The sequence below is a fragment of the Lysinibacillus sp. ZYM-1 genome, from assembly GCF_001308875.1.
In the GTDB taxonomy this organism is placed as follows: Bacteria; Bacillota; Bacilli; order Bacillales_A; family Planococcaceae; genus Lysinibacillus.
Map to the genome: position 1 here is coordinate 1 of NZ_KQ465110.1, position 115,343 is coordinate 115,343.

Consider the following 115,343-nt stretch of genomic DNA (forward strand, 5'->3'; position numbering starts at 1 on the left):
CAGCGTTCGTCCTGAGCCAGGATCAAACTCTCCATAAAAGAAATTTGATTAGCTCAAATTGTTTTGCTGGCATCAATTTTGATGTCCAAAATTTTGTTTTGTTCACTAGCAAGGCTAGCTACTAAAAACTATATTGATTACGTTTTGCTTGTTCAGTTTTCAAGGTTCATGTTTTTTATTTCACTGTCACCTCTTGGCGACTTATACATAATAACATCGATTATTCATGAAAGTCAACACTAAATCATAAGTTTTTTTAAAGAGACTCATTTTTTATTTAAAATCTTAGAAACGAGGTTGTTATTATGATCCGCAAAACGTTGATTTCACTGCTGTTAATCGGAACACTCTTTGTTTTTCTAAAGCCTATAAATTCTACGATGATTTCTGTATTTAATATTGCTAATGCACCAGTTGTAGTTACGAAAGGACATTACGGCACATCTCTTATTGTTGAGATTTCATTCTCTGATGAGTCTCTAATGGATTGGCTTAAAACGGTGAAAGAACCTTACCCGCTTCTTCTTTTAGATACGGATTGGATTAAGCGTTCACCAGAACATATAAAAATCATTCAAGAACGAAGATTGCCTACAGGACTACTTGGCCCAGAAGACTCCATAGAAAAACCTGTTAACATTGATCTTGTACAAAAGGATATTGATATCTATGAAAAATATTTGAAAGAAAAGCCACTTTGGTTTGCTACTCGGAATCACCAGTATTCACAAGACTTACAAAAATCTTTGTTTCAACAGCAAATGAATATGCTATCTCCTTCCCTTATTTGGCAGGGTGAGAAATCGCCTAAACTTCAAAAGGGCGACTTTGTTTTTACTCCATTACGCCAGGATAGTTCATTTACTTTTAAAGAACTTAATGCTTTGATACAGCAGAATAAGTTTATGTCAATTGAAGAGAATATATTTGGCTATAAAGTGCAAACTAAAAAATCACCATAAAAAAATTGCCTTCATAGAGGCAATTTTTTTTAAGCATTTTTTGCTTGTTCACGGCGTGCTTGGCGGCGTGCTTCTAATTTTTGACGGTCTTCATCAGATTTCGCATTATACTTCGGCAATACTAATAATTGATATGCATTAACCGCCAATAACGGGAATAATAACAAAGCGACATATTCATTAATATTTTCATCACGGCCCATTAACGCAATTGTCCATTCCAATGTTGTAATGACAATCATAAAGAACAATGCAGAAATGAATACATGTTTCTTCCCTGTTAACTTCACTTTTTGAACAGCCGTGGCAATTGCTCCAAAGATGAGGACAATTAATAATCCAACATAGAACAACCAGCTTTGTCCATCCTTTATACCAGGTACAAAGCGGAAGAAAATAATATCAAAAATAGTAATTACAATTAATAAAAGCTGTACCCAATTCCACAATGTAAGTGTTCTAAAGATATTTACACCTACTTGATGGAGTGTTAAATAGGCGAAAAAGCCAGCCTGAGCAATAACACTCATTGTAAATCCTAAAAAGACCATCCATAAAAGTCCAGCGAAAAATTCACCCCAATGACCATTTGCTATGTATGGTTGGAAGAAATCCCAGCGAATAAATAAACTAAAAACTCCGTTGACTACACCACCAACGAGCATTGCAAAGAAGAAAAACTTTGCCCAATTTCGTATCGTCACAACTAAAAGTCCCCCAATTTCTCAATATATCTGTCCTTATTTTATCAATGCATTGTTAAAAAAGCTATTTCTCATCTTAACCAATACATAAAGTCATCAGAAATGTGAACAATAATTGAAAGAGTCTATCTATAGAAAGGACTGATTGTCGATGCGAAAATTTACCTTATTACTGATTCTAATGCTTTTTCTTTCTGCCTGTTCACAAGATAAAACCTCTACTATGTCCTATGATGAAATAAAAAAAATCATGATCGACTCTTTGCAAACAGAGGATGGTAAAAAGGCGTTACGACAGCTTTTAGAAGAGCCTAGTTTCCGTGAGCTGTTGATCTTAGAGCATGATGAAGTGAAAAAAGCTACTGAGGAAACATTACTTTCCAAAGAAGCAGAAGACTTTTGGAAGAAAACCTTTGAAGATCCAAAGTTTAAGGAAACTGTTGCAAAAAGCATGCAAAAACAGCAACAGGATATTATGAAGGACTTAATAAAAGATCCAACATTCCAAAAGGATATGGAAGCCTTTTTTGGACAGCCTGATATGCAGAAGCAGTTAGAGACTATCCTTAAATCGTCTAATATGCGAAAGCAGATGGAGGAAGTAGTAAAGGAAACAATCGAGAGCCCTCTAATGCAATCAAAATGGCAGGAACTTATTAAAAAGAGTGGCGAAACAAGTTCATCTGGAAGTGGCGATAAGAAAGAAGCAAGTGGCGAAAGTGGTAGCGGAACGGATAAGGAGAAAAAAGGCACTGAATAACCATGGCATTAATAAAAACGGATTTCCTCCAAATTGGTGGAAATCCGTTTTTCATTAGTTATTTAATTTTTGAATGATTTTTGTTGCGATATCTAAATATATTTGTCCTGTTGTATGTTTTTCGGCATATACAGACGGTGCAAAATCCTCATCAGTCCAATCTGGTTGCCCAAGAGGAATTTGTCCAAGTAGCTCCGTACGTAGCTCTTCTGTTAGTTTAGGACCTCCACCTTGCCCAAAGACAAACTCTTTTTCACCTGATTTAGATTCAAACCAAGCCATGTTTTCGATTACACCTATAATTTCATGGTCGGTTTGTAGAGCCATGGCACCTGCACGAGCTGCAACAAATGCTGCTGTCGGGTGCGGTGTAGTGACAACTATTTCCTTTGATGATGGTAGCATTTGATGAATATCTAACGCCACATCACCTGTGCCAGGTGGTAAATCTAATAGTAGGTAGTCAAGCTCGCCCCACTCCACATCACGGAAGAATTGATCTAATACTTTACCTAACATCGGGCCACGCCATACGATAGGCGCATTGTTTTCCACAAAGAAGCCCATTGAAATCACTTTTACACCAAAACGGTCTACTGGGAAAATGCGATTGTCCACTACTTTAGGCATATCCGTTACACCCATCATATCAGGCACACTAAATCCATAAATATCTGCATCGATTAAGCCTACTTTTTTTCCTAAACGGGCTAAGGCAACTGCTAAGTTAACAGAAACTGTAGATTTACCTACTCCACCTTTACCGGAAGCAATTGAAATAACTTGAACTGTGCTAAGTGGTGATAATATATCTTGTGCTTCTGATTCTGTTGCTGTACCACGGAAGCTTTGAAGTTTTTCTGCTGATAGCTCTTCAAAGCGAATACCAACTGTGCTAGCACCCGCTTCTTTTAACATCTCAACAATCTTCATTTGTAGTTGTAATTGTTCAGGTGTATTCAATTTAGCAATCGCAATTTTTACACTGACATGATTTTTTTCTTCTTTTATTGCTACGTTTGTAATACCATCTGTTTCTGCAAGCGATTTATGTAAAAATGGATCTTGTAGTTGTCCTAGTATTTCTCGTACTTGTTGTTCAGTAATCACGACGAACACTCCCCTTATATTGTCTCAATGTTAGTATATCATAATGATTTAATTTACGTTGTGATGTTGCTCTATTCAACTTTAGCTAATAGGTACTCTTCTATACCTTCAACAATAGCATCTGCCATTTTTTCTTGGTAGTTCTTATCTATTAATAACGCACGTTCTTCATCATTACTTATAAATCCAGTCTCTACTAATGCCGCAGGGACTTCTGCTTTTTTCAACAAATAAATTTGCTTAATAGACAATGCTTCTCGGTCTGTATTTTTTAAATTAGTACGAATGGCTTCTTGAATACTTTTTGCAAGTATCTCTCCATCAGCATGTCCTTCCTTATGATAAAACACCTGTGCGCCACGCCATTTTGTTTCCGGTATAGCATTTGCATGAATGGTAATAAACACATCAGGTTTTTCTTTCTCTATAATATCCTTTCTTAAAAAGATATCTTGTTTTTTGCGCTCTCTTAACGTTCCATACTTTTCTGATGGCGCGTGCTCATCAATAACATCCCCATTTTTTGTTCTCGTCATAATGACTGTTGCGCCTTTTTTCTTTAATTTCTTCTCCACATGCTGAGAAATTGCAAGTGTAATATCCTTTTCAATGACTTCGCCCTTTGAAGCTCCTCCATCCTCACCACCATGCCCTGCATCAATGACAATTTTTATGCCACCAAGTGGGTCTGGTAAAAAGAAGTTACGGTCCGAAGCATTTGTTTCATATGCCACGACCACTATACTCATAAGCATAATTACTCCTAGTGCCAGCCAGCGCTTCACCCATATCCACCACCCTTTTAAATTAGTGTACGAAGTTAGTGGATAAACTATGCCAGAAAGAAAAAAAAACTCTCAAGTATTAAACTTGAGAGTTTTTAATTTCTTCTATATTAAGGGAGGAAGAACAATTTTATTGAAGTGTGAATGCTGGTTTAAATTCACCTTTGTATGGTTCATGCTCAACAAACACAGTTATCTCATTTCCATCTTTATCTTTACCAGTTCGTTTATACGTAAACTTCTTATCATTAATTTCAGTAATTTCAAGAGCCACACCATATTTATTATTACCAATTGAAACGTGCGCTCGGATTTTATTGTCATGAATTACATCAAAGTAGCCATAATCTCCACGACTTTCACCTGTTTCAGGGTTAAAGAATTCATATTTATTTGTGTCTGCATCATATTTTGCTATACTAATGAAATTTGAATTAAACTCTGTTACATCATTATCGTTTTCATCTAAAACAACTGTGCCATGCCATAATGTATCTGCTAAAATTTTATCCCCATCTACATCTGTTACAATATCACCTGTAGTCGTATTTAGAGTTTTATCTGGATCTGTAAATGTAAGTTCTTGTTCTTGATAAGGGATATGCTCCACAAACACTTCTACATCGTTACCAGCAGCATCTTTCCCCATTCGTTTATAAGTGAAGATATCTTTGTTTAGTTCAGTGATTTCCACTAAGGCTTGATAGTTCTTGGACTCAGAAATTAAAATTCTTTGTTTCCCATCATTTGTGATAAAGAATGTTCCTTTATCGTCACGACTTTTACCTGTAGCAGCGTCAAAGAATTCATAATGACCTGTCTTAGCATCATATTTAGCCAAGCCAATAAAGTTAGAGTTTTCCTTTGTTAAATCGTTGTTATCTTTATCATATACTTTTGTACCCTGCCAGTTTGTACCACTAAGAATATTAACCATTTCTTGACCTTTTGTTAGTTGCTCCTGTGCTTGGTCTTTCGCTGTATTTTCTGTAGCAGCGCTTTCTGTTTTTACTTCCTCACTATTTGTAACGTTGCCTTTCGCAGGCTCCTTATCTTGACATGCTGCAAGTAGTGCCATTGCTGCAACAGATACAATCAATAATTTTTTCATATCTACTTACCTCCATTTTTTGCTTTATATTTTTCAGTTACGCCAAACCCAGCTCTTGAAGGGCTCGTTGTAGCTTTCAAAATCTATATTAAATTGAATTGTTAAACTCCCTCTAAATAATTTCTTAAAAAAGCATAAACTTATCCGAAAATATTTTTAATAATTATAAATCTGTGCAGAAATAACAATTATTATGCCAAAAAGTCTATTTAAAATTTTATAAAAATACTAAAAGGCGCGTTCTACTATATGAAAAAGCTTAGTTAAGCATATTTTTTTAATATTATTCGTGCAAGATCCTACATGTTACCATATTTTTATAACACGGAAAAAGAAGGTGGAAGAAATGAACGATCCATTGATTACTGCCGCAGCGAATGGAGAAACTGATAAAGTGCTAACACTTCTTCAAGATGGCATCAATATCAATGCCACCGATCAATTTGGCAGAACAGCTGTATTAGCGGCAACTTATAATAATCAGGTGGAGACAGTAAAGGCACTTATACAGCATGGGGCAGACATAAATATTCGAGATAATAACCTAGAAAATGTGCTCCTCCATGCAGGGGCATCTGGCTATCTAGAAATAGTGAAGCTAGCCATCGCAGCTGGTGCTGATACGAAATTGACAAACCGCTTTGGAGGAGTTGCAATTATCCCTGCATCAGAACGTGGCTATGTAGAAGTAGTTCGCGAACTTCTTAATCATTCAGATATTAATGTCAATCACATTAATAATTTGCATTGGACAGCTTTAATAGAAGCAATAATTTTAGGTAATGGCGATGAGAAACACCAAGAAATTGTTCAACTATTAGTGGATTATGGGGCTAATTTGAATATTGCTGACAGAGATGGCGTCACGCCCTTACAGCATGCAAAAAAATTAAGTTTTCATAAAATAGAGCTGATATTAAACGAGGCAGCGTCCGAAAGCTCTAGCAATCGTTAAGAAGGAGGGTTTTGATGATCCAACAAACAGACTTAAAGCATTTAGAAAGATGTATTGAGCTTGCCAAAAATGCGTTGAATGCTGGTGATGAGCCCTTTGGTTCAATACTTGTAGCTGCTAACGGTAAGGTCCTAGCAGAAGATCAAAATCATGTGTCTGGTGGTGACCATACACAGCATCCAGAATTTGCATTAGCACGCTGGGCAGCTGAAAATAGGACTGCTGAGGAGAGAAGTACTGCAACCGTTTATACTACTGGCGAACATTGCCCTATGTGTGCAGCAGCCCATGGTTGGGTTGGCTTAGGAAGAATCGTTTATGCTAGCTCATCCAAACAACTAGCACAATGGTTAAAAGATATGGGCGTCACTTCTACTTCACGCGTTCGTAATTTATCCATTCAAGAAGTTATAAAAGATACACCTGTTGAAGGTCCTGTTCCTGAACTAGCTGAACAGGTACATCTGCTTCATCGCCAATTTCATCGAAAATAGTGTCAAGCAATCTTTGGGCCACCTCCAAAGATTGCTTTTTATATTGGTTACTGAATTCATACAAAAAGACCCTTTCCACAAAAGTAGAAAGAGTCTTTGATAGAAAATGTTGAAATTAACGTTTTGAGAACTGAGGTGCACGACGAGCGCCGCGTAGACCTGGTTTTTTACGTTCTTTCATGCGTGAATCACGAGTAAGTAATCCAGCTGATTTTAATGCAGCACGGAAATCTGGGTCTACTTGAAGTAGAGCACGAGCGATACCGTGACGAACAGCACCAGCTTGACCAGTGTATCCACCACCGTTAACGTTTACGTGGATATCATAGCTTCCTGTAGTTTCAGTAGCTACTAATGGTTGTTTAATTACTTCGCGTAATGCAGCGAATGGTACGTATTCTTCGATTTCACGTTTATTGATAACAATTTTACCTGTACCTGGTACTAAACGTACGCGAGCTACAGAGCTTTTACGGCGACCAGTGCCGATGTATTGAACTTGTGCCAAAGTAATATCCTCCTCTTAATTTATATTATCCGCGAAGCTCGTATGCTTCTGGTTTTTGTGCAGCATGTGGATGCTCTGTTCCAGTATAAACATTAAGTTTAGTGAACATTTTGCGACCTAAAGAGTTTTTAGGAAGCATTCCTTTAACTGCTAATTCAATCATTCTTGTTGGGTACTTATCTAACATTTCACCAGCAGTACGAGTTTTTAAACCACCCGCAAATTGAGTATGGTGACGGTAAAGTTTACCCTCTAATTTGTTACCAGTTAAATGGATTTTGTCAGCGTTGATGATGATTACGTGATCACCTGTGTCAACGTTTGGTGTGAATGTTGGTTTATGTTTACCACGTAAGATTGCAGCTACTTCAGAAGCTAAACGTCCAAGAGTTTGGCCTTCTGCATCAACTACTAACCATTTACGGTCTACTTCGTGACCTTTAGCCATGAATGTTGTACGCATGTATATATCCTCCTAATCGATTCGATTACCGTTATTTTTCATTAGACTACACTATAAGTTTCGGGGCTTATTTGTGGTGGTAATGAAAATACCATCTGTTATCATATAATGAATGACTTTTAAAGTCAAGTAATTTCATTAAACACCTGGTGAAGTTGTTTCGAAGTATAAAGTGACACTAATAGAACACTTTTTCTAAGTATAAACCTTGTGGTGGCGCGGTTTTCCCAGCCTTATCCCGATCTTCTGAAGCGACAACAAGTGCTACATTTTCAATCGTCCGTCGATCTATACCAACTTCCCAAAGTGTACCTGCAATAATTCGCACCATATTATACAAAAAGCCTGTGCCTTCAATTACCATATGGAGCTCTTCCCCATGCCATTCAAATTGCAGAGAAGTTACTGTTCGTACTTTATCCTTCACACTTGTATTTGCTGCACAAAAGCAAGAAAAGTCATGTGTCCCAACGATAGCCTGGGCAGCCTTCTGCATGGCATTCACATCAGGTTTAACCCCATTTGTCTCAACTGTAAAATGTCTGCGAAATGGATTTTGGACAGGCTCACAAGACCAAATATAGCGGTATCGCTTCCCAGTTACACTAAAACGGGCATGAAAGTCATGTGCCACTTCATCTACAGACAATACGCGAATATCTCTGGGAAGCTGCACATTCAAAGCTTTGAGATACTTATCAACAGGGATAGCTAGTGGTGTATCAAAATGCAAGGTTTGTCCTGTTGCATGAACCCTAGCATCTGTACGCCCACTTGCGGTTACCTTTACCTTTTCCTCTTTATGCATAATGGCTAATACACGTTCAAGCTCTGCCTGCACGGTGCGTTCCCCAGGCTGTATTTGATAGCCTGAGAAATGCGTGCCGTCATAGCTAATAATTACTTTTAATCGTCGCATAAAGCTTACTCCTTTAACTTCTATAGAAGAATAGCAATACACCTATTGCTACTAATAGTACAAGCGCAAATGTATCACCCAGATCCCATTTTAGCCTGCGGTACCTAGTACGTCCTTCACCACCTCGATAGCCTCTTACTTCCATCGCTGTGGCTAAATCCTCGGCCCGTTTAAATGCGCTCACAAAAAGAGGTACTAGCAATGGCACTACGGCTTTTATACGATCTTTTATCGGTCCTGAAGATAAATCAGACCCTCGTGCCATTTGTGCTTTCATAATCTTATCTGTTTCATCCATTAAGGTAGGAATAAAGCGCAAAGAAATAGACATCATTAAAGCTAATTCATGTACAGGTACTTTTAATGCCTTAAGGGGATTCAAAAGTACCTCAATACCGTCTGTAATGGAAATTGGTGATGTTGTTAAAGTTAAAATGGATGTTATAAATACTAATACTAGAAAACGTATAGAAATATAAACCCCACGTCTAATTCCTTCATCGTATATTGTTATATACTTCGAGTCAAAAATGGGAACGCCTTCCTTCGTCATGAAAATATGAAGCAGGAAGGTAAAGGCCATCAAAAAGAGAACAGGTTTGAGGCCATTTATCAAAAAATACAAGCGAATTCGTGATATTAATATAACGAGTAGTGTGAATGCCAAAAGCATGGCATACGTCACTGTATTATTGGCCAAAAATACAATAATAATAAAGGCAAATACAAAGATTAACTTAGAGCGTGGATCCAGTTTATGGACAGGAGAATTACCTGGTAAGAAGCGTCCAAAAATCATTTTTTCCATCATGATTCTGCACGCCCCTCTCTTAGCACTCGAGCCATTTCAGCTGCAAGCTCTTCTTCAGTTAAGCAAACCTTCGATAAGGATTGCCCTATCATTTGCTCAACCTTTTGTTGAAAGCGGACAATGCGTGGCGGTTCTAAGCGAAAGCTCTTTAATGTATCAACATCTTTAAATATATCTCTCGGTGTCCCACTTAAGACATTTTTACCTTCATGCATAATCACAATAGTATCTGCGTATCGAGCAGCATCTTCCATACTATGCGTCACTAGAATCGTTGTGAGGTGACGTTCCTGATGGAGCTGATAAAACATATCCATAATTTCCTTTTGTCCTCGTGGATCCAAACCAGCCGTAGGTTCATCCAGCACAATCACTTCAGGGTCCATCGCTAAAACACCTGCTATCGCTACTCGACGCATTTGACCACCCGATAAATCAAACGGAGACTTTTCTAATACGTCCTCTGGTAGTCCCACTAAGCTAACAAGCTCTCTTGCACGATCTTCGGCTTCCTTTTCCGAAACACCAAAATTCATAGGACCAAACATAATATCCTTTAACACCGTTTCTTCAAATAACTGATGCTCAGGGAATTGAAAGACGATACCAACCTTTTGTCGAACCGCTTTTAAATTCTTTGCTTTTTTTCTGGCTACTACCACACGTTCTCCGATATGTACTTCTCCTGAGGTAGGTTTTAGAAGCGCATTAAAGTGCTGAAGAATTGTTGATTTACCAGAACCAGTATGACCAATGATCGCTTGATACGTATGTGATGGGATGTCAAAATCTACATCGAATAATGCTCGTTTTTCAAAAGGAGTCCCCTGTGCATAGGCATAGCTTACTTGTTGAAGTTTGATGTCCATAGATCATTCACCAACTCTTCTTCTGTCATATGTTGTCCCATTAATGGAACACCTTCCTTTTGCAATAACTTTGATAACTTAAGAGCAAATGGTAAGTCTAGCCCAAATTCAACCAGCTTGTCCCCCAGGGCAAAAATTTCAGCAGGTGTACCTTCTGCAAACTTCTTACCATCATTCATAAAAAGAACACGATCTGCTAGCATAGCCTCTTCTAAATCATGTGTTATTGATAATACAGTAAGTCCTGTTTCAGCACGTAACGTTTGAACAGTTTGTAATACTTCTGCACGCCCCTGAGGATCTAGCATAGAAGTAGCCTCATCTAATATAAGCAGTTTTGGCTTTAACGCAAGTGCTCCTGCAATAGCAACACGCTGCTTCTGTCCTCCGGATAAATGATGTGGCTCATGGTCTAAAAAGTGGCTCATTTTTACTTGTTCCAGTGCCGCATGTACACGTTGCACCATTTCTTCAAAAGGCACACCGTTGTTTTCCAAGGCAAATGCAACATCATCCTGAACAGTTGCACCTACGAATTGATTGTCAGGGTTTTGAAAAACCATTCCCATGAGCGAACGAGATTCCCAAAGGTTTTTCTCACTTAATGGCTCGCGTAGTATACGTACATCCCCCTTTTGAGGAAATAGCAAACCATTCATCAACTTTGCAATGGTCGACTTACCAGAACCGTTATGTCCTACTACGGCTATCCATTCGCCTTCTTCGACGGCAAAGCTGACATTTTCGACAGCATTACGACTATCTTGTTCTTCTGGTGTATATGAAAAAGTCACATTATTTAAAGATAAAATTTCAGGCATTTCTAGAACTCCTCTCTCTATGCTCAGCTCTACTAACTAACTTACACTTTTTTATGTATGAATTCTACTACAATCCTTATGTCGATAAAAGTAAAATACTAAAATAATTAAACGATCTTATTTTGCTATTCACGGTCATGATGTGATGGTCTGATTCCATAAAACAATAAACCCATATATTAAAAAAAGCACCACAAATTGGCGCCATCCTAAATAATAAAAAAGCGCGCACCTCATTCAATAGAAATGCGCTTGTCGTTACATTTACAAGAAATAAGGGTGCTCAAGCCCTTATCCCTCCTGAATGAGGTGCGGAGAGCTAAACGAGACGCCACACCTAAGTGTCCGCTCATCATAACGCTCAGCTTAATTATTTGTCGTATAAATCATTTATAAAGAAAGAGGGTGGTGATTCCCACCCTCTTCACCACAAGTCTTCTCTTATTGATTAAACTAGTTCAATCACAACTACAGGTGCACCGTCACCACGACGAGGACCTACTTTAAGAATACGAGTGTAACCACCTTGACGTTCTGCATAACGTGGTGCAACATCATCAAATAACTTTTGAAGTGCAAATGATGTTGTTTCGTTACCTTCTGCATCAGTCGTTGTTACTAGTTCACGACGGATGAATGCAGCAGCTTGACGGCGTGCGTGTAAATCTCCGCGCTTACCTAAAGTAATCATTTTTTCAACAGCTTTACGTACTTCTTTAGCGCGAGCCTCAGTAGTTTCGATACGCTCGTTGATGATTAAATCAGTAGCTAAGTCACGTAACATCGCTTTACGTTGAGAACTTGTACGACCAAGTTTTCTGTAACCCATGGATGTTTCCCTCCTTTATAGAAAAAATCTGACCTTGTTAGTTTTGTTTAAATCGCTTAGTCTTCTTTGCGTAATCCTAAACCAAGCTCTTCTAACTTCGCTTTTACTTCTTCTAGTGACTTACGTCCAAGGTTACGAACTTTCATCATGTCGTCTTCTGATTTATTCGCAAGTTCTAGTACTGTATTAATACCAGCGCGTTTTAAACAGTTATAAGAACGAACAGAAAGATCAAGTTCTTCGATAGTCATCTCTAAAACCTTTTCTTTTTGATCTTCTTCTTTTTCGACCATGATTTCAGCCGTTTGTGCCTCGTCTGTCATGCCAACGAAGATGTTAAGATGCTCGGTTAAAATTTTTGCTCCGAGCGAAATCGCCTCTTTCGGACCGATGCTGCCATCTGTCCACACATCAAGAGAAAGTTTATCGTAGTCAGAAGACTGACCTACACGAGTATTTTCCACTTGGAAATTGACGCGTGATACTGGAGTGTAAATAGAGTCGATCGGGATCACGCCGATAGGAAGATCCTCACGTTTGTTTTGATCAGCAGGAGTGTAACCACGGCCGCGTTGTGCATACATACGCATACGTAAATGACCGTTTTTAGCGATTGTTGCAATATATAGATCAGGGTTTAAAATTTCTACATCACTGTCATGTGTAATGTCAGCAGCCGTAACTGTACCATCGCCTTTTACATCAATCTCAATAACTTTTTCTTCGTCAGAGTAGATTTTAAGAGCTAGTTTTTTCACGTTCAAAATGATTGAAGCTACATCTTCTACTACGCCTTCTACAGTTGAGAATTCGTGAAGAACACCATCAATTTGAATTGAAGTGACAGCAGCTCCTGGTAATGAAGACAGAAGGATACGACGTAAAGAATTACCCAAAGTGTTTCCATATCCGCGTTCAAGCGGTTCTACAACAAACTTTCCATACTTGGAATCTTCGCTGATCTCCACCGTTTCAATCTTTGGTTTTTCAATTTCGATCATTTTATTTACCCTCCTTCAAAACATCGAATGTATAGGTTCTTTCCATCATAGATTCGATCGTCAATGACGTATCGTTTATTATCTGCACAAGACAGTCTGTACAAAAAATGATGTTCTCATACAATATGAGACGCACCCATTACACGCGACGACGTTTTGGCGGACGGCAACCATTATGAGGAACTGGAGTAACGTCTTTAATAGCAGTTACTTCTAAACCAGCAGCTTGAAGTGCACGGATTGCAGCTTCACGACCAGCACCAGGACCTTTAACAGTTACTTCCAACGTTTTCAGACCATGTTCAAGGGATGTTTTAGCAGCAGTTTCTGCAGCCATTTGAGCAGCGAATGGTGTAGATTTACGTGAACCACGGAAACCAAGAGCACCAGCACTTGACCAAGATACAGCATTACCTTGCATATCTGTAATCGTTACAATTGTATTGTTAAATGTAGAACGAATGTGTGCAATACCAGATTCGATATTCTTTTTCACACGACGTTTACGAGTTTGTTGTTTACGAGCCATGTTAAGAAGGAACCTCCTTTACCAATTATTTTTTCTTGTTCGCTACAGTTTTACGAGGACCTTTACGCGTACGCGCATTGTTCTTCGTATTTTGGCCACGAACAGGTAAGCCACGACGGTGACGGATACCACGGAATGAACCGATTTCCATCAGACGTTTAATATTTAATGAAGTTTCGCGACGTAAGTCACCTTCAAGTTTGTAAGAATCTAATTGTTCACGGATTTTGTTTAACTCATCTTCAGTTAAGTCGCGTACGCGTGTATCTTCTGAAATACCTGCATCAGCTAGTACTTTCTGAGCTGTAGTTTTACCAATACCGAAAATGTACGTTAATGAAATTACCACGCGTTTGTCGCGAGGAATATCAACACCAGCAATACGTGCCATGTACGTTGTGCACCTCCTTTAGAATTAACCTTGTTTTTGTTTATGTTTAGGATTTTCACAGATTACCATTACTTTACCGCGTCGGCGAATTACTTTACATTTTTCGCAGATCGGTTTCACAGATGGTCTCACTTTCATCTAACCTAACCTCCTTAGTAGTCCGGAGCGCAAAAGATTATTTAAAACGGTATGTGATACGACCGCGAGTTAAATCATAAGGAGATAACTCAATAGTAACCTTATCTCCAGGTAGAATACGGATAAAGTGCATACGAATCTTACCAGATACGTGCGCTAGAATCACATGTCCATTTTCTAATTCTACCTTAAACATCGCGTTTGGCAAAGTCTCAACAACTGTCCCTTCGACTTCAATTACATCATCTTTCGCCATCTACTCTGTCTCTCCTCTCTATATGCAAATTAAAGTTCTCATCGTTACATCAAACGGATATCTGCTGCAACTATAGAAGCAACCTCGTTTCAACATATGTTTGGATTGTATGAGAGATGTTTGAAAGACGCTCGTCTGGTTTCGCTTCACACAATCCACGGAATATCCAGAACCAATAAGGGGACTGAAACTCCCATGTTTACACGAATACCGGAATGTCTTGGATGAGATATTCATACCCGTTACACAGATGCTTCCACGAAACCCATTATACTCCTCCAAAAAGTATGTTGCACTTTTTTGAAGAAATATATACCGGGCACAATATGCTTTTGCAACTCTCAAAAAAATTATGTTTCGTTGTTGCTCCCGCATGCCTCCCGCGGAAGCAGTACTCTGCGCCCGGAGCCGGGTATCAGCTGCGGTTGCTCTGTAATAGAGCATCAAGATCAGCAAACACTTTGTTAATATCTTGCTGTCCATCTATATTAGTTAACACACCTTTAGCTTCATAAAAATCAAGCAAAGGTTGTGCTTGTTTCATATTAACTTCCAGACGGTTTGCAACCGTTTCAGGATTATCATCGGCACGTGTGTAAAGCTCGCCACCATCTTTATCACACTTTCCTTCCTCAGCTGGAGGATTGAAAATTAAATGATAGGATGCACCACAAGTTTTACAAATGCGTCGACCCGACAGACGAGCAATTAACTCATCTTTTTCAACTTGAATGTTTAGAGTATGCTCGATCGCTTTGCCAAGATCAGCAAGAATGCTATCTAAAGCTTCAGCTTGAGGAACAGTACGTGGGAAACCATCTAATAGGAAGCCCTTTTCACAATCAGATTTAGCCAGTCGCTCACGAACAATACCAATCGTTACTTCATCCGGTACAAGAGCACCTTGATCCATAAACGATTTAGCTTGTAAGCCTAGTTCAGTACCTTCTTTAATAGCAGCACGGAACATATCGCCTGTAGAAATATGAGGTATCGCGTACTTCTCAACAATTTTATCTGCCTGAGTACCTTTACCAGCACCTGGCAGACCCATTAAAACGATATTCATTAGGAAATATTCCTCCCACAAAAGGTTTGCTGATTTAAGGAAACGATAGAACGTTCCCTAAAAACCAACATTACTTCATAAAGCCTTTGTAGTGACGTTTAACAAGTTGAGATTCTAGCTGTTTCATCGTTTCGAGCGCTACGCCGACTACGATAATAATACTAGTACCACCGATCTGCACTGAGGCAGGAAGATTCATAAAGTTTATGAATATAACCGGCATTACAGAAATAACAGTTAAGAAAATCGCACCGACAAATGTCAGACGATATAACACGCTTGTTAAATACGTTTGCGTACTTTCTCCAGGACGAATACCTGGAATATAAGCACCTTGCTTTTTCAAGTTATCTGCCACATTTTCTGGATTCACTTGTACGAATGCATAGAAATATGTGAATGCGATGATTAATGCTACGTAAATAATCATCCCAACAGGTTTTGTATGATCAAATGTGTTATTAATGAATGTAGTAACACCATTTTCACCGAAGAACGGAACTAGCGTACGAGGTGTCATCAGAAACGCTGAAGCAAAGATTACCGGAATAACCCCTGCAGCATTTACTTTTAAAGGTAAATGCGTTTGTTGACCACCTGTTTGCTGATTACGTCCAGTAACTCGTTTTGCATATTGAATTGGAATTTTACGAAGTGCTTGTTGCACATATATAACTCCAACTACAACTGCGAGTAAAACCAATACAAGCAATGCAAGGATTATGATATTGATAAATAATTTATCACCAGCACCCTCGATTTGCTGTGCAAAGATTTGGTTAATTCCTGTAGGCAATGCTGCGACGATACCTGCGAAGATTACAACAGAGATACCATTACCAACACCATGTGCAGTAATTTGCTCTGCAAGCCATACAAGGAAAGCTGTACCTGCTGTCAATACAATGGAGATTATAACATAAGTTAGAACCCCTTCTTCTTTAATCAAAGATCCGCCATACATTCTATTAAAACCAAATGACATTGCGAATGATTGAATAAAAGCAAGAATAATAGTAAAGTAGCGAGTGAATTGTGCAAGTTTACGTCTTCCGACTTCACCTTGCTTTGCCCATTCAGCAAATTTCGGTACTACGTCCATTTGCAATAACTGAACAATGATTGAGGCTGTGATGTAAGGCATAATCCCCATCGCGAAGATAGAGAAGTTCTTTAAAGCACCACCGCCAAAAGTATTCAGGAAACCAACGAGGTTAAACTCATCAGTTGCCTTTAATACATTTGCGTCAACGTTTGGTACTGGAATGAATGTTCCAATACGGAAAACGACTAACATTAAAAGAGTGAAAATGATTTTATTTCTTATATCTCGAACACGCATAAAGTTAGAGATTGTCTGAAACATTAAATCACCTCAGTAGTTCCGCCGGCATTCTCGATTGCTTCTTTAGCTGAAGCTGAGAATTTATGAGCTTTAACAGTAAGCTTTTTATTAAGAGTTCCATGACCTAGAACTTTAATTCCAGCTTTTTCGTTGCTCACTAGACCAGTTTCAAGTAATAATGCAGCTGTTACCTCTGCACCGTCTTCGAAACGGTTTAAAGCATCAAGGTTAACGATCGCATATTCTTTACGGTTGATGTTCGTAAAGCCACGTTTTGGTAAACGACGGAATAATGGGTTTTGACCGCCCTCGAAGCCTGGGCGTACACCGCCACCAGAACGAGCGTTTTGACCTTTATGACCTTTACCTGCTGTTTTACCGTTACCAGAACCGATACCACGACCAACGCGGTTGCGTTGTTTACGAGAACCTTCTGCTGGTTTTAACTCATGCAGTTTCATAGTGGGTGGCACCTCCTTGTTCATTAATTAGAAATTAAATTTCTTTTACAGTAACTAAGTGAGCTACTTTATCAAGCATACCGCGAGTAGCTGCATTATCAGCTTTCTCTACAGTTTGGTGTAATTTACGTAAACCTAAAGCTTCAACTGTTTTGCGTTGTGCAGGTTTAGTACCAATCACAGATTTAGTAAGGGTGATTTCTAATTTGTTAGCCATATTATCTTTCCCCCCTTATCCTAATATTTCTTCCACTGATTTACCACGTAATTTTGCTACGTCCTCTACGCGTTTTAATTCAGTTAAACCTTGAACAGTTGCACGCACCATATTGATTGGTGTGTTAGATCCAAGAGATTTTGAAAGAATATCAGTAATACCAGCAAGTTCTAGTACTGCACGTACTGGACCACCAGCGATAACTCCTGTACCAGGAGCAGCAGGTTTAATTAGGATTTCTCCTGCACCGAAGCGACCAAGCACTAAGTGTGGAGTTGTTCCACCAACACGTGGCACTTCTACTAAGTTTTTCTTCGCATCTTCAACAGCTTTACGGATAGCATCTGGAACCTCTTGAGCTTTACCAGTACCGAAACCTACATGACCGTTTCTATCGCCAACAACAACTAGTGCTGTGAAGCGGAAGCGACGTCCACCTTTAACAACTTTCGCAACACGGTTAATAGTAACTACGCGTTCTTCAAGTTCTCCAAGTTTGTTTGCGTCAATTCGACTCATGAAATGTGTCCCTCCTTCTTATTAAAATTCTAAACCATTCTCACGTGCAGCTTCAGCTAAAGCTTTCACACGTCCATGATATAAGTAACCACCGCGGTCAAAAACTACAGCAGTAACATTTTTTTCCGCAGCGCGTTTCGCGATTGTTTCACCGATTTTTGATGCAGCTTCAACATTGCTACCAGCACCTTCAAAACCATTTTCTTGAGAAGATGCGCTAACAATTGTTACGCCTGCTACGTCATCGATAAGTTGAGCGTAGATGTTCTTGTTAGAACGGAATACGTTTAAGCGTGGACGCTCAGCAGTACCCGAAATTTTAGAACGAACTCGCGCATGACGTTTTTTACGAACTTGATTTTTATCCTGTTTCGTAATCACAAGGGTCACTCCTTTCTAATGCTTAGGCAGCATTATTTACCTGTTTTACCTTCTTTACGACGAACGTATTCGCCTTCGTAACGGATACCTTTGCCTTTATATGGCTCTGGTGGACGAACGTCACGGATGTTAGATGCTAGAGCACCAACGCGCTCTTTGCTGATACCTTTAACGATGATTTTAGTGTTTGAAGGAACTTCAATTTCAAGACCATCTTCAGGTGTGAACTCTACTGGATGAGAGTAACCTACGTTAAGTACAAGTTTTTTGCCTTGTAATTGCGCACGGTAACCAACACCGATAAGTTCTAAAGCTTTTTCGAAACCTGCAGAAACACCAGTAATCATGTTCGCTAGAAGCGCACGAGTAGTACCATGGTTTGTGCGGTGTTCTTTTGAATCAGAAGGACGTGATACAGAGATTACGTTGCCTTCTTGCTCAATTTTCATATCTTGGTGGAAAGAACGAACAAGTTCGCCTTTAGGACCTTTAACAGTAACAGTGTTTTCAGCTGCAACAGTAACAGTTACGTTAGCTGGTACCTCGATAATTTTTTTACCTACACGAGACATTTAGTTGCACCTCCATTCATTTATTGCTAATTACCAAACGTATGCTAGAACTTCGCCGCCAACTTGTTTAGCGCGAGCTTCTTTATCTGTTAATAAACCTTGTGAAGTTGACACTAAAGCGATACCAAGACCGTTCAGTACTTTAGGAACTTCATTTGTTTTTGCGTATACACGTAGACCAGGTTTAGAAATACGTTTTAAGCCAGTGATAACACGCTCGTTATCTTTACCGTATTTTAAGAAGATACGGATAATTCCTTGCTTGTTGTCTTCCACGTATTCTACGTCACGTACGAAACCTTCACGCTTTAAAATTTCAGCGATTTCTTTTTTCACGTTGGAAGCCGGTACTTCTAACTTCTCGTGACGAACCATGTTCGCATTACGAATGCGAGTAAGCATATCTGCAATCGGATCAGTCATTGTCATTACATTTACCTCCTTCCCAAATTAGGGGATTACCAGCTGGCTTTTTTCACGCCAGGAATTTGTCCCTTATATGCAAGTTCTCGGAAACAAATACGGCAAAGTTTGAATTTGCGATATACAGAGTGTGGACGGCCACAGCGTTCACAACGTGTATATTCTTGCACTTTAAACTTTTGCTTACGTTGTTGTTTAACGATCATAGATTTTTTAGCCACGTTTTCGCCCTCCTTGTTTGACTACTTTTGGAACGGCATACCGAACTGTGTCAATAACTCGCGAGCTTCTTCGTCAGAGTTCGCTGTCGTTACGATCACGATGTCCATACCGCGTACTTTTGAAACTTTATCGTAATCAATTTCTGGGAAAATTAATTGCTCTTTAACACCTAGAGTGTAGTTACCGCGACCATCGAATGCTTTTTTAGAAACACCACGGAAGTCACGTACACGAGGAAGTGAAATTGAGATTAATTTGTCCAAGAATTCATACATACGCTCACCGCGTAATGTAACTTTAGCACCGATAGGCATACCTTCACGTAGACGGAAACCTGCGATCGATTTCTTCGCTTTAGTTACAACTGGTTTTTGACCAGTGATAATTGTTAATTCTTCTACAGCTGCATCTAATGCTTTTGAGTTTTGAACAGCATCACCAACACCCATGTTGATAACGATTTTGTCAACTTTCGGCAATTGCATAACTGATTTATATCCAAATTTGCTCATAAGAGCAGGAGAAACTTCGTTTAAATATTTTTCTTTTAGGCGGCTCATGTGTGTACCTCCCTTCTTTTATTTACTAATTAGTCGATTACTGTACCTGATTTTTTTGCAACACGAACTTTTTTACCGTTTTCGATTTTATAACCTACACGAGTCGGCTCGCCAGATTTAGGATCGATTAGCATTACGTTCGAAACGTGAATTGCAGCCTCTTGGCTTACAATCCCACCTTGTGGATTCAATTGGTTAGGTTTAACGTGTTTTTTCACGATATTTACACCTTCAACAAGAACGCGATCTTGTTTAGGGAAAGCAGCTAGGATTACTCCTTCTTTGCCTTTGTCCTTACCAGTGATAACCTTAACCTTGTCACCTTTTTTTACATGCATGCTGTCGCACCTCCTTGATTGGCACTATCATGAAATTAAAGAACTTCTGGAGCTAGAGAAACGATTTTCATGAAGTTGCTGTCACGTAATTCACGTGCAACAGGTCCGAAAATACGAGTTCCGCGTGGTGATTTATCATCACGAATAATTACACAAGCATTTTCATCAAATTTGATGTACGTGCCGTCTTTACGACGTACGCCTGATTTAGTACGAACGATAACAGCTTTAACAACGTCACCCTTCTTGACAACGCCACCTGGTGTTGCTTTCTTAACTGTACAAACAACGATATCACCGATGTTAGCAGTTTTACGGCCAGAGCCACCAAGCACTTTAATTGTAAGAACTTCACGTGCACCTGAGTTGTCAGCAACTTTCATACGACTTTCTTGTTGGATCACTTAGGTTACCTCCCTTCGGAAATGGTTGTTCCGAAATAGTTATTAAATAATAACCGCTTTTTCTACAACTTCAACTAGACGGAAACGTTTAGTAGCTGATAGCGGGCGAGTCTCCATGATACGTACGATATCACCGATTTTCGCTTGGTTTTGCTCATCATGAGTTTTAAACTTTTTAGAGTATTTTACACGTTTACCGTAAAGCTTGTGCTTTTTGTGAGTTTCAACTAAAACAGTAACAGTTTTGTCCATTTTATCTGAAACAACGCGGCCCGTGTAAACTTTGCGTTGGTTACGCTCAGTCATACTTGAAAACCTCCTTTATCAGTTATTTGCACTGATTTCTCTTTCACGAATAACAGTTTTCATACGCGCGATTGCTTTACGCACTTCACGAATACGAGCTGTGTTTTCTAATTGACCAGTCGCCAATTGGAAGCGAAGGTTGAAAAGCTCTTCTTTCAGTGATTTCACTTTTAATTCAATTTCAGAAGTGGCAAGGTCACGGATTTCATTAGCTTTCATTAGATTCACCACCAGTTTCTTGACGTTTTACGATCTTACATTTAACAGGAAGCTTATGTGATGCTAAACGAAGTGCTTCACGTGCAACCTCTTCAGATACACCAGCAATTTCGAACATAATTTTTCCTGGTTTTACTACTGCTACCCAACCTTCAGGAGAACCTTTACCAGAACCCATGCGGACTTCTAGAGGTTTTTTAGTGTAAGGTTTGTGTGGGAAGATTTTAATCCAAACTTTACCGCCACGTTTCATGTAACGAGTCATCGCGATACGTGCAGATTCGATTTGACGGTTAGTAATCCAGCTAGCTGTTTGAGCTTGTAAGCCCCACTCGCCGAATGATACTTCTTTACCGCCTTTCGCTTCGCCACGCATGTTTCCGCGATGTTCACGACGGTATTTTACGCGTTTAGGCAATAACATATTATTTGCCTCCTTCCACAGATTTCTTCGTAGGAAGAACTTCACCACGGTAGATCCATACTTTAACGCCTAATTTACCGTAAGTAGTGTCAGCTTCTGCGTGTGCATAATCAATGTCAGCACGTAGAGTATGAAGTGGAACAGTTCCTTCACTATAGTGTTCAGCACGCGCGATATCAGCGCCACCTAAACGACCAGATACTTGTGTTTTAATTCCTTTTGCACCAGCACGGATTGTGCGTTGGATCGCTTGCTTTTGCGCACGACGGAATGATACACGGTTTTCTAATTGACGAGCAATATTTTCAGCCACTAGACGAGCGTCAAGATCTGCACGTTTAATTTCGATGATGTTGATGTGTACACGTTTACCAGTTAACTCGCTAAGGTATTTACGAAGGTTTTCAACTTCAGTACCACCTTTACCGATTACCATACCTGGTTTCGCAGTGTGAATTGTAATGTTTACACGGTTTGCAGCACGTTCGATTTCTACTTTAGAAACTGAAGCGTCTTTAAGAGCCGTTTCAATATATTTACGCACTTTGATGTCTTCGTGAAGTAGAGTTGCATAGTCTTTTTCAGCGTACCATTTTGACTCCCAGTCACGAATAATACCAACGCGTAGTCCTATTGGATGTACTTTTTGACCCACGGATTAACCCTCCTTCTTCTCAGATACCACAAGAGTGATGTGGCTTGTGCGTTTGTTAATTGCGCTTGCACGTCCTTGCGCACGTGGACGGAAACGTTTTAAAGTTGGACCTTCATCAACGAACACTTCAGAAACTACTAAAGAGTTGATGTCAAGATCGTAGTTGTGCTCAGCGTTAGCAACTGCAGATTTTAATACTTTCTCAACGACTGGAGACGCCGCTTTTGGAGTATGACGTAAAATTGCAACTGCTTCACCAACTTGCTTACCTCGGATTAAGTCTACAACTAGACGTACTTTGCGAGGAGCAATGCGTACTGTACGAGCGATAGCTTTAGCTTGTGTCATTAGGATTTACCTCCTCTCAAAATTAGCGTCTTGTTTTCTTGTCGTCTGCACCGTGACCTTTATAAGTACGTGTCGGAGCGAACTCACCAAGTTTATGGCCTACCATATCTTCTGTTACGTATACAGGAACATGTTTACGTCCATCATATACAGCAATCGTTAAACCGATAAAGTTCGGGAAGATTGTAGAACGGCGTGACCAAGTTTTGATAACTTGTTTTTTCTCAGAAGCCTCTTGTACTTCCACTTTTTTCATTAAGTGATCATCGACAAAAGGTCCTTTTTTTAAGCTGCGGCCCATGTAGGAACCTCCCTCCGTGATTCCACCACGGCTCTCACATAGAACCGTAGTTTAACCACTTTATTTTTTACGACCACGGATGATAAATTTATCCGATTTGTTTTTCTTGTTACGAGTTTTGTAACCAAGAGCTGGTTTACCCCAAGGAGTCATCGGTGATTTACGTCCGATTGGAGAACGTCCTTCACCACCACCGTGTGGGTGATCGTTAGGGTTCATTACAGAACCACGTACAGTTGGACGTTTACCTAACCAACGGCTACGACCTGCTTTACCGATGTGTACAAGTTCATGTTGTTCGTTACCAACTTGACCGATTGTAGCGCGGCAAGTAGCTAATACTAAACGTACTTCACCAGATTGAAGACGTACGATTACGTATTTTCCTTCACGGCCAAGTACTTGAGCAGAAGTACCAGCAGAACGTACTAACTGTCCACCTTTACCAGGTTTTAACTCGATGTTATGGATAGTAGTACCCATTGGAATGTTTGCTAATGGTAATGCGTTACCTACTTTAATATCTGCATCTGGACCAGAAACGATTGTTTGACCAACCTCTAGACCTTTTGGTGCTAAGATGTAAGCTTTTGCTCCATCAGCGTAATTGATTAATGCGATATTCGCAGAACGGTTTGGATCATATTCAATAGTAGCAACTTTTGCCGGAATGCTATCTTTAACACGTTTGAAATCGATAACACGGTATTGCTTCTTATGACCACCACCATGATGACGAACAGTGATTTTACCTTGGTTGTTACGACCAGCTTTGCGTTTAGTTGGTTCAAGCAATGATTTCTCAGGCTTGTTAGTTGTAATTTCCGCAAAGTCTAATGACGTCATGTTACGACGACCATTAGAGGTAGGTTTATACTTTTTAATCGCCATTGTGTTTTCCCTCCTTCTTGAGTGTTCAAATCATAAATCCGCTAGGGATTACATTTCGAATAATTCAATTTCTTTGCTATCAGCAGTTAATTTAACAATCGCTTTACGACGTTTGTTAGTATAACCACCGTAACGGCCAACACGCTTGAATTTACCTTTGTAGTTAAGAACGTTTACTTTCTCAACATTTACGCCAAAGATTTCTTCTACAGCGTCTTTTACTTGAGTTTTATTAGCGCGAGTGTCTACTTCGAAAGTATACTTTTTCTCTGCCATAAGTTCTGAAGAACGCTCAGTAATGACCGGACGTTTTAAAATATCACGTGCTTCCATTATCCAAGCACCTCCTCAACTTTTTCTACTGCAGATTTAGTGAATACAACTTTTTCGTGACCTAATAGATCAAGAACATTGATTCCATTTGCAGTTAAAACTGTTACACCAGGGATGTTACGTGCAGATAATGCTACGTTTTCATCTAGGTCTGCAGTTACGAATAAAGATTTTTTCTCTAAAGAAAGATCTTTAAGGATTTTTGTAAATTCTTTTGTTTTTGGTGCTGCTAGAGTTAGAGCATCAAGAACTAAGAAATTTTGTTCTACAACTTTAGCTGATAAAGCAGATTTAAGAGCTAAACGGCGAACTTTTTTAGGTAATTTATAAGAATAGCTACGTGGAGTAGGACCGAATACGATACCACCGCCGCGCCATTGTGGAGAACGGATAGAACCTTGACGAGCACGACCAGTTCCTTTTTGACGCCATGGTTTACGACCACCACCAGCAACTTCAGAACGGTTTTTAACCTTGTGATTACCTTGACGAAGAGAAGCGCGTTGAGCTACTACTGCGTCGAATAATACTGCTTCATTTGGCTCGATTCCGAAGATCGCATCGTTTAATTCGATTTCACCAACTGAAGCACCTGTTTGACTAAGTACAGATACTTTTGTCATTCCTGTTTCCTCCTTTCCTTAAGTGATTACTTAGCTTTAATTGCAGTTTTTACTGTAACTAGAGCTTTTTTAGAACCAGGAACATTACCTTTAACAAGTAGTAAGTTACGTTCAGCATCAACTTTAACAACTTCTAAGTTTTGGATTGTAACTACAGTGCCACCCATTTGACCAGGTAATTTCTTTTGTTTGAATACGCGGTTCGGAGCAACTGGACCCATTGAACCAGGACGACGGTGGTAACGAGAACCGTGGGCCATTGGACCACGAGATTGTCCGTGGCGTTTAATTACACCTTGGAAACCTTTACCTTTAGTAACACCTGTTACATCAATTACATCGCCTTCTGCGAAAATTTCTACTTTGACTTCTTGACCAACTTCGTATTCTTCAACGTTCACGTTGCGGAATTCACGAATGAAGCGCTTAGGAGCAGTGTTCGCTTTTGCCACGTGACCTTGTTCTGGTTTGTTAGAAAGCTTAACGCGCTTGTCTTCGAAACCAACTTGAACTGCTTCGTAGCCATCTGTTTCAACAGTTTTCTTTTGAAGTACTACGTTTGGAGTAGCTTCAATAACTGTTACCGGGATTAAATCGCCGTTTTCAGCGAAAACTTGTGTCATACCAATTTTTCTACCTAAGATTCCTTTAGCCATTTGTCACACCTCCTGTAAGTTTTAAAAGTTATATTGTTTTTACCATTAAAGTTTGATTTCGATATCAACGCCAGATGGTAAATCAAGTTTCATTAACGCATCAACAGTTTGTGGTGTTGGGTTAACGATATCGATCAGACGTTTATGCGTACGCATTTCGAATTGTTCACGAGAATCTTTATACTTGTGAACAGCACGAAGAATTGTGTACACAGACTTCTCAGTTGGAAGTGGAATCGGACCTGATACACTTGCACCTGAACGTTTTGCAGTTTCCACAATTTTCTCAGCAGATTGATCTAAAATACGGTGATCATACGCTTTTAAACGAATACGAATCTTTTGTTTTGCCATTATTTTCCCTCCTTCTCGCCTATTTTCTAGACATTCTCCACGAAAATTTTCCCACACACCGCCATGGCAAAGCGGCCGGGTGTGTCGGCAACCTCTCGCTTCATCGCAGTCAAAGACCAACATTCAACATTATATACAATAAAAAAAGAATAAGCAAGTCTTTTCGCTAAATTCTTTTAAATGTTGTAGATATTCTTAGTACTACTATTTGTTCGCTTTATTAAGCCGTTTATTAGTATATAAAATTTCAATACATATTGCAACACCTAAGGTTGTCACACCAACATTTTCGAACATTTCAAATAACTTTTATAAAAGGTAGTCTTTTTAGAATGAGAGACTATTTCATCTTTTATAGAAAGAACACACACGCAATCCAACCAAATAGGATCAATGGGATGTTAATGAAAATAAATGTCGGAACACAGGTATCCCAAATATGATGATGTTGTCCATCTACATTTAATCCTGCAGTTGGACCTAGTGTAGAATCTGAAGCTGGAGAACCTGCATCACCTAAAGCACCTGCTGTACCTATTAAACAAAGAATCGCTAAAGGGCTCATGCCTAACCCTTGAGCAAGAGGGACAAATAGCGTTGCAATAATAGGCACCGTTGCAAAGGAAGAACCAATCCCCATTGTCACAACTAACCCTATGACTAACATGATGAATACAGCTAGACTTCTATTTCCTTTTAGAATGGTTATAGCGCTTGTAATTAAGCTATCAACATGACCTGTAGCATTAATAACCGCTGCAAAACCATTTGCTGCAATCATGACAAAGCCAATAAAGGCCATCATCTTCATCCCTTCAGAAAGAATATCATCAGCCTCTTTCCATTTAAGTGCACCTGTAAAATACATGATCATGATACCTGCAAACGAACCTACAATCATCGAATCTGTTAATACTTGGGCACATAATGATACAACTAACGCAAGAGCTGTGGAAAACATCACATATTTGCTGACGTTAACATTTAAAGCTTCAGTCTCTATATCATTACGCTTATAATACCTTGGCTTACGATAAACAACAAAGGCGATAATCAATCCTATGAGCATACCTAACAAAGGTATTGCCATTGCTACAGGTACATCACGTGAAGATACTTCCATCCCTGCCTCTGTTACTTGTGTAGCAACGATATCTTGAAAAATTGCTCCAAAACCAGCAGGTACAAAGCTATAAGTACCAATCAAGCCCACGGCAATTAAGGTTGCCACTAAACGTCGATCGACCTCCAACATATTTAAAATTTTTAAAATTGGAGGAATTAATAGTGGAATGAAGGCAATATGAATGGGTATGAGATTTTGAGATAATATAGACATCATGAAAATAAGGAAAAAAATTAAAACCTTCACTAACCCTTTTCGATTACTTTCACCATTTAAAATGTTTAACATTCCGGTAATCATTAATTCAGGTATTCCTGTTTTGGCAATGGCGATGGCAAAGCCACCAAGTAGACCATAACTTAACGCTATGGTTGCGCCTGCCCCTAGCCCTTCTGTAAATGATTCAACTGTTGCCTCAATGCTCATTCCACTTGTAAGGCCACCTACAAAGGCTCCCACCACTAAGGAAAGAACAACATTGATGCGAAGCAAACTTAATATTAACATCACGGCTATCGCCACAATTACTGCATTCATTCTTACACTCACTTTCGTACACTAAATTACTAACATGTTAAACTTTATTGTTCTGATAATTGAAAGTCAAGGATTTTCACAATTCAAATCAACAAAAAACAGTATGATATACAATTAATCACACTGCTTTTGAGTTTTTACCTATTAACTTGTTACAATGATGCTCGAATAACTTTTTTATAATACCCTACCGAAAGAATGGCAAAGATCGTATACAACGCTATATAACAGCACATCGCGATCCACAAGGGTGCCGTTAACTCTGTACCAAATAAAAACCATCCTGATTTAACAGCAAAATAGCTATGCAATAATCCAATAACTAAAGGAACACCGAAATTAAAGGCTTGCTTCATATAAATGCCCCTCATGATATCTCTTTCTGCAAAACCAATCTTTCTGAGGATTGTATAGGAACCACGTTCTTCTTCTGCCTCAGACATTTGCTTAAAGTACAAAATGCTACCAGTAGTCATTAAGAATGCTAATCCCAAAAATGCTGTTGTAAAGATCGTAAGGCCTAATGATTCAATATTGTCTTTACGTTTCCCTTCATAAGAAGATTGAGTATATTGCTGTGTTGTACCCTCATTATCTTTAGCTGTAATAACCCCAGCATTTGTCTGTAAGTATAACTTCTCTGCCACCCCTAAGTCTTCTTTTGATTTTATTGTAATCGACGTTTGTTGATGCCAAGGATAATGCTCTGATTGCGTAGTTAGACTTTTAAACATGTCATCAGTCACAACAAAGATAGGTCCGCCACCCCCAGCTGTTATAACACCACTTATAATACTATTATCGTGAACATCTACAACATGAAAAGTTTCTTCAAGCTCTCCTGCAGATACCACTACATCACGATCTTTTTCTAATGGAAACATCTCTGCCATATACCCACCATAGTTTGTTAATATAACATCATTGCCTGATAACGAGGCTTCAGGAACAGCCTGCTGGTAATCGGAAAGTGGAATGGTATAGATTGTTCCTTCCATATCATATAAAGGATTATCCTGCTGTTTTTTAGACATTAATTGACCTACAGAGGCTGTTACTCCTTGCAAACGATAATCTACCTTATCATACGCAATGTTATTTTTCTCTAACTCCTTTAAGAATGTCATTCCCTGCTCTTCTAGCAATATGAAATCACCAGGTACTTGGCTATATGCGGATGCCTCTGAAGAATAGTAGGCGATATAGGATAATGTCGTCACACCTAGAGATATACCTGTTAATACAGTTATAAGTGTTAATGACTTTGCGTTGCTCTTCATGCGATGCATAATGGGTGTTAACGCTAATACATCCTTGATAGATAGATGCCCTTTTTTCTTTAAGCGAATAGTATTCATAATAAATGCTACAGAGAAACGAAAGACAAGGAATGTTCCACCTATTGTAGTAGCCAAAATGATAATCATATTGATAAATAAGTTACCAGCCGATTCAATATCAAACAGTTTTGTTGAAGCATAATAGCCATAAACAATTAGAACTAGCCCCATAAAGCCAGTCACCATTTGTAATGCACTAAAACGTCTCACACGCTCGTCTGCTTGTTTAGCTGCGCTAAATAATGATAACAATGATACGTGATGGATCATCCAAGCCATTTGTACAAGCACTATGATCAAAAGAATGGCAAATACAATCATAGACTGCTGTAATGCCTGCATACTAAATGTCATAGTTACAAGAGCTTCTTTTTCAAGTACACGTAATAAGATCATTGCAAACACACGTGAACTAAAGAAACCAGTGAGCATCCCTACAATAACAGCTCCAACAAATAATAGAATGTTTTCAATGGCTAATAACCGCACAATCAGCCCCTTAGTCATACCAATCAATTGGTACAAACCAATTTCCTTACTACGACGCTTCATAAATAAGTGATTGGCATACAGGACGAAGAACAAAACGATAAAATATAGAATATACGTTGCTGCTTTAAATCCGGCAGTAGCCGTTCCACTCATTTGAACAGCATCCCATACCTCAGAATTATTTTGTAATGTTACAAAGGAAAAATATAAAGTAACACTAAAAATAAGTGCAAAGAAATATAAATAGTAGTGCTTCATATTTTTCTTCATACTTCTTAACACTAACTTACTAAGACTCATAACCATCACCGCCTAGCACACTTTGCGTATGCATGATTTCATGGAAAAATGCCTGTCTTGTCTTATCGCCCTTATAAAGCTCACTATAAATAAGGCCGTCCTTTAAAAATAGAACACGTGTACAGAAACTTGCAGCTACTGCATCATGTGTAACCATCATTATTGTAGCTTCTTTTGTTTCATTGATGTTTTGGAGATTTTGGAGCAAAGCAGTGGCTGATTTAGAGTCTAATGCGCCAGTTGGCTCATCTGCAAATACCAATGAAGGATTCGTAATAAGCGCACGTGCTGCAGATGTACGTTGTTTTTGCCCACCGGATATTTCATTGGGATATTTATTTAAAATTTCTGTTATACCCAGTAAGGATGTTAATTCCTTTACACGACTTTCGGCAACTGCTTTAGGCAGCTTACTGATAGCTAACGGAAGAAGAATATTTTCCTTTACGGTTAATGTATCTAATAAATTATAATCTTGAAATATGAAGCCTAACTGCTCTCGACGAAAATTTGCCAAAGCCTTTTCCTTCATTCCACGTAAATTATGACCGTTTATTTCAATAACACCTTCTGTTGCAAAGTCGATTGAGCATAAGACATTTAAAAGTGTTGTTTTACCCGAGCCAGAAGGTCCCATAATACCTACAAATTCACCTTTAACCACTTCTAAATCAATGCCCTTTAAAACTTCTTGAGCTGTTGACTTCTTTCCATAGACTTTTTTTATTTTACGACCAATTAACACTGTCACTTATAAACGCCCCTTTCTATAAACCAAGTGTACTCTGTCGTATCTATTAATTCGCGCGTTTTACATGACAATATAAAAAGGTAGGTGACAATTTCGTCATCTACCTGTTAGTTTGACATATTCATTTTGTAAGGGGAAACGTAGCGTAAATAATGAGCCCTCTCCAACATTCGATTGAACATAAATACGAATACCCATTTTTTGCGCCACATTATAAGCTAGATAAAGACCCATACCTGTAGATTGCATGGATTCTCTCCCTGCATTACCTGTATATGTTTTTTGAAAAATCCTCGGTAAATCCTCAGAGGGTATACCAATACCTACATCTTTTATATGTAATAGTGTCGCTCCTGTTGGATCCAGTTCAGTAAAAATTGTTACCTCAGAATTTGTTGGACTATACTTTATGGCATTCGAGAGAATTTGTCGGATAATAAAGGCCAGCCACTTACCATCTGTTATAACCTTGTCTGTGAAACCCTCCACTTCAAAACCAATACCTTTTTCTATACACCAGGCTTGCATAGCTCTAATCTCTTTATAAACAATTGGTTTCAGCTCAATCTCACTTAAATAATTGTCCTTTTCAATAGAAGTAAATCTCGTTCGATGCAGCTGTTGATCAACCAAAAGATGTAGTCTCAGCCATTCATTCTCTAATTTTCGTCGTGTTGATAAATCCTCAACATGTTCTAACATTAAATTAATGGTCGTTAAAGGTCCTTTTACTTCATGAACCCATGCTAGCAACTCATCTGAATACTCTTGTAGCTGCACTTTTACTTGATTTAATTCCAGGTTCTTTTCATAAAAGACATCTTCAATTTTTCGAAAGCACACTTCTTGAAAAGGTGATAAGGATAAACTACTTTTATGAGCATCATCAAGATGGCTATCCATATTTCCCAGGAAATCATTTAATTTCCCAACTTCAAGAAAAAAACGCCAGAAGAAAAAGAGCGTAAAACTAACAAGTAAGCTAACATTTACATACCAAATTGAAATACCATTTAAACCAAAATCTAAAGAAAATAGCACGTTTAGCAGGACCATAATAAATACAAAAAACCCTATCCATGAAAACCGTTCTCTTATAAATAGTAATAACAATTTCATTCACGTCCCTTGAGTTACTGCCATATATCCAAGTCCCTTTTTTGTTTGTATCACTTCATGTAGGCCAATATCCTCTAACTTTGCACGTAAACGGTTGACATTCACTGACAATGTATTATCGTTTACAAAACGTTCGTCATCCCACAGTTTTCTCATTAATTCATCCCTTGAAACAATATGATTAGCCTGTTCCACTAAAATTCGTAATATGAAGAGCTCATTTTTAGTTAAGGACGCAATCGCTCCATCATACATAATCTCACTTCTTGCATAATCTATAACAGCATTGTTAAAACGTGTAACATCCATTTTGGCTTCAACATAGTCATATGTTCTTCGTAAAATAGCCTGTGCTTTAGCTAGTAACACTTCCATATGAAAGGGCTTTTGTATAAAATCATCTGCCCCCATTTGCATTGCCATTACCATATCCATTGGATGATCTCGGGAGGATAGAAAAAGGATTGGTACTTTGGATAGATGACGAATTTCTCGACACCAATGAAAGCCATCGTAGGCAGGCAACTGAATATCGATTAGTACAAGGTGTGGCTTCTCTTCTATAAAATCATCCATCACCTTTTGAAAATTTTTAGGCCCAACAACAAGTAATGACCACTGTGCAAAACGTTCTTGAATCATACTAAAAATTGATGGATCATCTTCAATCAGTAAAATTTTCATCTCCATATTCAAATTCCTTTCTTTTTAAATATTTACCCTAGATGACATGCAAATTATTATGTATTCATACACTAAATAAAACCTTACAACTTCTTTATTTTAACATAAAAAACCAATCTGTAAGCGTCCCTACAGATTGGTTTGAAAATTAGCAAAAGCTAAAATTATTTTTGGATAGAAGCAACTACGCCAGCGCCTACAGTACGGCCACCCTCACGGATAGAGAATTTAGTACCTTCTTCAAGAGCGATTGGAGCGATAAGTTCAACTGTCATTTCGATGTTATCACCAGGCATTACCATTTCAACGCCTTCTGGTAAGTTACAGATACCTGTTACGTCAGTTGTACGGAAGTAGAACTGAGGACGGTAGTTAGAGAAGAATGGAGTATGACGGCCACCCTCTTCTTTTGATAAAACATAAACTTCAGCTTTGAAGTTAGTGTGTGGAGTAATAGAACCTGGTTTAGCTAATACTTGACCACGTTGGATTTCTTCACGAGCTACACCACGAAGTAAAGCACCGATGTTGTCACCAGCTTCAGCATAGTCTAATAATTTACGGAACATTTCTACACCAGTTACAGTAGTAGATTTAGCTTCTTCAGCGATACCGATGATTTCAATTACGTCACCAACTTTAACTTGACCACGTTCAACACGGCCAGTTGCAACTGTACCACGACCAGTAATAGAGAATACGTCCTCTACTGGCATCATGAATGGTTTGTCAGTTTGACGTTCTGGAGTTGGGATGTAAGAATCTACAGCGTCCATTAATTCAACGATTTTTTCTTCCCATTCTGGTTCACCTTCAAGAGCTTTAAGAGCAGAACCTTTGATTACAGGAATATCGTCACCTGGGAAGTCATATTCAGATAGTAGATCACGGATTTCCATTTCTACTAATTCTAATAATTCTTCGTCATCAACCATATCACATTTGTTCATGAATACTACTAAGTATGGAACACCTACTTGACGAGATAAAAGGATGTGTTCACGAGTTTGTGGCATTGGGCCATCAGCAGCAGATACTACTAAGATACCGCCGTCCATTTGTGCAGCACCAGTGATCATGTTTTTAACATAGTCAGCGTGTCCTGGGCAGTCAACGTGTGCATAGTGACGAGTTTCTGTTTCATATTCTACGTGAGATGTATTGATTGTGATACCACGCTCTTTTTCTTCAGGAGCGTTATCGATGTCAGCGTATGATTTAGCTGTACCACCCATTTTTTTAGAAAGAACTGTAGCGATTGCAGCAGTTAAAGTAGTTTTACCATGGTCAACGTGTCCGATTGTACCAATGTTAGCATGCGTTTTAGAACGGTCAAATTTTTCTTTAGCCATTAGAGATTGCCTCCTCAAAATTATATGTTTTATTTTTTGAAATTTATAGAATGAATGCTGATAGAGAACGGGCCCATCCCCTATCCTGCAATCATAGCTTACAAATTAGTTATACTTTATGCAAGATGAAAATTCAATTATTCACCTTTATTTTTTTTGATGATTTCAGCAGCAATTGATTTTGGTACTTCTTCATAATGATCGAATGTCATTGAGAATACACCACGACCTTGCGTTGCAGAACGAAGAGTCGTTGCATAACCAAACATTTCTGCTAAAGGAACCATAGAACGAACAACTTGTGAGTTACCGCGAGCATCCATACCCTCAACGCGTCCACGACGAGAAGTAATGTTACCCATGATATCACCAAGGTATTCTTCTGGAATTACAACTTCTACTTTCATCATTGGTTCTAAGATAACAGCGTCACATTGTTTCGAAGCTTCTTTAAGAGCCATAGATGCAGCAATTTTGAACGCCATCTCATTCGAGTCAACGTCATGGTAAGAACCGAATACTAATTTCGCTTTAATGTCGATTAGAGGGTAACCAGCTACTACACCGCGGTCAAGAGAGTCACGAAGACCTGCTTCAACTGCAGGGATGTATTCACGAGGTATTACACCACCAACGATAGCGTTTTCGAATTCAAAGCCTTTACCTTCTTCATTTGGAGAGAATTCAATCGTTACGTCTCCGTATTGTCCACGACCACCAGATTGGCGAGTGAATTTACCTTGAACTTTTGCAGAGCCACGGAATGTTTCACGGTAAGATACCATTGGAGCACCTACGTTAGCTTCTACTTTAAATTCACGGCGCATACGGTCAACTAAGATATCAAGGTGAAGTTCACCCATACCTGAGATGATTGTTTGACCAGTTTCTGTGTCAGTATGTGCACGGAAAGTTGGATCCTCTTCTTGAAGTTTTTGTAAAGCTTGACCCATTTTATCTTGGTCAGCTTTAGATTTTGGTTCTACAGAAAGAGAAATTACTGGCTCAGGGAACTCCATTGATTCAAGAATAACTAGGTTTTTCTCGTCACAAAGAGTATCACCAGTAGTAGTATCTTTAAGACCTACTGCTGCTGCGATGTCCCCAGCAAATACTTTAGAAATCTCTTCACGAGAGTTAGCGTGCATTTGTAGGATACGACCTACACGCTCACGTTTACCTTTAGAAGAGTTTTGTACGTATGAACCTGAATCTAATGTTCCAGAGTACACACGGAAGAAAGTTAATTTACCTACGAATGGGTCAGTCATAACTTTGAATGCAAGAGCTGAGAATGGCTCCTCATCAGAAGAATGACGTTCTAACTCTTCGTCACCATCAACAGAAGTACCTTTGATTGCTGGTACATCAACTGGAGATGGTAAGTAATCGATAACGGCATTTAACATTGGACGTACGCCTTTGTGTTTGAATGCTGTACCACAGATTACTGGGTAGAATTCTACTGCGATCGTAGCACGACGGATTGCCGCTTTAAGTTCTGCAACAGAAATTTCTTCGCCTTCTAAATATTTTTCCATGATTTCTTCATCAACACTTGCAACAGCATCGATTAATTTTTCACGGTATTCTTCAGCTTGTGCACGGTGTTCTTCAGGGATTTCTCCTTCAGTTACTGCCGTACCTTTTTCGTCGCCATAGAAAGTAGCTTTCATTTCAACTAAGTCGATGATAGCAGAGAACTCATCTTCAGCTCCGATAGGTAATTGGACAGGGTGAGCGTTTGCTTGTAAACGATCGTGTAGTGTTCCTACAGAATATAAGAAGTCTGCTCCTGTTTTATCCATTTTATTAATGAATACAATACGTGGAACACCATAAGTTGTAGCTTGACGCCATACAGTTTCAGTTTGAGGCTCAACACCAGATTGAGCATCTAGTACTGTAACAGCACCGTCAAGTACGCGTAATGAACGTTCTACTTCTACAGTGAAGTCTACGTGTCCAGGCGTATCGATGATGTTTACACGATGGCCTGCCCATTGGGCTGTTGTTGCTGCAGAAGTGATTGTAATACCACGTTCTTGCTCTTGCTCCATCCAGTCCATTTGAGAAGCGCCTTCATGAGTTTCACCGATTTTGTGAATCTTACCAGTGTAATAAAGGATACGCTCAGTTGTTGTTGTTTTACCAGCATCAATGTGAGCCATGATCCCAATATTACGAGTATTCTCAAGTGAGAATTCGCGTTTCATAGGAAATTTCTCCTTCCATATTGGGGTAAAGACTGTATAAGAGACCTTGTGCTAGCCAATTAGCTAACACATAGGTTAAATTACCAGCGGTAGTGAGCGAATGCTTTGTTCGCTTCTGCCATTTTGTGCATATCTTCACGTTTCTTAACTGATGCACCAGTGTTGTTAGAAGCATCAAGAATTTCGTTAGCTAAACGTTCTTCCATAGTTTTTTCACCACGAAGACGAGAATAGTTAACTAGGTAACGAAGACCTAAAGTTGTACGACGTTCTGGACGTACTTCAACCGGTACTTGGTAGTTAGAACCACCAACACGGCGAGCGCGCACTTCAAGAACTGGCATTACGTTATTTAGGGCAGATTCGAATACTTCAATTGGATTTTCACCAGAACGTTCTTTAACAATTTCGAACGCACCGTATAAAATCTTTTGAGAAGTACCTCTTTTACCATCAACCATCATTTTATTGATTAAACGAGTTACTAGTTTTGAACTATAAATTGGATCTGGTAACACGTCACGTTTGGAAACAGGACCTTTACGAGGCATGTGTTTTCCTCCTTTCGAATAATTATCGATTTTTTTATATGTTGGCCTTATCTTATTTGTCAATCAAATATCAAATCTGCTAGCAAGATTCGATATTTGCGACAATTAGTATGAGGCATATTAAATAACGAGATTTAACGTTAAATTATTTTTTTTCTTTAGGGCGTTTTGTTCCGTATTTAGAACGTGATTGTAAACGACCGTTTACACCAGCTGTATCAAGAGCTCCACGTACGATATGGTAACGAACACCCGCTAAGTCTTTTACGCGTCCGCCACGGATAAGAACAACACTGTGCTCTTGTAAGTTGTGGCCTTCACCTGGGATATAAGCTGTAACCTCAATTTGGTTAGTTAAACGTACACGAGCGTATTTACGTAACGCTGAGTTTGGTTTACGAGGTGTCATTGTACCAACACGAGTACAAACACCGCGTTTTTGTGGAGATTTAACATCAGTTAAAGATTTTTTAAATGAGTTATATCCTTTGTTTAACGCTGGTGATTTTGATTTCGTGATTTTAGATTGACGAGGCTTACGTACTAATTGGTTAATTGTAGGCATCGGTATTTCCTCCCTTCATTTATTCCTTGTTAATACCACACATCCAGGTGGTTCATTTTTTGGGTAAAAACAAAGTCTTTGTGTTTAATACACAAAAACTACTCTCCAGTAATCGCAACTACCGCAGCTCCAACGTGGATTCCACAGGCCTTGCCCAGTTCCTTTTTGGACTCAACAAGAATAACTGGTATACCGATTTCTCTCGCGAAAGATATGGCCAAATCGGTTACCCAATCGTCTGCATCAAGTGCCACAAGGAGTTCTTTCACTGAACCGGCTCGCATTGCTTTTACTGCTTGCTTTGTACCTATGATTGTTTGACTAGCCCTTACTTTATCATAAGACATTTTCATATCCTCCGAAGTACAGACAGTTAACTATCAACCTTCAATATATTATCATTACCATTTTATACTGTCAACTAATATCTTTAAAAAGTCCGAAGAGATGGTGAAATTCCATCTCTTCGGCCCCATTTTTTCTATTCAGCAGAAACGATTTCTGAGTCAAGCTCATCTTTTTCGATGCGGATTTGACGGTAACGTTGCATACCAGTACCTGCAGGAACAAGTTTACCGATAATTACGTTCTCTTTTAATCCAAGAAGCTCGTCACGTTTACCCTTAATTGCTGCATCTGTTAACACACGAGTTGTTTCTTGGAATGATGCTGCAGATAAGAATGATTCTGTTTCAAGAGAAGCTTTTGTAATACCCAGGATAACAGGTCGACAAGTTGCAGGATTTTTGCCATTCATAACAGCATCTGCATTCGCCTCTGCAAATTGGTGGATATCTAGTAATGAACCTGGTAATAAATCTGTATCTCCAGCTTCGATTACACGGACTTTACGAAGCATTTGGCGAACCATTACCTCGATATGTTTATCTCCAATTTCTACCCCTTGCATACGGTATACTTTTTGAACTTCTTTTAATAAATATTCTTGAACAGTTGAAACGTCTTTGACTTTTAACAATTGTTTTGGATCGATAGAACCCTCTGTTAACACTTGACCACGCTCTACATTATCACCTTCGATAACTTTTAGACGTGCATTATAAGGTGCTTGATATTTACGAGTTTCTACGTCACCTTGAATAGTAATTTCTTTTAAGCCTTCACGGATTTCAGTAATATCTGAAACAGTACCTGCGATTTCTGAAATAACAGATTGACCTTTTGGATTACGTGCTTCAAAGATTTCTTGGATACGTGGAAGACCTTGTGTAATATCATCTCCGGCAACCCCACCTGTATGGAATGTACGCATTGTTAATTGTGTACCTGGTTCACCGATTGATTGAGCTGCAATAATACCAACTGCCTCTCCTACCTCAACCTCTTCACCTGTTGCTAAGTTCATGCCGTAACATTTTTTACATACGCCATGTTTTGTATTACATGTAAATGCTGAACGGATTGTCACTTCATCGATACCAGCTTCTATAATTGCACGAGCTACATCTTGGTCGATTAAACCATCTTTGTTTAGAATCACTTCACCAGTTTCAGGGTGTACGATTGTTTTCTTCGTATGACGACCAACAATACGCTCATCTAGAGCCTCGATTAGTTCAGTGCCTTCCATTAATGCACCAATTGTTAAACCACGGTCAGTACCACAGTCATCTTCACGCACAATAACATCCTGTGCAACGTCAACAAGACGACGTGTTAAGTAACCTGAATCGGCAGTTTTTAGAGCTGTATCGGCAAGACCTTTACGAGCACCGTGAGTTGAGATGAAGTACTCTAATACTGTTAAACCTTCACGGAATGAAGATTTAATTGGTAGTTCGATAATACGACCAGCCGGGTTGGCCATCAGACCACGCATACCAGCTAACTGTGTAAAGTTAGATGCGTTACCACGGGCACCTGAATCAGACATCATGAAGATTGGGTTTGTTTTCTCAAGTGACTTCATCAGTTTAGATTGAATTTCATCTTTCGCAGCACTCCAGCTAGAGATAACACGATCGTAACGCTCTTCCTCTGTAATGAAACCACGACGGAATTGCGCTTGAACTTTATCTACTTTTTCTTGAGCAACTGCTAAAATTTCACCTTTGTCAGGTAAGACCACGATGTCAGATACACCTACAGTAATACCAGCACGTGTTGAATATTTGAACCCTAGGTTTTTCATGCGGTCAAGCATTTTAGATGTTTCAGTAATGTGGAAACGTTTAAATACTTCAGCAATGATATTTCCTAAGAATTTTTTACGGAATGGATTTACAACTGGTGCAGATTCAAAATGTTTGTGCAATACAGCCGTACGTTGTGCATCAATTTTCCCTTTTTCATCAAGGTTGTTATAAGCACTATCTGACTCAAGCACTTTCAGCGTTTCTTCATCAATTGTTAAATTCACAAAGTATTTTTCTGGTGTTACTTGCTCTAAGTTAAAATCAGTCGGCTCATTGATGTAAGGGAATGATTCTGGCAAGATTTCGTTAAAGATTACTTTACCAACAGTCGTTAATAGGAACATGTTATTTTGTTCCTCTGTGAATGTTGGGTTATTTAACGAACCAGCTTTAATAGCAATACGTGTATGCAAATGTACGTTACCTGTATCATATGCGATTAAAACCTCGTTTGGCCCGTAGAAAATTGTGCCTTCTCCACGTGCATCTTCACGTTCAAGTGTTAAGTAATAGTTTCCTAATACCATATCTTGAGAAGGTGTCACAACTGGTTTACCATCTTTTGGATTCAGGATGTTTTGTGCAGCAAGCATTAGAAGACGAGCTTCTGCTTGAGCTTCTGCTGATAATGGTACGTGAACCGCCATTTGGTCACCATCGAAGTCAGCGTTATATGCTGTACATACTAATGGGTGGAGGCGAATAGCACGACCTTCAACTAGTGTTGGCTCAAACGCTTGAATACCAAGGCGGTGAAGCGTTGGTGCACGATTTAGTAATACTGGATGCTCACGAATAACATCTTCTAAAACGTCCCATACGTCGTTGTTTAAACGTTCGATTTTACGCTTAGCAGATTTAATGTTATGAGCAAGGCCACGTTCTACTAATTCTTTCATGACGAATGGCTTGAATAGCTCAATAGCCATTTCTTTTGGTAAACCACATTGGTACATTTTTAAGTTTGGACCTACTACGATAACGGAACGGCCAGAATAGTCAACACGTTTACCAAGTAGATTTTGACGGAAACGACCTTGTTTACCTTTCAACATATGTGAAAGTGATTTTAGTGGACGGTTACCAGGACCTGTTACAGGACGTCCGCGACGACCATTATCAATTAATGCGTCAACAGCTTCTTGTAACATACGTTTTTCATTTTGTACGATGATGCTTGGAGCACCTAAATCTAATAAACGTTTTAAACGGTTATTACGGTTAATTACACGACGGTATAAATCGTTTAAATCTGAAGTTGCAAAACGACCACCATCTAATTGCACCATTGGACGAAGTTCTGGCGGAATAACAGGTAGTACATCCAGAATCATCCATTCAGGTGAGTTACCTGAATTACGGAAAGATTCAACAACTTCTAGACGTTTGATAGCACGCGTACGTCTTTGACCTTGTGCAGATTTTAACTCTTCTTTTAAAGAATATGTTTCATCTTCTAGGTCAATTTTGCCTAATAATTTTTTGATTGCTTCTGCACCCATTGCAGCTTCGAATGTATTTCCGAACTTTTCACGGTACGCACGGTACTCTTTTTCAGAAAGTAATTGTTTACTTTCTAAATTCGTAGCTCCAGCATCAATCACAACGTATGAAGCGAAATAAATAACTTCTTCAAGTGCACGAGGTGACATATCTAAAATTAGACCCATACGGCTAGGAATACCTTTGAAGTACCAGATATGAGAAACTGGTGCAGCTAATTCGATATGACCCATACGTTCACGACGAACTTTAGCACGCGTTACTTCAACGCCACAGCGGTCACAAACTACGCCTTTATAACGCACACGTTTATATTTACCACAATGACATTCCCAATCCTTAGTTGGACCAAAAATACGCTCACAGAATAAACCATCTTTTTCTGGTTTTAAAGTACGGTAGTTAATTGTTTCAGGTTTTTTAACCTCACCATATGACCAAGAGCGAATCTTGTCAGGGGATGCTAAACCAATTTTCATATATTCAAATTCATTAACGTCTATCAAGGAGCCTACCTCCCTCTAGTATAGGTCTTTATAAAGACTCTTTACGCAGCTCGATAATCGTTTGCAAAGAATTGCCTCTTTGGCAAAGGATTAGAAATAGAATGATTTATTAAAAGAAAAAGCCAGGCAGGGCGTTAAATCCTGCCCGGCTAATTTGAAAAATAAGTTTGACCTTATTCACCATTGTAAATTTGGGTTTCCATTATTCCAAAGACTCTACTGGCTCTTCTTTTGTATCTGGCTGTGGCGCGATGTTAAGTGCATCAGCTGGTTGAAGATCTTCTTCTTCGTCCAAATCACGAAGCTCTACTTCTTCATCATTAATTGTTAACATCTTAACGTCCATACCAAGAGATTGAAGTTCTTTAATCAATACTTTGAATGACTCAGGAACGCCTGGCTCCGGTACACTTTCACCCTTAACGATGGCTTCATATGTTTTCACACGACCAACAACGTCATCGGATTTAACTGTTAAAATTTCTTGAAGTGTATAAGCAGCACCGTATGCTTCAAGTGCCCATACTTCCATCTCACCAAAACGTTGTCCACCAAACTGCGCTTTACCACCAAGTGGTTGTTGCGTAACAAGTGAGTAAGGACCTGTTGAACGCGCGTGAAGTTTATCGTCAACCATGTGAGCAAGTTTGATCATGTACATGATCCCAACGGATACACGGTTATCAAATGGTTCACCAGAACGCCCATCATACAGGATTGTTTTACCATCACGGTTCATCCCTGCTTCTTCCATTGTTCCCCAAACGTCTTCTTCATTGGCACCATCAAATACTGGTGTTGCCATGTGAACGCCTAGGTAGCGAGAAGCCATACCTAAGTGTAACTCTAAAACTTGTCCGATATTCATACGAGAAGGTACACCAAGTGGATTTAACATGATATCAACAGGCGTGCCATCTGGCATGAACGGCATATCTTCTTCTGGTAAGATACGGGAGATAACCCCTTTGTTACCATGACGTCCGGCCATTTTGTCCCCAACGCGGATTTTACGTTTTTGAACAATGTAAGCACGAACTAATTGGTTAACACCTGGTGGTAATTCATCGCCATCTTCACGGTTAAATACTTTAACGTCAAGAATGATGCCACCAGCACCGTGTGGTACACGTAATGATGTATCACGAACCTCACGAGCCTTTTCACCAAAGATTGCATGTAATAAACGCTCTTCAGCAGTTAATTCTGTAACCCCTTTAGGTGTTACTTTCCCTACAAGAATATCACCATCACGTACTTCCGCACCAATACGGATAATACCACGTTCGTCTAGGTTACGAAGTGCATCTTCCCCAACGTTCGGAATATCGCGAGTGATTTCTTCAGGTCCAAGCTTTGTATCACGAGACTCTGATTCATATTCTTCAATATGAACAGATGTATAGACATCGTCTTTTACAAGGCGCTCACTCATAATAACAGCATCCTCATAGTTAAAGCCGTTCCAAGTCATGAATGCAACAAGTACGTTACGTCCAAGAGCCAATTCGCCTTTTTCCATTGAAGGACCATCTGCTAAAATATCACGAGGTTTCACACGTTCGCCAACATTTACAAGTGGACGTTGGTTATATGAAGTACCTTGGTTTGAACGAATGAATTTTTGTAATTTATATTTTGTTAGATCGCCTTTAACCTCTTTGCCGTCTATCACTTCAATACGGCGCACATGGATAGAGCGAGCCTCAACGTGCTCAACAATACCATCATACTTCGCTACTACAGCCGCACCTGAATCACGCGCATCCACGTGTTCCATACCCGTACCAACGAATGGTGCTTCTGGGTTAAGAAGTGGAACTGCTTGACGTTGCATGTTGGCACCCATAAGTGCACGGTTAGAGTCATCATTTTCCAAGAACGGGATACACGCAGTCGCTGCAGAAACTACTTGTTTAGGAGATACGTCCATGTAGTCCATTTGAGCTTTACTGAATACTGTGTTATCTCCACGGAAACGACCTACTACTTCGTCTTTAGCAAAACTACCATCTGGATTTAATGGTGAGTTTGCTTGTGCTACGTAGTAGTTATCTTCTTCATCAGCTGTTAGGTAATCAATTTGATCCGTCACTTGACCTGTTTCGTGGTCAATACGGCGATAAGGCGTTTCGATGAAACCAAATTTATTTACTTTAGCAAACGAAGATAATGAGTTGATTAAACCAATGTTTGGACCCTCAGGTGTCTCGATTGGACACATACGACCATAGTGAGAGTAGTGAACGTCACGCACTTCGAAACCAGCTCGCTCACGTGTTAAACCACCAGGCCCTAATGCAGATAAACGACGTTTATGTGTTAACTCTGCTAGTGGGTTTGTTTGGTCCATGAATTGTGATAATTGAGAGCTTCCGAAGAACTCTTTAATTGACGCAATTACTGGACGAATATTAATTAACTGTTGAGGTACGATAGCTGCTGTGTCGTTAATAGACATACGTTCACGTACTACACGTTCCATACGAGATAAACCAATACGGAATTGGTTTTGCAGTAACTCACCTACAGAACGTAGACGACGGTTACCTAAATGGTCAATATCATCTGTTGCTCCTACTTGATAAAGTAAGTTGAAGAAATAACTTACTGAAGATAATACGTCAGCAGGTGTGATATTCTTCACTTCTTCATCAATGTAGGCATTACTTATGATATTAATTTCCTTTTGTGCTTCATCTTTCGGTGCATAAATTTTAATAGATTGGATTGTTACATCATCCTCAAGTACTCCACCAACTTGTGATAAAGTACGGTAACCAATACCTTTCGAAGAATCTTCTAGGTAAGGTAGGATTTTATCTAAAGTACGGCGATCAAGCACAGTACCTTTCTCTACTAAAATTTCGCCTGTTTCTGGGTCTACAAGCGTTTCTGCAATCGTTTGGTTAAATAGACGATTTTTGATATGAAGCTTTTTATTCATTTTGTAGCGACCAACATTCGCTAAATCATAGCGTTTTGCGTCGAAGAAACGAGAGTATAATAAACTCTTCGCACTTTCAACTGTTGGTGGCTCACCTGGACGTAAACGTTCGTAAATTTCTAAAAGTGCTTTTTCAGTACTTTCAGAGTTATCTTTTTCTAACGTATTACGTAAATACTCGTTATCACCGATAATATCGATAATTTCTTGGTCTGAGCCAAAACCTAGCGCACGAAGTAACACAGTTGCTGGTAGCTTACGAGTACGATCGATACGTACATAAACTACATCTTTTGCATCAGTTTCATACTCTAACCATGCACCACGGTTTGGAATTACTGTAGCTCCAAAACCTTTTTTACCGTTCTTATCAGTTTTATCATGGAAATACACACTTGGTGAACGAACTAATTGTGAAACGATAACACGTTCAGCACCATTGATAATGAACGTACCTGTTTCTGTCATTAATGGGAAATCACCCATGAAGACATCTTGTTCTTTCACTTCGTCTGTTTCTTTGTTGTAAAGACGTACTTTCACACGTAATGGAGCTGCGTAAGTAACATCTCGCTCTTTACACTCATCAACATCATATTTAGGATCACCTAATGAATAATCGATGAATTCTAATGAAAGATTACCTGTAAAGTCCTCGATCGGCGAAATGTCACGGAACATTTCACGTAAACCTTCTTCAAGGAACCACTCGTAAGACGCCGTTTGAATCTCAATCAGATTTGGAAGCTCAAGCACCTCTTTAATACGCGCAAAGCTTCTACGCTGGCGGTGTTGTCCGTACTGAACTAGTTGACCTGTCAACTCATTCACCCCTCAATAAAGCGATATTAGGTCTTTGCAAAATCATACAAATAGTGTATGATTTCGAAAGACAAAAAGAAAACGAGTCTTCAAAAAGATCTCATTTTCGGTTAACTAAACTTATCTTGGCAAGTATACCCACATCAAAATAATTCTATACAAAAAGGGCATACGACCTCAAAATAATATTTTTGCATTGTATCATATTATCATAGCCGATTTGTCAAGTCAATAAATTATACATATTTCACTTATTTTTTTGCACGTACTATCCAGTACCCTTTTTTCTTCTCGACAACATCGACTTCTGAAAATTTACCCTCTAGGTAACTTACTGTCGATGGCGCTCCTTGTTTCTTCTGAATAACTACCCAAAGCTCTCCAGATGACACTAGTCTATCATAAGCTCCATCGTAAAAGCGGAAAATCGTTTCCTTCCCTGCACGAATTGGCGGATTCGTTAAGATAGCTGCTGCTTCTAAACCTTTATCAACCATCGATAGGCCGTCACTCACAAATATTCGCACATTTTGAACACCGTTCACTTGCGCATTTTTTTGCGAAAGCGCAACTGCACGTTCATTTATATCCATCATAAAAACGGTACGGTCTGGATTCGCTTTGGCAATGGATAATCCTATCGGTCCATATCCACAACCTACATCAAAAATTGCACCATCAATATTAGGCATTTGAAAAGCGTCTATTAAAACACGGGATCCAAAATCTACTTCGCTTTTACTAAATACACCTGCGTCCGTTTCAAAAGAAAACGTATGCCCTAGTAACTTGAATGTCCAGTGACGAGGTTTACTCTCAGTTTGAGGATTACTTGTATAATAGTGATCTGACATTTTCACGCCTCCTCAGAATGAAGAAAAAAAGCTCGCCAATATGACGAGCTTTCCTTTTATTAAAAAGTAACGCGAGATTACTTAACTTCTACAGATGCGCCAACTTCTTCAAGTTTAGTTTTGATTTGTTCAGCTTCATCTTTAGAAACGCCTTCTTTAAGAGCTTTAGGAGCGTTATCTACTACTTCTTTAGCTTCTTTAAGACCTAAACCAGTGATTTCACGAACCACTTTGATTACTTTGATTTTTTCTGCACCAGCAGATGCTAATACTACGTCAAATTCAGTTTTTTCTTCAGCTGCAGCAGCACCGCCAGCAACTACTGCTACAGGAGCAGCAGCTGTTACACCGAATTCTTCTTCGATAGCTTTTACTAAATCGTTTAATTCAAGAACTGTCATAGCTTTGATAGCTTCTAAGATTTGCTCTTTATTCATTATAATTTCCTCCTAATTGGATAATGTTTTATTTTTTTGCGATCATGCCGCAGAAGTCTTTGGACGTATTAAATTACGCACCTTGTTCTTCTTTTTGTTCTGCAACAGCTTTTGTTGCAAGTGCGAAGTTGCGCACTGGAGCTTGAAGTACAGATAAAAGCATAGAAAGTAGACCTTCGCGTGATGGAAGTTCTGCAAGTGCTTTAACATCTTCAACAGAAGAGATTGTACCTTCAATAATACCCGCTTTAATTTCTAAAGCTTCGTTTTTCTTAGCGAACTCGTTGATGATTTTAGCAGGCGCTACAACATCTTCATTTGAGAACGCAATTGCGTTAGGACCAACTAATACTTCGTTGATTCCTTCAAGACCAGCAGCTTCAGCAGCACGACGAGTTAAAGTGTTTTTGTATACTTTGAACTCAACGCCAGCTTCACGAAGTTGTTTACGAAGCTCTGTTACTTGTGCAACATTCAGACCACGGTAATCCACTACTACTACAGAAGAAGCAGCTTGGAATTTTTCAGTAATCTCTTGAACTTGTACTTGTTTGTTTTCGATTGCTTTGCTCATGATGACACCTCCTATTAGAATGGGTCATTTATACCGACAAAAGAAAAGCCCCTACGTCAAATAGACACAGAGGCTGAAAGTCATCATCTTTAAATAAGAATCTGAATTCCGATGTCCTCGGTAGGAACATTAAGTGACAAGTCACTCCTACTGTCTACGGTACAAATGGATAATTCACAACAGCAATGATGATATCATGTAATCATCACTGTTGTCAATACATATATATAAATTATTTTACTACTACGTTAGCAGCGTCAATTTTAATAGCTGGACCCATTGTAGTTGTAACATTTACAGATTTCATATAAGTACCTTTAGCTGCAGCAGGTTTTGCTTTTTGTACTACGTCAAATACAACTAAGAAGTTTTCTACTAATTTTTCTGCAGAGAAAGAAGCTTTACCGATAGGAGCATGGATGATACCAGCTTTATCAGCACGGTATTCTACTTTACCAGCTTTAATTTCTTCAATAGCTTTTGTTACATCAAAAGTAACTGTACCAGTTTTAGGGTTTGGCATTAAACCTTTAGGTCCTAATACGCGGCCAAGTTTACCAACTTCACCCATCATGTCAGGAGTTGCTACGATTACATCGAAATCAAACCAACCTTGTTGGATTTTTTGGATGTACTCTGCATCACCTACATAGTCAGCGCCAGCTGCTTCTGCTTCTTTAAGTTTTTCACCTTTCGCGAATACTAATACGCGTTGAGTTTTACCAGTACCGTTTGGCAACACTACTGCACCACGGATCTGTTGGTCATTTTTACGAGTATCAATACCTAGGCGGAAAGCAACTTCTACAGTAGCGTCGAAGTTTACTGTGCTAGTTTTTTGAGCAAGTTCGATTGCTTCTTGAGCACTGTATAGTGAGTTACGATCAATTAATTTAGCTGCATCTTGCAGTTTTTTACCTTTTTTAGCCATTATATATTTCCTCCTTGATTGTGGTTATAGCGGATTTTACCTCCCACGAATAAAGGTTGCGTGTTCACAAAGAAACTTCGCAACCTTCCAAAAAACAAAACATCAAGTAACTGGGATTAGTCTTCGATAACAATACCCATGCTTCGTGCAGTACCTTCTACCATTAACATAGCAGCTTCTACTGAAGCAGCGTTAAGGTCTGGCATTTTAGTTTCAGCGATTTCGCGAACTTTATCACGTTTAACCGTTGCCACTTTTTTACGATTTGGTTCACCAGATCCAGATTGGATACCAGCTGCTACTTTAAGTAGAACTGCTGCAGGTGGAGTTTTTGTAATGAAAGTGAAAGAACGGTCTTCGAATACTGAAATTTCAACTGGGATAATAAGACCAGCTTGATCAGCAGTACGCGCATTGAATTCTTTACAGAATCCCATGATGTTCACACCCGCTTGACCTAATGCAGGACCAACCGGTGGAGCTGGGTTAGCTTTACCAGCAGGGATTTGAAGTTTTACGACTTTAATAACTTTTTTAGCCACGAGACACACCTCCTTAAGTCCGTGATGTGGTAATTGGGTTGCCCCTCCCACTCAATATCTGTCTGTCAGCTAATTGCCGATAACATTAAAATTATCATTACAGACGCCATACAAAAATATGACAGTCTGACCTATGAAATGATACCACTTTTATTTTTTTTAAGCAAGTGGTAATTAACAAAATCTGCGAAACATCTACCAATTGGCACGTCATAGTTCTAGTAATTGTCTATAATTTTTGAACTTGTTCGAAGTCTAGCTCCATAATTGTTTCGCGACCAAACATATCAACTGTCACTTTCACTTTTCCTTTTTCTGTGTCAATTTCTTCAACACGTCCTTGGAAATGAGCGAACGGTCCTTCTAAAATTTCAACTGCTTCACCAATAGAGATATCTACTTCTACAACTTTATCAGTCATACCCATTTGCTGTAATAAACGATCCGCTTCTTCAGGCAGTAAAGGTGTTGGTTTTGCTCCCCCACCAGATGACCCGATAAAGCCTGTTACACCTGGCGTATTACGTACTACATACCAAGAATCATCTGTCATAATAAGCTCTACTAATACATAACCTGGGAAAACTTTACGCATCATTGTACGCTTTTTCCCATCCTTCATTTCTGTTTCCTCATGCTCAGGAACAATCACGCGGAAGATTTTATCTTGCATTCCCATTGTTTCTACACGTTTCTCTAGGTTTGCTTTTACACGGTTCTCATACCCTGAATACGTATGAACAACATACCAATTTTTCTCCATAACTACTAGGACTCCTCGTCCGTCCCTCCCTTACAAATAAAAGTGAAAATGAATCGTGATATGCTAGATGCATTCCTTACCCTTTTCACAAACATCTCATTATAGTCGCAGCCTTTACTTACTAAGAAAGCCCGATGATATGTACCGAAACTAGCATAGTCATCTATCGCTACTATCATACTTATCATAATGAGAATATCTTACTGCCATTCACTTCACCCACTTCACTTACCCATTAAGATGGAGTTGTCTGCTGAATGAAGATAAAACAAACGAAAAAACCCGTTATTGCAATGGACGGGCTATTTCATAAGTATTAACATGCTATTTACTAAATTATAAATCTAAGTACCAGCGGAATAATGATGAAATACCTAAGTCAACTACCACAAAAAATAAAGCCATAATGACAACAGTTGAAATTACAACGACTGTATATTTCGTCAGTTCTTTACTTTTTGGCCAGCTTGTTTTGCGCATTTCTGACATTACATCACTGAAAAAGCCTTTGATCTTGCCCATTCTAGCTTAACCTCCGAATCAATCAAAATCTGTCTATTTACATATCATTTTATAGCGTTTGTTTATGCACTGTATGTTCATTGCAATGCGAGCAAAATTTCTTTAATTCGAGGCGTACAGTGGAGCCTTCTTTAGCCGGGAACGTGTAATTTCTCGATCCACATTTCTCGCAATTTAGCACGACTTTTTTTGCCATATACTCACCTTTTTCGGCACTTTGTCTTTTTAAGACTAACACCTATATTTGTCAATGTCAATAAAGGCCTATAGCCTCTAAGACATTTCCTCAAGGACTAAATGTCGCTCTAATTTACGCTTCACCCGCTGCAAGGCATTATCAATCGATTTCACATGACGGTTTAATTTTGCAGAAATTTCATGATATGATTGGCCATCTAGATATAAGGCTAAAACCTGTAACTCTAGTTCACTTAAAATCTCACTCATCTTTTCTTCTAAATATCCAAACTCTTCTCTATGAATTATTAATTCTTCTGGATCATCCATGATAGCGCCTGTTAATACATCCATTAGCGTCCGGTCTGATTCTTCATCAAATATTGGCTTGTCCAAAGATATATAGGAGTTTAGAGGTATATGCTTTTGCCTAGTGGCAGTTTTAATAGCTGTAATAATCTGCCTTGTAATACATAGCTCCGCAAAAGCTCGGAAAGATGCAAGCTTATCCCCTTTAAAATCACGGATCGCTTTATATAAACCGATCATTCCTTCTTGCACGATATCTTCCTTGTCTGCACCAATTAAGAAATAGGATCTAGCCTTCGCTCTAACTAACAAACGGTATTTCGTAATTAAATAATCCAACGCATCTGTATTACCTTGATGCACCATTTCAATAAGTTCTTCATCATTGAATCGTTCAAAATCTTGTGTCACTTGTACAATGCTATTTTTAAACATGGTATCACCTCAGCCACAACAGATAATTAGGAACAGTATAACGGAATTGGAAAATATGCGTCAATCAATCATTTTAATCCTCGTCTCCATTTTTCAAAAGCTAGAGCTACATCTGGCTTTAATTCTATACGTGAAGGCGGTTTACTTTCTTGTTTTCTTTTCACATCATGTGAAATTTTATGCTGAATAATGCTTGTATCTATTTCTAGTTCTCTAGCTGATTTTCTCAAGGCTCCATTACCAAAGATAACACTTTGCTCAGCCATATCGGATGTTGCTACGTGTATTTGTACATTTCTAGCCTTTAGTTCATGCGTCATTTTTTCAATACGTTCATCTGCAGTTTCATTTTTCCGAGTATAAATGACTTCAACATCACTTTCTAAATAAGATTGTTCAACCCCTGGTACAAGGTGTGCGTCAAAGACAATAATTACGCGCCAACCCATAGCTGCCTTATATTCAGCCATAAGTTCTATCAACCTTTTGCGGGCATCCTCAAAATTTGTATCCCGCAATGGCCGAAGCTCCTTCCAGGACCCAATCATATTATAGCCATCAACTAGCAAAATGCTTTTCATTGTTAAGTATTCGCTTCTTGACGCTTACGATACACTTCGTACATTAAAAGCGCTGCAGCTACTGATGCGTTCAGTGATGTCACATGTCCTACCATCGGTAAATGATACAAGAAATCACATTTCTCCTTTAATAAGCGTCCCATTCCCTTACCTTCACTACCGATAATGATAGCTAATGGTAATGTTGCATCCATTTTTCGATAGTCTACAGAGCCCTTTGCATCTGTACCAGCAATCCATATACCTCGTTCTTTTAATTCATCTATTGTTTGGGCAAGATTATTTACACGTACAACAGGAACGTGTTCAATAGCGCCTGTTGAAGACTTTGCCACGACTGCTGTTAAACTCACTGAACGACGCTTTGGAATAATAATACCATGTGCCCCTATTGCGTCAGCCGTTCTCATAATGGATCCTAGGTTATGTGGATCTTCTAGCTCATCTAAGATTAAGAAAAAAGGATCTTCTTGTTTATTTGCTGCAGCAGCAAATAAATCCTCAAGCTCAGCATATTTATATGCTGCAACAGAGGCAACAATTCCTTGGTGATTTGCACTTGATAATTGGTCGACTTTCTTTTTTGGGACAAATTGAACTATCACTCCACGTTCTCGAGCTAGATCTAGCAGTTCATTAACACCGGATTTTTTTACACCCTCTGCGATCCATACTTTATTCATATCGCGGCCTGAACGAAGTGCTTCTAACACTGGGTTTTTACCAGCAATAATTTCACCATTTTGTTCTACCATTATTTCGACACTCCTTTCGATTCCTCGATTATTTGAATAGCATATGCAATGATTTCATAAACGCGTTCAAGTTCATTTAATAAATATAAACTACCAAGTACCGCCTCAAAGCCTGAGCTATTTCGATAGGTTTGAACATCTGTATTTTTTGGTACAGAGCCGGATTTGGCATTGCGTCCACGACGGAACACTGCCAACTCCTCCTCTGTTAAATAATTTTCATCCATCATACGATGAACAATCATAGATTGTGCTTTTGCCGAAACATAACGTGTTGCCTCTCGATGAAGTGTATTCGGTTTAACTCGACCTGAACGTAGCAAATGTTCTCGTATTTTTTGTTCCAATACGGCGTCACCCATATAGGCTAACGCCAACGCTTTTAATTGCTTAACATCTTCATTGCGAAGTTTATCCAACTTAATTACCCTCGTTTCCATCTAGTTCCTTGTCGTGTATCTTCTAAAATGATACCTTGGGCTTGCAAATGGTCACGAATCTCATCGGAACGTGCAAAGTCACGATTCTTACGTGCATCAACGCGCTCTTGTAGTAGTGCTTCAATTTCTTCGTCTAATAATTCTTCTTCTTTTGCAAATTCAATACCTAAGACGTCACCTAGTACTTCAAAAGTTTCAATAAAGGTTTCTAATACTTTCTTGCAAGTATTCGTTTCATTTAAATAGATATTGGCGATACGAGCTAACTCAAACAATACAGAAATCGCGTTAGCGGTATTAAAGTCATCATCCATCGCTTCTTCAAATTGTGCTTTTTGTTCAGCAATTTTACTAAGCCATTCTTCTGAGTGATCCCCTAAACTTACAGTGGTAGTAAGGCGATGCTTTACATTGTTGTAGGCTGTGCGAATGCGCTCTAAGCCAGCTGCAGCAGCTTCTACCAAATCCTTCGCAAAATTAATTGGATGACGATAATGTACAGATAGCATAAAGAAACGTAATATTTGTGGGTCAATTTGCTTGCGAATATCATTCACTAGAATGAAATTCCCAAGAGATTTGGACATCTTTTCATTATCAATATTAATATACCCATTATGCATCCAATAACGTGCAAACGTTTTATCATTGTGTGCTTCTGATTGAGCAATTTCATTTTCGTGGTGTGGGAAAGTTAAATCCTGCCCACCAGCGTGAATATCAATAGTATCGCCTAAATGTTCACGAGCCATTACAGAACATTCAATGTGCCAACCAGGACGACCATCGCCCCAAGGACTTTCCCAGAAAATTTCACCCGGCTTCGCTGCTTTCCATAGAGCAAAATCTAATGCATCATCTTTTTTCTCGCCAGCTTCAATACGTGCACCAATTTTCAAATCATCCACTGATTGGTGTGATAATTTACCATAACCATTAAATTTGCGTGTGCGGTAATACACATCACCAGCCGACTCATACGCATAGCCTTTATCAATTAATACCTGAATAAATTGAATGATATCATCCATATGCTCAGTTACACGTGGATGAACATCTGCTTTTTTGCACCCTAATGCTGTAACGTCTTCGAAGTACGCAGCAATAAAGCGCTCTGTTAATTCATGTACTTCTTCGCCTAATTCATTTGCTGCCTTAATAATTTTATCGTCTACATCCGTAAAATTCGATACAAACTTCACATCATAACCTTTATATTGGAAATAGCGACGGACTGTATCATAAACAATAACAGGACGTGAATTCCCGATATGGATATAGTTATAAACTGTCGGGCCGCAGACATACATTTTCACTTTGCCTTCTTCTAGCGGTACGAAGGTTTCTTTCTGTCGTGATAATGAGTTGAAAATTTGAATACTCATTGTGTCTCTCTCTCCTTTTGTAAGCGTTCGATTTCCTGCTTTAATACGACGATCTGCTTTTCGAAAGCTTGACAGCGTTCTTCTACAGGATCCGGTATATTTTGGTGATCAAGTTTTTTCTCTAGACGAACTCCATCCTTAATTACTATTTTACCAGGAATACCAACCACTGTTGCATTTGGCGGTACCTCTTTTAAAACAACTGACCCCGCACCAATTTTACTATTTTCGCCAATTGTGATAGAACCTAATACTTTAGCGCCTGTTGCAACAAGGACATTGTCCTCTAATGTAGGATGACGTTTTCCTTTTTCTTTCCCAGTACCACCTAAAGTTACACCTTGATACAAAGTAACATTATCACCGATTTCACATGTTTCACCGATGACAACACCCATACCATGGTCTATAAAGAATCGGCGGCCAATTTTGGCACCTGGATGAATTTCGATACCAGTAAAGAAGCGACTAATTTGTGATATAGCACGAGCAATAAAATAAAAACGCTTTTTAAAGAACCAATGAGCCACTCGATGCGCCCATGTGGCATGCAGACCGGAGTATGTCAACACCACTTCAAATACACTACGCGCTGCAGGGTCATTCTCAAAAATTGTTTCCACATCTTCTTTCATTCTTTTAAACACAAAACCCCCCCTTTTTATGTTGGTCTTGCTCAATTTCCTCGAAATACTTCACGCAGAACTATCACTGTAGTCAATTTTCTTTAGAACTCTCCGCCTAGGATGAAGTGGTATTTGCGTTTGATATGCCTCACGCTCCATCAATGAATGTAGATAAAATAAAAAGCGCCCCTATCATCCCCAAAAGGAATGACAGAGACGCTGAATTTGCGTGGTTCCACTCTGATTGAAGGCAAAAAGCCTCCCACTCTGAACGTTCTTTAACGGGAACGAATCGATAAAGCCTACTATAGTTCAGCTTTATGCTCAAAGGTGCATTTCAGTTTTGCCTAGGCTCAGACCACTTTCAGCCGGTGATGGTCCTCTCTTTAGAGCATGCGCCACTTACTTCTCCTTATCAACGCTTTTTCAATGTAAATACATTTTACAACGAACGAATCAATTGTCAATGAATTTCTATTTATTGCGCAAATTTTTCTACACGATCAATCGCTGTCTCTTTACCAATTAAGCAGATGGCATTTGGGAGCTCAGGTCCGTGTGTTTCACCCGTTGTGACAACACGGATTGGCATAAATAAATTTTTACCTTTATGACCTGTAGCTTTTTGCACAGCTTTAATAGCTGCTTTTACGGCATCTGGTGTAAATTCTTCTAACTCTTCAAGCTGTGCCTTAAATGCTGCCATTACCTCAGGTACTTGCTCTCCTGCTAAAACAGCTTTTGCTTCTTCATCATATTCAATATGATCCTTAAAGAATAGGCTAGATAATTCGACTATTTCTGCGCCAAAGCTCATTTGGTCATGGTAAAGCCCAATTAAATCTGTTGCCCATGCATGTTGCTCTGTTGTAAGTTCCTCTGGTAATAGGCCAGCTTTTTGCAAGTGAGGTAAAGTTAATGCTACCACTTCTTCTAAAGATAGTTTTTTAATATATTGATTATTCATCCATGTCAATTTTTGTTTATCAAACATAGATGGTGATTTAGAAAGACGTTTTTCATCAAAGATTTTAATAAATTCTTCTTTAGAGAAAATCTCTTCTTCCCCTTCTGGAGACCAACCAAGTAAAGCAAAGAAGTTGAACATCGCATCAGGAAGATACCCTAAATCCTTATATTGAGTGACAAACTGAATAATGGACTCATCACGTTTTGATAGTTTTTTGCGGTTTTCATTAATAATTAATGTCATATGTCCAAAGCGTGGGTACTCCCAACCAAATGCATCAAAAATCATCATTTGTTTAGGTGTATTAGATAAATGTTCTTCACCACGGAAAACATGAGAAATTTCCATAAAGTGATCGTCTAAAACTACAGCATAGTTATATGTTGGAATACCGTTAGCTTTTACAAGTACCCAGTCACCAATGTCTTTAGATTCAAATGTAACTTGTCCACGAACTAAATCTTCAAAATCATATGTTACATTTTCAGGTACACGCATACGGATTGTGTATGGCTCACCAGCAGCTTCTTTAGCTGCAACTTCCTCTGCAGAAAGATGGCGGCATGTACCATCATAAGTAGGAGCTGCTACACCTCTTGCTTTTTGTTCTTCACGAGATGCTTCCAGTTTTTCTGATGAACAGAAGCATTTGTAGGCTACACCTTGCTCTAATAGTTTTTCAGCGTGCTCTTTATAAATATCAAGACGCTCCATTTGACGATAAGGCGCATAAGGTCCACCAATATCAATGGACTCATCATATTCAATACCTAACCATTTTAGGTTATCTAGCTGAGATGCTTCTCCACCCTCTACATTACGTTCAATATCCGTATCTTCAATACGTACAATGAATTTACCGTTATGATGTTTTGCATATAAATAATTGAATAATGCTGTACGCGCTCCACCGATATGTAAAAAACCTGTTGGAGATGGCGCGTAACGAACGCGAACTTCTTTCGTCATATTAAAAGCCTCCTAAATTTTCGATCAAAAAATTGACTTTGTTCATTTTACCACTCTGTAACTGGAAATAAAAGCGGAGTTAACTCACATTTATTTCTTAATTAAAAGAATCGTTGCCATCGCTGCTATACCTTCCTCACGACCAGTAAAACCTAGACGTTCAGTTGTTGTCGCTTTGACATTTACTTGTGATGGTTCTGCATGCAACAATTCAGCGATACGATTTTGCATTTGTTCAATATATGGAGCCATTTTTGGTCGTTGTGCCATAATTGTACAATCGACATTACCTAAAATATACCCTTTATCCTCAACAATCTTCCAAATATATTCTAATAATTTTGCGGAATCTGCATCCTTAAATGCTGGATCTGTATCTGGAAAATGGCGACCAATATCGCCTTCGCCAATTGCTCCTAACGCTGCATCCGTAACAGTGTGTAATAAAACATCTGCATCTGAATGTCCGACTAGCCCTTTTTCATGCGGAATGGTAATGCCACCGATAATTAATGGACGACCTTCTTCAAATGCATGTACATCAAAACCTTGTCCAATTCGAAACATATGATAGAGAGACCACTTTTGCAATACATATGAACTTAATTAGCTCCTTGTCTGCCTAAAACGCAGTCTCATTCACCTTCTTTCACTTTTATATATTTATTCACTATTATACCCTCACATTTTAACATATTTCCTAGGAAATTGAGCTGATAGCAAATAGTGAGCATTTTCTTGTGCCTACAGACCCATTACACCTCTGCATGATTGCGTCTAGTTTTTTCTCTAATATTTACGAAAATATTTTACTACATCAAGATAAAATCTCATTAGCAACCATCGCTAATGAGATTTTTAGACTAACTACTATTCGTTTAATTGCAATGCTCGTTTTCGTAAAATAGCTTCTCCAAATATTAAATCCTCTTGCGTCGTTATTTTAACATTTTCATAGCTGCTTTCTACAATATGCACTGTATGTCCAAGGCGTTCAACTAGCATTGCTTCATCGGTGCCAAGAAAACCAACTTTATCCGCAACATTCTCTGCCTCAACAATTAAATCAAATTGGAAGGCTTGTGGCGTTTGAATCATCCATAAGCTATCACGATCTACTGTTTCTTCAATGACACCATTACGAACTTTTTTCATTGTATCTTTCGCTCGAACACCTGCAATAGCTGCACCAAAGTCTTGTGCACTTTGGACAAGGTTAGCAATAATGTCATGTGTAATAAAAGGCCGTGCCGCATCATGAACAAGCACAATGTCTACATGTTGCATTTCCTTCATACACGAATGTACAGAATGCTGTCGTTCAGCACCACCATCAGGCAAACCTTTGACTTTAGTAATACCATATTCATCAAGCAGTGCTTGAATATAAACACGCTCCTCTGGTTTTACCGCTAGCCAAATACCTGTGCAAAAAGGATCTTGCTGAAACACTTCTAACGTGTGTATCAGTATAGGCTTCTCTAAAAGTTTTAAAAATAATTTATTTTGTCCTGCCCCCATACGCTTACCGCTTCCTGCGGCAGGTAAAACTACTTCATATTGCATTTTTTCACATCCTAATCGTCCTTCGGCTTCGCAAATATCATTCGTCCGGCTGATGTCTGCAGTACACTCGTTACTGTTACTGTGATTGCCTGTCCTATATAGCTGCGACCGCCCTCTACAACAATCATCGTACCATCGTCTAAATAGGCTACACCTTGATTATGCTCTTTGCCATCCTTAATGACTACAACCTGCATATCTTCGCCTGGAATCACGACAGGCTTTACAGCATTCGCTAAGTCATTAATATTTAATACTTTTACATGATGTAGCTCACAGACTTTATTAAGGTTAAAATCATTTGTGACAATCTGAGTGTCGCTACCCATTTTCTTTGCCAGTCGTACAAGTTTTAAATCTACCTCTTGCACATCCTCAAAATCCTCATCTGTAATCTCAACATTCGTCTTACGTTCATCTTGTAATTTTCTTAAAATGTCTAAACCTCGACGACCTCTAGTGCGCTTTAAAGTATCTGAGGAATCAGCAATATGCTGAAGCTCTGTGAGGACAAACTGAGGCACAATTAGGATCCCTTCAATGAATCCTGTTTCAGAAATATCTGCAATACGACCATCAATAATGACACTTGTATCTAACAGTTTGTAACTTCCTCGCACTTCAGTAACCTCTGCACCCTCAGTAGCTTTTTTCTTCGTATGGTTGCTTCGTAAGGTAAAAAGCTGTATTAATTCATCCCTTTTTCTATAACCTAGACGGAAACCTAGATACCCTAATACAAATGACAAGATAATTGGGAGTACCTCTGTAATAACAGGGAATTTCACACTATCGATAGCGAAACCTAAGAAATAGGCTACAATTAGCCCAATTATTAAGCCTAGCGTACCAAATAATAAATCTCCGACTGGAACCTTAAACAGGACCTCTTCCATCCAGCTAATGAGCTTCACAAAATAATCAGAAAATGCAAATGATAATGTAAACAGTAAAAGCGCGCCTAATGCTACTGATACGTAAGGGTTATCAAGCCAAGGATTAGATGATAAATGAAGCAATTCGTATAATGGCGGTAAGAAAACAAGGCCCAATGCTCCTCCAATCAGTAAAAAAGCAATTTGAACAAATTTTTTCACAAGCTGTCACCTCCTATTGTTAGTTAAGATTATACATATTTTACTGTAGAAAATCTTTTATCAGCCCATCAAATTATCATTATTTTTGATGTCATGACAAGGGTAAAATATCTTGATTGATTTCCTTCAATTTCTCTTTCAAATCATATTTCCATTCTACATTAATTAGGACGCCTATCCCTTTACTTGAGTTTCCACTTTTAACGTCGAAAATGAAGGAAATGCATGTCAGATTATATCTAACATGCATGGTTTTCCCTATAACTCTCTAAAACAGGAATTTAATGCATCTTTTATAGTTTCTACACCGATAATTTCAATTCCTTGAGGAAAATCCCAACCACCAATATTCGATGTCGGAATAAAGACTCTTTTAAATCCAAGCTTTGCTGCTTCAATGACACGCTGTTCAATACGAGATACTCGACGTACCTCTCCTGTCAGACCCACTTCACCAATAAAGCAATCTGTTGCCCGCACAGCCTGATCCTTAAAGCTAGACACAATGCTTGTCAGAACAGCTAAATCTATGGCAGGTTCGTCTAATTTCACACCACCAGCAACTTTAATATATGCGTCCTGAGCTTGTAGCATGAGACCCATACGCTTTTCAAGTACTGCCATCAGCAGTTGCACTCGATTTTGATCAACCCCCGTTGCCATGCGTTTAGGGTAATTAAAGCTTGTAGGCGTTACTAGGGACTGAATTTCAACAAGGATTGGTCTTGTTCCTTCCATTGAAGCAACAATCGTCGAACCTGCCGCTCCTTGTGAACGCTCCTGCAAAAATAGCTCAGATGGGTTCAGAACTTCTTTTAACCCACCCTGTAGCATTTCAAATATGGCAATTTCATTTGTAGACCCGAAGCGGTTTTTTTGACTTCGTAAAATACGATGATTATGATGTCTTTCCCCTTCAAAATACAGCACTGTATCCACCATATGCTCTAAAATACGAGGCCCTGCAATTTGCCCCTCTTTCGTAACATGTCCAACCAAAAAGATAGCAATTCCTTTTGTCTTAGCAATTCGCATAAGCTCAGCTGTACACTCACGGACTTGTGAGACACTACCTGGGGCACTTGTAACCTCTGGATGAAAGACTGTTTGTATGGAATCAACGATAACAAATTTCGGCTGTACTTCCTCAATCGTTTGGTTTAAAAATTCTAGATTCGTTTCGGAATAGATGTATAGCTCTTGAGATATTACCCCTAAACGCTCGGCACGTAGTTTCGTTTGACGAATGGATTCCTCACCAGAAATATAGAGCACACGATGGCCTTTATTCGAGAGCAAGGCTGAAACTTGTAATAATAGTGTTGATTTCCCAATCCCAGGATCACCACCTATTAATACTAGAGAGCCAGGTACGATACCACCGCCTAATACGCGGTTCAGCTCGCCCATTTCTGTCGCTACACGAGACTCTTCACTAGCTTCCACCTGAATAATAGGGATTGCCTTTTGGGTAACTGTAGCAGAATGTTGGAATGCCCCACGTGGTCCTTTCGCAACAATCTCTACTTCCTCCACCATCTTATTCCATTCCCCACAGCCTGGACATCTTCCCATCCATTTTGCAGATTCATAGCCACAGCCTGAACAGACAAATTTCGTTTTTTTCTTTGCCAATTTTCTTTCACCTCGAATATTTGTTCTTATATTAATTGTACAAAAAAAAAGACAGCTTGGCACTTAAAGCCTCACTGTCTTTTAGATGGAATTATTTAGAGATAGAAACTCCCTCTTTTTTCTGCACGATAAATTCATCGTTCACGTAATCAATGACAACATGATTGCCCTTCTCCACATTACCTTTAAGTAATTCTTCTGATAATCGGTCTTCTACTTGTTTTTGTAATGCTCGACGTAGTGGGCGAGCACCATATTGTGGGTCATAGCCCTCCTGTGCAATCTTTTCAAGCGCTGCATCTGTTAATTCTAATGAAATATCTTGCTCTTTCAAACGTTTTGTTAGAGCGTTCCCCATCATAGCAATGATTTCTTTCAAATGCTCTTTATCTAATGAATGGAAGACAATCATTTCATCGATTCGGTTTAAGAATTCTGGGCGGAATGCTTTTTTCAATTCTTCCAGCATCGTCCCCTTCATATCTTTATGTTTAGAATCTGCACCGCCTACATTGAAACCAAGGCTTTTTTGATATTTAAGAGCATCCGCACCAACATTGGAAGTCATAATGACTACTGTGTTACGGAAGTCTACTACACGACCCTTAGAGTCCGTCAAACGACCATCTTCAAGCACTTGCAGTAGAATATTGAAAACATCAGGGTGTGCTTTTTCAATTTCATCTAGTAATACGACAGAATATGGTTTACGACGAACTTTTTCAGTCAATTGACCACCATCATCGAAGCCTACATAGCCTGGAGGTGAACCTACTAAACGAGAAGTCGAATGTTTCTCCATGTACTCAGACATATCGACACGAATCATAGCATCTTCATCACCAAACATTACTTCAGCAAGCGCTCTTGCAAGCTCTGTTTTACCAACACCTGTAGGTCCTAAGAAAATAAATGAACCGATTGGTCGTTTTGGATCTTTTAAGCCTGCTCTTGCACGACGGATCGCACGGGAAATGGCTTCTACTGCTTCACCTTGCCCTACAACGCGTTTGTGTAGCTCTCCCTCAAGTTGTAATAATTTCGAAGATTCTTCTGAAGCAATTTTAGCTACAGGAATTCCTGTCCACATCGATACAACTGCTGCAACATCATCTACAGTTACTTTGGACTCGGCTTTGCCTTGCTCTTCTTTCCAATTTTTCCGTGTAGCTTCAATCTCATCTTTTAGCTTTTGCTCAGTATCTCTTAGTGCTGCAGCCTTTTCAAACTCTTGGCCTGATACAGCGGCATTCTTTTCAGAACGAACATTTTCAAGCTTATCTTCAAGAGCCTTTAAGTTTGGTGGCACCGCGAATGAACGTAAGCGTACTTTTGATCCCGCTTCATCAATTAAATCAATTGCTTTATCAGGTAAGAAACGGTCTGAGATATATCGATCACCCATTTTTGCCGCTGCTTCAATCGCTTCATCTGTAATTTTCACACGGTGATGTGCTTCATAGCGGTCACGTAAACCTTGAATAATTAGAATAGCTTCTTCTACTGTTGGTTCATCCACTTGGATCGGTTGGAAACGACGCTCTAATGCCGCATCTTTTTCAATATATTTACGATATTCATCAAGTGTTGTGGCACCGATACATTGAAGCTCACCACGCGCTAAGGACGGTTTTAAAATATTTGATGCATCAATCGCACCTTCCGCACCACCTGCACCGATTAAAGTATGCAATTCATCAATAAATAAAATGATATTGCCAGCCTGGCGAATTTCATCCATCACTTTTTTCAAACGGTCCTCAAACTCACCACGATATTTTGTACCTGCAACGACAGTTCCCATATCCAGTGTCATAACTCGTTTGTCTCGAAGAATTTCTGGTACTTCATTATTAATAATTTGCTGTGCTAACCCTTCAGCAATAGCTGTTTTACCAACACCTGGCTCACCAATTAGGACAGGGTTATTTTTTGTACGACGCGACAATACTTCGATAACACGTGTGATTTCTTTACTTCGACCAATAACAGGGTCTAATGTACCTTCACGAGCGATTTGAGTTAAATCACGTGCTAGGCTATCTAATGTTGGTGTATTCGCAGCTTGAGCCGCTTGTTGACCAGATTGTGCGTTATCGTTATTCCCTAATAACAATAAAACTTGCTGACGTGCTTTATTTAAGCCCACACCCGCATTGTTTAAAACGCGTGCTGCCACACCTTCTCCTTCACGTATAAGTGCTAATAATAAATGTTCTGTACCGATATACGAATGCCCTAATTTACGTGATTCGTCAACTGATAATTCAATTACTTTCTTAGCTCGTGGCGTATAGTGAACGATTGGGCCAACATCTTCTTTACCTTTACCAACTAATTCTTCAATACCTGCTTCAATCATTTGAGGACTAATATCAATAGCTTCTAACGCTTTCGCAGCAATACCGCCGCCCTCACGTATAAGTCCTAATAAAATATGCTCTGTACCAATAGATTCGTGCTTCCAACGAATAGCCTCTTCCTGAGCAAGCTGTAATACTTTTTGCGCGCGTTGTGTAAAACGATTAAACATCATATAAATCCTCTCCTTTTTCCCCATTAATAGGCTTATTCGCGTGTGTTTGAGATAATGCCTCACGAAGCATTTCAGCTCTTACACGATCACGTTCAGCAGGCGGTAATGCCTCACCTGCATAATGCTGTAAAAAACCTGGTTGCATACTAACAACACACTCGTTTAAAGTTGTTGCTTGTATACCTTCAATCAACTGTAAGTCGACGCCTAAACGAACATTCGATAGACAGGTTGCCGCTTCCTCACTTGTTAAAATTCTTGCATAAGTAAGGGTACCTAAAGCTCGATATACTCGGTCTTCTAAAGCAAGCTCTGCTTTTTCCATCAATCTGCCTCTCGCATGCCGTTCTTTTTGAATAATTTTTTCAGCAACACTTTGTATATCTGCTAAAATATCCTCTTCTGTCTTTCCAAGTGTAATTTGGTTAGACACTTGATAAACATTTCCCAAATTTTCGCTTCCTTCACCATATATACCTCTTACGGTCATTCCTAAGCGTGTCATGGCATTAATAATTTGATTCATCTGTCCAGTTAATGTAAGAGCAGGCAAATGCATCATGACAGATGCTCGAAGCCCACTACCAATATTTGTTGGACAGCTCGTTAAATAACCAAAGGTATCTCGAAATGCATAGGGTAAGACCTTCTCTAGGATACGGTCAATTTTATCTGCTTGTTCATAGGCACTCTGAAGTTGAAAACTCGCTGTCATACATTGAATGCGTAAATGATCCTCTTCATTCACCATAATACTCACAGATTCATCTTCTGACAGAAGCACGGAGCCCACCTGCTCTTTTTTGGCAAGCTGTGGACTAATCAAATGCTTTTCTACAAGAATTTGACGTTGCAAAGGTGTTAAATCATTTATAGCAAAATAAGCATAATCATTTTGAAGTGTTGGACTATCGCTTACTGCATGTGTAACTGCCTGTTCCACCTGTAATGCCTCGTTCTCTGAGAATGCTAATGGAAAACGAAATCCATCTAAGTTTCGAGCAAGGCGAATACGTGTGCTAATGACAATATCCGAATAATCGTCTTCTATACGCATCCAAGTAGGTGTCGCACGCTCTAAAAACGATTCAATCATCATGACACATCACCACCTTCAAATTGTAGCTGCTTCTCAAGCTCTTTGGCTTCATCGCGAAGCTTTGCTGCCTCTTCGAATTGTTCTTCATCTACAGCTAACTTCATACGTTTACGAATATCCTCAATTTGCTTTTTAATTACATACACATTACTGCGGGCACCTGGCATTTTACCAATATGTTGGGGACCAGCCTGTATGCGATTAAAGAGCTTAGGTAAATGTTCACTAAAAGTGTCATAACAACTTGGGCAACCAAACTTACCTTCTTTTAAAAATTGCTTATACGTAAATTCACATTGTGGACATGTTTGTTGTTGCGGCTGCGTTTGTTGTTTTTCCCCTACCTTTTGCCATGTAGGTGAGCCAAACCAGTTAGATAGTAACTGTTGTATGGAAACTGGCTCTTGTTTAAATTCTGCATGAAATGGATGGAACTGTGAGGCGCAGACGTCACAATAATGGTGCTCCACCTTTTGCCCATTTTGAACTTGTGTTACAGTAACTGTCGCATTACGTTGTTTACAATGTTCACATATCATTTCCATCACCTCACTATTTCTGCTGCTCGTATTTTATAGTTGTCAGCATCGCCCGCAATATTTTTGCACGAATAACATCTCTTAGAGGGAGATGTAAGTCGATTGTTGAGCGGTCAATTGCTGCTAACATTAACTTCGCTTCTCGCTTTGAAATTACCTGCTCATCGATGAGCCTATACACTAAATCTTCTGCCATTGTTTGCGATGCCCCACCTTCTATATGCCGGAGAACATCATCGATTAAATCAATCTGTGAATTCGCGCGGACACGTAAAATTCGAATGTATCCACCACCACCTCGCTTGCTCTCCACAAGGTAACCTCGCTCGGCAGTAAATCTTGTATTGATAACATAATTTATTTGTGACGGTACACATTGAAATTTATCAGCAATTTCACTACGTTTTATTTCAATATGCCCTTCTCCACCTAATTCAAGTACTTGCTTTAAGTAACCTTCTATGATGTCTGATATATTACGCATTTTAGGAATACACCTCGCTTGCTTCACTGACTTTGACTATCTTTGACTTTCTTTGAGTATATTATACAAAACGCTTGAAAAAAATTGCAATGATTTCGCCCAGAGAAAAAATGATAAGTCTTAAAAAGTAGATTTAAGCGTAGAAAAAGGCACTGTTTAGTGGTTATCGATCATACTTATTTGCTTACTACACCTAATGTACCCTTTTTGGCCATAGAAAAAACGCAAGCATATGCATCTAGCATATACTTGCGTCTATGAAAATTATACCCAACGACCAACAATTGGATAACGCCAAGGCTCATCAGATAATGCTTTGACGATACCGATGATCGGTGCCACGATAAACATAATACCGAACACGACTAAAAATGGTAAGCCAATTACGATAAAACTTAAAACACCAGAGACAGCTATTAAAATACCCATAACAAGTTGGAAAAGCAATGCTTGAATAGAGATAGCCTTCACTTCCTCATCCGAACTTATTAAAAAGAAGATAATGGGAACTAACCATGGCGCAAAAAACGCACTTGCGTGTATGATTACTTTAGACCATTTATTCTCCATATATATCAACCCTTTCTTTATACATTGTCTATTGTTTTATGTACTACTATTTACGGAACTATACCCGCAATAGTTTCAATTTAGAGTGGATTTATAAAAAATTTTTGAAAGGCCGTGATGAGAGATGGAATTCAACAACATATTAGCAAATGAATATGAAAAGGGGATTCGCCGTACTCTACCAAGCTATGATGCTATGCTTCGTTTAATACAAACTTTTTATCGATCCATATTGCCTGAACACGCTGACATATTGATTGTTGGTGCAGGAAGTGGCAATGAAATATTACAGCTAGCTGAAGGTAATCCACATTGGGCATTCACAGGTATTGATCCGTCAGAACCGATGCTCAATATAGCAAAAGAACGTCTACAATCGCTCCCCAATGATCTGTCATTCTATCAAGGAACGATGCTGGACACTCATCTTCCAACCATAAAATTTGATGCAGCAAGCTGTGTACTCGTCCTCCATTTTATTCGAGGATATGAAGCAAAGCTGTCAACCTTGAAAGAAATCGCACACCATTTAAAGCCTGGAGCGCCGTTTGTCCTTGTTTCAAAATATGGTCAACCTGGTTCTATCGAAACGGAACTACAATTCGATTTATGGCGTTCCTATTGGCTACAACATACTAAATTATCAGTTCCCGATGTAATGGAAATGGAAAAATCCATCCGTGCCCTTTCATTTATGCCTGAAGAGGATATTTTAACATTATTACAAGAAGCAGGCTTTATAAAACCTTCTAGATTTTTTACCACTACTTTGTTTGGTGGTTGGGTATGCTTTAAAGAGGAGCATTAAATATACATTTCGTAGTAAATACTTAGAGGTGAAAGCTGTGATAAGTACCATTGGAATTACAAAAAAACAACAACTGCTAAAGGATTTCCCTTTGGAAACCATCCATCAACAAGAGTTCGAGTGGTACTGGGTTGATTTTGACTGTCCAACTGCAGAGGAAGAATCATTGCTAGATTCATTTTTTCATTTCCACCCACTAGCTATTGAAGATTGCTTAATGCGATTACAACGTCCGAAGCTCGATTTTTATGATGATTTTCATTTTTTCGTCATTCATCGATTAAACGAGGAGACATTAGCCGCAGAAGAGGTGAATATTTTTGCCTCTAATAAGTATATTGTGACCTTTCATAAGAACCCTGTTCCCGAAATAGAGAAGGTACAAAAGATGTTGGAAAGCCAGCCAAAGAATTGGGAACGTGGCACTGTCTACTTAACATATCAAACCATTGATAAAATTGTTGATAGTTATTTCCCGCTTGTTTATAAAATTGAAGATCATCTAAATGCACTAGAAGGTGAGCTTACATACCAAAGCAACGTAAATGCCATGAAGATTGTCTTCGAGTTTCGTAGTGATTTGCTCGACTTAAGGCGCGCTATTTTACCAATGCGTGACCTGTTATATCGAGTGCTTAATTCTTACCGTTTTTCCTTAAACAAATCAGAAAGAGCTTATTTTGGAGATATATACGACCATCTGCTAAAGCTAACAGAAATGGTTGAATCGAATCGAGAGCTGACTGCAGATATGCGGGATAGTTATATGGCTATGAGCTCAAGCCGCATGAACGGCATTATGATGACTTTAACAATCGTGTCTACCATCTTCATACCGCTAACTTTTATTGCTGGAGTTTATGGGATGAATTTTGATAATATGCCTGAGCTACATGGACAATACAGCTACTTCATTATCTTAGGTATTATGATTATTATTGTAATGGCTATGCTTGCCATCTTTAAACATAAAGGCTGGTTTAAATTATTTAAGCCTTAATTTACACAAAAAGCTGCTCGTTTTACAACAAAACGAGCAGCTTCATTTATGACTATTAATAGGGACCACGGTCATCAATTTTATTGTCACCTTGCTGTGGGAATAAAAAGTATGCGAGCACACCTGACCCTAAGGTTGCACAAATTGTAATTAACAGTTTTTCAACTTCTGGAACTTCCGCATAATAGTTTCGTAACATATAGACGGAACCAATCGCAACAATAACCATGACTGGAATAATAAATTTAAAGCGTTTCTTCTCCATATAGTACTTCCTCCTACCATCTTTCACGTTCAGTTTTTATCTTCTTAAACAGTACGTATTTTACAGGTTTCCCAATTTAAATTCAAATTTACTTTGCTTCACCTTTTGGACTGACAATAAAGTAAAAAAATAAAGAAATAACCAAATTTTTATCCAAATATTCAGCAAATAATAGTAAAATAGATTTAATACCATTTATTTATCAAATTTACAGACCTAACAAAATTAGAAGTGCATTTTACTCACAATTATTATGGATATTAAGAATGGAGCAAACAATAATGAGTTGGTTTTCAAAAAACAGCAGTTCTAGCTACTCAATTACTTTAACACCTGAAAATTTTAAGGGCCATGTACAATTAGATGTTTCAAACCACCCAAATCTTCAAAAGCAATTACAGCTTTTAAATTTAACAATTGAGGATTTAGCCATTATTAAGCAACTACAACCGTTAGCTAAGGATTTAATTCCAGCGATGGTGGAGCAATTTTATGCAGCCATTAGTTTGAGCCAAGATTTACTAGATATTATTAATAGAACCTCGCATATCGATCGATTAAAAGTTACGTTACATAAGCATTTAAGCGATATTTTTGAAAGTCATATTCATGACGCCTATATTGCCGAAAGAAAAGCCATCGCTGAAACCCATGTTCGAATTGGCTTACAATCGAAATGGTATATCGCCTCATTCCAATCTCTTACTTCTACGTTCACAAACTTTGTGAATGAAGTGGATATCTCAAAGAATGACGCTATTCGCGCTATAAATGCATTTTGTAAAATCATTAATTTTGAACAACAGCTTGTTATCGAGGCTTATGAAAAAGAGGAAGATCGGATTCGAACAGCGGCTGACCAAACGAAAAATGCCCTTGTTACGACAATTCAGAGTACAGCAGAGGAGCTTAATGCCATTAGTGAAGAAACGGCTGCATCATTATTAGTGATTTCCTCACAAACAGATGATATTGCAGAAGCAACAACGCAAGGATTGAGCTTCGTCGCAGATACACAGGAAAAGTCTAAACGTGGTCAACAGCAGCTGAAAGAACAAAATGATTTAATTCAAGTTATTTTACAAAGCGTAAACAGCCTTGAGGTAACTATGAATCAGCTACGTACATCCTCTCAAAAAATTTCAGAGATAGTAGGACTTGTCACAGGCATTGCTGATCAAACAAATTTATTAGCTTTAAATGCATCTATTGAGGCTGCTCGAGCTGGGGAACACGGTAAAGGTTTCGCGGTTGTAGCAGAAGAAGTGCGAAAGCTTGCTGAAGAAACAAAAAATGCTGTGCAAAATGTTTCGCACCTTATTAAAGAAACTGAAGGTAATATTACGACGATGGCAAATTCAGTTATTAATGTTGACCAAAAAATTCAACATAGCGTCAATACACAAGAAAACTTATCTAAATCGTTTAATGATATTGCGGATGCCGTATCTGGTATTCAGCAACAATATGTTCATACATCTAGAGATATTTCAGCTATTTCTAATTTAATTACTGAATTATCCCAAGGGGCAACGCTTGTATCCTCTTCTTCTGATTCACTCATTAATGTGGTCAATGAACTAAATATGTAAAAAAACTAAGGGAGCCCCACCGTTTAAGTGAAGCTCCCTTTATCTTTAATGCGGCAATGCACGCTTTTGTTTACGATGTTCACGTCTTGCTGGCCCTGTCTCAAATAAACGTTTTTCCTCATCAGTTTCAGGATAAATTGCAGGTACTGGTACGGGTTTCCCTTCCTCATTTACTGCAACCATTGTTACAAATGATTCTGTCGTTAATTTTTCCTCACCAGTCTCAATATTGCGAGAAACAACGCGAACGTAAACCTCCATTGAAGAACGTCCTGTAGAGGAAACAATACTTTCAATTTCAAGAATATCTCCTACATGGGCAGCTGATAAAAAATCGACTGAGTCTATAGAAGCTGTGACTACAAGTCCCTTCGCATGTTTCATCGCTGTAATAGCAGCAATTTCATCAATATAAGCTAACACTCTTCCACCGAAAATAGAATTGTGATTGTTTGTGTCTGGGGGTAATACGAGACGCGATTGAACCGTACGTGATTGGCTCATTGGTACAGCGTTGTTTGTCATATTTCTTGTAACTTCCCTTCATGTATGTTCTTTCGTCATCGTATCGCAGAAAAAGAGCTTATGCAAATTTAGAACGATTTTTTCATGGTAATAAATTTCATGTCAGTCATTTCTTCAATGGCCCATTTAATTCCTTCACGCCCATAACCACTCATCTTCACACCACCATATGGCATATTATCTACTCGGAATGTTGGAACATCATTAATAATGACAGCACCCGCTTGTAATTCGTCTGCTGCATATAAGGCATCTGACAATATATTCGTGTAAATACCCGCATTTAAGCCAAGGTCCGACTCGTTCACAAGTCGAATCGCGTCATCTAATGTTTCATATGAAACAATTGAGACGATTGGCGCGAATGTTTCCTGACAAACGATCTTCATATCAGCAGTCACATTCGTCATAACAGTTGGCGTTAATGTACGTTCTGTAAATACTCCCCCAGTTGCAATAACTGCTCCTTGTTCCTGTGCTTCTTCAATCCACTCTTTAATTCGCCCAACCTCATTCGAGTTGATCATGGCACTTACATCTGTATTTTTATCTAATGGATCTCCTACCACAAGCTTTTCAGTTTCCGCTACAAATGCTTCTGTAAATTCATCAATAATAGAAAAATGTACATAAATACGCTGTAACGAAATACATACTTGTCCAGCAAAGTTAAAGGCACCACTCACACAACGACTTATAATTTTATTAATAGGTGTCGATGGTTCGACAATGACAGCTGCATTAGAACCAAGCTCTAAAGTTACTTTACGTAAGCCGATTTTTTCTTTAATCCCTAACCCAACTTTACCACTACCCGTAAATGTCACCTTTTTGACGTGAGGATGTGTAACCAATGTATCACTAAGCTCACCGCCACTTCCTGTCACAATCTGCAATGCTCCATCTGGTAAACCTGCTTCACGAAAAATCTCTGCCATAACAAGGGAACTTAATGGTGTTTGTGTTGCTGGTTTCAAAACAACTGTATTACCTACTGCAAACGCTGGCCCTAATTTATGCGCCACTAAATTGAATGGAAAATTAAACGGCGTAATGGCTGAAATTACTCCCAACGGTTCTCTCTTTGTCCAGCCTATACGATCTCCCGCTCCAGGCGCCGCATCCATCGGTACGGTTTCACCTTTTGGTTGTTTGGCACCCTCTGCTGCAAATTGATATGTGGCAATTGTACGATCAATCTCCGCTATCCCTGCTGTCAAAGGTTTACCTGCTTCTAATGCTAAAATCTCTGCAAATTCTTCTTTTCGTTGTCGCATAAGGTCGACAACTTTATATAATATTTCGGCACGCTCGTAGGCTGTCGTCTGTTTAAACGAATGGAATGCTTGCTGTGCACCATCGATCGCTCTCTCCACATCTTGAATAGATGCCTTTGCCACTTGAGCAATAACCTCTCCACTATATGGAGATTTTAGCTCATAGCTTTCCTTTGCATCTTGCCATTGACCATTAATCCACAGTTTTGTTTCCTTCATCCTTCAAATGCACCTCCAAATAATTTTTCTCCTCCATTCTATCACGAAGAGCTCGAACTAGATGCAATGGCGGCTGCGTTAACTGCTGCTATCATAGCAGCATGCTGAGCTTGAATAAATAATTCAATAGATGACATAATGGTCATGGACAGTGATTTTTGTACTTTAGCCATATCATAAATAGCTATTTGTATAGCCATAAAGAGAACAAATTCTCGATGCCATTTTAATATTTTTAAATCCTTTAACTCATGATATAAATTTATAACATCTTGCAATTGATTATGATTAAGATCTAGTATGGCTAAAAATCCAAGTAAAGGATAATGCATGGCCTTTACTTTGACATTTTGTTTTTTAAGCGTATCACGAATAATCACAACATTCGGCACTAGCTGACGATCAAATTGTGGAGATAAGAAAGTTAATACCTGTGACAGCCATTGAAGTTCATTACCTGCATTAAAGTTATATGTTCGTAATTCTTTATAGTAGCGATTCATGGTTTCTGCACGTAGTTCCACATCATCAGATGGACTACTTAATAACACGACATATGGAATGTCTTCATACGATGTTAAAAATGGGTGATGATTACGTATAGCATCAAATAAAGCCCTAGCTGCATGTGCATGCGCATTTTTATCCTCTGTCAAAAACTGCGCCCCAATATAACTAAAATTACCACTTCTAAATTTCGCTTCCTTTAAAGCATTCACATTTGTTAATAAATCCTTTACCGCTTCTTCAGCATCCCCTTGCTCCATTAAGTTAGCGGCAATGCTATATCCTACGGTTGTTCTTAAGGGAGACATCCACGAGGATTGTTTCTTCATTTCCTGTAAGATATTTTTATATTGAACGGCATCAAAATTTTTTCCTGACGCAACAAACGTACTAGCAATCGCCAAAACAATTTTACGATCCACTGTCCATCCTACAGCTTTCGATACATCCTCTACCGTATTTGTAAATTCATTTTCTATCATCACGTAATCCATATTTTGCACACTCCTTTACCAATTTTACGTTACATCATGTGGGAAGGATTCATCTTGTTTGTAACAATTAACATAAAAAGTAAACTTAATTTAATATATGTTACTTAATTTTTTTGATTTAATAGGAAATATTAAACAACCATAAAAGGAGGCATTAACGTTGATAACAAAAACCACTCGAAAATTATTATTTTCCGTGACCTTAAAAGACCGTTTACAGCTATTTTTATTTTTACGCAACTCGTCTAACAATATAGCTTTACATACCCTTTTTTCTAAAAATTAATACGAAAAAACAGCGGCAAAGTCTTTTGCCGCTGTACAAATACTCGTTAAATTAACCCTAGCTCTTGTAATTCCTCTGATGTGAAGGCTCTTGATCTTGTTAAGAAACGTTTTCCTTCTACACCCTCTAGTGAGAACATGCCACCCCTACCTTCCACTACGTCCAGTATGATCTGGGTATGTTTCCAGTAATCATATTGATTTTTATGCATGTAGAACGGAGCTCCACCTATTACCCCCAGACATATATCCTGATCACCTAATAGCAAGTCACCTTCAGGATAACACATGGGTGAAGAGCCATCACAGCATCCGCCTGATTGATGAAACATAACAGGCCCATGTTTCTCTTTTAATAGCTCGATGAGTGCCAGCGCTTCTGCCGTGGCTAATACACGTTCGACCACGCTCATGCACCTCCCTATGGATTAGAAGAAACCAAGTTTATTTTCGCTATAGCTAACTAATAAATTTTTCGTTTGTTGGTAATGAGATAGCATCATTTTATGATTTTCACGACCAACACCTGACATTTTGTAGCCACCGAATGCAGCATGTGCAGGATAAGCATGGTAACAGTTCGTCCAAACACGACCAGCTTGAATTTCGCGACCGAAGCGATATGCTGTATTAATATCCCTTGTCCAAACACCTGAACCTAGGCCATACAGTGTATCATTAGCAATTTCTAGTGCCTCTTCTTTCGTTTTAAACGTGGTAACAGCCACAACTGGGCCGAAAATTTCTTCTTGGAAAATACGCATTTTATTATGTCCTTTGAAGACAGTTGGTTTAATGTAGTAGCCATTTTCAAAGCCTTCGCCTACATTATTTTTCTCTCCACCGATTAGACATTCTGCGCCTTCTTGCTTACCGATATCTAGATAAGAAAGAATTTTTTCCATTTGCTCGCTTGAAGCCTGCGCACCCATCATCGTGTTTGGATCAAGTGGATTACCCACTTTAATAGCTTCTACTCGTTGTAGCACACGCTCCATAAATTTATCGTAAATAGACTCCTGAACTATTGCACGGGAAGGACATGTACATACTTCCCCTTGGTTCAGAGCAAATAATACGAAGCCCTCGACTGCTTTATCTAATAATGCATCATCTTTATCCATAATATCCTCAAAGAAGATATTTGGTGATTTACCACCCAACTCTAATGTAACTGGGATAAGGTTTTGAGACGCATATTGCATAATTAAACGACCTGTTGTTGTCTCCCCTGTAAAGGCAATCTTACCGATACGTGGATTAGATGCAAGCGGTTTCCCTGCTTCTAAACCAAAACCATTCACAATATTAATGACACCTGATGGTAATAAATCTTCTATTAATTCCACAAGCACCATAATAGATGCTGGTGTTTGTTCCGCTGGCTTTAATACGACACAGTTTCCGGCTGCAAGTGCTGGTGCAAGCTTCCAGACAGCCATTAATAACGGGAAGTTCCAAGGTATGATTTGGCCCACCACCCCTATTGGTTCGTGGAAGTGATAAGCAACTGTATCGTTATCGATTTGGCTTACAGAGCCTTCTTGAGCACGTAAAACACCAGCAAAATAACGGAAATGATCAATGGCAAGAGGGATATCTGCATTTAATGTTTCGCGTACCGCCTTACCGTTATCCCATGTTTCGGCTACGGCTATTTTTTCTAAATTTTGCTCAATACGGTCCGCAATTTTAAGTAAAATGTTTGCACGTTCTGTCGGTGATGTTTTTCCCCATGCATCTTTAGCAGCATGTGCTGCATCAAGTGCCAGTTCAATATCCTCAGCTGTAGAACGCGCTACTTGTGTAAAAACTTGTCCAGTAACAGGAGTAACATTATCAAAGTATTGACCCTTCACTGGGGGTGTCCATTCGCCACCAATATAATTATCATATTTCTGTTTGAATTGAACTACCGATCCTTCAGTGTTTGGAAATGCATAAACCATTTTACTTCTCCCCTTTACACAATTTAATGAGAACTATCTATAAAAAGCGTTATTTTATTGCGAAATAACAATATTTTCATAGAAACCCTCTCATCTAATATATTGTCAGAAACAAATAATAATTTCAACTTTTTAAAAAATTTTATTTTTGCTAGAAAAGTATATAGCATTCACGGTTTGTCTAACGTTAAGGTATACTTAAAAATAATATTAGATTTAGGAGAACAATATGCGTATTAATAAATATTTAAGTGAAACAGGCATTATATCTCGTCGTGGCGCTGACAAGTGGATCGCCGAGGGAAAAGTAACGATTAACGGAGAACTCGCGACAGTTGGAAGTCAAGTTGAGGATGGTGACATTGTTTGCGTTGGCGGAAAAGAGGTAAAGAAAGAACAACAGCTTGTCTATATAGTTTTGAACAAGCCGGTCGGCATAACAAGTACAACGGAACGTCATATAAAAGGGAATGTCGTTGATTTTGTGAATCATCCCTTACGTATTTTCCATATCGGACGTCTCGATAAGGAATCGGAAGGGCTATTGTTATTAACCAATGATGGCGATATCGTCAATAAAATCCTACGTGCTGAAAACCATCATGAAAAAGAATATATTGTTCAAGTTGATAAACCTATAACAGAGCAATTTATTAAACAGATGGGTGCAGGTGTAGATATTCTAGATACAACAACCTTACCTTGTTATGTTGAAAAGATATCAGACAAAGTTTTTAAAATTATTTTAGAGCAAGGCTTAAATCGCCAAATACGTCGAATGTGTTCAGCTCTTGGCTACTCCGTAAAGCGTCTACAGCGTATTCGTATTATGAATATTAAGCTTGGAAATTTAAAAGTGGGTCAATGGCGCGATTTAACGGATAAAGAGCAAGCAGAGCTATTCAAACTACTGAACTACACACCAAAATAAGCACTAAGGGAGGGCGGGGACTATGATTTCCATTGAAAGTACAGAGCAGTTAACAGGGGTACAGATTTGCGGAGATTACTGGGATTTAGATGAACTTATCAATGCTATTTACAAAGTAACTGGTGATGAAAATAAATACTATGATTACCAGGGTCCTCGACTCCGTGTTTTGAGCGTTTGCTATAAACTGAGACATGCCATGCTTGGTGAACATCATCTAGAGTTTGTGAGTAATGGACTTAATAAGAGTGTGCTAACACAACATGAACTAATCTTTCCAAATAAAAATGTATATTTTTCAACAGAAATTCTTTGGCCAGAAATTATCTTCAGTGCAATCGCATTAAATGATTTTATTGATCTGCACCAAAAATTAACCAATTCTTCTATGTGGAATCATGAGATAGCTATTATACGCAAATTCCAAGCGGCTATTGCTGAATGTTTAGAACAAGAGGTAAGTGAAGAAGATTATGTTATGTTTTTAAAAATGTTACATGCTAAAAATCCATTAACTTTCCGTTTTGCAACACAGTACGTGGATGTTTTGAATCTAGAATATATCGAATTAAGTAAAGAGGAACGTAAAGCACATTTAGCGGCATTTGCTGTGCGATTAATGGTTGAGGACCATGAATATGTAGCATTAAAAGCCCACCTGATGGGAGCGGCTATTGCAACGAAACAAGCATTACATGATATTCAAATTCAACTTAATTATCCAGAAAAAATTTTATGGTAAACAAACGAGCCGCCTCACAACCATTGAGACGGCTCATTTTCTACTTAATGCTTTGATAGGCCATTTTACGAATTACATCCTGATGCTGAGGATAATCTGCTAAAAGCTCTTCCTGTGTAAACAATTCAAAATCCTCAAAGTCAAAGCCCGGAGCAACCATACATCCCACTAAACTAAATGTATCAGGTTCCTCCACTGACGAGCCGAAAATTGTATGCTTTGGCACTACAATTTGGGGTACTTCTCCTGCTTCTACATTCAAGCCAAGCTTCTTCGCTTCATAGGTTCCATCTGGAAAAATCATATGGACTGTTAGCGGACTACCAGCATGGAAATACCATAGCTCGTCTGATTGCAAGCGATGTAGATGTGATATGTCTTGTGAGCGTAGTAAAAAATAAATACTCGTATAAATTGGTCTCTGAACATCCCTTACTGCTAGATCATCTGTAGCCCGAAATGAGGAGATGTAATAGCCCCCTTCAGGATGTTCGGCTAACTTTAAATGTTCAATAAAATATTGTGCTGAATACTTCAAAAAGCATCACTCCTTTTTTCAACCTTACCAAAAAGTAAAGTAGAAATGCTACCTTTGATTTTCTTTCATAATCCAAGTCAAAAAAGGACATCTCAAAAATGAGATGTCCTACCATTTTATAATCCGCCTAAATAAGCTGCTTTTACTTGCTCGCTTTCTTGTAGCTCTTTTGCTGAACCAGATAGAACGATACGTCCTGTTTCAAGTACATATGCACGGTTAGCGACTGATAATGCCATATTAGCATTTTGCTCAACAAGTAATACAGTTGTCCCTTCTTTATTGACCTGCTCAATAATATTGAAGATATTTTTAACCATTAACGGTGCAAGACCCATCGAAGGTTCATCCATTAATAGCAACTTTGGCTTTGCCATCAAGGCACGACCCATCGCAAGCATCTGCTGTTCCCCACCAGACAATGTCCCTGACTGCTGTTTCCGGCGCTCCAATAATCGTGGAAATAACTCGAAAACATGATCCATATCTTTTTTAATACCTGCTTTATCATTACGCAGATATGCACCAAGCTCTAAGTTTTCTTCAACTGACATATTGGCAAAAACACGACGACCTTCTGGAACGTGGGAAATCCCTGATTTAACAATAGTTTGTGCCGCTTTCCCAGCAATAGAAAAGCCTTCATATTCAATGATTCCGCCTTTTGGCTTCAATAAACCTGATAATGTCTTTAAGAGCGTACTTTTTCCAGCACCATTTGCTCCGATTAACGTTACAATTTCACCCTCGTTTACTTCTAAAGAGAGGCCTTTTAATGCTTGGATGTTACCATAATAAACATCAATATTTTGTACTTTTAGCATTAGCCGATAACCTCCTCACCAAGGTATGCTTCTATTACCTTTGGATTGTTGCGAATTTCTTCTGGCGTCCCGTCAGCGATTAATTGTCCATGATCGAGTACATAAATGCGTTCACAAATTCCCATAACCAAGCTCATATCATGTTCAATCAGCAAAATTGTTAAGCCGAACTTTTTACGAATAAAAGCAATTAACTCCATTAAATCATGTGTTTCTTGGGGGTTCATACCTGCTGCTGGTTCATCCAATAATAATAGTTTTGGATTTGCCGCTAACGCACGAGCAATTTCTAAACGACGCTGCATCCCATATGGCAAATTTTTTGCCAGCTCATCCTTATAGACATCTAAGCCAAAGATTTTTAAGAACTCAATTGACTGCTGCTCCATTTCGGCCTCACCTTTGAAATGGGTTGGCAAACGAAAAATAGAAGACCACATAGAATGCTTAGCAAGAGAATGGTTGGCTACCTTTACATTGTCGAGAACAGATAGCTCTTTAAATAAGCGTATATTTTGGAACGTACGACTGATCCCCTTCTGCGTAACCTGATAGGGTGCAAGTCCATTTATTTTCACACCATTAAAAGTTATTGTACCTTCCGTTGGTGTATATACTCCTGTTAACATATTAAAACTGGTTGTTTTCCCAGCACCGTTTGGTCCAATAAGTCCTACCAATTCGCCTTGGTTAAGGTACATATTAACACCCTGTACTGCCTTTAAACCACCGAATTGAATACCCATGTTTTCAACTTTGATAAGAAGGTTTCCAGTCATTATTTTGTACCTCCTTTTTTACCAAACTTAAATAAATCTGTAATTTCTTTCGTCCCCATTAATCCGGTTGGACGATAAAGCATCACGATAATTAATACCAAACTGTAAATAATCATACGAGTCTCAGGGAAGTTTGCTAGATACGTAGATACGAATGTTAAGAAAATCGCAGCAATTACAGAACCTGAAAGACTTCCTAAGCCACCAAGTACAACGTAAATTAAAATATCAAATGATTTTAAGAAACCGAATGTTGTCGGTTGGATAATGTAAAAGTTATGTGCAAAAATAGCTCCAGCTAGACCTGCAAAGAAAGACCCAATAGCGAATGCAACAACTTTATAGTAAGTTGTGTTAATACCCATAGCATCTGCTGCTATTTCATCTTCTCGAATGGAAATACACGCACGTCCATGGCGAGAATTTGTAAAGTTTGAGATGACTAGGATCGTTAACACTACGCCAAAGAATGCATACGTCCAGTTAGATAAATACTTAACTTGCATCCCTGCTGCGCCACCAACATAATCGGTATTTAAAAAGATAATACGAATAATCTCTGCAAATCCTAGTGTGGCAATCGCTAAATAATCCCCTTTTAAACGAAGAGTTGGAATACCTACAATTAGGCCTGCAATAGCGGCTGCAACTGCCCCTAGTAAAATCGCCAATGGGAATGGCAGCATTAGCTTTGTCGTAATAATGGCTGACACATATGCCCCAACTGCTAGGAACCCAGCATGCCCAATCGAGAATTGGCCAGTAACCCCAATAACAATATGCAAACTGACAGCAAGCATAATGTTAATACACATCGTAATCAGCATATTTTTATAGTACATATCAATTACTTCCGTCGTAATCAATAATTGTACAACTGCATAGATGACTAGCGCTAATACGGCATAGCCCCAGAAAACTTTAGACTTTTTCATATAACCGCTCACCTACACTTTCTCACGGGCATTTTTACCAAATATACCCGATGGTCTGAATATTAAGATTAAAATTAAGATAACGAATGCCGCTGCATCACGCCATAAAGAGAAGCCAAGTGCACTTACTAAGGACTCCACAACGCCTAATAACATACCACCAACCATTGCGCCTGGAATGATGCCAATTCCACCAAGAACGGCAGCGATAAACGCTTTAACCCCTGGTATAACACCCATTAACGGGTCAATCTTCGTATAATAAACACCGAAGATAACGCCTGCTGCACCAGCTAAAGCTGAACCAATAGCAAATGTTGCAGAGATTGTATTATCAACGTTAATCCCCATTAAACGTGCTGCATCCGCATCATGAGAAACGGCACGCATTGCTTTCCCGATTTTTGTTTTATGTACGATGAATTGTAAAAGTATCATCAGTACAACTGCAACTGATAAAATTAAGATGGATGTACTACTGATTTGCACACCAAAAATATCAAAAGATTTATTTTTGAAAACTTCAGGATAAGCTGCTGGTTGAGCACCTCTGAAGAAAATCGTTGTATATTCAATTAATAACGATACACCGATCGCTGTAATTAATGCTGCGATACGTGTTGCATTTCGTAAACGTTTATAGGCAATACGTTCAATTAAAACACCAAAGATCGCACAAATGACCATCGCCAATAATAGTGCTGGGAAGAAGCCAAGCTCCCATTTAGCAATTGCGTAAAAGCCAATAAATGACCCAATCATGAAAACATCACCATGAGCAAAGTTAATCAGCTTGATAATACCGTATACCATCGTATACCCTAACGCTATTAACGCGTAGATACTTCCCAGTGAAATACCATTCACAAGTTGCTGTATCCATTCCATGCGCATTCACTCCTTTAAATTTTCTGAAAAATGAGAAATCTGTACATGCATCGATACTAAAAAGTTATGTTTTACACTGCTATTCTAGTTATCTAAAACAGAAAAAAGGAAGGCGTGTTTACCCGCCTCCCCCTTGCTTACAAAACATTAAGGATTAACTTTAGAGTTGAACACTTGTTTGCCGTCTTTAAATTCAAGAACCGTTGCTGTTTTAATTGGGTTATGATTTTCGTCAACTGAGAAAGTACCTGTTACTAAAGAAAGATCTTTTGTTGCAGCTAATTCATTTTTAATGGCTTCCCCATCCGTAGAACCTGCACGTTTGATTGCATCAGCAATATAGTAAATTGAGTCATACCCAAGTGCGTTGAATGCGTCAGGCGCTTTGTCACCATTTGCCGACTTAAATGCCTTTACAAAATCTTGAATTTTTTGATCTGGATCTTCTGCAGAATAGTGGTTAGTAATGTAAGTATTATTTAATGCATCCTTCCCAGCTAAATCCACTAAAGTTGGCGAATCCCAACCATCTGCCCCCATTAAAGGTACATCAATACCCATTTCACGAGCTTGTTTCACAATTAAACCAACCTCTTCATAATATCCAGGGATAAAGATAAAGTCTGGATTCGAAGCTTTAATATTTGTTAATTGTGTACGGAAATCTGTATCCTTCGCTACATAAGCCTCTTCTTTCACAACTTTGCCGCCACTCTTAGAAATCGTTTCTTTAAAGGACTTTGCTAAACCTTTTGCATAATCGGATGCATTATCTGCAAAAATAGCTACGTTTTTCGCACTTAACTCACCTGAGGCAAAGTTAGCTGCCACAATCCCTTGGAATGGGTCAATAAAGCATGTACGGAATGCATATTCATTAACGCTACCATCCTCATTTACCGTAATATTCGGAGCAGTTCCGGAACCAGTAACAATCGGAATTTTATTTTGATTTGCAATTTGAACAGTTGCTACTGTATTTCCAGAAGTTGCAGGAGCTAGCATTGCTACTACTTTATCTTGCGTTGCTAGTTTAATAGCTGCAGCCGTAGCCTCTGAGTTTTCGGATTTATTATCTACTTTAATCAGTTCAATTTTCTTACCATCAATACCGCCGGCATCATTAATTTCTTTTACAGCTAATTCTGCACCCAGACCGATTGATGAACCGTAAGATGCTACATTTCCTGAAAGTTCTAGGTTTGCACCGATTTTAATTGTATCGCCATCAGATGAGCCACCCCCTGATGATGACCCACCGCCAGAACTTGAATCGTCTCCGTTACCACAACCAGCAAGTACACCAGCAAGTAATGAAGATGCTACTAAAAGTGAACCGAACTTCTTAAGCTTTTTGCTCTCTTTCATAATTAAATTCCCCCTGAAAATTTCTAAAATATTAGATATTTCTGATAATTATAAACAATTAAACGCATTTCCTCAATAGCAAAAATAATTATTTATAACTACCTAAAATGAAAGTACAATATTATTCGTTTAAGCCTTTTACATTGTAAAACATTCTTTATATTTAGTCTAGAGTGATTTTTCAGTATAATTAGTTATTTAAGAATTATCTTACTATTTAAAATGTGGACTAGTACAAAACTATCATTTGAGATTACTTTCTTACAATAAGATCTAAATAGAAAATATTTGTTATTCCTGTCTTTATTAGATTATTTCCCCGAAAATAATAATTGCTGTTCGTTAAAACAGAAAAAGCTTAGAGATGGTTACACATCACTCTAAGCTTTCTTTAATTCGAACACACAAAGACGTTCATTAATATTCGTTTCATTCTCTAAATGAACTTCATGAAGTAATTCGAATGGTGTCCCCTGATGTAAAAACTGTAAATAATCGTAAGGAGGGTAATATAAAATTATATGAATATCTCGCATTCGTTGCTCATAAGATTGCCAAATATTATGAATAACTGTGCGGAAAATATGGATAGAAAAAGGATTGAAAAAGAAGAAAACATTGTCACGTGGCTTTATTTCATATGCCTCTGCTATCGTATGAATAAATGAAATGGGTGCGTGTGATCGCTTTTTTTGAAGATAGCTTCGTTTATTTTCTTCAGCCTCAGCATAAAATCCTGCATCCATCTCTATTCCAATCGTTGGAATATGAAATTGATGATGCACATAAATGGGAACCCTTCCTTTTCCACAGCCCATATCAATAAACACTGAGTTGTTAGGCATCTCATATATCGCAAATAATTGTTCAAGCCCATTGTAAGGTGTTGGTTCATAACGATGATAGTGTGCAAGCTTTGGGAAACCATATTGTTCTCCCACGGTATTAATGTGCAAAAATTTATCAAACTGATGTTCATTCATATGAAAAGACTCCTCAGAAAAGAATGCTTTATTTTAGCACGAGAAAAAACAAAAACCATACCCAAAAGTTTTGGATATGGTAATTTTTTAACGGCCTCTACGCTTAAATTTATAAACAAAGAAAAGTGATAGGAGTAGTAACATTAAGCATGCAATTATGGTTAACAATGTAGTTTTATCGATTACGGTCGCTTGATTGGATATTTTATGATTTACACCTGGCATGCCCATTGGCGCTCCGTTTTCATCAAGGGGTTGCATAGGCCCGCCATCCTGACCTTCCCTTGGACTATTGCCTTCTCTGTTAAACGATGGACCCTGAGATGGATCAAAATCCTCTGGTAGTTGACTTGGATCAAAATTATCGGGCATAGCATTCAATTCTTCATTTTCATTTGGAACCGGCATCATATTATCTTGAGAAGTTGTAGATGCTTCCACAACAAGCTCCCCAGAGAGCTGCTTCAAAATAGATTCGGAGCGCTGCTTTGCAAATTCAGGTAAACTATTATCGCCCTCTACTGCTTCTAAAAACTGTTCCGTAGTAGAAAATTTGGTTGGATCCGCTTCGACATAGGTTGTTAATAGCACCGCTAGTTTTTTCGTAATAGATTGAACATAATCCTCCGTTAAATAAGTTGTCGCCAACTCTTCTAAATAACTTTCATATTGAGCACGATACTCCTTATTAGTAAGAAAGGCATTCAGTAATGGCCGCTCCTCTAAAGTTGTACCCGAAACAGGGGTAGTCACACTAAAATTAATAGCGCTCTCGGCTAAAAGGTTTCCTGACATGCCCATGCCCATGTTAAAGCCGCCATTCTGTTGTTGCTTTTCCTCACCTGTTTGATCACTTCGTCTATTGTTCCCCTCTAGCGGTCTTTGTGAATTAGTAGATGCATCAACTGGCTTTTGACGATCTTCTCTACCTAATCCACCGCCACCCACACCAAAGCCACCAAAGGACATGTTGTAATCCCAAGGGATAATTGAAAATATGCCATTCTGTTCGTACAAATAGTAGTTATGTTTCATATTCCCTTGGTAACTGTCTAAATTCACAAGCGCTGTATTGACAGCAAAATAACGTAACATTTCATCGACATCCAAATACTTTTCTATGTCTCCTCCATTATTGATAGCATCTAGCATTTCAACCAATTTGGATTGGTCCATCCTGCCTTCATTCGTTTTTAGTCCAATGCCTGTATAGTCTGTTATCTCATCACTAATATATTTCAGATCACTGCCTGTCCCGTCTGGTTTAAATAAAAAGCCATCGTTAGAACCGTAGTTATTGGCTAGGAATGTCTCATCTACTGCTTCTACGCCTAAAAACAAACCTCGTTCCTCACCATTTACTTTGACATACATATAAGAATGCGCCGGCGTTGGTAAACCCATTTGCTCCATCATTTCATAGGAGATATACTCTCGCATCAATGTAGAATCACTATAATTATTATTTAAGTTTAATTTCTTCAGGCCATATAAGCTTTGGGTATCATCATAGTAATCAAAATCGATTTTTAAACTATAGCGATCCGAGTCACTATTGACTACCGATCGTAATGATAAGTTTCCTTTTGTACGAATAGCCACATTCTCAATTTTCTTGCCGTTTACTGTAATATCCGCCTGTTTTAGTTCCTCAGCCGCTGCATTTTCCAGCATGTCAGCCCAATCTTCCTCAGCAATATCAATATCGACTGTAGTTACTTTGTTTGTATTAAAAACTATATTCTCATAAGAGAACTCGGTGTTTTTTGTTTCAATGCCTACATTCGGAAGTACAGCATATATCACGACAAAAAGAAGGAGGAGAATTGCCATGCACAGGTAGACAATTCGGGTTTTAATCATAGCTGATACCTCTCTTCGGAATCCTTTTTGTGAAAGCGGTCATTATGCTGTAAAATTCCCGTCATAGCTTAGCATAATGGCAGATTTTACACCTGGCACTTTTGTTAGCAGATCCATTAGTTTAGCATCGTTTTGTTTGACGCGAATTTCGTACGTAGTTTCCATTTCTTCATTGTGCATAATCGACTTCGATTTGAGAGCAAATTTTTTTGTTTGTGCGGCTATAATTCGCTCCACCTCTAGGTTTGCTAGCTCTTCTTCGAACTTTACAATTAGTAAGTAGGGATTTTCTACAGTGATTTTATTCACAAATACTAACAGTACGAGACCAATTAACACGGCTCCAATAATCACTAAAGGAATAAAACCTGCACCACATAATATACCTGAAACGATTGCCCAGAAAATATAGACTAAATCCATGGGATCCTTTATAGGTGTCCGGAAACGTACAATGGATAAAGCACCCACCATACCAAGAGATAACAGAACGTTCGAACTGATCCCCATAATCACCAGTGCTGTTGCCATTGTCATAATGAGCAATGAAATATTGAATGAATGGGAGTAAATCACTCCATTAAAGGTTTTCTTATAAACTGCGTAAATGAAAAGCCCAATAAAAAATGCTACGACCAAACCAATAATTGAGTCGATTAATGAAAAAGATGTTGTCTTTTCTAAAAAATTGGATTTAAAAATATCACTAAATTTAATTGTATCCATCGTCCGTTCTCCTTTTATTAGCCGTACATACGACTAAGTTGATATTTTGAATATGCCTCGGCACGTGTATCTACAGACTGAAGTAAATATTTGATGATGTCTGGTAAATAGTCATCGTATTTTACCTCTAAAATTACAAGGTTTTGCTCTAGTACATCCACCATTGGTAAACTTCGGTTAAACATATCTGTATTGCGTAAACTTGATTGCACCTTACTATCAAAAGTTACACGCACATTACCAAATGGATAGATATATGCCTCTCGCTCATAATCCACTACTGTTGTTGGTCGAAGCTGACTGTAATTCATCTCTTGATATAAGTCTCTAATTAGGCCTCGGTTGTCTTCCTCCATCCATGAAATATCTCCAAGGCGCATTTTTTCATATTCAGCTTGAGATATCGCACACTTTGTTTTAAAGGTTAAATTGTTGCGTTTACTCTTGCGTTCAAGATTAATAATGGCACTAGATTTACCGTATATTCGTACGCGATATTTATCTCGATTGATATAGCCTTCTTTTTTCTCATTCAGCACTTTATTCGCAAAATTATCGAAGTACGTACTCCGAATTAAATATTTGCCATCCATACCCGCATGCTTGTCCAGCTTCATAATATACGGAAGCTTAGCTTTTAATAACGCATAATCCGGATAGGCAATCGCCTGTTTAATTTCCTTGCGACCATTTGGATTAAATGAGGTTACTATTGGCATATACATCACACTCCTTACTTGATTTCATTGTCATATTGCCGTTGAAGCACAGTAGCATGACGATAGCAAAAGCGTTCCTTCTGCTCGTTTCTCGTCTACACTGTTTACTATAAAGAGTATTTGTGTCAGGCAGATGTCAGCTTTATATTTTCTTCACCTATTTTTTACAAATAATTCCTAGCCAATTTTATTGCAACTAATCAAGACAAAAAAGCTACCACGCTCTTACAGCGTAGTAGCTCCTTGCAATATCAATTCAAAGGATGTTCCTGTGGTATTACTTTCGATTAATCTTAAGTCACCACCAATAGATTGCGCCATCATCTTACTAAGGGGTAATCCTAGACCTAATCCTCGAATGGCATATTTTTTATTCTCCCCTCTATAAAAACGCTCAAATATAAATGCCTGATCCTCCACAGGAATACCTCGCCCTGTATCCGCAACAATAATTGAAATCGTATCCCCTTGCTCTTCTAGTGTTAAAGTTACAGTCCCTTTATCCATGGACTGTTTCGCATTGGTTAATAAGTTTGTCATGATTTGCTGAATACGAACAATGTCTGCCTGTACATAGATAGATTCTTCAACAAGATGAAAGTTTACGTGAACACAGTCATCTTCCTGCATTACTTCCCACTGTACTACCGCCTCCCGCAGAAGCTGATTGACATCTACAGGCTCAAGCTTCACCGGAATTACATCTACTGCAAAGTGGTTAAAAGCAAGTAAATCGCCAACCATTGTTTTCATTTTTGTCGTTTCGACCATTGCCATATCAATAAATTCCATTGCATCCTGTCCTGTTACAACGCCATCTCTTACAGCTTGTAATAGTCCACTTATCGATGTGACGGGTGTTTTCAGTTCATGGGTGACACCTGCTAATAATTCTGTTCTAGTCTTCTCCAGTTGTTCAAGTTTTTTTGCCATATTTTCAAAGGAGGTTACAAGCTCATACACCTCTTTTTCCTTACTATCTAGAGGTAAATCAACCGAATAGTTACCTTCCTGTACTTGTTTAGCTGCTGCTGCTACTTGTTTGATAGGACGGGCTAATCGCTTGGACAAAAAGTAAATAGCAATCCAGCCTAATAAAGCCAACGCTCCAATCAATATGGCAAGCTGACCGTAGGCTTGGTTCACCCTTGTTAAATTCTCTTTCTTTTCCGCTACTAGCACCCAGCCCATTAGCTGCTTACTATTTTCTATTTTTCTTTTGACCACATATTGAACAGGCTCTAGTCCTACTGTTATTTCCTTTGTGCCTTCTTCTCCATCTATCATACTCGCAACATTTTTAGCACTACCTGGCGGTACGGGACGATTACTTGTTAAAATATTGCCTTTTTCATCGACAACATACAGGATAGGATCGATTTCTCTCATAGTAAAACGCTCCCGATCCCCAATGAAACCAGGAATACCGTTAAACGGCCCATTATTAGGACCTGAAGTATCGGTTAAACGATAGACCGTCTCATCTGCTAAAAACTCCATCATCTCTAGCCGATTTTCAAACGTCGTATGGCGAATCCAAGCTGCCGAAATCAAGGAAATAATAGCTAAACCTATAAATAGTGTAAGTAAGTAACGGCTTGTCCAATATTGAAGTAAAGATATTCTTTTATTTCTTTTGAACACTCAGCTGATACCCCAATCCACGTAGTGTCTTTATTTCACCCTCTGCTTCATCCCAATCCATCAATGCTTTACGAAGCCTTTTTACCGCTAAGTCTACCGCTCGATCACTTCCCTCGTACTCCCAACCCCAAACATGATCAATGAGCTGATCACGTGTAAATGTTTGGTTGGGATGGTCAGCTAAAAACAAAAGCACCGATAAATCTCTGGGCGTTAATACTATTTCCTTCCCTCCTAGAAATACTCTATGTGCCTTACTATCAATTTCGAGGGAACCGTAACGCTTTAAAGAGGATGAATCCGTGCTTCCTTCAGCCCGTCTTATAACGGCCTTCACTCTCGCAACAACTTCATCTGCAATAAAAGGCTTTGGAATATAATCGTCAGCACCTTGGTCAAATCCTTCTAAGCGGTAATTAACCTCACCTAAAGCTGTTAACATAATAATTGGACAAGCGCTTAGCTCTCTAATTTCTTTTAAAATGATCCAACCATTTTTCTCCGGCAACATAATATCTAGCAGCACTAAATCTGGTTGAGTCTCAAGAAATTTATCTAAAGCTTCACCACCACTAAAGCATTGTGTTACATCATAACCGACTTTTTTTAAATAAACTTTTAATACCTGGCTAATTGCATATTCGTCTTCTATTACTAATATATGCGCCATTTTTGTTCACCTCGCTACTAGCTAGCTCTTATGTTTATTATAGCACCGGATTATGTCAGTTAAATGTCAGCGTATAAGAAGAAGTTTACTTGCCATGAGAATATCTAGAGGACTTCTATTGACAATGTCTTCCTATGCCACTTATCATTGATTGCGAATGATAATCAATGATAATTCATTCAAAAACCTAGTAAATGAAAATAAGGGGGGAAAAGCATGATTATTGTTACAAATCGTATTCAAGTGAAGCCAGGCTTTGCGGCAAGAATGGCTCCAAACTTTACAAAACCAGGTCCTCTACAACAATTTGAAGGCTTCCATAAAGTAGAGGTATTAATTTCAACTGATGATCCTACTTATGACGAAATGAGTGTTAATATGTATTGGGAATCTAAGGAGCATTTCCAAGCATGGCGTAATAGCGATGCATTTGCTGCAGCCCATCACCGTCCAAGTTCAGGCTCTGAAGGGGAAAAAACAGATAGCCCTATGATTGGTAGCAAAATAGTAGTTGCTGAATTAGCATCTTCCATTGAAGCTTTACGTTCATAAACGACACTAAATTTTTATACATGATCTTCTGATTCTATCTAAAAAGCCCTGCATGTTGAAATACAATGCAGGGTCTTTTTCATTAAGGTAGTTTTTAAAAAATGTGCGACATCCTTTGGGGACTTATAAAATTAGTAGTCACACCATCATTGCCTACTCTTTGTACAGAGAAATATTTTACCTAATCATGATAAAAAAATAACAAGTATATATCCTAATACAGATAGACAAACTGAACCAATTAAACCAGCTACAAATGCCTTTACTCCAAGCTCCTTAAAGGTTTTAATCTCAACATTTAAACCAAGACCAGCCATCGCCATAGCAATTAAGATATAAGCAATATTGACGAAGGCTTGGGCCACATTAGCTGGTATAATGTCTAATGAATTAATGGCACTCATCGCTAAGAACCCTAAAATAAACCACGGTATAATCGATAATGAAAATGTTTTTTTCTCTTCACCTTTAGCCGTTCTTCGATAGAAAATACCGATAATAATGGCTACTGGAACAAGCAGTGCGACACGCGTTAATTTTACAATGACCGCTATATCAATCGCTTCATTTCCACCCGCAGATGCAGCTGCAATAACATGAGCAATTTCATGTAAGGTACCACCTGCGAAAATACCATACTCCGTTGGTGTTAGGTCTATAATGGAATAAAGCACCGTGTAAACAAGCGTAAATACAGTTCCTAATAACGCAACAATGGCTGCCCCCACTGCAGTTTCCTTTTCATTTGCTTTAATTTGAGGGGCGATTGCCACTACAGCTGCAGCTCCACAAATTGCTGTGCCACAAGCCGTTAAGATCCCTAGCTTTTGATCGACATGAAGGATTTTTGTTAGACCATAAACTACGATTAACGCAAATAGTAAATTTATGACTGCAATCAAAAAAACATTTGCCCCTGCATGATAGATATCAGCTAAATTTAGGCGCATACCCAATAAAATAATGCCTAATCGCAATAGTTTTTTACTGGAGAATGTAATTCCACCTTGCCAGGAATCCTGTACCTTAAATGTTGCTCGCCAAGCCATTCCTAATATAATGGCAATTACCAACTGGCCCATTATTGAAAAGAAAGGAAATGTGGCAATATACTTTGCAACTAAGGCAATAAGGAGCGTTAGTAACAATCCCTTGAGAAAACTTGGTTGAAGTGCGTATTTTCCTTTGTTCTGTCCATTAACCATGATGTTCACTTCTTTCTCCTGTGCTGATTACTACTTTATTAAAAAGCTCACTATTAGTAAAATACATATATATAATCGTTACTATTAATATTTCTAATAATAGGGGTGTAAATATGCAATATGAGGCTTTAAAAACGTTTATCACACTAGTAGAGGTCAATAATTTTACAAAGGCCTCCGAAATACTTCATATTTCACAGCCTAGTGTCAGCTTACACATTAAAAACCTTGAGCAGGAATTGCAAACTACTTTATTTATTCGTTCGCCAAAATCCGTTCAAATTACACCAACTGGAGAGATTCTCTATAGGCGGGCTAAACAGATCATAGCTATAGCCGAGGCAGCTAAGGAAGATATTGCGGCCTACCATCAAGAAGTGCAAGGGACACTTGTAATAGGGGCTAGTTTTACTATTGGGGAATATATATTGCCCCCAATTATCGCTAGCCTGCAACAACGATTTCCACAACTTGAGCTTCAAATTATTATTGGTAATACGAAAGAAATCATTCAATATACAAAATTATTACAAGTTGATATTGGCCTGATTGAAGGACAGGCTCATGACAATGAACTTTTGATAAAACCATTTATGCAGGATGAGTTATTTATTGTCAGTGCAAGTAATCATCCGCTAACAATGCAACAGCCTATTACTGCGGATAAACTTCAACAGCAAAGTTGGGTTGCACGCGAGGAAGGCTCCGGAACACGTTATTATTTAGATCATTTATTTAGAGCCAATGGCTTACAAGTTCATTCACTTTTAACAATTAGCAGTAATCAGGGAGTCAAAGAAAGCGTTATGCAAGGGCTTGGGCTTTCCTTACTGTCTGCATGTGTTATTGAGCGTGAGTTAAAAAATGGCGATATGACGATCCTCCCACTTGAGGGACAGCATTTTATGCGAACATTTTCATATCTTTGTTCACCAACTATGAAAAATAAGCGTAATGTCGATATATTGATTGAAGTAATATCAAAAAAAGCTTAGCTGACACTTCTCGTCGCTAAGCTTTATTGATTGTTCTTCTAGTATTAAAACGCTTGTGTTCAATAATTTCGACAAATTTAGTCGCCGCTCTAGAAAGAGGAACTGTCTTTAAAAAACACATACCAATACTCCTCGGTGGAATACTTTCGTTTAAGGATAGTTCATATAAGAGTCCACGATGGAGGTAATCCTTTGAAAACTCTTTTGTAACACATGCAATTCCTAAATTACTACGAGCAAATTCTAGTACAAGATCATGTGAACCTAGCTCAAACTCTGGTTCAATATGGACCCCATTTGACAATAAAAAATCTTCTACATATTTTCGCGAGTTTGATTTTTTCTCAAGAAAAATAAGGGGAAATTTTAATAGATCCTCATAGCTCAAACTTTTAGATGCCAATGTCTTATATTTCTCCCCACATACAAAAATATCCTGAATATCCGTGCATACCGTTAACTGTAATGTCGAATCTTCTATGGGGAAATTACAAAAACCAATATCCACCTCACCCGATTTAATAAAATTGCAAATTTCAGAAGTTGTACCATTTAACATTTCTAACTTAATATTCGGGTACATCGTATGAAATGCTTCTAAATAAGGCATGAGGAAAAAGCGTGAAATAGTATCGCCTACGCCAATCTTAAGTTGCCCCGTTGTTAAATTTTTGAATTCCAATAACTTTTCTTCTCCAGCGTCTAAAAGTCCTAAAGCAGAATTTGTATATTCAAATAGCAGACTACCTTCTGTTGTCAAAGTCACACCCTTAGGAGTTCGATTAAAAAGACGTGTACCAAGCTCTTTTTCCAGTTGCATCATAGCTTGACTGACAGCGGGTTGAGTCATATATAAATCCTTGGCTGCCCTTGAAAAGCTATTATTTTTAGCTACAACACTAAAAACACGGTATAAATCTAATTTACCTATCATATAAGCACCTCTTATAGCTATTATATGAACTATTAATTTTACTTATATCATTAATGAAGCGTATAGTAAAATCATATGGATTTTAAATCACTTTACGAAAGTTAAATGAGGAGAGATTAAGTTGGAACGTGTAATCGGAACAGTAGTAAGAGGTCTTCGTGGTCCTATTATTAACGAAGGCGATCATATTGAACAAATCGTTGTAGATACAGTGTTAAATGCTGCGAAAGTCGAAGGTTATGCTATTGAGGATCGAGATATTGTGACCGTAACTGAGTCAGTTGTGGCACGTGCACAAGGTAACTACGCAACAATCGACGATATCGCTGTGGATGTGGCAGCGAAATTTGGCGATGATACTGTGGGAGTTATTTTCCCTATTTTAAGTCGAAATCGTTTTGCCAACTGTTTACGCGGTATTGCCAAGGGCGTTAAGAAGGTTGTATTAATGCTAAGCTACCCATCTGATGAAGTTGGTAATCATCTTGTTGATATTGATGAGTTAGATGTAAAAGGTATTAATCCTTGGATAGATACATTAAATGAAGTTGAATTCCGCGAGCATTTCGGCTATAAAAAACATACATTTACTGGTGTAGATTATATTGAATACTATAAAGAGTTAATTGAAGCAGAAGGGGCTACATGTGAGGTAATCTTCTCCAATAACCCAAAAACAATTTTAGATTATACGAAGAGTGTCCTAACATGTGATATTCACTCACGTTTCCGCACAAAACGCATTTTAACAGCGAATGGTGCTGAAAAAGTTTACAGCCTTGATAATATTTTAGCTGAATCCATTAATGGTTCAGGTTTCAATGCGGAGTATGGTCTTCTTGGCTCTAACAAAGCTACAGAAGATAGTATCAAGTTGTTCCCACATACTTGCCAACCGATTGTTGACGGAATCCAAGCAAAGATCAAAGAAGCTACAGGTAAAACTGTAGAAGTTATGATTTACGGTGATGGTGCATTCAAAGATCCTGTAGGAAAAATTTGGGAACTTGCAGACCCTGTTGTTTCCCCAGCATTCACAGCTGGATTAAACGGAACACCTAACGAGGTTAAATTAAAATATTTAGCAGACAACGACTTTGCAGACCTTCGTGGAGAAGAGTTAAAAGCGGCTATTTCTGAATACATTCAAAATAAAGATGAAGATTTAACAGGTCAAATGGCTGCACAGGGAACAACACCTCGACGCTTAACAGACCTTATCGGCTCCCTTTCTGATTTGACATCAGGTTCAGGAGACAAAGGAACACCTATGATTTACATTCAAGGTTACTTCGACAACTACACTAAATAATGAAAAAATGAACTCTCGTACTAGTGACGAGAGTTCATTTTTATTGGATGGAGGAGGACAGGGATCGAACCTGTAATTCCTATTTTATAGGGATATGCAGCCCAGCAACTTCCTCATGTATACTATTTTTGATTTATTTTATGAAGTATTACATTTTTCTCAGTCCTTTTTATAAATTAATCATTAAATTTTTACTTAATCAGGTTCATTTTATACGGTTAGGTATTACTTTTTCTTGTAGCCAGTGTTCGCTTGTTTGAACATGATGAGGTCTCACGAATTTGCCCAAATTATATTGGAAATCATCATAATGAAATGATCCAGCATTGCGAATGACATAACCCTCTTGCTCACCATCAAACATTGATTTTCCAGTAAACATACGTTTTATTTTTTCTTCGTTGAAAATTCCTCGATATAAAACAGGTGCCGTTTCTATACCTAATTCTTCAGCAAAAGCAACCGTCTCATCCCAGCTTAAACAAATATTGTCTTCATTCCAGATACTAAATAAATAAAAATAGCTGGTTAACGCTTGATAATAAATGGAGTGCTTGGCAAACATATTTTCCCCACACAATCGCCAATTAGTTGGAATCCGATAGGAAAAACTCGCATGAAATGTTTTTACCCAATGTCTTGAAGGATGGTTAGCTGAATGGATGCTTCTGGCATGCATATAGTCTCTGTAAAGTGTTGTGCCTTCTCCATCTAATTTTTCAGTGACAACAACTTCCTTTCCAATAAAATGATTCACATTTTTAGCAACCTTATCATCATGGGTATAGCTTCTGCTCCACGGTAAATGAAAGCTTCTTGGGTATTTCATAAATTTCGTCATATCTTCACTTCCTTTCTCTGCTGTTTATTTAGCAAATTGATCTGCCTCACGGAAAAAATAAAGCCTTGTTAATAGATCACCGTCTAATAAATGATAAATTTCGCTTCCACCTTTGTCACCACCATACTGTATTAACATATGGAATTGCACTAAATAAACGACCTTTAAAACAAAGTCCTCTTCAAAACCCAACTCTAATAAAAAATGACAAACCCATTGAGCTGATACATTTTCATGGCCGAAATAGCCATACCGTTGTTGCAATGGCTTATATTTTTTACAAAATGGCTTGCCGACATCATGGAATAATGCAGCTATTTGTAATGCCAGCTTATCACTTTCTATATAGTATTCATTGATATATGCATATACAAAATACGTATGCTGACATAATAAAAATTGGTGGAATGGATTTTCTTGATCGAATTGATATATTTCTTTAAAAAGCGGGACTGTTCGAAGTGTTTGAAAAAGCTCCTCATAAGTGGGTTGGCTTTGAATGAGTGAAATAAATTGTTGTTGGGAAATGTCATAGGGACTTGGTTCATGTACTATATGTACTTCATCAAATCCTTCCCCTGTTGTCGGAAATTCTAAATGTTTGCTCATTTTTTCCATCACTATTAATGGTACATGCCGCTTCCGTTGCTGGTTTCTTGCTACACAGGTTGAATAGGGTGTATCAAAGTAATAGCATTCCTTCTGAACTGTACTTGGTATTTTTCGTAGTGCAAACATCCTGCGCTCTCGTTCAATATTAGTAGCATCCACAATGACCGAAAAACCTTTTGCCACTAAGCTATTTAGACGCTCATATAATGTGCGAAAGACCACACGTGATTTCTGCTTAGTTGCGTCACCAAATAGCTCCTGACGTATAGCGTCACTTGAAAGGACAACGGCATTTTCTCTTTTCGCTAGCTGTTTTACATATGTGCTTTTTCCACTTCCAGGTAATCCCACTGTAAAGATTACCTTCATCCTTTTCACCTCCCTTCAAGCTTCTATATCGTATGTCGCGCCATATTCTTTAGGTATGAATATGATTATTTTTAATAATAATTTATTGTAATCAGTCATAATACGAAGATCTAACACATATAAAAAAGACTGCTCCACCTTTTTGTAGAGCAGTCTATGCATATCAATATCTTATTACCTTACACAGTTATTGTATCATAAATTTACAATAATTACTAGACTATACTTCTTACTGAAGTAGATGTATGATAAATTTCCTGATTCAATCACCCTACCATTTCCCGTTGAGGTAATTGCGTTTGAAGGTTACCGCTTTATTCAAAGATTCGGTAAACAAGCATCAAAAGAGAATCACAATTACCTACACCCCACCATCTATATAGGTAAGGGTTATTGCACCGACAGAAGAGAAAAACTATGGAGAGGAATGTGAGTACACGTTGGAAAATCAAAATGAATGGCATGAAGAAATGCAGCACCTTGAGCATTGTTTAAATATCATTGATCACAAAATGAAGGAATTATTACTTAAAGAAAAAGGTTTCAAAGAAAATGCTGTCGCTATCAAGAAAACTTTCTGGAACGATGTCAGAGTCAATTTAGATACTGCTGAGGATGTTGATGAAACCTTTTTTGCGATTAAGCAACAGGTAGAGCTTTTATCAGATTCAGAACTTGCACAGCAACGGGCAATTCGAAATATGAAAGTTTATGAACGTTTACAACAGTCACCCTACTTTGCACGAATCGATTTTTTACAAAGTGATCATCATGAACCTCTTAAAATTTATATAGGTGTTGCCACACTATTGGATGAACAAGATGAAAACATCATCATTTATGACTGGCGTGCGCCAATTTCCAGTATGTATTATGATTACACACCTGGGGAAGCCTCCTACGAAACAACGACAGAAGAAAACAACGGCGAGATGCTACTAAAACGACAATTTATTATTAAAAATGGTCAGCTACAATCAATGTTTAATACTGGTCTTACAATTGGTGATGACTTATTGCTTGATATCCTTGCACAAAACGCCAACGAACATATCCGCAGTATCGTTGCAACTATTCAAGCTGAACAAAATAAGATTATTCGTCATGTCCACTCACGATATCTCATCGTTGAAGGTGTAGCAGGTAGTGGTAAGACTGCAGTAGCTCTACAACGGGTTGCTTATTTATTGTATCGTTATCGAAATGAAATGACGGCCGATCAAATTTTACTGATCACGCCTAATCAGCTTTTTAATCAATATGTCCATACGGTCTTACCTGATTTAGGTGAAGATAATATGCAACAATTGACGTTTATTGAGTATGCTGAAAAACGTTTAGGTCGACAGTTCCAATTAGAATATCCTTATGAGCAACTTGAAGATCTTTTAACAGAAAGAGATGAGGCTCAATATCTAACTAAATTAAATAGTATTTCGTTTAAAGCAAGTCTAACTTACAAACAATTGATCGACCAATATGTAAGCTATTTGTCGAACAAAGGCTTATTATTTAAAAATATTGTTTTTCGTGGAGAACGAATTATTACTGCACAGGAAATTACGGAATACTTTTATTCTTTCCCATCCTCCATGTCGATACCAAATCGCCTACAATTAGTGAAAGAATGGTTATTGCAGCAATTGACGAAAATTGAAAGAGCTGAGCGTACGAAGGAATGGGTAGAAGAAGCAACTGAGCTATTAGACAAGGAAGACTACTCCAAGTCTTACAGTGAGCTCTTATATGAGGGACGCTATACAGAAAACTCTTTCGATGATTTTGATCACGAACGTAAAAAATTAGCGAGACAAATAGTAAAAAAACACTTTAAACCATTACGAAACTCTGTCAATCAGTTAAGATTTGTCCATATATTAGGTACCTATCGTCAACTCTTTGATCTGTCTAATGCTCTCTTTAAAGAATTTCAACATCTTGTACCAGACAATTGGGAGGATATTTGCCAAAACACTCTTCCTAATTTAGCAAAACGATTGATTGCATATGAAGATGCGGCACCATTTTTATATTTACAGGACAAAATTGAAGGTCAGCAAACAAATACGACGATACGCCATGTATTAATTGACGAAGCACAAGATTATTCACCATTCCAATTGACTGTATTACAGCAGTTATTCCCAAAAGCCCAAATGACGATTTTAGGTGATGGACATCAAACAATCCATCCACATACTTTTGATAATCCTTCTCTGCTTGACCCTCAATTATATGGTGAGCAAGCAGAAAAAATGATTTTAACGAAAAGTTATCGTTCAACAAAGCAAATCATTCAACTCACTGCCAAAATTTTAAATGATGGTAGTGAAGTAGAGGCCTTTAACCGGAATGGTCCAGAACCTTCAATTACGATTGTACCGAATGAATTAGAATTAAATGAACAGATTATCCTAAGCATCAAATCGCTATCACACAAATTTGAAACAATCGCTGTTATTTGTAAAACTGCGGCTGAATGCTCTGCCGTGTATGAACACTTAAGCAACCACGTAGATATTCAACTGATTACACACGATACTAAACAATTTAAAAAGGGCATATTACTACTCCCTGCATACATGGCAAAAGGAATCGAATTTGACGCTGTGCTTATCTATAATGCATCCGCTGCCAATTATTCACGAGAAACTGAACGTAAATATTTCTATACAGCCTGTACAAGAGCTATGCATGAGTTGCACATTTATTCCATCAATAAATTAACGTATTTCCTTCAATCATAGAGACGTTTTTTATTATTGTTGAATAGACGAAATGATTTCCATTCTGGGCTATAAGACTCCAGTGACTACATCCATCTTTTGAAAACGTACAGTGGAGGTCAGTCCGAATGGAAATCATCCTTGTTATATATAGAATGTATAGTCTTCTGGAATGACACGCTTTAAAAATTTCTTTGTGCGTTCCTCTTTTGGGCTAACAAAGATATCATGGGGGCTACCTTCCTCTACTACAACACCTCCATCCATGAAAATAACACGATTCGCTACATCTTTCGCAAAGCCCATTTCATGTGTCACTACAAGCATTGTTGTCCCCTCAGCTGCAATATTTTTCATGACCTGTAGTACCTCGCCCACTAATTCGGGGTCAAGTGCAGACGTTGGCTCATCAAATAAAATAATATCAGGATTCAATGCTACTGCGCGTGCAATTCCTACCCGTTGTTGTTGCCCTCCAGATAACTGACTTGGATATGCATTATATTTTTCAGATAAGCCTACTTTATCAAGAGCCTTTTTGCCAATTTCCACAGCCTGTGCCTTAGCAACTTTACGTCCAATAATTAGCCCTTCCGTGACATTTTCTAACGCTGTTTTATTCGTGAAAAGATTATAATTTTGGAAGACAAATGCCACACGTTGGCGAATTGCATGTACGTCTTTTTTCTTTACATGTTGAAAATCAACTTCAATATCTCCAAATGTTGCATGCCCTTGATCCGCTTTTTCTAGAAAATTGATACAACGTAATAGTGTTGTTTTTCCTGAGCCACTAGGACCTAAAATAACAACAACATCACCTTGATCAATAGCTAGATCTACACCCTTTAAAATTTCATTTTCACCAAATGATTTATGAATATTTTTTATTTCTAACATGCTCGTTCACCCCTTAGACGTTTGCCGCTTTGTATTTGCTTAAATATTTTTCATATCGCTTGAACAAGTATTCGACAGTGCTACATAAAATCAAGTACACAATAAAGATATCGAGATAGGCTTCCACGTAATTGTAGCCAACATTTGCAGCTACCTTTGCCTTCAAGGTGATTTCAGGTAGAGACATTGCATAACCCAAGGAAGTTGCTTTAATTAAATTTACCGTCGCTGTACAAATATTCGGCAGCGCTACAACTAATGCTTGCGGAATAATGATTCGACTATATGCTTGGAATGTTGTCAAACCTACTGAGTATGCTGCCTCCAATTGTCCCTTTTCAATGGTACTTAACGCAGAACGAAATACCTCTATTAATATCGCTGTTGAACTGAATGCAAACACGATAAATGCATACCATATTGGATTGATTTTATAAATATCATACGCAATATGATATTTTTCTAAAATAATTTTTAACATAAGCGGGATACTACTATAAATAATAAAGATTTGTATAATAATAGGCGTTCCTCGCACAAAGGAAACATAGATTTTCGCTAGATGATGTATAATAGGAATTTTATTAACCCTCGTTAATGCTAGCAAAAACCCTAGTGGTAGAGCAATCAACAAAGCAACAACAGTGACAAGGAGTGCGATAGGAACACCTGATAATGCGACGAAAAATGTTTCAAGTAAAAATTGATAATTCATGGTTACGCCTCCTTACGTTGTTTCTAAAGTCTTTTTACCTCTACCAAATATCTTTTCTAGTATAGTAAATATTTTTTCGATAATAATAGATAACACCCAATAAACAATAGCCAGGGCGATATAAATCTCTAAGGCATGCGCATTAATATTGCTAGCTATTATTAAATTCGCCTTTCCAACAATATCAATTAAACCGATTGTATAGGCCAAGGCACCTTCTTGTAATAAAGCAATCATGCCATTTCCGAAGTTTGGTAATGCAACGACTAACGCCTGCGGAAAAATAATTCTTCGATAGGCCTGTAAGGGTGTTAACCCTATACTAACAGCTGCCTCAAACTGCCCTTTTGGAATTGCTAAATAAGCGGACCGCATCACCTCTGACATAATCGCTGCAAATTGTAATGTGAATGTCACGACCACGAAAATAGCCGTTTCAATGGAGTGGAGATTGAGACCAAAATTTTCTGCTAATGCTGGTACACCATAATAGACAAGAAATAATAAAACAATGGATGGTGTACATCGCATAATCGTTGTATACAAGTTTGCTAATTTCCGTAATAGCTTTACAGACGAAAGCTTAGCGGCTGCTAAAAATAAGCCAAATATTGTGCCTAGGACAATAGAGGATCCTGCTACTAGAAACGTGATTTTTAAAAACGGTAATAAGACGGGGATCGCGTTCCAAATATAGGTTGCGTCAAAGTATTTATCCATTTCCTCACCAACTTTTGTTTTATGAATAAAGACTGCTGAGTGTTCCAGCCTCAACAGCCTTAATAATGGTCATTATGTTTTAAACTAACGATTAACAGTTTCCAATACTTCAAATAAATCACGACCATAGAATTTCGTGCTTATTTCATTTGTTTTCTTCTGTTCTTTAATTTGTGCGATGGCTTTATCGTAAGCATCAGCAAATTCTTGCTCTTTTTTATTGAAAAGAGGCCATGTTTTAATAACAGAAAATTCGTTATAGACTACCTCATCTTTTAAGTTATTATATGGGCCATCTTCAGCAAGTACTTGCTGTTTAAAAGGTCCCTCAATCATAACGCCCCCATCGACACGACCCTCATTTACCCACTGTACAACATCAACCGTAAATGCATCACCAGCTTCAAGTTTTACTTTATTGTCTGGGTTTGCAGTATTATATTCATCAATAATTGTGTATTGCGCATTATTAGCAGCAATAGGTGCCAACGAATAGCCCTTTTTTGCAAAATCAGCTAATGTTTTAATACTTTCATCCTCTTTACGCAATACTAGACCTGCACTACTTAAACCTAAAAATTCCTTTGGGAAAATAAATTTCTCTGTGCGTTCCTGTGTAAAGAATGCATTTTTTACCCCTACTTGATATTTACCTTGTTCTACACCAATCAATAAATCATCACTTGTCGTTCCTACATATTCAAATTTATAGTCAGGTAGTAATTCATCTACTAATTTCATTACTTCTACATCATATCCTGTTGGATTTCCATTATCGTCTATATAACTAATAGGCTTTGATGCCTGATCATAGGCAACCTTTACTGTCCGAACTTTTCCACCATCACCTGATTCCTTATCAGCTGATTCTCCTGAATTACAACCTGCTAAAAGTGCAATAGATGCCAATCCAATCGCGGCAAATTGAAAAATCTTATTCTTCTTCATCTAACATTTCTCCTTCTTATCCACATCATTATTGTTGATTTTCATTTATTTTCTGTTGTTCAATAGCAGCGGTTGCTAATTTAATTATGGTCATATCGTCCATCGGTGGATTATGAAGCCCCGCACGAACATTTCGATAATAGCGCTGTAATGGGTTTGATAGCTGTAAGCTTTTCGCTCCAACCACCCGCATGGCCTTATCGACAATGTCAATTGCCATATTGGTTACAGTATGTTTAGCAACAGCCATTTCATTTGTTAACACGGCACGTCTTGCTGGGTCATCGTACGCCTCAGCTACCCCATATAAGACAAATCTAGCTTGATAAAGCTTTAACTCAATATCCCCCAAAAGCTGTTGCACATTTGGTAATGTACTAATTGGAGCATTCAAGCTATTTGGTTGATGGTGATTAGCAAAATGTACAGCATAGTCACGAGCTGCTTGTGCAATGCCTAGGTATGTTGCTGGGATATGTAGTATCCAGCCATTTATCTTACCGCCACTAGGATGACTTGGTAATTCTACTAAATGCTCTTTGGCCACAACGACATCTGTTAATACGAGGTCATGGCTGCTAGTACCTCGCATTGCAGACATTTCCCAATTTTCCTCAATTGATACTCCTATTGAATCTTTATGAATGAGAAAAAATCCAATTTGTTGCTTTTCTTCAATCCAAGCAGAAGTGAGGAAATAATCTAACACTGGTGAAGCGGTAGTAAAGATTTTGCGCCCATTTATGCGCCATCCATCTTTTATAGAAACTGCGTTTGTTCCTGGTCTCCCCCCACGTGTTGGGCTTCCAGTTGCCGCCTCACTTACCGCTCTATTAATCATGGCACCATTCTTAATTTCTTCCGCGAATGCCGTTAATAAATCCTCAGTCCATAATTTTGTGTCATATATTTCGCCTACAACGCCTAATGTCCATCCAAGAGAAAGAGAAGCATTCTCGTCGTAGCTTGCTAACGTTTCTTGCACAAGCACCATATCATAGACTGATAGGCCCTCTCCGCCATACTGTTTCGGTAAAGTAAGTTGCGGATAACCAATTTGCTGAAGCAATCGATGCGCTTCGAATGGGAATCGAGATTGTTCATCTACCTCAGCAGCTTCGGCCTTAATGGGATCTGCGATAGCTGCTAACTTTTCCAACCAAAAGCGTTGTCGCTCAGTTCTTACAAATAAATTCTTCAAGTCAATCTCCTTCTTCCCAATATATATAAATCTTATATATTTACTAAGGATTAGTAGTAAAAAAAATCTCGCGCTACAAATTGTAGTGAGATACTATTTGGTACTGAATTTTCTGATTCGTTGACATTTATATTACTTTTCACATTTAAAAATGTCAATGGGTGAAATTCAAGTTTTTTTGTCAGTTTAATAAGAATTAAACCATATTCATCTTTTATGCACCAAGCTTTGTTTACAACATATGCTAAGACTATGAGAGAGGTGTATATATGACCAATAACATAAATTCTATGCAAAATGCTGGCAGCCAACCCCATTTTGTACCACAAGTTATCCAAACTAAGTTCGGCGATATTAATGGCGATGGCTCCTTTGAAACCATTTTTTTGATGGGGACTCAAAAGCCTGACAGCCCTTTATGGGAAAATATTACACTAACTATTTTTTATGGGCAAACAGGGCGAATGGAACAAATTCCACTGAAAGAAAATGTAGGCTATAATCCAACTATATTTCTAGGGGATTTTACTGGTAATCATATTGAGGATATCCTAGTTATCTCTGATACTGGAGGCAGCGGAGGAATTATTAATGGGGAAATATTCTCCACCATCAATAATCGGGTACGTCCTATCTTTGATACCGAGTCGTTTAATAATAGGCTCAAGTATACTGTCAATTATGCCAACAACTACAAGGCGGTTGTTCAAAGTAGTAGCCCCGCAAAAAAATATATAATTGATCTACATTATAAAGGTCCTGACTACTTAGCAGAAATCTATCATCCAGACGGGACATTAAAACAACCCATCGAGGGTTGGGTTGACCCAATCAGTGGACTATACCCTGTTGATTATGACCGGGATGGGACATATGAAATTTTAGCTTATCAAGAGATAGCTGGCCGGTATCATGCAGATGGCTTAGGCTATGTGGAAAATATATTAAAATGGAATGGCCATGAATTTGTAGTAGATCGGCAAACGGTTAGTATTTTCGGAGAAGATTTATCATAGGAGACTAATAGTTAAATAAGAAGATAAAAGACAAGAATCTGCTTATTTTTTACTAATTTATAGCGAAAATGAGCAGATTCCTTCATTATATTTATTTTTCCACCAATGCAAAATAATTGTTTTCAGGATCAGCAAAATTAAAAACTCTACCCATTGGCATCATTACTAAATCGCCCACTTTAATGCCCTTCGCCTGAAAATCTTGGTACATCTCTTCAATTTTTTCAGCGTAAAACATAATAGAGGGTGTTCCTAAATTTAATTCCGGCTGCATTTTAGCAATTATTTCTTTATTGTGTAACACAAAGGATGTTTGAGCTTCCACGGTTGGCGCAATTTCAATCCAACGCATTCCTGCTTCCTCCTGCTCAGCAATGATAACAAAACCCACTTTTTCCGTCCAAAATTTCACTGCAGCATCTTGGTCATTAACATATAACATGACTTGTCCAATTTGATGAATCATGACATAAATCCCTCCTCTTTTGTGCTTTAGTATACAACAAAAAGTAGCATTATATAGCTTCTAACGAATCCGTTTATAGAAATTTCTAAAAATTGATAATAATATCTATTAGGGCTTACCTTTTATTTTATTTCTGTTAGAATGAGAATTATTTACCTTATAGGGAAAAGTATAGAACAAAAAAATATTATGTGAGGATAATACAAGTGAAACAACTAAGTTTAAGAAAAAAGCTTATTATTTCGTTTTTAGCAATGCTTCTCATCCCAACGTTATTAATTGGAATAATTTCGTACCAAAGTGCTGAAAGTCAAATTTCAGCCGAACAGCAAGCCAGTGCAACAGAAAGTGTGCGCATACTTAATACTAATATTACAAACACAATTAAACCCAAATTAGAAGATGTACAATATTTTTCTAATAAGTTTAATCAATCCTATTTGCAAGAAAATAAAATTTCAGAGCTTAAATCACTTCTACGAGAATACGTTAATATGCATTCAGAAGTTGAGCTAATTTATATTGGTACTGCTGATGGCAAACTACTGGACGAGCCTGCTCAAGTATATGCTGATGCCTTTGATCCTCGTATAAGACCCTGGTATAAACAGGCTATTGATAATAATGGTCAAGTCACTATTACTGCACCCTATGTTTCAAAATCTACTGGTGATGTTGTTATTACTATCACTCAAGCTTTACCAGATAGTTCAGGGGTAATAGGTATAGACTTAAATATTTCAACACTAAGTGACATTACCAATGAAATACGCATCGGCGAAACAGGCTATGCCTCTCTTTTAGATGATAATAAAATCTATATTGCTCAGCCTGATAAGGAAAGCGGTGTCGAGGCAACCGAAAACTATATCGCAAAAATTTATGAACAAGAAAACGGGACGATTATTGAAAGAGACCGTCACTTACAGTTTGTTACAAATGAACTTACGGGTTGGAAAGTTATTGGTACAATGTTTACCGCAGAAGCAGCAAAAGCAGCTGCTTCAACACTGAATATCAACTTAATAATCATTGCTGCATCAATTGTAGTTGGGGTAATATTTATGCTCTTTATGATTAAATCTGTTGTCAATCCAATAAATAAGCTGAAACAAAGTGCTTTAAAAATTAGTGACGGTGATTTAACTGAGTTTATAGACATTCACTCTAAAGATGAAATTGGACAACTTGGGGAAGCATTTATCTCTATGAAGGTGAGTTTGAAAAAACTAATTCGTAACGTTGACCAAAGCTCACAACATGTCCAATCGTCAGCTCAAGATTTATCTGCTAATGCTGAGCAAAATATTGCTGCCTCTGAGCAGGTTGCTGAAGCCATGCAGCAAATGGCCATCAGTACAGAAAAACAAACGACCGCTATAGATCAGAATGCTATTTCAGTCGAGGAAATTGCTAAAGGCGTTGTGGAAGTTGCAGATAGCTCTATGCAGGTATCTGATCTCTCTAGCCACGCTATCCAATTAGCTGAGGAAGGCGGTCAATCTGTCGAACAAACCGTTAAACAAATGAACTCTATTTACGAATCTGTTACACAATCAGATACAATGATTAAAACGCTCTATGATCGTACAAAAGAAATAGGTTCAATTTTGGAGATGATCAGTGCCATTTCAGACCAAACAAACTTACTTGCTCTAAATGCCGCTATAGAGGCAGCAAGAGCGGGAGAACATGGAAAAGGTTTTGCAGTGGTGGCCGATGAAGTTCGAAAACTAGCAGAGCAATCACATCATTCAGCAGAAGAGATTTCCGCACTCATTACTAGTATTCAGCAGGATACAGCAAAATCTGTACAAACAATGGTAAAGGCATCTGCAGATGTTCAAGATGGCTTACAATTAACGGAAGAAACGAATAAAAAATTTGCTAATATAATTGAGAGCCTCCGAAACATCGCACCAAAAATGGAGGATATCTCTGCCTCAGCTCAAGAAATGTCAGCAGTCGTAGAGGAAGTCTCTGCTACAGCCATAGAACTATCAGATCATGCTAAATTAAATGCAGCAGCTACTGAGGAAGTTGCAGCTTCAACTGAACAAACTTTATCCTCCATGCAGGACATAGCTTCCGCTGCTAAAACGTTACTTGATATGGCGGATGAATTGCAGGGCTATGTAGATCGTTTTCATTACTAAAAATAAAGCACGGTGACATGTCACCGTGCTTTTAATTGTATAAGTTATTCATTTACCTCATGGCTAAATTGCCACTCTACACCAAATTTATCTGTAAGGGAGCCGTAACATTTGCTCCAAAATGTTTCTTGAAGTTCCATTACAACTTTCCCACCATCTTTAAGCTTATCAAATGCTTTTCGCATCTGCTCTTCATCATCAGAAACAACTGCTAATGTAACATTGTTTCCAACTGCATATGGTGAGCCTGGAAATGTATCTGAGAACATAATTCTACTACCGAATACGGAAAGTCGTGTATGCATAACAAGATCTTTTGCTTCCTCTGGTAATGGATAATCAGGATTTTGTGGTGAATCCCCAAATGTCATAATTTCAGCCTTGTCCGTACTAAAAGCATCTTCGTAAAACGCTACAGCTTCTCGACAATTTCCATTAAAAATTAAATATACCTCTACCGCCATTTCCAACACTCCCTTAACATTTTTTGAAACAATTCTATTGTACATGGATTATAAATCATAACACAAACTATAAGTGAAATAATTCATCTACAACATAAGAAATCTAGCCTTATTTTCAATTTTATTAATTATTTTCGCAAAAGCTTTGACATTTACTCGAAAATCATGTAAATTACCAAATGGCGAACAATTTAAAATAAATCTTTAAAAATATTCGTATTTTAGGAGTGTATATAATGGATAACGTATTTGACTATGAGGATATTCAACTAATTCCCGCAAAATGTATTGTAGAAAGTCGCTCAGAATGTGATACTTCAGTTACTTTAGGAGGACATACTTTTAAACTTCCTGTAGTACCTGCTAATATGCAAACAATTATTGATGAAAATCTTGCTAAGAAGCTTGCTGAAAACGGTTACTTTTATATCATGCATCGATTCCAACCAGAAGCACGTGTAAACTTCATTCAGGATATGCAAAGTAGTGGTTTAATTGCTTCTATCAGCGTTGGTGTAAAAGAGGAAGAGTATGCGTTTATTGAAGAATTAGCTGCTGCAAATCTAGTACCTGATTTCATTACAATAGATATTGCGCATGGCCATTCTAATGCTGTCATTCGTATGATCCAGCATATTAAAAAACACTTACCAAATAGCTTTGTTATTGCTGGTAATGTTGGAACACCAGAAGCTGTTCGTGAACTTGAAAACGCTGGAGCTGATGCGACAAAAGTTGGAATTGGACCAGGTAAAGTATGTATCACTAAAATTAAAACAGGCTTTGGTACAGGTGGCTGGCAGTTAGCCGCTCTTCGATGGTGTGCAAAGGCTGCTACAAAGCCAATTATTGCTGATGGTGGTATTCGAACACACGGAGATATCGCTAAGTCTGTACGTTTTGGCGCTTCAATGGTGATGATTGGTTCTTTATTCGCAGGCCATGAAGAGTCACCTGGTCAAACAATCGAAGTCGAGGGGAAAAAGGTAAAAGAATACTTCGGTTCTGCTTCAGAATTCCAAAAAGGCGAACGTAAAAATGTCGAAGGAAAGAAAATGTTTGTTGAACATAAAGGAAGCATTAAAGATACATTAATAGAAATGCAACAAGACTTACAATCATCTATTTCATATGCAGGTGGCACAAAGCTAGAAGCTATTCGAAATGTTGATTATGTTATCGTGAAAAACTCTATCTTCAATGGAGATAAAGTGTACTAATAAGTTACAACCCCACTTAAGAATAGAACATTCTTAAGTGGGGTTTTTCTATGTATTTCCCTACTCCAATTATTCGATAAAAACCTTGCTTACAGTATAAAATAAAATATTGTATTTATTATCAGAATTTTCTATTTAATTAGAAAATTTTATATTATACTATAACTATATCGCATTACTTTTCTAGTAATGGGGGAACGGAGGTCTTTTCTATGATTAAATCGGTGCGTAATAAGTTGGTCACTCTAGCCATTATCGTAATTCTCATTTCTACCGCATTGGTTGGAACAGTCAATTATTTTGTAGCAAGAAGTGAGATGGATCAGGTAGGTCGACAAAGTCTTAAGAATGGCACACTTGGCATACTTGAATTAATTGCGCAATTAGATGAGCAAGTTCAAAAGGGAAAATTAACATTGGAGGAAGCACAGGAAAGTGCCAGAACTCAAATTGTTGGTAAAAAAATTGAAGATCATAAGCGATCTATCGATAATCCTGTAAAATACGGAGATAATTTTTATTTCTATGCCTTTAAGGATAATGGTATGGTTGAAACTCATCCCTCTCTTGAAGGTCAAGATATCTCAGACTTACAGACAGGTGATGGACGTTATTTCGTAAAGGAAATGATTGAAGCGGCAAAGGCTGGTGGCGGCTATGTGCGGTATGATTGGGCACTACCCTCCAATCCTGATATAGTTGCCCCTAAAATTACTTATGTAGAAATGGACAAGCATTGGGGGTGGATTATCGCAGCTGGTACATATGAAATGGATTTTAATGCAGGTACTAAAAATGTATTATATTACACACTTGGTACGACAATTCTAGCTACAATAATCGGCGTAGCGCTCTTTTGGTTCTTCTCTGGTCAGATGACTGCCTACATCCGCAAAATTATGGTAATCACATCGGATATTGCTAAAGGCAAGCTAACAGGCGATGATATTCCCGTAACCACAAAGGATGAACTAGGAATATTAGCTAATAATGTGAATAATATGAAACATAGCTTGCATGAGATGGTCAATAATACAAAGGAAAGTGCATCCCAAATGAGAGTGTCTTCGGAAATACTTAGTGCTATAACTGAGGAAACTACCGCTTCTGCTGATGAAATCCATCAAGCCATCAATGACATTTCTAAAGGTTCTGTTGTGCAAGCAGAGGAAGCTGAAATGGCCATTAGTAAAGTGGAGACACTATCATCACTTATTTCCAATGCTACAAGTAAATATAGTGAAATCACTGAAAATATGAATATCATTAATCATTCACAAGAAAACGGCCGACAAAAAGTAGATGGATTATTGCAAAATTCCAATGAATTTACGGAAGTAATTGAGGAGTTAAGAACTAATTTTTCAAGTTTAACCAGCCAGATGAAAGAAATACATCAAGTGGTACAAACGATTACTTCTATTTCTGAGCAAACAAATCTATTAGCATTAAATGCAAGTATTGAGGCAGCTCGTGCAGGTGAGCATGGTAAAGGGTTTGCTGTAGTTGCAGAAGAGGTACGAAATTTATCAGAGGATACAAACGAAGCCACTAATCGTGTCAAAAATCTATTACAGCGTATCGAGATCGATACAGCTAATTCTGATACAAAAATGATACACACTCTTCAGCTATCACAAAGTCAGGCAATGTCGATAACAGAAGTAAAAGGAGCTTTTACTTTCCTAGCCGATTCTATCCAGGACATTACAGAGCACCTTGTTTCACTTAATGAGGGTATGAGTGAAATGGCTGAAAACCGTATTGTTGTCATTAATGCTATTAATGAAATAGCCAGCGTAGCCACAGAATCTGCCGCAGCAACAGAACAAATTAATGCATCCATTGACGAACAAAAGTCAGCGGTCACATCTATCATGCACTCCTCACAGGAACTCCATACAGAGGCAGAGCGCATGTATGAATTAGTAGAACGCTTTACATGACATGTGACATGCTATAAAAAAGAATGCTACGAATTTCGTAGCATTCTTCTTTTCATTATAGTTTGTTGATTACTGCGTGAATTGTTTCCTTTAGTTCTGCATCGTAATTAGAAAGATCTACAAGGTTTCCTACACGCTCACGTAATACTGGGCGCTCAATTACTAGCTTCTCATCCAGTACTTGAACTAGTAGTTCGATAATAAGACGATCACGAACAACTAACGCTTCTTCTAAACGTTCTGGTGTAATTTTCGCATCAGTTTTTGCAGCTTTTGCCATTTTAAAAACCCCTTTTAAATTTTATATTCATGCACATCTATTTTAGCATACCGCTAAATTATTTTGAAAACTTTCTTTCGTAAAATATACCAAAACTTTACAAATTATATAAGAAAGATTTACGACAAATTGTTATATTCATATCATAACGCTCTGCTATTTTACCATATGATATATGTGTTTGGTGTTCATCATCAAAATATGATTGGAGGAATTATATGAATCAAAAAAAATCACCATACTTACAGCTCATAAAAGCTGTACCAAAGTCTCTTCAGCTCTTTCTGAATGTTTGCCTTGTCCTATTAGCGCTCATCTTATCGTTTTTACTCTTTAAGGAGCTAATTGAATTTCTCAAAATATTACTATTCACCAAGGAAGGTGGCGATTACAAGCTATTCCTTGCTAACATTCTTATTTTCTTTTTGTATTTTGAGTTCATCACGATGATTATTAAATATTTTAAAGAGGATTATCATTTTCCGCTTCGATACTTTATATATATAGGTATCACAGCTATGATTCGATTAATTATCGTTGAGCATGATCATCCTCTTAATACGTTAATTTATTCAGTGATTATTCTTATACTGATAATTAGTTACTTTATTATCAATATCACACCACTTGAAAGACCGTCACGATCTTCTCTTTTTATGAAAAAAGAGCACTAACCTAGCATCACCATTCTAAAATGCGGACATACACTTAGGCTTTTCAAAAACAAAGAAAAACTGCTGTAATTCCTGTAAAAATTGCTCATGACTGATCTTTATTTGATGATGCATATACAGCTCTTGGACCGTTATAACACCCATTACCAATGAAGAAAGCTCTGCCACATCTAAAATTACTTCTACATCATAGCTACCACTTTCAATAATGTTGATAGTACCTTTAACAGCCTCGATAATGAGTTGCTGATTATTTTCAGGAAGTAATGAGTCAGTAACCGTTAATTTGAATATAAGTGTTACACCATTAAAATGATGTGTCGTTAATTCTTCAAAAAAGCCTTTCACATTAATAATACGGTACATCAGCCCAACTCCTGACACAGCATTTTCATGGTAAACGCTTGGAATTAAATGATTTGTACCATTTCTTCCATCGCCTAAAAAGAAATGAACATTGTCTTCTTGTGTGTTCCACTCAATTCGGTTTACTTGATCTGCCTGACTGTTTAAAAATGTACTTAGTTCTAAAAAAGCCTGCGGCGTTTCATATATCCACTCTTTAATTACTAAATTATTCAACATAAAATTACTCTCACTTTGCTTTTTAAATGAAAAGACGGTATAGCCTTGTACTGTACCATCCTTTTCCATCGCAATCACATAATGTTCCTCGCTTTTAAAAATAAAGGACAGCTCTGACTTTGTTTTGAGAAACATCCCATGCTTTTGAGCTGCTACCCTGTTATAGCAATCTATTAGCTGTTGTTGATCTCGCACTGTCAAATATTTAAGGTGCTTCTTCGTTCAGCCCTTAGGAAAGCTTAAAGGCTCTACTAAATATTGATACATTCTCGGTCCATATCCAAAGTGAGTGTTTTTTGCTAAAGAAATGTCAAAGAAGTGCTGAATTAGCTCTTTTGCTACTTTCTCTTTTTTATGTAATAAATCAACCGCAACAAGCCCTACTCCACCAATTGGTAACATTTTAGAGAATAGGTTCATGTGAAAATCATGTAGTCGCATGCCACCAATAAGTTTGTCATCTTCCCAAAGTCCATAATAATTTAATGATTCATCATGATTCTGATTTTTCATAAAGAGGTTTTTCAACTGCTCTTTTGTCGATTGCGCGCCATCCATTCTTCCAGGATAAGCTCCTACAACGATACTCACAAAAGATAAAAAATCTTGTTCTTTTAATAATTTCTCTACAACTCTCACTGATTCTCCTCCATTTTCAAAGTAGTGCATGTCGCTCACATTAATTTTCCACCCATAATAACATATATTACCACGGCATATTCATGAGCAATGAAAATGATTAAAGGAGGAATAAAGAAATGACTTTAATTGATGCGTATATCCATGAAGTATCTAAAAGACTACATAAAAATAAACGTGAAGACATAAAGCTTGAGCTAAAAGCTACTATTGAAAATATGTTGCCAGAGCAATATTCAGAAGCAGATGTTAAGGAAGTGCTAAAAAGGCTTGGTAGCCCCGCAAAAGTTGCTGTAAGCTACCAAGATACACCTCGTTTTTTAATTGGTCCAGATGTGTTTGATCAATACACCCGAATGATTAAACTCGTTTTTCCTTGGGCGATTTTCATAACAGTCATTGTTCAAGTTGTTGAAAGAATTTTTCTCTATTCAGGAGAAGAAGCACTTCTCTCCACAATCATTTCAGCATTTGCTTTGACGATTGTCGCCATTATTTCTGTGTTATTTCATGTATTGTTTTGGATTACCGTTATTTTCATCATCATAGAGCGCTCTGGTACGAATAATATTCAATGGCCTTTCATAAATGACACCAAGCAATGGACACCTGAAAATTTAATAATTAAAACCATTCCTAAAGACAAAATTATCACTTTAAGTGATACGATTTTTAGCTTTGTAGGGATTATTATTTTTGCCTTTGTTTATTGGAATTCCAATCGTCTTTTAGGTATTTATACAACAAATGATAACGGTAGTTTGAAATTTGTTATGCCCATCTTTAATCAGAATGTTTTGCAATCCTATGCACTAATTGTCATGCTCTGTATTATTCTTAGTATTGCCTTAACATTATTAAAATGGCGTACAGGGCAATGGACCATATTGATCGCTATCATCAATGCATTGCTTCAAAGTATGGGAACTATTGTGTTTATTTTCATTGCCGTTCATCAAGATTTTATCCATAGCGCCTCCATTCCGTACATTGCTGCAATCGTAGAAACAACTTCGGCAAAGGTCTCTTTTTTCATAGACAAGATCTTGCTTGTCAGTATGATCATTGTTGTTTTAGCCAATGCATTCGATATATATCAAGGCTTCAGAAAGGCTAAAATACCAACCTCTTAATGCAATAAATTGTAAATTCGTTATTCAAAACCTTGCTTTCAAATCGCTAAAATACCTTTATCCCCTAATGTTTTGTATAATAATAAAGTTGGAAGTAATTTATATACATGAATAATAATCTGCACAATTCAATTAGAGTAAGGGGAAATAACTATGACCATTCTTCTAGTAGATGACAATCAAGTCAATTTATTTGTCATTGAAAAAATACTAAAAAATGCAGGTTATGAAAACTGTGTTTCTCTTTCATCTGCTAATGAGCTATTTGATTATTTACAATTAGATGAACCAAATCCAACCGGAAACTCAGTTGATTTAATTTTATTAGACATTATGATGCCTGAAGTAGATGGTATTGAGGCCTGCAAACGTATTAAGCAAATTGAAAGATTTAGAGATATTCAAATCATCTTTGTCACAGCCCTCGAAGATAAAAACAAACTCGCAGAAGCATTAGATATCGGGGGCGTGGATTATATTACAAAACCGATTAATAAAACGGAATTGCTTGCTAGAATGCGAGTTGCCTTACGTTTAAAAGCTGAATTAGATTGGCACACGCAACATGAAAAAAAAATACAAAATGAATTGGATTTAGCTACTCATGTACAAAGGAGCCTGCTGAGTCCACCATTAAATGAAAAAGATATTCGTATAGAAGTCTCTTACTTACCATCCTCTAATTTGGCAGGCGATATGTATTATTGGCACAAAATAGACGATCATCGGTATGCCATTATTTTATTGGATATGATGGGCCATGGTATATCTGCAGCGCTAGTTTGTATGTTTATCTCCTCGGTTTTAAGAGAGGCTGTTAAACAGTTAAACGACCCTGAACTTGTCATTAAAGAACTGAATCGTTATATGACCCTCTTACAAGATGGTAAAGATGAGAATCTCTATTATTTCACAGCGATTTATTTAGTGATTGATACCCAACATAAAACAATTGAATACATAAACGCTGGTCATCCTGCAGGATACGCATTAATCGATGAAAAAGCATGTATTCCATTAAATCAGGGTAGCTGCGCAATCGGCTTTTTCGATGAAATTAATGTCAAAAAACAATTTATTCAATATGAAAAAGATATACAAATTGTCATGTTTACTGATGGAGTATTAGAGGCTATGGGACCTTGTGAAATTGAATCAGAAAAACATTTACAAACGCTTACATCCTCTAAATGGGGGTATTCTCAACCCCTAATTGACAACCTATTGCCTAAGGACAAACAAGATAATCAACCTGATGATATGTGTGTACTGATGATTCAAGCAAGTGCTATTTCTAAATAAATAAAAAAGGAGGCTACCTAGTTATTAAGGTGGCCTCTTACTCTTTAATCATTTTTTTGATATATTCTTTCGTTGCCTACAATTTCTCTATACTTTGAAATAACCTCTTCAAAACGCAATGTTTCCTTATCTCCTAAACATAAAAACCCCTTGTCGCTTAAACTTTCATAAAACAAATGGTGGACCTGACTTTGCAGTTTAGGTGAAAAATAAATAAGGACATTCCTACACAACACAACATGAAACTCATTAAATGATTGATCTGTCACTAAATTATGTTGGGCAAAAATAATATTTTTTAATAAAGTTGGATGGAAATAGGCATATTGATAATCCGTCTTATAGTATTCCGAAAAAGCATGGGTGCCCCCTGCCAGCATATAGTTTTTCGTATATGCCTGCATTTTATGAATAGGAAAGGCACCTTTCTTGGCCTTTTTTAAAACTTGCTCGTTCATATCTGTTGCATAAATAGCAGCCTTGTCTATTAGCCCTTCTTCTTGAAGCAAAATGGCCATAGAGTATACTTCCTCACCTGTCGCACAACCAGCGTGCCAAATACGTATTTCTTGGTATTCTCGTAAAATAGGGATCACTTTTTCACGAAAAGCCTTAAAAAAGCTTGGGTTGCGAAACATTTCCGTGACATTTATCGAAAAATCATTTAACAGCTGCTCTAAAAATTCTTTATCATGAACGGCCTTCTCCTGTACACGAGATATCGTTGGAATGCTATTTATTCTCATCCTATTGAAAATTCGACGGGAAATTGAGGAACGATTATATTGCCGAAAATCATAGCCTGATAAACGATAAATAGCCTCTAGTAACAAGTCAATTTCTAAATTTGTTTGCTTATTCAATTGTATTTTTTGATCCAAAGGCTGAAATTGTTCCATCTTCATTAACTCCCTTTAGAAACTAACCATACTCTTAAAACGGATATTAATTGATCTAAATTTAATGGTTTACTAATATAATCAGATGCACCAGCTTGCAATGATTTATCGCGGTCATTCTTCATAGCCTTCGCCGTCAGGGCAATAATCGGTAAATCTGCTCGCTTCATTTGTTGACGAATAATAGTCATTGCTTCATAAC

General features: G+C 38.1%; 128 protein-coding genes, 3 pseudogenes and 2 other annotated features (1 of these 133 running past the window's edge). Of the genes and pseudogenes, 21 read left to right on the forward strand and 110 right to left on the reverse strand.

All coding sequences use genetic code 11. From position 1 onward, the window contains the following. Nucleotides 1–305: 305 nt before the first annotated feature. The gene (locus AO843_RS05220; RefSeq protein ID WP_054610111.1) at nucleotides 306–962 is read left to right on the forward strand and encodes a hypothetical protein; all 657 of its coding nucleotides are present in this window, start codon (nucleotides 306–308) and stop codon (nucleotides 960–962) included. Between the two features lie 29 nt (nucleotides 963–991). On the opposite strand, the gene AO843_RS05225 is transcribed toward AO843_RS05220, so the two are convergent. Then, complete coding sequence (locus AO843_RS05225) at nucleotides 992–1,666, reverse strand: KinB-signaling pathway activation protein (RefSeq protein WP_054610112.1); 675 nt, start codon at nucleotides 1,664–1,666, stop codon at nucleotides 992–994. A 151-nt stretch (nucleotides 1,667–1,817) separates the two neighbouring features. Here AO843_RS05225 and gerD point away from each other — a divergent pair, with 151 nt between their 5' ends. Continuing rightward, complete coding sequence (gene gerD / locus AO843_RS05230; protein WP_054610113.1) at nucleotides 1,818–2,426, forward strand: spore germination lipoprotein GerD; 609 nt, start codon at nucleotides 1,818–1,820, stop codon at nucleotides 2,424–2,426. Between the two features lie 54 nt (nucleotides 2,427–2,480). On the opposite strand, the gene AO843_RS05235 is transcribed toward gerD, so the two are convergent. From AO843_RS05235 to AO843_RS05245, 3 genes and pseudogenes are all read right to left on the reverse strand, one after another. Next, nucleotides 2,481–3,536, reverse strand: a complete 1,056-nt coding sequence (locus AO843_RS05235; protein WP_054610114.1) for a P-loop NTPase — start codon at nucleotides 3,534–3,536, stop codon at nucleotides 2,481–2,483. A gap of 71 nt (nucleotides 3,537–3,607) precedes the next feature. Beyond that, entirely contained in the window at nucleotides 3,608–4,321 is a 714-nt protein-coding gene (locus tag AO843_RS05240) for an N-acetylmuramoyl-L-alanine amidase (RefSeq protein WP_054610115.1), read from the reverse strand. Between the two features lie 130 nt (nucleotides 4,322–4,451). Next, nucleotides 4,452–5,309: pseudogene (locus tag AO843_RS05245) on the reverse strand (DUF4822 domain-containing protein); the annotation flags it as partial. Nucleotides 5,310–5,778: 469 nt separating this feature from the next. Between AO843_RS05245 and AO843_RS05250 the strand changes: the two are divergent. Together AO843_RS05250 and AO843_RS05255 are read left to right on the forward strand one after the other, a co-directional pair. Further along, nucleotides 5,779–6,387 carry an ankyrin repeat domain-containing protein gene (locus AO843_RS05250; RefSeq protein ID WP_054610116.1) on the forward strand — a complete coding sequence of 203 codons (609 nt, stop codon included), beginning with the start codon at nucleotides 5,779–5,781 and terminating at the stop codon, nucleotides 6,385–6,387. Nucleotides 6,388–6,401: 14 nt separating this feature from the next. After that, nucleotides 6,402–6,881: a nucleoside deaminase gene (locus AO843_RS05255; protein WP_054610117.1), complete on the forward strand. Its 480-nt coding sequence runs from the start codon at nucleotides 6,402–6,404 to the stop codon at nucleotides 6,879–6,881. A gap of 115 nt (nucleotides 6,882–6,996) precedes the next feature. Here AO843_RS05255 and rpsI read toward each other — a convergent pair whose 3' ends face one another. From rpsI to AO843_RS05605, 72 genes and pseudogenes are all read right to left on the reverse strand, one after another. Further along, complete coding sequence (gene rpsI / locus AO843_RS05260; RefSeq protein ID WP_004233744.1) at nucleotides 6,997–7,389, reverse strand: 30S ribosomal protein S9; 393 nt, start codon at nucleotides 7,387–7,389, stop codon at nucleotides 6,997–6,999. A gap of 25 nt (nucleotides 7,390–7,414) precedes the next feature. Next, nucleotides 7,415–7,852, reverse strand: coding sequence for a 50S ribosomal protein L13 (gene rplM, locus AO843_RS05265; protein WP_004233742.1), 438 nt, complete (start codon nucleotides 7,850–7,852; stop codon nucleotides 7,415–7,417). 178 nt (nucleotides 7,853–8,030) lie between these two features. Beyond that, complete coding sequence (gene truA, locus AO843_RS05270; RefSeq protein ID WP_054610118.1) at nucleotides 8,031–8,771, reverse strand: tRNA pseudouridine(38-40) synthase TruA; 741 nt, start codon at nucleotides 8,769–8,771, stop codon at nucleotides 8,031–8,033. Between the two features lie 13 nt (nucleotides 8,772–8,784). Next, nucleotides 8,785–9,582, reverse strand: a complete 798-nt coding sequence (locus AO843_RS05275; RefSeq protein WP_054610119.1) for an energy-coupling factor transporter transmembrane component T family protein — start codon at nucleotides 9,580–9,582, stop codon at nucleotides 8,785–8,787. Continuing rightward, on the reverse strand, nucleotides 9,579–10,451 hold the full coding sequence (locus tag AO843_RS05280; RefSeq protein WP_054610120.1) for an energy-coupling factor ABC transporter ATP-binding protein: 873 nt from the start codon (nucleotides 10,449–10,451) through the stop codon (nucleotides 9,579–9,581). Before AO843_RS05280 ends, AO843_RS05275 begins: the two co-directional genes overlap by 4 nt. Continuing rightward, nucleotides 10,427–11,272 (reverse strand): energy-coupling factor ABC transporter ATP-binding protein, encoded by an 846-nt coding sequence (locus AO843_RS05285; RefSeq protein WP_054610121.1) that lies wholly within the window; start codon nucleotides 11,270–11,272, stop codon nucleotides 10,427–10,429. The genes AO843_RS05280 and AO843_RS05285 overlap by 25 nt, the downstream gene beginning before the upstream one ends. A gap of 448 nt (nucleotides 11,273–11,720) precedes the next feature. Beyond that, the gene (gene rplQ, locus AO843_RS05290; protein ID WP_012296051.1) at nucleotides 11,721–12,101 is read right to left on the reverse strand and encodes a 50S ribosomal protein L17; all 381 of its coding nucleotides are present in this window, start codon (nucleotides 12,099–12,101) and stop codon (nucleotides 11,721–11,723) included. Between the two features lie 56 nt (nucleotides 12,102–12,157). Continuing rightward, the gene (locus tag AO843_RS05295; protein ID WP_004233733.1) at nucleotides 12,158–13,102 is read right to left on the reverse strand and encodes a DNA-directed RNA polymerase subunit alpha; all 945 of its coding nucleotides are present in this window, start codon (nucleotides 13,100–13,102) and stop codon (nucleotides 12,158–12,160) included. A gap of 139 nt (nucleotides 13,103–13,241) precedes the next feature. Next, nucleotides 13,242–13,631: a 30S ribosomal protein S11 gene (rpsK, locus tag AO843_RS05300; RefSeq protein WP_004233731.1), complete on the reverse strand. Its 390-nt coding sequence runs from the start codon at nucleotides 13,629–13,631 to the stop codon at nucleotides 13,242–13,244. A 25-nt stretch (nucleotides 13,632–13,656) separates the two neighbouring features. Then, nucleotides 13,657–14,022, reverse strand: a complete 366-nt coding sequence (gene rpsM, locus AO843_RS05305) for a 30S ribosomal protein S13 (RefSeq protein WP_004233729.1) — start codon at nucleotides 14,020–14,022, stop codon at nucleotides 13,657–13,659. A gap of 24 nt (nucleotides 14,023–14,046) precedes the next feature. Continuing rightward, a complete protein-coding gene (rpmJ, locus tag AO843_RS05310) occupies nucleotides 14,047–14,160 on the reverse strand; it encodes a 50S ribosomal protein L36 (protein WP_000868344.1) in 114 nt (37 codons plus the stop codon). A gap of 37 nt (nucleotides 14,161–14,197) precedes the next feature. Continuing rightward, nucleotides 14,198–14,416 (reverse strand): translation initiation factor IF-1, encoded by a 219-nt coding sequence (infA, locus tag AO843_RS05315; RefSeq protein ID WP_004233690.1) that lies wholly within the window; start codon nucleotides 14,414–14,416, stop codon nucleotides 14,198–14,200. An 88-nt stretch (nucleotides 14,417–14,504) separates the two neighbouring features. After that, nucleotides 14,505–14,582, reverse strand: a pseudogene (locus AO843_RS24490) (type I methionyl aminopeptidase); the annotation flags it as partial. 249 nt (nucleotides 14,583–14,831) lie between these two features. Continuing rightward, nucleotides 14,832–15,485 carry an adenylate kinase gene (locus AO843_RS05320; RefSeq protein ID WP_054610122.1) on the reverse strand — a complete coding sequence of 218 codons (654 nt, stop codon included), beginning with the start codon at nucleotides 15,483–15,485 and terminating at the stop codon, nucleotides 14,832–14,834. A gap of 70 nt (nucleotides 15,486–15,555) precedes the next feature. Further along, nucleotides 15,556–16,851, reverse strand: a complete 1,296-nt coding sequence (gene secY, locus AO843_RS05325) for a preprotein translocase subunit SecY (RefSeq protein WP_054610123.1) — start codon at nucleotides 16,849–16,851, stop codon at nucleotides 15,556–15,558. Then, a complete protein-coding gene (rplO, locus tag AO843_RS05330) occupies nucleotides 16,851–17,291 on the reverse strand; it encodes a 50S ribosomal protein L15 (protein ID WP_054610124.1) in 441 nt (146 codons plus the stop codon). Before rplO ends, secY begins: the two co-directional genes overlap by 1 nt. Nucleotides 17,292–17,325: 34 nt before the next feature. After that, nucleotides 17,326–17,508, reverse strand: coding sequence for a 50S ribosomal protein L30 (gene rpmD / locus AO843_RS05335; RefSeq protein WP_004233668.1), 183 nt, complete (start codon nucleotides 17,506–17,508; stop codon nucleotides 17,326–17,328). 15 nt (nucleotides 17,509–17,523) lie between these two features. Further along, nucleotides 17,524–18,027 carry a 30S ribosomal protein S5 gene (gene rpsE / locus AO843_RS05340; protein WP_008181711.1) on the reverse strand — a complete coding sequence of 168 codons (504 nt, stop codon included), beginning with the start codon at nucleotides 18,025–18,027 and terminating at the stop codon, nucleotides 17,524–17,526. A 21-nt stretch (nucleotides 18,028–18,048) separates the two neighbouring features. Continuing rightward, on the reverse strand, nucleotides 18,049–18,408 hold the full coding sequence (gene rplR, locus AO843_RS05345; RefSeq protein ID WP_082389396.1) for a 50S ribosomal protein L18: 360 nt from the start codon (nucleotides 18,406–18,408) through the stop codon (nucleotides 18,049–18,051). 32 nt (nucleotides 18,409–18,440) lie between these two features. Beyond that, a complete protein-coding gene (gene rplF / locus AO843_RS05350) occupies nucleotides 18,441–18,980 on the reverse strand; it encodes a 50S ribosomal protein L6 (protein WP_054610126.1) in 540 nt (179 codons plus the stop codon). 30 nt (nucleotides 18,981–19,010) lie between these two features. After that, nucleotides 19,011–19,409 (reverse strand): 30S ribosomal protein S8, encoded by a 399-nt coding sequence (gene rpsH, locus AO843_RS05355; protein ID WP_008181717.1) that lies wholly within the window; start codon nucleotides 19,407–19,409, stop codon nucleotides 19,011–19,013. A gap of 29 nt (nucleotides 19,410–19,438) precedes the next feature. Next, nucleotides 19,439–19,624, reverse strand: a complete 186-nt coding sequence (locus AO843_RS05360) for a type Z 30S ribosomal protein S14 (protein WP_004233656.1) — start codon at nucleotides 19,622–19,624, stop codon at nucleotides 19,439–19,441. 21 nt (nucleotides 19,625–19,645) lie between these two features. Continuing rightward, nucleotides 19,646–20,185, reverse strand: coding sequence for a 50S ribosomal protein L5 (gene rplE / locus AO843_RS05365; RefSeq protein ID WP_008181719.1), 540 nt, complete (start codon nucleotides 20,183–20,185; stop codon nucleotides 19,646–19,648). A 29-nt stretch (nucleotides 20,186–20,214) separates the two neighbouring features. Further along, the gene (gene rplX / locus AO843_RS05370) at nucleotides 20,215–20,523 is read right to left on the reverse strand and encodes a 50S ribosomal protein L24 (RefSeq protein ID WP_054610127.1); all 309 of its coding nucleotides are present in this window, start codon (nucleotides 20,521–20,523) and stop codon (nucleotides 20,215–20,217) included. A gap of 35 nt (nucleotides 20,524–20,558) precedes the next feature. Next, nucleotides 20,559–20,927 (reverse strand): 50S ribosomal protein L14, encoded by a 369-nt coding sequence (rplN, locus tag AO843_RS05375; RefSeq protein WP_004233650.1) that lies wholly within the window; start codon nucleotides 20,925–20,927, stop codon nucleotides 20,559–20,561. A gap of 42 nt (nucleotides 20,928–20,969) precedes the next feature. Next, nucleotides 20,970–21,233 carry a 30S ribosomal protein S17 gene (gene rpsQ, locus AO843_RS05380; RefSeq protein WP_054610128.1) on the reverse strand — a complete coding sequence of 88 codons (264 nt, stop codon included), beginning with the start codon at nucleotides 21,231–21,233 and terminating at the stop codon, nucleotides 20,970–20,972. An 18-nt stretch (nucleotides 21,234–21,251) separates the two neighbouring features. Further along, complete coding sequence (rpmC, locus tag AO843_RS05385) at nucleotides 21,252–21,452, reverse strand: 50S ribosomal protein L29 (RefSeq protein ID WP_004233646.1); 201 nt, start codon at nucleotides 21,450–21,452, stop codon at nucleotides 21,252–21,254. Then, nucleotides 21,442–21,876: a 50S ribosomal protein L16 gene (rplP, locus tag AO843_RS05390; RefSeq protein ID WP_012296060.1), complete on the reverse strand. Its 435-nt coding sequence runs from the start codon at nucleotides 21,874–21,876 to the stop codon at nucleotides 21,442–21,444. Before rplP ends, rpmC begins: the two co-directional genes overlap by 11 nt. A 1-nt stretch (nucleotide 21,877) precedes the next feature. After that, nucleotides 21,878–22,531, reverse strand: a complete 654-nt coding sequence (rpsC, locus tag AO843_RS05395) for a 30S ribosomal protein S3 (protein WP_025116438.1) — start codon at nucleotides 22,529–22,531, stop codon at nucleotides 21,878–21,880. 3 nt (nucleotides 22,532–22,534) lie between these two features. Then, nucleotides 22,535–22,879: a 50S ribosomal protein L22 gene (rplV, locus tag AO843_RS05400; protein ID WP_004233639.1), complete on the reverse strand. Its 345-nt coding sequence runs from the start codon at nucleotides 22,877–22,879 to the stop codon at nucleotides 22,535–22,537. A 22-nt stretch (nucleotides 22,880–22,901) separates the two neighbouring features. Beyond that, nucleotides 22,902–23,180 (reverse strand): 30S ribosomal protein S19, encoded by a 279-nt coding sequence (gene rpsS, locus AO843_RS05405; RefSeq protein WP_008181911.1) that lies wholly within the window; start codon nucleotides 23,178–23,180, stop codon nucleotides 22,902–22,904. Nucleotides 23,181–23,240: 60 nt separating this feature from the next. After that, entirely contained in the window at nucleotides 23,241–24,071 is an 831-nt protein-coding gene (gene rplB / locus AO843_RS05410; RefSeq protein WP_036121597.1) for a 50S ribosomal protein L2, read from the reverse strand. Between the two features lie 48 nt (nucleotides 24,072–24,119). After that, complete coding sequence (rplW, locus tag AO843_RS05415; protein ID WP_008181914.1) at nucleotides 24,120–24,404, reverse strand: 50S ribosomal protein L23; 285 nt, start codon at nucleotides 24,402–24,404, stop codon at nucleotides 24,120–24,122. After that, entirely contained in the window at nucleotides 24,404–25,027 is a 624-nt protein-coding gene (gene rplD, locus AO843_RS05420) for a 50S ribosomal protein L4 (protein WP_012296062.1), read from the reverse strand. The genes rplW and rplD overlap by 1 nt, the downstream gene beginning before the upstream one ends. Nucleotides 25,028–25,053: 26 nt before the next feature. Then, nucleotides 25,054–25,683, reverse strand: a complete 630-nt coding sequence (gene rplC, locus AO843_RS05425; protein WP_054610129.1) for a 50S ribosomal protein L3 — start codon at nucleotides 25,681–25,683, stop codon at nucleotides 25,054–25,056. A 45-nt stretch (nucleotides 25,684–25,728) separates the two neighbouring features. Continuing rightward, entirely contained in the window at nucleotides 25,729–26,037 is a 309-nt protein-coding gene (rpsJ, locus tag AO843_RS05430) for a 30S ribosomal protein S10 (RefSeq protein WP_004233624.1), read from the reverse strand. Between the two features lie 352 nt (nucleotides 26,038–26,389). Further along, nucleotides 26,390–27,700: a Na+/H+ antiporter family protein gene (locus AO843_RS05435; RefSeq protein WP_054610130.1), complete on the reverse strand. Its 1,311-nt coding sequence runs from the start codon at nucleotides 27,698–27,700 to the stop codon at nucleotides 26,390–26,392. 152 nt (nucleotides 27,701–27,852) lie between these two features. Continuing rightward, a complete protein-coding gene (locus AO843_RS05440; protein WP_054610131.1) occupies nucleotides 27,853–29,832 on the reverse strand; it encodes an FtsX-like permease family protein in 1,980 nt (659 codons plus the stop codon). After that, complete coding sequence (locus AO843_RS05445; protein WP_054610132.1) at nucleotides 29,822–30,583, reverse strand: ABC transporter ATP-binding protein; 762 nt, start codon at nucleotides 30,581–30,583, stop codon at nucleotides 29,822–29,824. The genes AO843_RS05440 and AO843_RS05445 overlap by 11 nt, the downstream gene beginning before the upstream one ends. A 96-nt stretch (nucleotides 30,584–30,679) precedes the next feature. Then, the gene (locus tag AO843_RS05450) at nucleotides 30,680–31,702 is read right to left on the reverse strand and encodes a sensor histidine kinase (protein ID WP_231630079.1); all 1,023 of its coding nucleotides are present in this window, start codon (nucleotides 31,700–31,702) and stop codon (nucleotides 30,680–30,682) included. After that, a complete protein-coding gene (locus AO843_RS05455; protein WP_054610273.1) occupies nucleotides 31,703–32,386 on the reverse strand; it encodes a response regulator transcription factor in 684 nt (227 codons plus the stop codon). 164 nt (nucleotides 32,387–32,550) lie between these two features. Beyond that, nucleotides 32,551–33,738 (reverse strand): elongation factor Tu, encoded by a 1,188-nt coding sequence (gene tuf, locus AO843_RS05460; protein WP_036123706.1) that lies wholly within the window; start codon nucleotides 33,736–33,738, stop codon nucleotides 32,551–32,553. A gap of 137 nt (nucleotides 33,739–33,875) precedes the next feature. Next, nucleotides 33,876–35,954: an elongation factor G gene (gene fusA / locus AO843_RS05465; protein WP_054610133.1), complete on the reverse strand. Its 2,079-nt coding sequence runs from the start codon at nucleotides 35,952–35,954 to the stop codon at nucleotides 33,876–33,878. 80 nt (nucleotides 35,955–36,034) lie between these two features. Next, entirely contained in the window at nucleotides 36,035–36,505 is a 471-nt protein-coding gene (gene rpsG, locus AO843_RS05470) for a 30S ribosomal protein S7 (protein ID WP_054610134.1), read from the reverse strand. A 145-nt stretch (nucleotides 36,506–36,650) separates the two neighbouring features. Continuing rightward, on the reverse strand, nucleotides 36,651–37,070 hold the full coding sequence (gene rpsL / locus AO843_RS05475; protein ID WP_010860613.1) for a 30S ribosomal protein S12: 420 nt from the start codon (nucleotides 37,068–37,070) through the stop codon (nucleotides 36,651–36,653). 98 nt (nucleotides 37,071–37,168) lie between these two features. Beyond that, the gene (locus AO843_RS05480; RefSeq protein ID WP_054610135.1) at nucleotides 37,169–37,417 is read right to left on the reverse strand and encodes a ribosomal L7Ae/L30e/S12e/Gadd45 family protein; all 249 of its coding nucleotides are present in this window, start codon (nucleotides 37,415–37,417) and stop codon (nucleotides 37,169–37,171) included. Nucleotides 37,418–37,551: 134 nt separating this feature from the next. Beyond that, nucleotides 37,552–41,235: a DNA-directed RNA polymerase subunit beta' gene (gene rpoC / locus AO843_RS05485; RefSeq protein WP_054610136.1), complete on the reverse strand. Its 3,684-nt coding sequence runs from the start codon at nucleotides 41,233–41,235 to the stop codon at nucleotides 37,552–37,554. A 202-nt stretch (nucleotides 41,236–41,437) separates the two neighbouring features. Continuing rightward, nucleotides 41,438–45,013 (reverse strand): DNA-directed RNA polymerase subunit beta, encoded by a 3,576-nt coding sequence (gene rpoB, locus AO843_RS05490; RefSeq protein ID WP_197278879.1) that lies wholly within the window; start codon nucleotides 45,011–45,013, stop codon nucleotides 41,438–41,440. Nucleotides 45,014–45,255: 242 nt separating this feature from the next. Further along, entirely contained in the window at nucleotides 45,256–45,858 is a 603-nt protein-coding gene (locus tag AO843_RS05495) for a class I SAM-dependent methyltransferase (protein WP_054610138.1), read from the reverse strand. Nucleotides 45,859–45,935: 77 nt separating this feature from the next. After that, entirely contained in the window at nucleotides 45,936–46,295 is a 360-nt protein-coding gene (gene rplL / locus AO843_RS05500; protein ID WP_008181586.1) for a 50S ribosomal protein L7/L12, read from the reverse strand. A 73-nt stretch (nucleotides 46,296–46,368) separates the two neighbouring features. Then, a complete protein-coding gene (gene rplJ / locus AO843_RS05505; RefSeq protein ID WP_054610139.1) occupies nucleotides 46,369–46,869 on the reverse strand; it encodes a 50S ribosomal protein L10 in 501 nt (166 codons plus the stop codon). 32 nt (nucleotides 46,870–46,901) lie between these two features. Beyond that, nucleotides 46,902–47,047: a sequence feature (ribosomal protein L10 leader region), on the reverse strand. A gap of 54 nt (nucleotides 47,048–47,101) precedes the next feature. Then, nucleotides 47,102–47,800, reverse strand: a complete 699-nt coding sequence (rplA, locus tag AO843_RS05510) for a 50S ribosomal protein L1 (RefSeq protein WP_054610140.1) — start codon at nucleotides 47,798–47,800, stop codon at nucleotides 47,102–47,104. Between the two features lie 116 nt (nucleotides 47,801–47,916). Then, nucleotides 47,917–48,342: a 50S ribosomal protein L11 gene (gene rplK / locus AO843_RS05515; RefSeq protein ID WP_004233593.1), complete on the reverse strand. Its 426-nt coding sequence runs from the start codon at nucleotides 48,340–48,342 to the stop codon at nucleotides 47,917–47,919. Between the two features lie 229 nt (nucleotides 48,343–48,571). Continuing rightward, entirely contained in the window at nucleotides 48,572–49,105 is a 534-nt protein-coding gene (gene nusG, locus AO843_RS05520) for a transcription termination/antitermination protein NusG (protein WP_054610141.1), read from the reverse strand. A gap of 336 nt (nucleotides 49,106–49,441) precedes the next feature. Then, nucleotides 49,442–49,627, reverse strand: coding sequence for a preprotein translocase subunit SecE (gene secE, locus AO843_RS05525; protein WP_054610142.1), 186 nt, complete (start codon nucleotides 49,625–49,627; stop codon nucleotides 49,442–49,444). Nucleotides 49,628–49,676: 49 nt separating this feature from the next. Continuing rightward, the gene (gene rpmG, locus AO843_RS23925; RefSeq protein ID WP_075807303.1) at nucleotides 49,677–49,823 is read right to left on the reverse strand and encodes a 50S ribosomal protein L33; all 147 of its coding nucleotides are present in this window, start codon (nucleotides 49,821–49,823) and stop codon (nucleotides 49,677–49,679) included. A gap of 77 nt (nucleotides 49,824–49,900) precedes the next feature. Beyond that, the gene (gene sigH / locus AO843_RS05530) at nucleotides 49,901–50,548 is read right to left on the reverse strand and encodes an RNA polymerase sporulation sigma factor SigH (protein ID WP_054610143.1); all 648 of its coding nucleotides are present in this window, start codon (nucleotides 50,546–50,548) and stop codon (nucleotides 49,901–49,903) included. Between the two features lie 68 nt (nucleotides 50,549–50,616). After that, complete coding sequence (locus AO843_RS05535; protein WP_054610144.1) at nucleotides 50,617–51,129, reverse strand: NYN domain-containing protein; 513 nt, start codon at nucleotides 51,127–51,129, stop codon at nucleotides 50,617–50,619. A 2-nt stretch (nucleotides 51,130–51,131) separates the two neighbouring features. Beyond that, nucleotides 51,132–51,884, reverse strand: a complete 753-nt coding sequence (gene rlmB / locus AO843_RS05540; RefSeq protein WP_054610145.1) for a 23S rRNA (guanosine(2251)-2'-O)-methyltransferase RlmB — start codon at nucleotides 51,882–51,884, stop codon at nucleotides 51,132–51,134. Further along, entirely contained in the window at nucleotides 51,884–52,324 is a 441-nt protein-coding gene (locus tag AO843_RS05545; RefSeq protein WP_197278880.1) for a Mini-ribonuclease 3, read from the reverse strand. The genes rlmB and AO843_RS05545 overlap by 1 nt, the downstream gene beginning before the upstream one ends. Then, the gene (gene cysS / locus AO843_RS05550; RefSeq protein ID WP_054610147.1) at nucleotides 52,309–53,709 is read right to left on the reverse strand and encodes a cysteine--tRNA ligase; all 1,401 of its coding nucleotides are present in this window, start codon (nucleotides 53,707–53,709) and stop codon (nucleotides 52,309–52,311) included. Before cysS ends, AO843_RS05545 begins: the two co-directional genes overlap by 16 nt. Then, nucleotides 53,706–54,356 (reverse strand): serine O-acetyltransferase EpsC, encoded by a 651-nt coding sequence (gene epsC, locus AO843_RS05555; RefSeq protein ID WP_054610148.1) that lies wholly within the window; start codon nucleotides 54,354–54,356, stop codon nucleotides 53,706–53,708. The genes cysS and epsC overlap by 4 nt, the downstream gene beginning before the upstream one ends. A 188-nt stretch (nucleotides 54,357–54,544) precedes the next feature. Continuing rightward, nucleotides 54,545–54,763: a binding site (T-box leader), on the reverse strand. Nucleotides 54,764–54,813: 50 nt separating this feature from the next. Beyond that, entirely contained in the window at nucleotides 54,814–56,274 is a 1,461-nt protein-coding gene (gltX, locus tag AO843_RS05560) for a glutamate--tRNA ligase (RefSeq protein WP_054610149.1), read from the reverse strand. A gap of 90 nt (nucleotides 56,275–56,364) precedes the next feature. Further along, nucleotides 56,365–56,841 (reverse strand): 2-C-methyl-D-erythritol 2,4-cyclodiphosphate synthase, encoded by a 477-nt coding sequence (gene ispF / locus AO843_RS05565; RefSeq protein ID WP_025116461.1) that lies wholly within the window; start codon nucleotides 56,839–56,841, stop codon nucleotides 56,365–56,367. A 303-nt stretch (nucleotides 56,842–57,144) separates the two neighbouring features. Beyond that, on the reverse strand, nucleotides 57,145–57,840 hold the full coding sequence (gene ispD / locus AO843_RS05570; RefSeq protein WP_054610150.1) for a 2-C-methyl-D-erythritol 4-phosphate cytidylyltransferase: 696 nt from the start codon (nucleotides 57,838–57,840) through the stop codon (nucleotides 57,145–57,147). A gap of 11 nt (nucleotides 57,841–57,851) precedes the next feature. Continuing rightward, complete coding sequence (locus tag AO843_RS05575; protein WP_054610151.1) at nucleotides 57,852–58,937, reverse strand: PIN/TRAM domain-containing protein; 1,086 nt, start codon at nucleotides 58,935–58,937, stop codon at nucleotides 57,852–57,854. Between the two features lie 258 nt (nucleotides 58,938–59,195). After that, nucleotides 59,196–60,572: a DNA repair protein RadA gene (gene radA, locus AO843_RS05580; protein ID WP_054610152.1), complete on the reverse strand. Its 1,377-nt coding sequence runs from the start codon at nucleotides 60,570–60,572 to the stop codon at nucleotides 59,196–59,198. 91 nt (nucleotides 60,573–60,663) lie between these two features. Continuing rightward, the gene (locus tag AO843_RS05585; protein ID WP_054610153.1) at nucleotides 60,664–63,108 is read right to left on the reverse strand and encodes an ATP-dependent Clp protease ATP-binding subunit; all 2,445 of its coding nucleotides are present in this window, start codon (nucleotides 63,106–63,108) and stop codon (nucleotides 60,664–60,666) included. Next, nucleotides 63,098–64,207 carry a protein arginine kinase gene (locus AO843_RS05590; RefSeq protein WP_054610154.1) on the reverse strand — a complete coding sequence of 370 codons (1,110 nt, stop codon included), beginning with the start codon at nucleotides 64,205–64,207 and terminating at the stop codon, nucleotides 63,098–63,100. Before AO843_RS05590 ends, AO843_RS05585 begins: the two co-directional genes overlap by 11 nt. Further along, complete coding sequence (locus AO843_RS05595) at nucleotides 64,204–64,746, reverse strand: UvrB/UvrC motif-containing protein (RefSeq protein WP_054610155.1); 543 nt, start codon at nucleotides 64,744–64,746, stop codon at nucleotides 64,204–64,206. The genes AO843_RS05590 and AO843_RS05595 overlap by 4 nt, the downstream gene beginning before the upstream one ends. A 13-nt stretch (nucleotides 64,747–64,759) precedes the next feature. After that, a complete protein-coding gene (locus AO843_RS05600; RefSeq protein WP_054610156.1) occupies nucleotides 64,760–65,230 on the reverse strand; it encodes a CtsR family transcriptional regulator in 471 nt (156 codons plus the stop codon). Between the two features lie 264 nt (nucleotides 65,231–65,494). Then, the gene (locus AO843_RS05605; RefSeq protein ID WP_054610157.1) at nucleotides 65,495–65,800 is read right to left on the reverse strand and encodes a DUF4870 domain-containing protein; all 306 of its coding nucleotides are present in this window, start codon (nucleotides 65,798–65,800) and stop codon (nucleotides 65,495–65,497) included. A 124-nt stretch (nucleotides 65,801–65,924) separates the two neighbouring features. Here AO843_RS05605 and AO843_RS05610 point away from each other — a divergent pair, with 124 nt between their 5' ends. Continuing rightward, entirely contained in the window at nucleotides 65,925–66,608 is a 684-nt protein-coding gene (locus AO843_RS05610; protein WP_054610158.1) for a class I SAM-dependent methyltransferase, read from the forward strand. A gap of 37 nt (nucleotides 66,609–66,645) precedes the next feature. Continuing rightward, nucleotides 66,646–67,608 (forward strand): magnesium/cobalt transporter CorA, encoded by a 963-nt coding sequence (gene corA / locus AO843_RS05615; RefSeq protein WP_054610159.1) that lies wholly within the window; start codon nucleotides 66,646–66,648, stop codon nucleotides 67,606–67,608. A 55-nt stretch (nucleotides 67,609–67,663) separates the two neighbouring features. On the opposite strand, the gene AO843_RS05620 is transcribed toward corA, so the two are convergent. Further along, complete coding sequence (locus AO843_RS05620; RefSeq protein ID WP_054610160.1) at nucleotides 67,664–67,873, reverse strand: hypothetical protein; 210 nt, start codon at nucleotides 67,871–67,873, stop codon at nucleotides 67,664–67,666. A 281-nt stretch (nucleotides 67,874–68,154) separates the two neighbouring features. On the opposite strand from AO843_RS05620, the pseudogene AO843_RS25535 reads away from it, so the two are divergent. Both AO843_RS25535 and AO843_RS25540 read left to right on the forward strand, forming a co-directional pair. Beyond that, a pseudogene (locus AO843_RS25535) lies at nucleotides 68,155–68,700 on the forward strand (protoglobin family protein); the annotation flags it as partial. A gap of 120 nt (nucleotides 68,701–68,820) precedes the next feature. Beyond that, nucleotides 68,821–69,465 carry a methyl-accepting chemotaxis protein gene (locus AO843_RS25540; protein ID WP_231630088.1) on the forward strand — a complete coding sequence of 215 codons (645 nt, stop codon included), beginning with the start codon at nucleotides 68,821–68,823 and terminating at the stop codon, nucleotides 69,463–69,465. Nucleotides 69,466–69,510: 45 nt separating this feature from the next. On the opposite strand, the gene AO843_RS05630 is transcribed toward AO843_RS25540, so the two are convergent. From AO843_RS05630 to adh, 5 genes are all read right to left on the reverse strand, one after another. Further along, nucleotides 69,511–69,990 (reverse strand): acyl-CoA thioesterase, encoded by a 480-nt coding sequence (locus AO843_RS05630; RefSeq protein ID WP_025116473.1) that lies wholly within the window; start codon nucleotides 69,988–69,990, stop codon nucleotides 69,511–69,513. Nucleotides 69,991–70,058: 68 nt separating this feature from the next. Continuing rightward, nucleotides 70,059–71,486, reverse strand: coding sequence for an aldehyde dehydrogenase family protein (locus AO843_RS05635; RefSeq protein WP_054610162.1), 1,428 nt, complete (start codon nucleotides 71,484–71,486; stop codon nucleotides 70,059–70,061). A gap of 41 nt (nucleotides 71,487–71,527) precedes the next feature. Then, nucleotides 71,528–72,487 carry a DUF4003 family protein gene (locus tag AO843_RS05640; protein WP_054610163.1) on the reverse strand — a complete coding sequence of 320 codons (960 nt, stop codon included), beginning with the start codon at nucleotides 72,485–72,487 and terminating at the stop codon, nucleotides 71,528–71,530. Nucleotides 72,488–72,819: 332 nt separating this feature from the next. Next, nucleotides 72,820–73,179 (reverse strand): DUF779 domain-containing protein, encoded by a 360-nt coding sequence (locus AO843_RS05645; protein ID WP_054610164.1) that lies wholly within the window; start codon nucleotides 73,177–73,179, stop codon nucleotides 72,820–72,822. Between the two features lie 21 nt (nucleotides 73,180–73,200). Next, nucleotides 73,201–74,721 (reverse strand): aldehyde dehydrogenase, encoded by a 1,521-nt coding sequence (gene adh, locus AO843_RS05650; protein ID WP_054610165.1) that lies wholly within the window; start codon nucleotides 74,719–74,721, stop codon nucleotides 73,201–73,203. Between the two features lie 229 nt (nucleotides 74,722–74,950). Between adh and rluF the strand changes: the two genes are divergently transcribed. Both rluF and AO843_RS05660 read left to right on the forward strand, forming a co-directional pair. Beyond that, a complete protein-coding gene (rluF, locus tag AO843_RS05655) occupies nucleotides 74,951–75,652 on the forward strand; it encodes a 23S rRNA pseudouridine(2604) synthase RluF (protein WP_054610166.1) in 702 nt (233 codons plus the stop codon). A 22-nt stretch (nucleotides 75,653–75,674) separates the two neighbouring features. Beyond that, a complete protein-coding gene (locus tag AO843_RS05660) occupies nucleotides 75,675–76,394 on the forward strand; it encodes a DUF6904 family protein (RefSeq protein WP_054610167.1) in 720 nt (239 codons plus the stop codon). Between the two features lie 40 nt (nucleotides 76,395–76,434). Here the strand turns inward: AO843_RS05660 and AO843_RS05665 are convergent, their stop codons facing one another. The 12 genes from AO843_RS05665 to AO843_RS05720 all read right to left on the reverse strand — a co-directional run bounded on the left by AO843_RS05665 (nucleotide 76,435) and on the right by AO843_RS05720 (nucleotide 88,331). Beyond that, complete coding sequence (locus tag AO843_RS05665) at nucleotides 76,435–76,932, reverse strand: cupin domain-containing protein (RefSeq protein ID WP_054610168.1); 498 nt, start codon at nucleotides 76,930–76,932, stop codon at nucleotides 76,435–76,437. A gap of 116 nt (nucleotides 76,933–77,048) precedes the next feature. Further along, nucleotides 77,049–77,756, reverse strand: a complete 708-nt coding sequence (locus tag AO843_RS05670) for an ABC transporter ATP-binding protein (protein WP_004233555.1) — start codon at nucleotides 77,754–77,756, stop codon at nucleotides 77,049–77,051. Then, nucleotides 77,756–78,535: an ABC transporter ATP-binding protein gene (locus tag AO843_RS05675; protein ID WP_054610169.1), complete on the reverse strand. Its 780-nt coding sequence runs from the start codon at nucleotides 78,533–78,535 to the stop codon at nucleotides 77,756–77,758. Before AO843_RS05675 ends, AO843_RS05670 begins: the two co-directional genes overlap by 1 nt. Next, entirely contained in the window at nucleotides 78,535–79,470 is a 936-nt protein-coding gene (locus AO843_RS05680) for a branched-chain amino acid ABC transporter permease (RefSeq protein WP_054610170.1), read from the reverse strand. Before AO843_RS05680 ends, AO843_RS05675 begins: the two co-directional genes overlap by 1 nt. Nucleotides 79,471–79,482: 12 nt before the next feature. After that, the gene (locus AO843_RS05685) at nucleotides 79,483–80,358 is read right to left on the reverse strand and encodes a branched-chain amino acid ABC transporter permease (protein ID WP_054610171.1); all 876 of its coding nucleotides are present in this window, start codon (nucleotides 80,356–80,358) and stop codon (nucleotides 79,483–79,485) included. A 147-nt stretch (nucleotides 80,359–80,505) separates the two neighbouring features. Continuing rightward, the gene (locus tag AO843_RS05690; protein WP_054610172.1) at nucleotides 80,506–81,726 is read right to left on the reverse strand and encodes an ABC transporter substrate-binding protein; all 1,221 of its coding nucleotides are present in this window, start codon (nucleotides 81,724–81,726) and stop codon (nucleotides 80,506–80,508) included. A 380-nt stretch (nucleotides 81,727–82,106) separates the two neighbouring features. Continuing rightward, the gene (locus AO843_RS05695) at nucleotides 82,107–82,709 is read right to left on the reverse strand and encodes a hypothetical protein (RefSeq protein WP_054610173.1); all 603 of its coding nucleotides are present in this window, start codon (nucleotides 82,707–82,709) and stop codon (nucleotides 82,107–82,109) included. 87 nt (nucleotides 82,710–82,796) lie between these two features. Next, complete coding sequence (locus tag AO843_RS05700) at nucleotides 82,797–84,572, reverse strand: CotH kinase family protein (RefSeq protein WP_054610174.1); 1,776 nt, start codon at nucleotides 84,570–84,572, stop codon at nucleotides 82,797–82,799. Nucleotides 84,573–84,614: 42 nt separating this feature from the next. Further along, nucleotides 84,615–85,298 (reverse strand): DUF4956 domain-containing protein, encoded by a 684-nt coding sequence (locus tag AO843_RS05705; protein ID WP_054610175.1) that lies wholly within the window; start codon nucleotides 85,296–85,298, stop codon nucleotides 84,615–84,617. 17 nt (nucleotides 85,299–85,315) lie between these two features. After that, a complete protein-coding gene (locus tag AO843_RS05710; protein WP_054610176.1) occupies nucleotides 85,316–86,017 on the reverse strand; it encodes a polyphosphate polymerase domain-containing protein in 702 nt (233 codons plus the stop codon). Between the two features lie 225 nt (nucleotides 86,018–86,242). Further along, nucleotides 86,243–87,661, reverse strand: coding sequence for a HAMP domain-containing sensor histidine kinase (locus tag AO843_RS05715; protein WP_054610177.1), 1,419 nt, complete (start codon nucleotides 87,659–87,661; stop codon nucleotides 86,243–86,245). Beyond that, nucleotides 87,645–88,331, reverse strand: a complete 687-nt coding sequence (locus tag AO843_RS05720) for a response regulator transcription factor (RefSeq protein ID WP_054610178.1) — start codon at nucleotides 88,329–88,331, stop codon at nucleotides 87,645–87,647. Before AO843_RS05720 ends, AO843_RS05715 begins: the two co-directional genes overlap by 17 nt. A 216-nt stretch (nucleotides 88,332–88,547) precedes the next feature. Here AO843_RS05720 and AO843_RS05725 point away from each other — a divergent pair, with 216 nt between their 5' ends. Further along, entirely contained in the window at nucleotides 88,548–88,883 is a 336-nt protein-coding gene (locus AO843_RS05725) for a heme oxygenase (RefSeq protein WP_054610179.1), read from the forward strand. Nucleotides 88,884–89,068: 185 nt separating this feature from the next. Here AO843_RS05725 and AO843_RS05730 read toward each other — a convergent pair whose 3' ends face one another. Then, on the reverse strand, nucleotides 89,069–90,088 hold the full coding sequence (locus AO843_RS05730; protein WP_054610180.1) for a YeiH family protein: 1,020 nt from the start codon (nucleotides 90,086–90,088) through the stop codon (nucleotides 89,069–89,071). A 113-nt stretch (nucleotides 90,089–90,201) separates the two neighbouring features. On the opposite strand from AO843_RS05730, the gene AO843_RS05735 reads away from it, so the two are divergent. Then, a complete protein-coding gene (locus AO843_RS05735) occupies nucleotides 90,202–91,083 on the forward strand; it encodes a LysR family transcriptional regulator (RefSeq protein WP_054610181.1) in 882 nt (293 codons plus the stop codon). Between the two features lie 16 nt (nucleotides 91,084–91,099). Here the strand turns inward: AO843_RS05735 and AO843_RS05740 are convergent, their stop codons facing one another. After that, nucleotides 91,100–92,017 carry a LysR family transcriptional regulator gene (locus AO843_RS05740; protein ID WP_054610182.1) on the reverse strand — a complete coding sequence of 306 codons (918 nt, stop codon included), beginning with the start codon at nucleotides 92,015–92,017 and terminating at the stop codon, nucleotides 91,100–91,102. A 121-nt stretch (nucleotides 92,018–92,138) separates the two neighbouring features. Between AO843_RS05740 and AO843_RS05745 the strand changes: the two genes are divergently transcribed. Continuing rightward, nucleotides 92,139–93,329 (forward strand): coenzyme F420-0:L-glutamate ligase, encoded by a 1,191-nt coding sequence (locus AO843_RS05745; protein WP_054610183.1) that lies wholly within the window; start codon nucleotides 92,139–92,141, stop codon nucleotides 93,327–93,329. 205 nt (nucleotides 93,330–93,534) lie between these two features. On the opposite strand, the gene AO843_RS05750 is transcribed toward AO843_RS05745, so the two are convergent. Both AO843_RS05750 and AO843_RS05755 read right to left on the reverse strand, forming a co-directional pair. Next, nucleotides 93,535–94,170 carry an RNA ligase family protein gene (locus AO843_RS05750; RefSeq protein WP_054610184.1) on the reverse strand — a complete coding sequence of 212 codons (636 nt, stop codon included), beginning with the start codon at nucleotides 94,168–94,170 and terminating at the stop codon, nucleotides 93,535–93,537. A 24-nt stretch (nucleotides 94,171–94,194) separates the two neighbouring features. Then, a complete protein-coding gene (locus tag AO843_RS05755) occupies nucleotides 94,195–95,151 on the reverse strand; it encodes an AAA family ATPase (RefSeq protein ID WP_054610185.1) in 957 nt (318 codons plus the stop codon). Nucleotides 95,152–95,591: 440 nt separating this feature from the next. On the opposite strand from AO843_RS05755, the gene helD reads away from it, so the two are divergent. Next, the gene (gene helD, locus AO843_RS05760; protein WP_054610186.1) at nucleotides 95,592–97,898 is read left to right on the forward strand and encodes an RNA polymerase recycling motor HelD; all 2,307 of its coding nucleotides are present in this window, start codon (nucleotides 95,592–95,594) and stop codon (nucleotides 97,896–97,898) included. 123 nt (nucleotides 97,899–98,021) lie between these two features. Here helD and AO843_RS05765 read toward each other — a convergent pair whose 3' ends face one another. The 5 genes from AO843_RS05765 to AO843_RS05785 all read right to left on the reverse strand — a co-directional run bounded on the left by AO843_RS05765 (nucleotide 98,022) and on the right by AO843_RS05785 (nucleotide 102,361). Further along, on the reverse strand, nucleotides 98,022–98,777 hold the full coding sequence (locus AO843_RS05765) for an amino acid ABC transporter ATP-binding protein (RefSeq protein WP_054610187.1): 756 nt from the start codon (nucleotides 98,775–98,777) through the stop codon (nucleotides 98,022–98,024). 13 nt (nucleotides 98,778–98,790) lie between these two features. Beyond that, nucleotides 98,791–99,492 carry an amino acid ABC transporter permease gene (locus AO843_RS05770; protein ID WP_054610188.1) on the reverse strand — a complete coding sequence of 234 codons (702 nt, stop codon included), beginning with the start codon at nucleotides 99,490–99,492 and terminating at the stop codon, nucleotides 98,791–98,793. Between the two features lie 12 nt (nucleotides 99,493–99,504). After that, the gene (locus tag AO843_RS05775; protein WP_054610189.1) at nucleotides 99,505–100,212 is read right to left on the reverse strand and encodes an amino acid ABC transporter permease; all 708 of its coding nucleotides are present in this window, start codon (nucleotides 100,210–100,212) and stop codon (nucleotides 99,505–99,507) included. Between the two features lie 84 nt (nucleotides 100,213–100,296). Next, entirely contained in the window at nucleotides 100,297–101,160 is an 864-nt protein-coding gene (locus AO843_RS05780) for a transporter substrate-binding domain-containing protein (RefSeq protein WP_054610190.1), read from the reverse strand. A gap of 28 nt (nucleotides 101,161–101,188) precedes the next feature. Beyond that, the gene (locus tag AO843_RS05785) at nucleotides 101,189–102,361 is read right to left on the reverse strand and encodes an acyl-CoA dehydrogenase family protein (RefSeq protein ID WP_054610191.1); all 1,173 of its coding nucleotides are present in this window, start codon (nucleotides 102,359–102,361) and stop codon (nucleotides 101,189–101,191) included. A 269-nt stretch (nucleotides 102,362–102,630) separates the two neighbouring features. Between AO843_RS05785 and AO843_RS05790 the strand changes: the two genes are divergently transcribed. Continuing rightward, nucleotides 102,631–103,377, forward strand: coding sequence for a hypothetical protein (locus AO843_RS05790; RefSeq protein WP_054610192.1), 747 nt, complete (start codon nucleotides 102,631–102,633; stop codon nucleotides 103,375–103,377). A 91-nt stretch (nucleotides 103,378–103,468) separates the two neighbouring features. Here the strand turns inward: AO843_RS05790 and AO843_RS05795 are convergent, their stop codons facing one another. After that, the gene (locus AO843_RS05795; protein WP_054610193.1) at nucleotides 103,469–103,843 is read right to left on the reverse strand and encodes a VOC family protein; all 375 of its coding nucleotides are present in this window, start codon (nucleotides 103,841–103,843) and stop codon (nucleotides 103,469–103,471) included. A gap of 206 nt (nucleotides 103,844–104,049) precedes the next feature. On the opposite strand from AO843_RS05795, the gene AO843_RS05800 reads away from it, so the two are divergent. Continuing rightward, entirely contained in the window at nucleotides 104,050–105,999 is a 1,950-nt protein-coding gene (locus AO843_RS05800; protein ID WP_054610194.1) for a HAMP domain-containing methyl-accepting chemotaxis protein, read from the forward strand. A gap of 44 nt (nucleotides 106,000–106,043) precedes the next feature. Here AO843_RS05800 and AO843_RS05805 read toward each other — a convergent pair whose 3' ends face one another. Continuing rightward, a complete protein-coding gene (locus AO843_RS05805) occupies nucleotides 106,044–106,463 on the reverse strand; it encodes a VOC family protein (protein ID WP_025116510.1) in 420 nt (139 codons plus the stop codon). A gap of 236 nt (nucleotides 106,464–106,699) precedes the next feature. On the opposite strand from AO843_RS05805, the gene guaC reads away from it, so the two are divergent. Beyond that, nucleotides 106,700–107,683: a GMP reductase gene (gene guaC, locus AO843_RS05810; protein WP_054610195.1), complete on the forward strand. Its 984-nt coding sequence runs from the start codon at nucleotides 106,700–106,702 to the stop codon at nucleotides 107,681–107,683. 212 nt (nucleotides 107,684–107,895) lie between these two features. Next, nucleotides 107,896–109,629 (forward strand): methyl-accepting chemotaxis protein, encoded by a 1,734-nt coding sequence (locus tag AO843_RS05815; protein ID WP_197278881.1) that lies wholly within the window; start codon nucleotides 107,896–107,898, stop codon nucleotides 109,627–109,629. A 55-nt stretch (nucleotides 109,630–109,684) separates the two neighbouring features. Here the strand turns inward: AO843_RS05815 and AO843_RS05820 are convergent, their stop codons facing one another. Continuing rightward, nucleotides 109,685–109,909 (reverse strand): hypothetical protein, encoded by a 225-nt coding sequence (locus AO843_RS05820; protein ID WP_054610196.1) that lies wholly within the window; start codon nucleotides 109,907–109,909, stop codon nucleotides 109,685–109,687. 218 nt (nucleotides 109,910–110,127) lie between these two features. Here AO843_RS05820 and psiE point away from each other — a divergent pair, with 218 nt between their 5' ends. Beyond that, on the forward strand, nucleotides 110,128–110,583 hold the full coding sequence (gene psiE / locus AO843_RS05825) for a phosphate-starvation-inducible protein PsiE (RefSeq protein WP_054610197.1): 456 nt from the start codon (nucleotides 110,128–110,130) through the stop codon (nucleotides 110,581–110,583). Between the two features lie 15 nt (nucleotides 110,584–110,598). Here psiE and eis read toward each other — a convergent pair whose 3' ends face one another. After that, on the reverse strand, nucleotides 110,599–111,363 hold the full coding sequence (gene eis / locus AO843_RS25055; RefSeq protein WP_231630089.1) for a GNAT family N-acetyltransferase: 765 nt from the start codon (nucleotides 111,361–111,363) through the stop codon (nucleotides 110,599–110,601). Nucleotides 111,364–111,390: 27 nt separating this feature from the next. Further along, nucleotides 111,391–111,807, reverse strand: coding sequence for a GNAT family N-acetyltransferase (locus tag AO843_RS25060; RefSeq protein ID WP_231630080.1), 417 nt, complete (start codon nucleotides 111,805–111,807; stop codon nucleotides 111,391–111,393). Nucleotides 111,808–111,926: 119 nt separating this feature from the next. On the opposite strand from AO843_RS25060, the gene AO843_RS05835 reads away from it, so the two are divergent. Continuing rightward, nucleotides 111,927–112,940: an HAAS signaling domain-containing protein gene (locus AO843_RS05835; RefSeq protein ID WP_054610198.1), complete on the forward strand. Its 1,014-nt coding sequence runs from the start codon at nucleotides 111,927–111,929 to the stop codon at nucleotides 112,938–112,940. Nucleotides 112,941–113,093: 153 nt separating this feature from the next. Beyond that, nucleotides 113,094–114,242, forward strand: a complete 1,149-nt coding sequence (locus AO843_RS05840; protein ID WP_054610199.1) for a SpoIIE family protein phosphatase — start codon at nucleotides 113,094–113,096, stop codon at nucleotides 114,240–114,242. Between the two features lie 44 nt (nucleotides 114,243–114,286). On the opposite strand, the gene AO843_RS05845 is transcribed toward AO843_RS05840, so the two are convergent. After that, nucleotides 114,287–115,141, reverse strand: a complete 855-nt coding sequence (locus tag AO843_RS05845) for a CheR family methyltransferase (protein ID WP_054610200.1) — start codon at nucleotides 115,139–115,141, stop codon at nucleotides 114,287–114,289. 5 nt (nucleotides 115,142–115,146) lie between these two features. Continuing rightward, nucleotides 115,147–115,343 carry the 3' portion of an ATP-binding protein gene (locus AO843_RS05850; RefSeq protein WP_054610201.1) on the reverse strand. Its footprint extends 2,545 nt past the window's final position, so 197 of the gene's 2,742 nt are visible here — the last part of the coding sequence; its start codon lies beyond the right edge, outside the window; it ends in the stop codon at nucleotides 115,147–115,149.

Coding starts and splice junctions, on each gene's coding strand:
- AO843_RS05220 (WP_054610111.1), top strand. CDS start 306: ATGATCCGCAAAACGTTGATTTCACTGCTGTTAATCGGAACACTCTTT.
- gerD (WP_054610113.1), top strand. CDS start 1,818: ATGCGAAAATTTACCTTATTACTGATTCTAATGCTTTTTCTTTCTGCC.
- AO843_RS05250 (WP_054610116.1), top strand. CDS start 5,779: ATGAACGATCCATTGATTACTGCCGCAGCGAATGGAGAAACTGATAAA.
- AO843_RS05255 (WP_054610117.1), top strand. CDS start 6,402: ATGATCCAACAAACAGACTTAAAGCATTTAGAAAGATGTATTGAGCTT.
- rplM (WP_004233742.1), bottom strand. CDS start 7,852: ATGCGTACAACATTCATGGCTAAAGGTCACGAAGTAGACCGTAAATGG.
- truA (WP_054610118.1), bottom strand. CDS start 8,771: ATGCGACGATTAAAAGTAATTATTAGCTATGACGGCACGCATTTCTCA.
- AO843_RS05275 (WP_054610119.1), bottom strand. CDS start 9,582: ATGATGGAAAAAATGATTTTTGGACGCTTCTTACCAGGTAATTCTCCT.
- AO843_RS05280 (WP_054610120.1), bottom strand. CDS start 10,451: ATGGACATCAAACTTCAACAAGTAAGCTATGCCTATGCACAGGGGACT.
- AO843_RS05285 (WP_054610121.1), bottom strand. CDS start 11,272: ATGCCTGAAATTTTATCTTTAAATAATGTGACTTTTTCATATACACCA.
- rplQ (WP_012296051.1), bottom strand. CDS start 12,101: ATGGGTTACAGAAAACTTGGTCGTACAAGTTCTCAACGTAAAGCGATG.
- AO843_RS05295 (WP_004233733.1), bottom strand. CDS start 13,102: ATGATCGAAATTGAAAAACCAAAGATTGAAACGGTGGAGATCAGCGAA.
- rpsK (WP_004233731.1), bottom strand. CDS start 13,631: ATGGCTCGTAAACAACAAACTCGTAAACGTCGTGTGAAAAAGAATATC.
- rpsM (WP_004233729.1), bottom strand. CDS start 14,022: ATGGCACGTATTGCTGGTGTTGATATTCCTCGCGACAAACGCGTGGTA.
- rpmJ (WP_000868344.1), bottom strand. CDS start 14,160: ATGAAAGTGAGACCATCTGTGAAACCGATCTGCGAAAAATGTAAAGTA.
- infA (WP_004233690.1), bottom strand. CDS start 14,416: ATGGCGAAAGATGATGTAATTGAAGTCGAAGGGACAGTTGTTGAGACT.
- AO843_RS05320 (WP_054610122.1), bottom strand. CDS start 15,485: ATGAATATCGTTTTAATGGGTCTGCCAGGTGCTGGTAAAGGTACTCAG.
- secY (WP_054610123.1), bottom strand. CDS start 16,851: ATGTTTCAGACAATCTCTAACTTTATGCGTGTTCGAGATATAAGAAAT.
- rplO (WP_054610124.1), bottom strand. CDS start 17,291: ATGAAACTGCATGAGTTAAAACCAGCAGAAGGTTCTCGTAAACAACGC.
- rpmD (WP_004233668.1), bottom strand. CDS start 17,508: ATGGCTAACAAATTAGAAATCACCCTTACTAAATCTGTGATTGGTACT.
- rpsE (WP_008181711.1), bottom strand. CDS start 18,027: ATGAGTCGAATTGACGCAAACAAACTTGGAGAACTTGAAGAACGCGTA.
- rplF (WP_054610126.1), bottom strand. CDS start 18,980: ATGTCTCGTGTAGGTAAAAAAATTATCGAGGTACCAGCTAACGTAACT.
- rpsH (WP_008181717.1), bottom strand. CDS start 19,409: ATGACAATGACTGATCCGATTGCAGATATGCTTACTCGCATTCGTAAT.
- rplE (WP_008181719.1), bottom strand. CDS start 20,185: ATGAGCCGCCTAAAAGAAAAATATTTAAACGAAGTTTCTCCTGCTCTT.
- rplX (WP_054610127.1), bottom strand. CDS start 20,523: ATGCATGTAAAAAAAGGTGACAAGGTTAAGGTTATCACTGGTAAGGAC.
- rpsQ (WP_054610128.1), bottom strand. CDS start 21,233: ATGACTGAGCGTAACCAACGCAAAGTTTACACGGGCCGCGTTGTTTCA.
- rpmC (WP_004233646.1), bottom strand. CDS start 21,452: ATGAAAGCTAATGAAATCCGTGACCTTGCCACTTCTGAAATTGAATTA.
- rplP (WP_012296060.1), bottom strand. CDS start 21,876: ATGTTATTGCCTAAACGCGTAAAATACCGTCGTGAACATCGCGGAAAC.
- rplV (WP_004233639.1), bottom strand. CDS start 22,879: ATGACACAAGCTAAAGCTATCGCTCGTACAGTACGCATTGCTCCTCGC.
- rpsS (WP_008181911.1), bottom strand. CDS start 23,180: ATGGGCCGCAGCTTAAAAAAAGGACCTTTTGTCGATGATCACTTAATG.
- rplB (WP_036121597.1), bottom strand. CDS start 24,071: ATGGCGATTAAAAAGTATAAACCTACCTCTAATGGTCGTCGTAACATG.
- rplW (WP_008181914.1), bottom strand. CDS start 24,404: ATGGAAGCACGTGATATTTTAAAACGTCCGGTCATTACTGAGCGTTCT.
- rplD (WP_012296062.1), bottom strand. CDS start 25,027: ATGACAAAAGTATCTGTACTTAGTCAAACAGGTGCTTCAGTTGGTGAA.
- rplC (WP_054610129.1), bottom strand. CDS start 25,683: ATGGCTAAAGGAATCTTAGGTAGAAAAATTGGTATGACACAAGTTTTC.
- rpsJ (WP_004233624.1), bottom strand. CDS start 26,037: ATGGCAAAACAAAAGATTCGTATTCGTTTAAAAGCGTATGATCACCGT.
- AO843_RS05435 (WP_054610130.1), bottom strand. CDS start 27,700: ATGAATGCAGTAATTGTGGCGATAGCCGTGATGTTAATATTAAGTTTG.
- AO843_RS05440 (WP_054610131.1), bottom strand. CDS start 29,832: ATGAGTCTTAGTAAGTTAGTGTTAAGAAGTATGAAGAAAAATATGAAG.
- AO843_RS05450 (WP_231630079.1), bottom strand. CDS start 31,702: ATGAAATTGTTATTACTATTTATAAGAGAACGGTTTTCATGGATAGGG.
- AO843_RS05455 (WP_054610273.1), bottom strand. CDS start 32,386: ATGAAAATTTTACTGATTGAAGATGATCCATCAATTTTTAGTATGATT.
- tuf (WP_036123706.1), bottom strand. CDS start 33,738: ATGGCTAAAGAAAAATTTGACCGTTCTAAAACGCATGCTAACATTGGT.
- fusA (WP_054610133.1), bottom strand. CDS start 35,954: ATGAAACGCGAATTCTCACTTGAGAATACTCGTAATATTGGGATCATG.
- rpsG (WP_054610134.1), bottom strand. CDS start 36,505: ATGCCTCGTAAAGGTCCTGTTTCCAAACGTGACGTGTTACCAGATCCA.
- rpsL (WP_010860613.1), bottom strand. CDS start 37,070: ATGCCTACAATTAACCAATTAGTACGTAAGCCTCGTCAATCTAAAATC.
- AO843_RS05480 (WP_054610135.1), bottom strand. CDS start 37,417: ATGTCTTATGATAAAGTAAGGGCTAGTCAAACAATCATAGGTACAAAG.
- AO843_RS05495 (WP_054610138.1), bottom strand. CDS start 45,858: ATGTCAGATCACTATTATACAAGTAATCCTCAAACTGAGAGTAAACCT.
- rplL (WP_008181586.1), bottom strand. CDS start 46,295: ATGAATAAAGAGCAAATCTTAGAAGCTATCAAAGCTATGACAGTTCTT.
- rplJ (WP_054610139.1), bottom strand. CDS start 46,869: ATGAGCAAAGCAATCGAAAACAAACAAGTACAAGTTCAAGAGATTACT.
- rplA (WP_054610140.1), bottom strand. CDS start 47,800: ATGGCTAAAAAAGGTAAAAAACTGCAAGATGCAGCTAAATTAATTGAT.
- nusG (WP_054610141.1), bottom strand. CDS start 49,105: ATGGAGAAAAATTGGTATGTTGTTCATACGTATTCAGGGTATGAGAAC.
- secE (WP_054610142.1), bottom strand. CDS start 49,627: ATGGGCAAGATCAAAGGCTTTTTCAGTGATGTAATGTCAGAAATGCGC.
- rpmG (WP_075807303.1), bottom strand. CDS start 49,823: ATGGCAAAAAAAGTCGTGCTAAATTGCGAGAAATGTGGATCGAGAAAT.
- sigH (WP_054610143.1), bottom strand. CDS start 50,548: ATGTTTAAAAATAGCATTGTACAAGTGACACAAGATTTTGAACGATTC.
- AO843_RS05535 (WP_054610144.1), bottom strand. CDS start 51,129: ATGAAAAGCATTTTGCTAGTTGATGGCTATAATATGATTGGGTCCTGG.
- rlmB (WP_054610145.1), bottom strand. CDS start 51,884: ATGGTAGAACAAAATGGTGAAATTATTGCTGGTAAAAACCCAGTGTTA.
- AO843_RS05545 (WP_197278880.1), bottom strand. CDS start 52,324: ATGGAAACGAGGGTAATTAAGTTGGATAAACTTCGCAATGAAGATGTT.
- cysS (WP_054610147.1), bottom strand. CDS start 53,709: ATGAGTATTCAAATTTTCAACTCATTATCACGACAGAAAGAAACCTTC.
- gltX (WP_054610149.1), bottom strand. CDS start 56,274: ATGACGAAAGAAGTTCGCGTTCGTTACGCGCCATCTCCAACAGGTTTT.
- ispF (WP_025116461.1), bottom strand. CDS start 56,841: ATGTTTCGAATTGGACAAGGTTTTGATGTACATGCATTTGAAGAAGGT.
- ispD (WP_054610150.1), bottom strand. CDS start 57,840: ATGCAATATGAAGTAGTTTTACCTGCCGCAGGAAGCGGTAAGCGTATG.
- AO843_RS05585 (WP_054610153.1), bottom strand. CDS start 63,108: ATGATGTTTAATCGTTTTACACAACGCGCGCAAAAAGTATTACAGCTT.
- AO843_RS05590 (WP_054610154.1), bottom strand. CDS start 64,207: ATGATGATTGAATCGTTTTTAGAGCGTGCGACACCTACTTGGATGCGT.
- AO843_RS05595 (WP_054610155.1), bottom strand. CDS start 64,746: ATGATATGTGAACATTGTAAACAACGTAATGCGACAGTTACTGTAACA.
- AO843_RS05600 (WP_054610156.1), bottom strand. CDS start 65,230: ATGCGTAATATATCAGACATCATAGAAGGTTACTTAAAGCAAGTACTT.
- AO843_RS05605 (WP_054610157.1), bottom strand. CDS start 65,800: ATGGAGAATAAATGGTCTAAAGTAATCATACACGCAAGTGCGTTTTTT.
- AO843_RS05610 (WP_054610158.1), top strand. CDS start 65,925: ATGGAATTCAACAACATATTAGCAAATGAATATGAAAAGGGGATTCGC.
- AO843_RS05620 (WP_054610160.1), bottom strand. CDS start 67,873: ATGGAGAAGAAACGCTTTAAATTTATTATTCCAGTCATGGTTATTGTT.
- AO843_RS05630 (WP_025116473.1), bottom strand. CDS start 69,990: ATGACAAACAACGCTGTACCAATGAGCCAATCACGTACGGTTCAATCG.
- AO843_RS05635 (WP_054610162.1), bottom strand. CDS start 71,486: ATGAAGGAAACAAAACTGTGGATTAATGGTCAATGGCAAGATGCAAAG.
- AO843_RS05640 (WP_054610163.1), bottom strand. CDS start 72,487: ATGGATTACGTGATGATAGAAAATGAATTTACAAATACGGTAGAGGAT.
- adh (WP_054610165.1), bottom strand. CDS start 74,721: ATGGTTTATGCATTTCCAAACACTGAAGGATCGGTAGTTCAATTCAAA.
- rluF (WP_054610166.1), top strand. CDS start 74,951: ATGCGTATTAATAAATATTTAAGTGAAACAGGCATTATATCTCGTCGT.
- AO843_RS05660 (WP_054610167.1), top strand. CDS start 75,675: ATGATTTCCATTGAAAGTACAGAGCAGTTAACAGGGGTACAGATTTGC.
- AO843_RS05670 (WP_004233555.1), bottom strand. CDS start 77,756: ATGCTAAAAGTACAAAATATTGATGTTTATTATGGTAACATCCAAGCA.
- AO843_RS05675 (WP_054610169.1), bottom strand. CDS start 78,535: ATGACTGGAAACCTTCTTATCAAAGTTGAAAACATGGGTATTCAATTC.
- AO843_RS05680 (WP_054610170.1), bottom strand. CDS start 79,470: ATGAAAAAGTCTAAAGTTTTCTGGGGCTATGCCGTATTAGCGCTAGTC.
- AO843_RS05685 (WP_054610171.1), bottom strand. CDS start 80,358: ATGGAATGGATACAGCAACTTGTGAATGGTATTTCACTGGGAAGTATC.
- AO843_RS05690 (WP_054610172.1), bottom strand. CDS start 81,726: ATGAAAGAGAGCAAAAAGCTTAAGAAGTTCGGTTCACTTTTAGTAGCA.
- AO843_RS05695 (WP_054610173.1), bottom strand. CDS start 82,709: ATGAATGAACATCAGTTTGATAAATTTTTGCACATTAATACCGTGGGA.
- AO843_RS05700 (WP_054610174.1), bottom strand. CDS start 84,572: ATGATTAAAACCCGAATTGTCTACCTGTGCATGGCAATTCTCCTCCTT.
- AO843_RS05705 (WP_054610175.1), bottom strand. CDS start 85,298: ATGGATACAATTAAATTTAGTGATATTTTTAAATCCAATTTTTTAGAA.
- AO843_RS05710 (WP_054610176.1), bottom strand. CDS start 86,017: ATGCCAATAGTAACCTCATTTAATCCAAATGGTCGCAAGGAAATTAAA.
- AO843_RS05720 (WP_054610178.1), bottom strand. CDS start 88,331: ATGGCGCATATATTAGTAATAGAAGACGAATATGCAATTAGCCAGGTA.
- AO843_RS05725 (WP_054610179.1), top strand. CDS start 88,548: ATGATTATTGTTACAAATCGTATTCAAGTGAAGCCAGGCTTTGCGGCA.
- AO843_RS05730 (WP_054610180.1), bottom strand. CDS start 90,088: ATGGTTAATGGACAGAACAAAGGAAAATACGCACTTCAACCAAGTTTT.
- AO843_RS05735 (WP_054610181.1), top strand. CDS start 90,202: ATGCAATATGAGGCTTTAAAAACGTTTATCACACTAGTAGAGGTCAAT.
- AO843_RS05740 (WP_054610182.1), bottom strand. CDS start 92,017: ATGATAGGTAAATTAGATTTATACCGTGTTTTTAGTGTTGTAGCTAAA.
- AO843_RS05750 (WP_054610184.1), bottom strand. CDS start 94,170: ATGACGAAATTTATGAAATACCCAAGAAGCTTTCATTTACCGTGGAGC.
- AO843_RS05755 (WP_054610185.1), bottom strand. CDS start 95,151: ATGAAGGTAATCTTTACAGTGGGATTACCTGGAAGTGGAAAAAGCACA.
- AO843_RS05765 (WP_054610187.1), bottom strand. CDS start 98,777: ATGTTAGAAATAAAAAATATTCATAAATCATTTGGTGAAAATGAAATT.
- AO843_RS05770 (WP_054610188.1), bottom strand. CDS start 99,492: ATGAATTATCAATTTTTACTTGAAACATTTTTCGTCGCATTATCAGGT.
- AO843_RS05775 (WP_054610189.1), bottom strand. CDS start 100,212: ATGGATAAATACTTTGACGCAACCTATATTTGGAACGCGATCCCCGTC.
- AO843_RS05780 (WP_054610190.1), bottom strand. CDS start 101,160: ATGAAGAAGAATAAGATTTTTCAATTTGCCGCGATTGGATTGGCATCT.
- AO843_RS05790 (WP_054610192.1), top strand. CDS start 102,631: ATGACCAATAACATAAATTCTATGCAAAATGCTGGCAGCCAACCCCAT.
- AO843_RS05795 (WP_054610193.1), bottom strand. CDS start 103,843: ATGATTCATCAAATTGGACAAGTCATGTTATATGTTAATGACCAAGAT.
- AO843_RS05805 (WP_025116510.1), bottom strand. CDS start 106,463: ATGGCGGTAGAGGTATATTTAATTTTTAATGGAAATTGTCGAGAAGCT.
- guaC (WP_054610195.1), top strand. CDS start 106,700: ATGGATAACGTATTTGACTATGAGGATATTCAACTAATTCCCGCAAAA.
- AO843_RS05815 (WP_197278881.1), top strand. CDS start 107,896: ATGATTAAATCGGTGCGTAATAAGTTGGTCACTCTAGCCATTATCGTA.
- AO843_RS05820 (WP_054610196.1), bottom strand. CDS start 109,909: ATGGCAAAAGCTGCAAAAACTGATGCGAAAATTACACCAGAACGTTTA.
- psiE (WP_054610197.1), top strand. CDS start 110,128: ATGAATCAAAAAAAATCACCATACTTACAGCTCATAAAAGCTGTACCA.
- AO843_RS05835 (WP_054610198.1), top strand. CDS start 111,927: ATGACTTTAATTGATGCGTATATCCATGAAGTATCTAAAAGACTACAT.
- AO843_RS05840 (WP_054610199.1), top strand. CDS start 113,094: ATGACCATTCTTCTAGTAGATGACAATCAAGTCAATTTATTTGTCATT.
- AO843_RS05845 (WP_054610200.1), bottom strand. CDS start 115,141: ATGGAACAATTTCAGCCTTTGGATCAAAAAATACAATTGAATAAGCAA.